We start from the raw sequence: 115343 nt of genomic DNA on the forward strand, positions 1-115343 counted from the left end.
CCACGGCTCAACCGTGGAGGGTCATTGGAAACTGGGGGACTTGAGTACTGGAGAGGAGAGTGGAATTCCATGTGTAGCGGTGAAATGCGTAGATATATGGAGGAACACCAGTGGCGAAGGCGGCTCTCTGGCCAGTAACTGACGCTGAGGCGCGAAAGCGTGGGGAGCAAACAGGATTAGATACCCTGGTAGTCCACGCCGTAAACGATGAGTGCTAGGTGTTGGGGGGTTCCACCCTCAGTGCTGACGTTAACACATTAAGCACTCCGCCTGGGGAGTACGACCGCAAGGTTGAAACTCAAAGGAATTGACGGGGGCCCGCACAAGCAGTGGAGCATGTGGTTTAATTCGAAGCAACGCGAAGAACCTTACCAGGTCTTGACATCCTTCGCTACTTCCAGAGATGGAAGGTTCCCCTTCGGGGGACGAAGTGACAGGTGGTGCATGGTTGTCGTCAGCTCGTGTCGTGAGATGTTGGGTTAAGTCCCGCAACGAGCGCAACCCTTGATCTTAGTTGCCAGCATTCAGTTGGGCACTCTAAGGTGACTGCCGGTGACAAACCGGAGGAAGGTGGGGACGACGTCAAATCATCATGCCCCTTATGACCTGGGCTACACACGTGCTACAATGGATGGTACAAAGGGCAGCAAAACCGCGAGGTTGAGCGAATCCCATAAAGCCATTCTCAGTTCGGATTGCAGGCTGCAACTCGCCTGCATGAAGCCGGAATTGCTAGTAATCGCGGATCAGCATGCCGCGGTGAATACGTTCCCGGGCCTTGTACACACCGCCCGTCACACCACGAGAGTTTGTAACACCCGAAGTCGGTGAGGTAACCTTTTGGAACCAGCCGCCGAAGGTGGGACAGATGATTGGGGTGAAGTCGTAACAAGGTAGCCGTATCGGAAGGTGCGGCTGGATCACCTCCTTTCTAAGGAGTCCTTTATGGACATGGAACACGCTTTGGCTTTTGTTTAGTTTTGAAAGAGTATGTAAAGGTTGTTTGGGCCTATAGCTCAGCTGGTTAGAGCGCACGCCTGATAAGCGTGAGGTCGGTGGTTCGAGTCCACTTAGGCCCACCATTTTAAAAATCATATCTTTCATTTGGGGCCTTAGCTCAGCTGGGAGAGCGCCTGCCTTGCACGCAGGAGGTCAGCGGTTCGATCCCGCTAGGCTCCACCAAAAAAACTATTGACTTTACTGTCAATAGGATGATATAATATATTCTTGTCGCTTAAAGAAAAGCGGCGAATCTGTTCCTTGAAAACTAGATAATGAAATTCTTGAAAACAAGACATCGAAAACGTCATTTAATGACAAGTAAGAAGTGTAAGTTCATTCATAACGTGGTTAAGTTATGAAGGGCGCACGGTGGATGCCTTGGCACTAGGAGCCGAAGAAGGACGGGACGAACACCGATATGCCTCGGGGAGCTGTAAGTAAGCTTTGATCCGGGGATTTCCGAATGGGGGAACCCACTGCCCGTAATGGGGTAGGATCCATACCTGAATTCATAGGGTATGAGAAGGCAGACCTGGGGAACTGAAACATCTTAGTACCCAGAGGAAGAGAAAGCAATCGCGATTTCCTGAGTAGCGGCGAGCGAAACGGAAACAGCCCAAACCAAGAGGCTTGCCTCTTGGGGTTGTAGGACACTCTATACGGAGTAAGAAAGGAACGGCGTAGGCGAAGCGGTCTGGAAAGGCCCGCCAGAGGAGGTAACAGCCCTGTAGCCAAAACGTCGTTCCCTCCAGAGTGGATCCTGAGTACGGCGGGACACGTGAAACCCCGTCGGAAGCTGGGAGGACCATCTCCCAAGGCTAAATACTCCCTAGTGACCGATAGTGAACCAGTACCGTGAGGGAAAGGTGAAAAGCACCCCGGAAGGGGAGTGAAAGAGATCCTGAAACCGTGTGCCTACAAGTAGTCGGAGCCCATTAACGGGTGACGGCGTGCCTTTTGTAGAATGAACCGGCGAGTTACGATAACGTGCAAGGTTAAGTCGCAGAGACGGAGCCGCAGCGAAAGCGAGTCTGAACAGGGCGCATGAGTACGTTGTCGTAGACCCGAAACCGAGTGATCTACCCATGTCCAGGGTGAAGTTCAGGTAACACTGAATGGAGGCCCGAACCCACGCACGTTGAAAAGTGCGGGGATGAGGTGTGGGTAGGGGTGAAATGCCAATCGAACTCGGAGATAGCTGGTTCTCCCCGAAATAGCTTTAGGGCTAGCCTCGTGGTGAGAGTTCTGGAGGTAGAGCACTGATTGGACTAGGGGTCCCCACAGGATTACCGAATTCAGTCAAACTCCGAATGCCAGGAACTTGTCCACGGGAGTCAGACTGCGAGTGATAAGATCCGTAGTCGAGAGGGAAACAGCCCAGACCATCAGCTAAGGTCCCCAAGTATACGTTAAGTGGAAAAGGATGTGGAGTTGCCCAGACAACCAGGATGTTGGCTTAGAAGCAGCCACCATTTAAAGAGTGCGTAATAGCTCACTGGTCGAGTGACTCTGCGCCGAAAATGTACCGGGGCTAAACGTATCACCGAAGCTATGGATTGTACCTAACGGTACAGTGGTAGGGGAGCGTTCGAAGGGCTGAGAAGCGAGACCGGAAGGACTCGTGGAGCGCTTTGAAGTGAGAATGCCGGTATGAGTAGCGAAAAGAGAAGTGAGAATCTTCTCCATCGAAAGCCCAAGGTTTCCTGAGGAAGGCTCGTCCGCTCAGGGTTAGTCGGGACCTAAGCCGAGGCCGAAAGGCGTAGGCGATGGCCAACAGGTTGATATTCCTGTACCACCTCCTTTCCGTTTGAGCAACGGGGGGACGCAGGAAGGTAGGGAGAGCGCGCTGATGGATATGCGCGTCCAAGCAGTCAGGCCGGTGGATAGGCAAATCCGTCCACCATACGGCGGAGCTGTGATGGCGAGGGAACTAGAGTACCGAAGTCCCTGATCCTACACTGCCAAGAAAAGCCTCTAGCGAGGAAAGAGGTGCCCGTACCGTAAACCGACACAGGTAGGCGAGGAGAGAATCCTAAGATGCTCGGGAGAACTCTCGTTAAGGAACTCGGCAAAATGACCCCGTAACTTCGGGAGAAGGGGTGCTCTGATAGGGTGCAAGCCCGAGAGAGCCGCAGTGAAAAGATCCAAGCGACTGTTTAGCAAAAACACAGGTCTCTGCGAAGCCGTAAGGCGAAGTATAGGGGCTGACACCTGCCCGGTGCTGGAAGGTTAAGAGGAGGGGTTATCCATTAGGAGAAGCTCTGAATCGAAGCCCCAGTAAACGGCGGCCGTAACTATAACGGTCCTAAGGTAGCGAAATTCCTTGTCGGGTAAGTTCCGACCCGCACGAAAGGTGCAACGACTTGGATACTGTCTCAACGAGAGACCCGGTGAAATTATAGTACCTGTGAAGATGCAGGTTACCCGCGACAGGACGGAAAGACCCCATGGAGCTTTACTGTAGCCTGATATTGGATTTTGGTATCGTTTGTACAGGATAGGTAGGAGCCAGAGAAGCCGGACCGCCAGGTTCGGTGGAGGCGTCGGTGGGATACTACCCTGACGGTATTGAAATTCTAACCCAGGACCGTGATCCGGTCCGGAGACAGTGTCAGGTGGGCAGTTTGACTGGGGCGGTCGCCTCCTAAAGTGTAACGGAGGCGCCCAAAGGTTCCCTCAGAATGGTTGGAAATCATTCGCAGAGTGTAAAGGCACAAGGGAGCTTGACTGCGAGACCTACAAGTCGAGCAGGGACGAAAGTCGGGCTTAGTGATCCGGTGGTTCCGCATGGAAGGGCCATCGCTCAACGGATAAAAGCTACCCTGGGGATAACAGGCTTATCTCCCCCAAGAGTCCACATCGACGGGGAGGTTTGGCACCTCGATGTCGGCTCATCGCATCCTGGGGCTGAAGTAGGTCCCAAGGGTTGGGCTGTTCGCCCATTAAAGCGGTACGCGAGCTGGGTTCAGAACGTCGTGAGACAGTTCGGTCCCTATCCGTCGCGGGCGCAGGAAATTTGAGAGGAGCTGTCCTTAGTACGAGAGGACCGGGATGGACACACCGCTGGTGTACCAGTTGTTCCGCCAGGAGCATAGCTGGGTAGCTACGTGTGGACGGGATAAGTGCTGAAAGCATCTAAGCATGAAGCCCCCCTCAAGATGAGATTTCCCATCGCGTTAAGCGAGTAAGATCCCTCAGAGATGATGAGGTTGATAGGTCTGGTGTGGAAGCGTGGCGACACGTGGAGCTGACAGATACTAATCGATCGAGGACTTAACCACTTTACTTAACATCGACGATGTTTTCAAGAACCGTTATCTAGTTTTGAGGGAACAGTATCCCTTGAATTTCATACAGTCTGGTGACGATGGCGAAGAGGTCACACCCGTTCCCATGCCGAACACGGAAGTTAAGCTCTTCAGCGCCAATGGTAATTGGGGGCTTCCCCCTGTGAGAGTAGGACGTCGCCGGGCTTATATATTGGAGGATTAGCTCAGCTGGGAGAGCACCTGCCTTACAAGCAGGGGGTCGGCGGTTCGATCCCGTCATCCTCCACCATTATGCTGGCCTAGCTCAATTGGTAGAGCAACTGACTTGTAATCAGTAGGTTGGGGGTTCAAGTCCTCTGGCCAGCACCACTTTTACGAGCCATTAGCTCAGTCGGTAGAGCATCTGACTTTTAATCAGAGGGTCGAAGGTTCGAGTCCTTCATGGCTCACCATTTTAGATAACGATATAGTATTGCGGGTGTGGCGGAATTGGCAGACGCGCTAGACTTAGGATCTAGTGTCCTTGCGACGTGGGGGTTCAAGTCCCTCCACCCGCACCACATGCGGAAGTAGTTCAGTGGTAGAACACCACCTTGCCAAGGTGGGGGTCGCGGGTTCGAATCCCGTCTTCCGCTCCATTATGCCGGGGTGGTGGAATTGGCAGACACACAGGACTTAAAATCCTGCGGTAGGTGACTACCGTGCCGGTTCAAGTCCGGCCCTCGGCACCATTTTCGAAACAGCAAAACCTATAATAAAGTGCGCCCGTAGCTCAATTGGATAGAGCGTCTGACTACGGATCAGAAGGTTAGGGGTTCGACTCCTCTCGGGCGCGCCATATAACGGGAAGTGGCTCAGCTTGGTAGAGCACCTGGTTTGGGACCAGGGGGTCGCAGGTTCAAATCCTGTCTTCCCGACCATTTGATTAATTAAGGGGCCTTAGCTCAGCTGGGAGAGCGCCTGCCTTGCACGCAGGAGGTCAGCGGTTCGATCCCGCTAGGCTCCACCAAAAAAACTATTGACAATCAGTCGATGGGATGCTATAATTTATTATTGTCGCCTAAGAAAAAAGCGGCACAAAAAGCTCTTTGAAAACTGAACAAAAGCCAAGCGTGAAACGGGTCTTTTATAAGAACCCTGAATCAATTTCGATTTCATTTAATGAGCAATCAAACACTTTATTGGAGAGTTTGATCCTGGCTCAGGACGAACGCTGGCGGCGTGCCTAATACATGCAAGTCGAGCGGACCAACGAGGAGCTTGCTCCTCAGAGGTCAGCGGCGGACGGGTGAGTAACACGTGGGCAACCTGCCTGTAAGACTGGGATAACTCCGGGAAACCGGGGCTAATACCGGATAACATTCTCCTCTGCATAGAGGAGGATTAAAAGATGGCTTCGGCTATCACTTACAGATGGGCCCGCGGCGCATTAGCTAGTTGGTGAGGTAAGGGCTCACCAAGGCGACGATGCGTAGCCGACCTGAGAGGGTGATCGGCCACACTGGGACTGAGACACGGCCCAGACTCCTACGGGAGGCAGCAGTAGGGAATCTTCGGCAATGGACGAAAGTCTGACCGAGCAACGCCGCGTGAGTGAGGAAGGCCTTCGGGTCGTAAAGCTCTGTTGTTAGGGAAGAACAAGTACCGTTCGAACAGGGCGGTACCTTGACGGTACCTAACCAGAAAGCCACGGCTAACTACGTGCCAGCAGCCGCGGTAATACGTAGGTGGCAAGCGTTGTCCGGAATTATTGGGCGTAAAGCGCGCGCAGGCGGTCTCTTAAGTCTGATGTGAAAGCCCACGGCTCAACCGTGGAGGGTCATTGGAAACTGGGGGACTTGAGTACTGGAGAGGAGAGTGGAATTCCATGTGTAGCGGTGAAATGCGTAGATATATGGAGGAACACCAGTGGCGAAGGCGGCTCTCTGGCCAGTAACTGACGCTGAGGCGCGAAAGCGTGGGGAGCAAACAGGATTAGATACCCTGGTAGTCCACGCCGTAAACGATGAGTGCTAGGTGTTGGGGGGTTCCACCCTCAGTGCTGACGTTAACACATTAAGCACTCCGCCTGGGGAGTACGACCGCAAGGTTGAAACTCAAAGGAATTGACGGGGGCCCGCACAAGCAGTGGAGCATGTGGTTTAATTCGAAGCAACGCGAAGAACCTTACCAGGTCTTGACATCCTTCGCTACTTCCAGAGATGGAAGGTTCCCCTTCGGGGGACGAAGTGACAGGTGGTGCATGGTTGTCGTCAGCTCGTGTCGTGAGATGTTGGGTTAAGTCCCGCAACGAGCGCAACCCTTGATCTTAGTTGCCAGCATTCAGTTGGGCACTCTAAGGTGACTGCCGGTGACAAACCGGAGGAAGGTGGGGACGACGTCAAATCATCATGCCCCTTATGACCTGGGCTACACACGTGCTACAATGGATGGTACAAAGGGCAGCAAAACCGCGAGGTTGAGCGAATCCCATAAAGCCATTCTCAGTTCGGATTGCAGGCTGCAACTCGCCTGCATGAAGCCGGAATTGCTAGTAATCGCGGATCAGCATGCCGCGGTGAATACGTTCCCGGGCCTTGTACACACCGCCCGTCACACCACGAGAGTTTGTAACACCCGAAGTCGGTGAGGTAACCTTTTGGAACCAGCCGCCGAAGGTGGGACAGATGATTGGGGTGAAGTCGTAACAAGGTAGCCGTATCGGAAGGTGCGGCTGGATCACCTCCTTTCTAAGGAGTCCTTTATGGACATGGAACACGCTTTGGCTTTTGTTTAGTTTTGAAAGAGCTCATTCTCTTTCAGAACATTGTTCCTTGAAAACTAGATAATGAAATTCTTGAAAACAAGACATCGAAAACGTCATTTAATGACAAGTAAGAAGTGTAAGTTCATTCATAACGTGGTTAAGTTATGAAGGGCGCACGGTGGATGCCTTGGCACTAGGAGCCGAAGAAGGACGGGACGAACACCGATATGCCTCGGGGAGCTGTAAGTAAGCTTTGATCCGGGGATTTCCGAATGGGGGAACCCACTGCCCGTAATGGGGTAGGATCCATACCTGAATTCATAGGGTATGAGAAGGCAGACCTGGGGAACTGAAACATCTTAGTACCCAGAGGAAGAGAAAGCAATCGCGATTTCCTGAGTAGCGGCGAGCGAAACGGAAACAGCCCAAACCAAGAGGCTTGCCTCTTGGGGTTGTAGGACACTCTATACGGAGTAAGAAAGGAACGGCGTAGGCGAAGCGGTCTGGAAAGGCCCGCCAGAGGAGGTAACAGCCCTGTAGCCAAAACGTCGTTCCCTCCAGAGTGGATCCTGAGTACGGCGGGACACGTGAAACCCCGTCGGAAGCTGGGAGGACCATCTCCCAAGGCTAAATACTCCCTAGTGACCGATAGTGAACCAGTACCGTGAGGGAAAGGTGAAAAGCACCCCGGAAGGGGAGTGAAAGAGATCCTGAAACCGTGTGCCTACAAGTAGTCGGAGCCCATTAACGGGTGACGGCGTGCCTTTTGTAGAATGAACCGGCGAGTTACGATAACGTGCAAGGTTAAGTCGCAGAGACGGAGCCGCAGCGAAAGCGAGTCTGAACAGGGCGCATGAGTACGTTGTCGTAGACCCGAAACCGAGTGATCTACCCATGTCCAGGGTGAAGTTCAGGTAACACTGAATGGAGGCCCGAACCCACGCACGTTGAAAAGTGCGGGGATGAGGTGTGGGTAGGGGTGAAATGCCAATCGAACTCGGAGATAGCTGGTTCTCCCCGAAATAGCTTTAGGGCTAGCCTCGTGGTGAGAGTTCTGGAGGTAGAGCACTGATTGGACTAGGGGTCCCCACAGGATTACCGAATTCAGTCAAACTCCGAATGCCAGGAACTTGTCCACGGGAGTCAGACTGCGAGTGATAAGATCCGTAGTCGAGAGGGAAACAGCCCAGACCATCAGCTAAGGTCCCCAAGTATACGTTAAGTGGAAAAGGATGTGGAGTTGCCCAGACAACCAGGATGTTGGCTTAGAAGCAGCCACCATTTAAAGAGTGCGTAATAGCTCACTGGTCGAGTGACTCTGCGCCGAAAATGTACCGGGGCTAAACGTATCACCGAAGCTATGGATTGTACCTAACGGTACAGTGGTAGGGGAGCGTTCGAAGGGCTGAGAAGCGAGACCGGAAGGACTCGTGGAGCGCTTTGAAGTGAGAATGCCGGTATGAGTAGCGAAAAGAGAAGTGAGAATCTTCTCCATCGAAAGCCCAAGGTTTCCTGAGGAAGGCTCGTCCGCTCAGGGTTAGTCGGGACCTAAGCCGAGGCCGAAAGGCGTAGGCGATGGCCAACAGGTTGATATTCCTGTACCACCTCCTTTCCGTTTGAGCAACGGGGGGACGCAGGAAGGTAGGGAGAGCGCGCTGATGGATATGCGCGTCCAAGCAGTCAGGCCGGTGGATAGGCAAATCCGTCCACCATACGGCGGAGCTGTGATGGCGAGGGAACTAGAGTACCGAAGTCCCTGATCCTACACTGCCAAGAAAAGCCTCTAGCGAGGAAAGAGGTGCCCGTACCGTAAACCGACACAGGTAGGCGAGGAGAGAATCCTAAGATGCTCGGGAGAACTCTCGTTAAGGAACTCGGCAAAATGACCCCGTAACTTCGGGAGAAGGGGTGCTCTGATAGGGTGCAAGCCCGAGAGAGCCGCAGTGAAAAGATCCAAGCGACTGTTTAGCAAAAACACAGGTCTCTGCGAAGCCGTAAGGCGAAGTATAGGGGCTGACACCTGCCCGGTGCTGGAAGGTTAAGAGGAGGGGTTATCCATTAGGAGAAGCTCTGAATCGAAGCCCCAGTAAACGGCGGCCGTAACTATAACGGTCCTAAGGTAGCGAAATTCCTTGTCGGGTAAGTTCCGACCCGCACGAAAGGTGCAACGACTTGGATACTGTCTCAACGAGAGACCCGGTGAAATTATAGTACCTGTGAAGATGCAGGTTACCCGCGACAGGACGGAAAGACCCCATGGAGCTTTACTGTAGCCTGATATTGGATTTTGGTATCGTTTGTACAGGATAGGTAGGAGCCAGAGAAGCCGGACCGCCAGGTTCGGTGGAGGCGTCGGTGGGATACTACCCTGACGGTATTGAAATTCTAACCCAGGACCGTGATCCGGTCCGGAGACAGTGTCAGGTGGGCAGTTTGACTGGGGCGGTCGCCTCCTAAAGTGTAACGGAGGCGCCCAAAGGTTCCCTCAGAATGGTTGGAAATCATTCGCAGAGTGTAAAGGCACAAGGGAGCTTGACTGCGAGACCTACAAGTCGAGCAGGGACGAAAGTCGGGCTTAGTGATCCGGTGGTTCCGCATGGAAGGGCCATCGCTCAACGGATAAAAGCTACCCTGGGGATAACAGGCTTATCTCCCCCAAGAGTCCACATCGACGGGGAGGTTTGGCACCTCGATGTCGGCTCATCGCATCCTGGGGCTGAAGTAGGTCCCAAGGGTTGGGCTGTTCGCCCATTAAAGCGGTACGCGAGCTGGGTTCAGAACGTCGTGAGACAGTTCGGTCCCTATCCGTCGCGGGCGCAGGAAATTTGAGAGGAGCTGTCCTTAGTACGAGAGGACCGGGATGGACACACCGCTGGTGTACCAGTTGTTCCGCCAGGAGCATAGCTGGGTAGCTACGTGTGGACGGGATAAGTGCTGAAAGCATCTAAGCATGAAGCCCCCCTCAAGATGAGATTTCCCATCGCGTTAAGCGAGTAAGATCCCTCAGAGATGATGAGGTTGATAGGTCTGGTGTGGAAGCGTGGTGACACGTGGAGCTGACAGATACTAATCGATCGAGGACTTAACCACTTCACTTAAATATCGACGATGTTTTCAAGAACCGTTATCTAGTTTTGAGGGAACAGTATCCCTTGAATTTCATACAGTCTGGTGACGATGGCGAAGAGGTCACACCCGTTCCCATGCCGAACACGGAAGTTAAGCTCTTCAGCGCCAATGGTAATTGGGGGCTTCCCCCTGTGAGAGTAGGACGTCGCCGGGCACCACAAGAGTAGTCGAGAGACTGCTCTTTTTTATGTATGGTGAAATTAGGGTTCGAACCTTTTCGTTTTAGAGATTGCAAAAGGAATTTTAAGTAACTTAGAGGGTTTTGACACCCTGAAACCGAGAAAAAAGCCAAAACGAGGCACTCAAAGAGGGGCTTCGACACCCTGAAATCGAGAAAAAGCTAAAATAAGGTCCTCAAACAGAATCCTTAAGACCGTGAAAACGCGAAAATCGCAAAATGACGTACTCAAACGAGAATACTAACACATTGAACTGGCGAAAGAAGGCTGATACGCATGCTAATGGTTCTTTTAAAATGAAGATTTTTGCTTCCAAAAATCTTTTATGTTTTTACCCCTTACGAAATACATAGTGGAACAACCCCCAACGTTATACACGAAAGCAAAAAGGGAAAGCATTATAAAAGTTGAAAGACAATAAAAGAGAATGAAGAGAATGAGTATTATTTCCTCTTTTATTGCTGTTAGCCTATAATTGGATACTATATACCATACCATGTAATATAGAGACATTATCACAATCGGAATTACAGGGGAGATATAAATGGAATCTTGGTTATTTCAATGGTGGAATGAAGAAACGATGATCATCACGATCAGACTTGTATTGGCAGCAGTGCTGTGTGGGTTAGTCGGTATTGAGCGTGAATTCAAACGTCATCCGGCTGGATTTCGTACACATTTATTAGTCGGTGTCGGTGCATGTTTGATGATGATTTTATCAATGTTCGGTTTCGAAGATTTTTTAAATACGCATGAGAGGGTACAAGGTTTTGACCCCTCACGTTTAGCAGCTTATGTCGTGAGCGGGATCGGTTTTTTAGGTGCTGGAACAATTCTTGTTCACGGTGTAACGGTTAAGGGACTGACGACTGCAGCCTCGATATGGGTAGTTGCAGGAATCGGCCTAGTTGTGGGAATTGGAATGTATTATGAAGCCATTTTTACAACATTTATCGTAATTTTGAGTCTGTTGTTCCTGAACAAATTTGAGGATTTGTATTTGCGAAAGCAACGCTACCATCATGTAACGGTCATTGTAGAAAATAAAGAAGTGTCTTTATCTAAAATTGTAAACGAGTTGGAGTCGTTGAAAACACCGATTTTAAGTTTATCAGTAGAAGATCACCCAAATGATGCAGCGATTCCCCTAATAAAATATACGTTCAAAATACAGATATCTAACCCAAAAAAGCTCCCCGAATTGTATGACAAGATACAATCGATCGACTATGTTCATAAAGTGTTTGCAACAGAGTAAAAAATTGTTTAACACTTAAAAAGTCTGTCTATAATGTAAACATCAAAACATTTGCAACTTGCGGGCAAATGTTTATAATTATAGTCAAAGAAAGTCAAAGTCAGATATGAGGAGGGGCAATAATGGGATGAAAAATATATCAGATATTATTGAAGCGCATTTGAAGGAAATCATCAAAGGAAGTCACAAAAAAGCAATTGAAATCAAAAGAAGTGAAATTGCTGAACAATTTCAATGCGTCCCCTCGCAAATCAATTATGTAATCAATACAAGGTTTACGATTGAAAAAGGCTTTATTGTGGAAAGTAAAAGAGGAGGAGGAGGATATATTCGAATTATAAAAGTGGAGACCGATAATTCGACAATCTTGCTTGATCAGATCCTCAAAATGATCAATACACGAATCAGTCAGGCTGCCAGTGAAAACATCATCTACAGATTGTTGGAAGAAGGGATCATCACAAAGAAAGAAGCAAGGCTGATGAAAAGTGTGATTGATCGCTCTACAATCAATATCGTATTGCCTTATCGAGACGAACTACGTGCAAATTTGTTAAAAGCAATGATACAAAGTTTGAAATATAAAGATTGAGGGGGAGTGTAAGGCGTGTACTGTCAAGAATGCCAGCAGAGACCAGCAACTTTGCACTTCACAAAGATCATCAATGGCAAAAAGAATGAATTCCATATTTGTGAACAATGTGCAAAGGAAAAAGGGGATTTAATACCAGGATCCAATTCGTTTTCCATCCACAATCTATTATCAGGGCTTCTTAACTTCGATCAACCTTTAAGCGATACCAACAATCCTCAACCAGAAAAGCAAGTGATACAATGTGATCAATGCGGCTTGAGTTATGCGGAATTTGCGAAGATTGGCCGGTTTGGTTGTCCGAATTGTTATAAAACCTTCGAACCAAAATTGACACCGATGTTCAAACGAATCCATGGAGGTAATACAAACCATACTGGAAAAATCCCGAAAAGAATAGGTAATGAACTGATTGAACGGAAAAAGATCGATCAACTCAAACAGAAATTACAGCAGTTAATCGCCCAAGAAGAATTTGAAGAAGCAGCGAACGTAAGAGACCAAATTCGAATGATGGAAAAACGGTTCGAAGGGGGGAGCTGATCGGTGTCTCTTAAAAAATTTATCAGTGATGCGATAAGTCCTTGGATGAAACGAGAAGGACCTGATTCAGATATAGTCCTAAGCAGCCGGATCCGATTGGCTCGCAATTTAGAAAATCATGTATTTCCAATCATTTCGAACGAGCAACAGGCTGATGAAGTGAACCAACAAATCCGAAAACATTATGAAAATCAAACATATGGTAATGTAGGCGTCTTATCATATATCGACATCGATGATTTGAAACCTATTGAGAAAAGGGTCCTAGTCGAGAAACATCTGGTTAGTCCTAACCTTATTGAGAATACGAAGCATTCCGGAGTATTGATGAGTGATGAAGAAAATGTAAGTATCATGATCAATGAGGAAGACCATCTCCGTATCCAATGTCTTTTTCCAGGATTTCAATTGATCGAAGCACTGACCTTGGCAAGCGGGATTGACGATTGGTTTGAGGAAAAATTGAATTACGCCTTCGATGAACAGCATGGGTACTTAACAAGCTGTCCGACGAATGTCGGAACAGGGATGAGAGCCTCTGTCATGATGCACTTGCCTGCACTTGTTTTAACACAAAAGATCCATCGGATCATCCCTGCGATCAATCAATTGGGATTGGTGGTCAGAGGAATTTACGGGGAAGGCAGTGAAGCTCAAGGAAATGTTTTTCAAGTTTCAAACCAAATGACATTAGGAAAATCTGAACAGGATATTATCGAAGATCTAAGAGGGGTCGTCATCCAACTTATTGAAGAAGAACGATCGGCCAGGAAAAACTTATTTGAATCCTCGAAGATACAATTGGAAGACCGGGTTTACAGGTCACTCGGTATCCTGGCAAACAGTCGCATCATACAATCTAAAGAAGCCACAAAATGTTTATCGGATGTACGACTAGGCATCGATTTGAAATTAATAGAAGGTATTTCTAACACGATATTGAATGAACTTATGATACTCACTCAACCAGGATTTTTACAACAATACGCAGATGAAACGTTATCTCCGGATGAAAGGGATATCCGCCGCGCAACGTTGATCCGTGAGAGATTGAAGTTAGAAAAGAACAACGAATAGGAAGGTGATCAAGATGATGTTTGGTCGATTTACTGAAAGAGCACAAAAAGTACTCGCTCTTGCACAAGAAGAAGCGATTCGCCTAGGGCATAACAATGTTGGAACTGAGCATATTTTACTTGGTTTGGTACGTGAAGGTGAAGGCATCGCAGCAAAAGCACTTTCTGTTCTAGGGTTAAGTCCTGAAAAAATTCAAAAAGAAGTTGAAACCTTGATTGGCAAGGGGCAAGAATCTGTCCAAACGATCCATTACACCCCTAGAGCCAAAAAAGTGATTGAATTATCCATGGATGAAGCTCGGAAACTTGGTCATTCTTATGTTGGTACGGAACATATATTGCTAGGATTGATTCGTGAAGGCGAAGGTGTCGCTGCGCGTGTTCTGAACAATTTAGGTGTAAGCCTGAATAAAGCACGGCAACAAGTTCTGCAACTGTTAGGAAGCAATGAGTCTTCCTCATCGTCAGGTGGTTCTTCTGTCAACGCGAATACACCGACACTTGATAGCCTTGCCCGTGACTTGACAGCTGTAGCCCGTGATGACAGTCTTGATCCAGTCATCGGCCGCAGTAAAGAAATTGAACGTGTCATCGAAGTATTGAGCCGTCGTACAAAAAACAACCCGGTTCTGATTGGGGAACCAGGTGTTGGTAAAACGGCGATTGCAGAGGGACTTGCACAACAAATCATCAATAATGAAGTACCTGAAACCTTGAGGGATAAACGTGTCATGACCCTCGATATGGGAACAGTCGTCGCTGGAACGAAATATCGTGGTGAATTTGAAGACCGCCTGAAAAAAGTGATGGATGAAATCCGTCAGGCAGGAAACATAATCCTATTCATCGACGAACTTCATACCTTGATCGGGGCAGGGGGAGCAGAGGGTGCGATCGATGCTTCAAACATCTTAAAACCTGCACTTGCTCGTGGTGAACTACAATGTATTGGCGCAACCACCTTGGATGAATATAGAAAATATATTGAAAAGGATGCGGCGTTAGAACGACGGTTCCAGCCGATTCGTGTCAACGAACCGACAAATGATGAATCCATCCAAATCCTTAAAGGATTACGAGACCGTTATGAAGCACACCACCGCGTCACGATCACAGATGATGCGATTGATGCCGCTGTAAAATTATCAGACCGTTACATTTCTGATCGTTTCTTGCCGGACAAAGCGATTGACTTGATCGATGAGGCAGCTTCGAAAGTACGTCTCCGTTCCTATACAGCACCTCCAAACTTGAAAGAGTTAGAGCAAAGGCTTGAAAGTGTCCGAAAAGAAAAAGACGCTGCAGTACAGAGTCAAGAATTCGAGAAAGCAGCTTCGTTACGTGATTCAGAGCAAAAGCTGCGTGAAGAACTTGAGACGACGAAGAACACCTGGAAAGAGAAGCAAGGTCAGGAAAATACCGAAGTCACGCCTGAAGATATTGCCCTTGTAGTCTCCAACTGGACGGGAGTACCAGTATCCAAACTTAAGCAAGAAGAAACAGAACGGTTACTCAATATGGAGGGTATCCTTCATAACCGGGTCATCGGCCAGGATGAAGCGGTCAAGGCGATTTCCAAAGCGATCCGCCGTGCCCGTGCTGGATTGAAGGATCCGAAACGACCGATCGGTTCATTCATTTTCCTTGGACCGACTGGGGTTGGTAAGACTGAACTTGCACGTGCGCTTGCAGAAGCATTATTCGGCGACGAAGATGCAACGATCCGCATTGATATGTCCGAGTATATGGAAAAGCATACAACAAGCCGCCTCGTCGGTTCACCTCCAGGATATGTAGGGCATGAGGAAGGCGGACAGCTTACTGAAAAAGTTCGCCGGAACCCGTATTCCGTCGTCCTGTTAGATGAAATTGAGAAGGCCCATCCGGAAGTGTTCAACATATTGCTGCAAGTACTTGAAGATGGGCGCCTGACAGACTCGAAAGGCCGTACTGTCGACTTCCGTAACACTGTGGTCATCATGACATCCAATGTCGGAGCAAATACGCTTAAACGAAATATGCACATGGGCTTTACTGCTCAATCGGAAGACCAGGCTTATGAAAATATGAAGACGAAGGTCATGGACGAAATGAAAAAAGCGTTCCGTCCAGAGTTCTTGAACCGTATTGATGAAACGATCGTGTTCCATACACTTGAGAAAGAGCACCTCAAGCACATCGTAAGTTTGATGTCGAAACAGTTGCAAAAACGACTTGCTGAACAGGGTATCGATATCGAGTTGACAGAAGCAGCACTTGAAAAGATTGCTGAAGAAGGATATGATCCGGATTACGGTGCGCGCCCATTACGTCGTGCTCTGCAACGCCGAATTGAAGACCGGTTATCAGAAGAGTTGCTTAGAGGCACCATCGCCAAAGGGCAAACTGTAAGAATCGATGTTGAAAACAACGACTTCACCGTCAATACTGTAGGAGCCGGAACCTGATTAACAACCAAAACTCCATCAGCTTATAAAGCTGATGGAGCTTTTTTGAACCTGCATCGTAGATTTCAGACGTAGCTGTGCATGTAAGTACCTTCATCCGAATAATCCTCTTGCTCCTGAGGAGAAAGGTTGTTTTTGATAACAAATTCCCTTAATTACCCATATGATGATAACTTATGAATACAATGGTTTAAAGAAGAGTTCCCAAACCCGTTTATGATATGATGGCAATAACAAAGATAGACATTCTTTAACCGTTTGGGAAATGGGGAAAATATAGATGGCAAAAAGAAAAACAAGTTTCTTATGTGGAGAGTGCGGGTATGATTCTCCAAAATGGATGGGAAAATGCCCGGGATGCGGAAAATGGAATACGATGGTGGAGGAAATCACCCAGCTTGAAAAAGGACACCGCAAATCTTTTCAAACTGGGGGAACCAGCCAGAAGCCGGAACCGATCACAAAAATAAAAAGTGAAAAAGAGCCTCGAATCAATACACAAATCAACGAATTGAACCGAGTGCTAGGCGGTGGGATCGTCCCAGGTTCACTGGTGCTGGTCGGTGGCGATCCAGGTATCGGTAAATCGACGCTTTTGCTTCAGGCTTCTGCCAAACTGGCTGAACACGATCACACAGTCTTATATATATCTGGAGAGGAATCGATCAAACAAACCAAATTGAGAGCCCAAAGACTCGGAATCAATCATGATAACCTTTATGTCCATGCTGAAACAGACATGGATCTGATTGAAAAAGCGATTGAAGAAATCAATCCGAGCCTTTTGATCATCGATTCTATCCAAACAGTCTTCCGCGCTGAAATTACTTCTGCCCCAGGGAGTGTCTCACAGGTCAGGGAATGTACATCCCAATTCATGAGAATTTCGAAAACGAATGGAATTGCAACATTTATTGTAGGACACGTTACTAAAGAGGGGTCTATTGCTGGACCTCGATTGCTTGAACATATGGTTGATGCCGTTCTTTACTTTGAAGGGGAGAGACATCATACGTATCGTATTTTACGTGCTGTAAAGAACCGTTTCGGATCGACAAATGAAATCGGGGTTTTCGAAATGAAGGAAGCCGGATTGGACGAAGTCGAAAATCCATCTGAGGTCTTTTTAGAAGAAAGATCGAACGGGGCAGCTGGTTCAGCAATTGTGGCTTCCATGGAAGGAACAAGACCCGTTCTCGTTGAAATACAGGCTTTAGTATCTCCGACAAGCTTCGGTAATCCTCGCCGTATGGGGAATGGAATCGACCATAACAAAGTTTCCTTGTTGATGGCAGTCCTCGAAAAACGGGTAGGCTTATTGATGCAGAATCAGGATGCGTATGTCAATGTGGCTGGAGGTGTCCGGCTGGATGAACCGGCAGTAGACTTGGCAATCGCGGTAAGCATTGCCTCAAGCTTCAAAGACAAACCGACAAAGCCGACTGAGGTCTTCATCGGTGAAATCGGCCTGACCGGGGAAGTCCGGCGCGTTTCCCGTGTCGAACAACGGGTGCATGAAGTTGCTAAACTAGGCTTCAAACGTGTCATTCTGCCTGAGAAGAACATTGGCGGATGGACGGTCCCGGAAGGAATAGAAGTTGTCGGTGTATCATCTGTTCAAGACACGCTACGCCACACATTAGGAGGATGACGCTTGGACGTTAGCATGAAAGAACTGATCGTAAGTAAAATGCTTCAATATATTGCACCGGGAACGCCATTGCGTGATGGAATCGATAATGTCTTACGTGCAAAAACCGGTGGATTGATCGTAGTCGGATTCAATGATAAAGTCCAAAAGATTGTCGACGGCGGTTTCTCAATCAACTGCCGATTCTCGCCGGCTTATTTGTATGAATTGGCGAAAATGGATGGGGCGATCATTTTAAATGATGAAGGAAATCGGATATTATTTGCGAATACTCAACTAATACCTGATACATCAATCCCGTCAAAGGAAACAGGGATCCGTCACCGGACTGCTGAACGTGTTGCCAAGCAAACAGGAAATCTGGTAGTATCCATTTCACAAAGAAGGAATGTCATCACGTTGTATCAAGGGAACATTCGTTATTCTCTACAGGATATCGGAGTCATTTTGACAAAAGCCAACCAGGCATTGCAGACGCTTGAAAAGTATAAATCCGTCCTTGATCAGAGTTTGACAGACCTTGGTGCTCTAGAGTTTGAAGAATTGGTGACCTTCCAAGAGGTCTCTCAAGTGATACATCGTATTGAAATGGTGCTTCGTATTCGTAATGAAATCATCAAATATGTAAACGAACTCGGATCTGAAGGCCGCTTGATCAGTATGCAAATGGAAGAGCTTGTGTCCAATATTGAATCTGAAGCAGCCCTTATCGTAAAAGATTACGCTAAAGATACGAAAGTCGACCCATATCGGACTTTAAATGAATTGAAAAAGCTCTCCAGTGAAGAATTGTTAGAAGAAAATGCGATTGTGCGGCTATTAGGCTACCTTCCATCTGCGAATATATATGAGGAGCTGGTCAAGCCAAGAGGATATCGGATCTTGCACAAAATACCGAGACTGCCGTCCCTTATCATTGAAAATCTCGTGAATCATTTTGCACATCTCCAAAATACGTTGAAGGCCTCAATCGAAGAACTGGATGAAGTAGAGGGGATCGGGGAAATCCGTGCTCGTAAAATCAAGGATGGTTTAAAAAGGATCCAGGAACAGTTGTTTTTAGATCGCCATATCTGACACAAAATATAGTGAATTTCAAGGTCAAATGACTGTATTTTCTATGTAATTTTATGTAAAATGATAACAATAGGTTTCAAATTTGTTGAAATGTCTATAATGAAAAGAAGGAGGTGAACAATTTTGTTAAAACGAATTGTTCAATTGTTTTTTATCATCGTAGGTGGAACCCTGGGTTATTTATATGTCCCTGAACTTATTCGATTATTAAATAATTTAATTAATATTGGAGATTTACCTGGGTTCATCACTTCACCTTATATGGGAACAGTGATTGGTGCAATTTTTTTCTTTTTAAGTACATTCTGGCTGGCGGATTATATCGTCGGGTTCATCCAGTGGATTGAAGAATCCCTTATGAAGGCGCCTGTAGCAGATGTACTTTTCGGTTCATTCGGTTTGATTTTCGGTTTGTTTGTAGCTTATTTGGCTATGTTTGCTTTAAACAGTATGGAACTAAGTATCGTTGTGAACGTGATCGGTTTCTTCGTCACTGCTTTGTTAGGGTATATCGGTTTCCAATTCGGGTTCAAGAAACGTGAAGAGTTGGTCAATGTGTTTACCTCGGCTCGTTTTGCGAACAAAAAGAAGGAAGCTGAAATCGAAACGAAGTCTGCGAATACCGGTATATTGAAAATCCTTGATACGAGTGTCATAATTGACGGTAGAATCGCAGATGTTTGTCAGACAGGATTTTTGGAAGGTCCGATCGTCATCCCTCAATTCGTTCTTGAAGAATTACAGCATATAGCAGATTCTTCAGATGTGTTGAAACGAAATAGAGGGCGTCGAGGTCTTGATATCCTTAACCGGATCCAAAAAGAACTCGCAGTCAAAGTGGAGATATACGAAGGTGACTTTGAAGACGTTCAAGAAGTCGATAGTAAGCTTGTCAAACTCGGAAAATTAGTCTCTGGAATGGTCGTTACGAATGATTACAACTTGAATAAAGTGTGTGAATTCCAAGGCGTTCCAGTGTTGAATATCAATGATTTGGCTAATGCCGTCAAACCTGTTGTTCTTCCTGGAGAAGAACTGAACGTACAAGTGATCAAAGACGGAAAAGAACAAAATCAAGGTGTCGGGTATCTTGATGACGGTACAATGATCGTCGTTGAAGATGGTCGGGATTATATCGGAAAAACGATTGATGTCCTAGTGACGAGTGTCCTTCAAACATCTGCCGGTCGAATGATTTTTGCAAAGCCTAAGCTGTTAGAAAAGGCTCTGTAATCCTTTCGGAAAGTAGATGAGAAGTGTGGATTATGTTGTAGTCATTCCTGCTGCCGGCCAAGGCAAACGGATGGATGCGGGTAAGAACAAACAATTTATCACCCTACAAGGAATACCACTTATCGTTCATACCTTACGAATTTTTCAAGAGGATGATTGGTGCAGTGGTATTATCCTTGTAGGCAATAATCGTGAGTTGGATGAACTCGAACGAATCGTCTCCGAGTACAAATTGGAAAAAGTTCAACGTATTGTAGCTGGCGGACAAGAAAGACAACATAGTGTGTATGAAGGCTTGAAGGCGATCGATTCAGAATCGATCGTTTTGATCCATGATGGTGCCAGACCTTTCGTATCAATCAATTCCATCCATAACCTCGTTACGAAGACAATAGATAGCGGTGCAGCTGTTCTAGCGGTGCCGATTAAAGACACAGTGAAACGTATCCAGCAGGGTACGGTCATCGAGACTGTAGACCGTAGTAGCTTGTGGGCTGTCCAGACCCCACAAGCTTTTCATCTGTCCCTTATAAGAGATGCACATGAATCAGCCGAAGAAAAGGGTCATCTTGGGACAGATGATGCCAGCCTCGTAGAACATTTTGGGCAGGCTGTATCGATTGTGGAAGGGGATTATTTGAATATCAAGTTGACGACCAAGGAAGATTTATTGTTTGCAAATGCCATCATTCAGGAGAGGGAGGAGCGGCAAAACAATGTTTAGAATAGGACAAGGCTTTGATGTACATCAGTTGGTCGAAGGAAGGCCTCTTATTGTCGGCGGTGTCACCATCCCGTATGAAAAAGGTCTGCTGGGCCATTCAGATGCAGATGTTCTTTTGCATGTGATAACCGATGCTATTCTCGGTGCAATAGGGGAAGGAGACCTTGGTAAACACTTCCCTGATACGAGTGCTGATTTTAAAGATATCGATTCGAGGATCTTATTGAAGAGGGCGTATCATCTGGCTAAAGATAAAGGATTTTCGCTTGGAAATATCGATACGACGATAATTGCTCAGCGTCCGAAGATGGCTCCTCATATTAAAGAGATGAGAAGCATCATCACTGAATTGTTAGAAGCTGATCTTGAACAAGTGAACATAAAAGCAACGACAACGGAAAAACTAGGTTTTACAGGTAGAGGAGAGGGAATCGCTGCCCAGGCAGTCGTCTTGATGGAAAAATAGGCTTTCTGTTATTGGGAATCATTAACAGGAAGGCGCTTGTGAACTATGATAGAATAGCAACAAAGAAAGGTGAAAGGTGAGATCATTATGTCTAACGTTAGAGTTCGTTATGCACCAAGTCCAACAGGACATTTACATATCGGTAATGCTCGGGCTGCCCTGTTCAATTACTTGTTTGCCCGCAGCCAGAACGGTACATTCGTCATTCGTATTGAAGATACCGATCAAAAGAGAAACGTTGAGGGCGGCGAGTACAGCCAACTGAATTATTTGAAATGGCTCGGCATTGATTGGGATGAGAGTGTCGATGTTGGCGGCGACTATGGTCCTTATCGCCAAATGGAACGTATTGAGATTTACCGTGAACACTTCGAGGATCTTCTTGATCGTGGTTTGGCTTATAAATGCTATTGTACGGAAGAAGAACTTGAGCAAGAGAGAGAAGCACAACAGGCACGCGGTGAAATGCCTCGCTATTCCGGAAAGTGCCGACACTTGACCGAAGAGGAGCAAGAAAAGCTTGCTACGGAAGGCAGAAAGCCAAGCATCCGTTTTGCTGTTCCACATGGGAAGGAATATTCATTCATCGATATCGTCAAAGATCGTGTAAGCTTTGAGTCTGATGGTATCGGTGACTGGGTTATCGTGAAGAAGGACGGAATCCCGACCTATAACTTTGCTGTGGCTATCGACGATCACCATATGAAAATTTCCCATGTGCTACGTGGAGACGATCATATTTCAAATACACCGAAGCAGCAGATGATTTATGAAGCATTCGGATGGGAAGAACCGAAATTCGGACACATGACGTTGATCGTCAATGAAAACCGCAAGAAACTCAGTAAGCGTGATGAATCGACGATCCAATTCATCGAGCAGTATGAAGACCTCGGCTATTTACCAGAAGCTTTATTCAACTTCATCGCATTGCTTGGCTGGTCTCCAAAAGGAGAAGAAGAGCTGTTTACGAAAGAACAGTTCATCGAAATTTTCGATGCGGATCGTCTATCAAAAGCGGCAGCTGTATTTGATACGAAAAAATTGGAATGGATGGACAACCAATACATTAAACAAGCGGACTTTGATCGAGTCCTCGAATTGACTGTGCCTCACTTAGAGCGTGCTGGCCGCATTCCTGCAGAACGTAATGAACAACAAGAAGCATGGGTCCATAAGCTTGTAGGACTTTATCAAGAGCAGCTTACGTTCGGAGCGGAAATCGTTCCGTTGACCGAATTGTTTTTCAATGAATCTATTGACTACAATGATACGGCTGCAAAAGTTTTACGTGAAGAACAAGTGCCTGGAGTTTTGAAAGGATTGATTGAACAAATCAGACCGATGGAGACCTTCGAGCCTGCAGAAATCAAGGCTGCGATCAAAGCGACTCAAAAAGCGACTGGCCACAAGGGTAAAAAATTATTCATGCCGATCCGTGTAGCGGCGACAGGCCAATCACATGGTCCTGAGCTTCCGGATTCATTATCGTTGCTTGGTAAAGATGTGGTCATCGCAAGACTTGAAGATGCCATCCAACAATTTGGAAGCTAAACGATACACATTTTGAGTAAAATATAATATAGTAAAAAGAAAACAATGACATTAAATCTTTGAAGAGGAGAAGTAAGGAGTTAACCTTTCTTTTTAGAGAGAACCATCATCGGCTGAAAGTGGTTCAAGGAAGGCATCCTGAAATGCACCTCTGAGACTCTTATTGAATCGAGTAGATAGGAGCGGTTCTTCCACCGTTAGAGGAAGCTGAGAGAGAAGAGCATCCGTTCTTCTAAACAGAGTGGGACCGCGCCGAAAGCGTCTCTGTGAGTAATCACAGAGACGTTTTTTTATGTTTCATTTTTTGCTCCCCAAGTCTCTTTCGTGTAAAAAAGTGTCTTACAAGTAAACTTGCTGCCACTTTTCCACTCAAGAGACCATCGCTTCGCTCGAAAATCTTCAATTTTTTTGGGGAGCAAAGAAGCGGACTCAATTTGAAGGTATTTTCGGGTGATCTCAACCGGGTGTTAAATGCTTTGAGCGAAATTTACGACACTCCTGCGGGAAAAGCGAGCTGGGCAAGACCCCACAGCGAGGAACGAGCGAGGAGGCTTGCGGAATTAAGCTAAGCCTGTAAAAAAGTTTGGGTGCAGAGGAGTAATGTCTAGCTCAGCGACCAGTCACTTCTTGGATCACTTCAAACTTCCTGCGGCGGCGACATCCTCCCCTTTTCTTTGCCCGCGGAAAGGGAGTGAATTTTGCAGAAATCAACAGTATAGAATAACAGAGTTTAAATATAAAAGAAAATCAAAGTGGAGAGGAGTGACGTATATGTTTAAAACCTTGAAGGAAGATATCGATGTGGTGTTCGATCAAGATCCGGCTGCACGAAGTTATTTTGAAGTGATTTTGACCTATTCAGGCCTTCATGCTATTTGGGCTCATCGTTTAGCGCATTTTTTCTGGAAAAAGAAATTTTTCTTTATCGCCCGCGTCATATCGCAATTAAGCCGTTTCTTTACTGGGATTGAAATCCACCCTGGAGCAAAGGTGGGAAGACGCTGTTTCATTGATCATGGAATGGGTGTTGTCATTGGCGAGACCTGTGAAATCGGGGATAATGTAACCTTATTTCAGGGCGTAACATTAGGTGGAACCGGGAAAGAAAAAGGCAAACGTCACCCGACGCTTGAAGATCATACATTGGTTGCGACAGGTGCAAAAGTTTTAGGGTCAATCACGATAGGCAAGTATTCTAAAGTAGGGGCAGGGTCTGTCGTTTTACAAGATGTACCCCAAAATTCGACGGTTGTCGGGATTCCAGGAAAGGTCGTCGTCCAGGACGGTGTTCGTGTCAAAGGGGACCTTGACCATAGTGACCTCCCTGACCCGGTTTCAGATAAATTGAAAGTGATGGAGAAAGAAATCGAACGATTGAAGGAAGAAATTGAGCTTTTGAGAAGGAGTGAGCTGAAGTGAGCATTCACATATATAACACATTGACACGGCAGAAAGAACCATTTAAGCCAATCGAAGAAGGCAAGGTAAACATGTATGTATGTGGACCTACTGTCTATAACTATATCCACATAGGAAATGCGAGACCGCCTATTGTTTTCGATACGGTCCGCCGTTATTTAGAGTATCGCGGGTATGATGTTCATTTCATCTCAAACTTCACAGATGTCGATGACAAGATCATCAAGGCGGCGAAAGAACTTGGTGAAGACGTGCCAAGCTTGGCAGAAAGATTCATTGAAGCTTACCACAAAGATACATCCGAGTTGAACGTCAGGAAAGCTGATCTCCATCCTCGAGTAACCGAAACCATGGACGATATCATTCTGTTCATCGTAACTTTGATTGATAAAGGGTACGCTTATGAAGCTGGTGGGGACGTCTACTTTAGGACGAAGAAATTCAGAGAGTACGGGAAGCTTTCCCAACAATCGATTGATGAACTCCGTGTCGGTGCGAGAATCCAAATCGGTGAACATAAAGAAGATCCTTTGGACTTCGTTTTATGGAAAGCGGCCAAAGAAGGGGAAATCTACTGGGAAAGTCCCTGGGGGAACGGCAGACCTGGCTGGCATATCGAGTGCTCCGCCATGGTCAAGAAATATCTCGGCGATACTATCGACATCCATGCAGGGGGGCAAGATCTTTCGTTCCCGCACCATGAAAACGAGATAGCCCAATCTGAAGCACTTAATGAGAAAACGATGGCAAATTATTGGATGCATAACGGGTATATTAATATCAATAATGAAAAAATGTCCAAATCACTTGGAAACTTTATCCTGTTGCACGACCTCATCAAGAAAGTAGATCCGCAAGCATTCCGTTTCTTCATGCTGAATGTCCATTATAGACATCCAATCAACTTCACAGAAGAATTGCTTGAAAGCGCCAAGACAAGTTTAGAGCGGATCCGCACAACGGTTGAAAATCTTGAACATCGTATCGAACATAGTGCAGATTTAGGTATGGATAATGAAAAGTGGCTGCAGAAAATCGAGGACTATAAGAAACGGTTCATCATAGAGATGGATGATGATTTCAATACTTCAAACGCAATCGCAACATTATTTGATTTATCAAAAGAGGCGAATGTGTACCTGCAAGAAAAGAATACAACCGTCGAGGTGTTAGAACGTTTCGTTTCGGTCATCGAGGAAATAGGAGAAGTTCTAGGATTAGTACTTAAGGCGGAAAAGGACCTTCTTGACGAAGATATCGAAGCGTTGATCGAACAGCGGAATCTAGCACGCAAAGAGAAGGATTTCCAGCTAGCTGATAAAATCCGCGATGATTTGGTCGATAAGGGCATCATACTTGAAGATACTCCTCAAGGTGTTAGGTGGAAGCGCAAATCATGAAGGAGCCTTATAGCCAGTCAATCGACGACCCGAAACAATTGAAATCATCCGCTCTGGCGTATATTGGAGATGCTGTGTATGAAGTCTATATCCGCTCCTATCTGTTGGGAAAAGGAGAAGTCAAACCTCACCAGCTCCATAAGCTCTCCACCCGTTATGTTTCTGCCAAGGCTCAAGCATCTGTCATACTAACGATGCTTGAGCAACAGGAACTATCGGAAGAAGAGCAAGGCGTCGTACGTAGAGGAAGGAATAGTAAGATGGGTACGATTCCAAAGAATACAGACATCCAGACTTATCGATATGGGACAGCCTTTGAAGCCTTGATCGGATTTCTATATTTAACTGGCAGTACGGAACGCTTAGATCTAATTATTGAGAGGGCTATATCCATTGTGGAAGAACCCGAAGGAGGGGAAAGCAGATGAATAACGATATCGTGACTGGAAGGAACCCTGTCCTTGAAGCACTTCGATCTGGTCGAGACATCAACAAGATCATAGTAGCAGAAGGTGCTCAGAAAGGTTCGATCGGACAAGTCATCAGCCAGGCTAAGAAAGAACGGATCCAAGTGCAGTATGTCCCGAAGAAAAAGCTGGATGCCCTCGCTGAAGGTGTCAACCACCAGGGTGTTTTAGCGTATGTAGCAGCATACGATTATGCAGATATCGAGGATATCTTCGATTTAGCGAAAAAAAGGAATGAAGACCCATTCTTTCTTGTGTTAGATGAAATCGAAGACCCTCATAACCTTGGATCGATTTTACGGACGGCCGATGCAGCAGGTGTGCATGGTGTGATCATCCCGAAGCGAAGGGCAGTAGGATTGACCTCTGCTGTAGCGAAGGCTTCGACAGGGGCAATCGAATACGTGCCTGTCGTCCGGGTGACCAATATCGCAAGGACGATTGAGGACTTGAAAGCCCGCGGGGTCTGGTTTGTAGCTACAGATGCCAAGGGTGATCAAGATTATACCGATGCACAATACGACATGCCGATCGGATTGGTAATCGGCAGTGAAGGTAAAGGAATCGGCCGCCTTGTGAAAGAAAAGTGTGATTTTCTCGTGTCCCTGCCTATGAAAGGGAAAGTCACCTCCTTGAACGCATCAGTTGCGGCAGGGTTGTTGATGTATGAGGTTTATAGACAACGAAGGTCTTCAGGTGTATAACGATGGAGATTCTTCTGGTTGATGGCTACAACATGATCGGGGATTGGCCGGACCTTAGAGCTTTACGAAATGATGACCTTGCCGCAGCCCGTGATCTGTTGGTTGAGAAAATGGCAGAATACCAGGCTTACACCGGTATGAGAGTCATCGTTGTTTTTGACGCACATTTTGTACCTGGAAATGAAACGAAATACAAAAACTATCGGATTGAAGTCATTTTTACGAAAGAAAATGAATCAGCGGATGAACGGATCGAGAAGCTTGCGAAAGAATTGAAAGATATTCGTACGAAAGTTCATGTAGCGACTTCAGACTTCCTGGAACAATGGGTTACATTCGGTCTTGGGGCTTTACGGAAATCTGCACGGGAACTTGCAATTGAGGTAGATAGCATCGAAAAAAGAATCAGTCGAAAAGTGAAAGATATAGAAAAACAGAGAAGATCCTCTGCCTTGACGCTATCGGATGAAGTGGCTGAAATTTTTGAAAAATGGCGCCGAGGGGACCGTTGAGCGGTTGACGCTTGTCGAATGTGACTGTATAATATTTCTATATCTAGGTCGCCATGGTCGGAGGGATTCTCGTGAGCATTGAACTCAAAGAGATTGTACACCCGGAATTTGACGAGCTTGAAGATGAGTCGATTGTGGAGCAGGTTCACGAAGGTAACAGCCCCGCACTTGAATACTTAATCAACAAGTACAAGAATTTCGTCCGCGCAAAAGCACGGTCTTATTTTTTGATAGGTGCTGATCGCGAAGACATCATTCAAGAAGGTATGATTGGACTTTACAAAGCTATCCGCGATTTTAAAGAGGACAAGCTATCTTCTTTCAAGGCTTTCGCTGAACTCTGTATCACTCGCCAGATGATAACCGCCATTAAAACTGCAACAAGACAAAAACATATTCCGCTAAATTCGTATGTATCACTCGATAAACCAATCTATGATGAAGAATCTGATCGGACACTGTTGGATGTCATATGTGGTTCAAGGGTTACAGACCCAGAAGAGCTGATCATCAATCAGGAAGAATTTGATGATATTGAGCTCAAAATGGGAGAACTGTTAAGTGATCTGGAACGAAAAGTATTGATGCTTTATCTTGATGGACGTTCTTATCAAGAGATTTCAGTTGATCTCAACCGTCACGTTAAATCAATCGACAATGCCCTGCAAAGGGTGAAAAGAAAACTTGAACGTTACCTCGAGTTAAGAGAAGTTGGACTATAGCGCAGGTTCAAAAAAGGATCCAAAATATAGGCGACGGCTTTTGAACGTGCATTCATAAAAATCGACAGGGCGGGAATCATATACCCTGTTTTTTTCTTGCCTTTTAAAGTGGTTTTATTTTTAGTTGAAGCATCGCTTTTTTTATGCAAAACGGATGTTTCTGACAAAAAATGGTTTACTCTAACATTCATTTAGGATGGACTGGGTTGTAAATTGTACGTGAAAAACGCTTGTACAGGGCTGTAGAGTACGCTTTAGACGCGTTGACAGGACTATACCCCTATGATAAAGTGTATAGCATAAAATGGAGATAGTATGGATTAAACTCGAATTTTGTTCGGATTTCTAAATGTTCTGGGGTTGATTACCGATGCGTACGAAGGTCATACTTGCTTGCGAGCAATGTAAACAACGAAATTATTCGACTAAGAAAAACAAGTCTAGTGATCAAGGTCGAATCGAAATGAAAAAGTTCTGTAAACATTGCCAGACGCACACGGTACATCGTGAAACCAAATGAAATCCATTAACGGCTAGATAAATAGAACCGTATTGCCTTTTCGGTAGCCATCGACCAAGTCATTGAAACCTGTAATTTTTATGCAAACTCAACAAGGCAAAACGGGAAGTTTAGGGAGTTTTTCATTCATAACCAATTTTACTGGGGGTAAAATAAATGGCTGGTATTGCACAAAAAACAGGTAGGTTTTTCTCGAATGTCGTCAAGGAATTGAAAAGAGTTTCTTGGCCTAACCGTAAAGAATTGACGAAATACACAATCACTGTATTGACGACAGTTCTTTTCATAGTAATATTCTTTTATCTAATTGACTTAGGATTGACTTGGATTATCGAGACATTTTTAGACTAACGAAACTAATTGATTAATCTGAAAAACAAATGGCTACAATGGTAAAGTATATCCGTTTGGGAGGGAAAGGACGATCGTGTCCTCACAATTTATGGAAAAAAGATGGTATGTAGTACACACGTATTCTGGATACGAAAACAAGGTAAAAGCGAACCTGGAAAAGCGCGTTGAATCAATGGGCATGGAGGACAAGATCTTTCGTGTTCTCGTCCCGCAAGAAGAAGAAACCGAGATTAAGAATGGTAAAAAGAAAACGGCTATGAAAAAAGTGTTTCCGGGATATGTTTTGACGGAAATGGTGATGACAGATGACTCTTGGTATGTCGTACGGAATACACCAGGTGTGACAGGATTCGTAGGCTCCACTGGATCTGGATCGAAACCGACCCCGCTGTTGCCTGAAGAAGTAGATCGTATTTTATCCAGCATGGGAATCGAAAAACCAAAAGCTGAAGTTGATTACGAAGTAAAAGAAAGCGTGAAGATCAAAGAAGGTCCTTTCGCTAATTTCGTAGGTTCTGTGGAAGATATCGATGTCGATAAGCAGAAGCTCAAAGTTCATGTCAACATGTTCGGAAGAGAGACTCCTGTGGAGGTTGGGTTCACCCAAGTCGAGAAGATCCAATAGCTAGACGAATGATAAACGGCGAATTTCCGACGGACAGGACGTGCTAGTACCGGCGTTGTCATAAGACGTGACGGTTTTAGCCGGTGATCGTTACTCGGTTTTTGATATGCTTTCATTAACTTTGTTAATTTCGCAACAATCAGAGCCTTTGATGATTGACTTTTTCGCCTTTTCAACAAAACTTTCGAGAAATTGTTGAAATATAAAACAGGAAATGATAGAATTTTAATGTTTGAAACAACCCGATAAAAAATTGGGAGGGTTGACCTGTGTCAACCCCGTTATTGAGTGGGAGGGCAAAAAAGCCCAATATACCACATCACGGACTAAGGAGGTGTGTCACGTGGCTAAAAAGGTAATTAAGGTTGTTAAATTGCAAATTCCTGCAGGGAAAGCAAACCCAGCACCACCAGTAGGACCAGCTTTAGGTCAAGCAGGTGTTAACATCATGGGATTCTGTAAAGAATTCAACGCAAGAACTTCTGATCAAGCTGGTATGATTATCCCGGTTGAAATTACGGTTTTTGAAGACCGTTCATTTACATTCATTACGAAAACTCCACCAGCTGCAGTATTATTGAAAAAAGCAGCGGGTATCGAGTCAGGTTCTGGTGAACCGAACCGTAACAAGGTTGCAACGGTTAAGCGTGATAAGGTAAAAGAAATCGCTGAGACGAAAATGCCTGACCTTAATGCTGCAAACGTAGAATCTGCCATGCGCATGGTAGAAGGTACTGCACGTAGCATGGGTATTGTAATCGAGGACTAATCATGCATAGGACATAAGGTTGCGTTCTTCGCAACCTTTCTTATGGCGCTGAATCAGCGCACAAGTGGGAGGATATTCCGTAAAAACCACATTTAAGGAGGAAATGAAATTGGCTAAAAAAGGAAAGAAGTATCAAGAAGCTTCAAAGCTTGTTGATCGTTCCAATCTTTATAATGCAAGCGAAGCGATCGAGCTTGTAAAAAAAGCAGCTCCAGCTAAGTTTGACGAAACTGTAGAAGTTGCTGTACGACTTGGAGTCGACCCTAAGAAAGCAGACCAACAAGTTCGTGGAGCAGTTGTACTTCCGAATGGTACTGGTAAAACACAACGTGTTCTTGTTTTTGCAAAAGGTGATAAAGCGAAGGAAGCAGAAGCTGCCGGAGCTGATTTTGTAGGAGATGCTGATTACATCAACAAAATCAACCAAGGTTGGTTCGAGTTTGACGTAATCGTTGCTACACCTGACATGATGGGTGAAGTTGGTAAGCTTGGTCGTGTATTAGGGCCAAAAGGCTTGATGCCGAACCCGAAAACAGGAACAGTAACATTTGAAGTAGAAAAAGCAGTTAAAGAAATCAAAGCTGGTAAGGTTGAGTACCGTGTAGACAAGCAAAGCAACGTTCACTGCCCGATCGGTAAAGTGTCGTTCGAAGATGATAAGCTTGTTGAAAACTTGACCACAATCGTCGATACATTGATTAAAGTCAAGCCAGCTGCAGCTAAAGGAACTTACATCAAGAACATTGCGATCGCTTCAACAATGGGACCTGGAATCAAAGTAAGCCCGAATAGCTTTGGAACAAAATAAGCTATTGACTTTATAGATGCACCCGAGATATAATAGCTATCGGAAATTGAATAGGTCATACCGTAGACAGTAGGTGCGAGAAATCGCTTAATTTCCTGCCGAGGTGTGTTGGATTTCATACATCGTATGATTTTATGACACTACGCCTTTATGTCTACAGACATAAAGGCTTTTTTCATGAGTTGTGTAAACAACTGCGGTATGGAAAAACAGGAGGTGTAAAAATGAGCGTACTTGAACAAAAGAAACAGTTAGTTTCAACAATTGCAGAACAGCTCCGTAACAGTAAAGCTACAATTTTTGTAGATTATCGTGGGCTGGATGTAGCTGAAGTAACTGAATTACGTAAGCAGCTTCGTGATGCTGGTATCACTTTCAAAGTATACAAGAACACGATGACTCGTCGTGCTGCTGAAGAAGCTGAGCTTGGCGGATTAAGTGAATCGCTAGTTGGACCTACAGCGATCGCTTTCAGTGAGGAAGAGGTTGTCGCGCCGGCTAAGATATTGAACAATTTCTCGAAAGAGCACGAAGCGCTAGTGATTAAAACTGGTGTAATCGAAGGACAAATCACATCTGTCGAGAACATCAAAGCACTTGCTGAACTTCCATCACGAGAAGGACTTCTTTCTATGCTTCTTAGCGTCCTTCAAGCACCAATGCGTAACTTCGCGTTGGCTACGAAGGCTGTTGCAGATCAAAAAGAAGAGCAAGGTGCATAATCTGGATTTCAGAATGACGGAAACGTTTATTTTCACTTGAAGAAAGTATGAAAACTTTCTTCGGTATAAGGAGAACTAAGCCTCAGCCTACGCTAAGGCTTGGCCTCGGCAAGTTTTCTTTAAAATTTAAAAACCAACTAATAGGAGGATTCAACAATGAGTAAAGATCAAATCATTGATGCAATTAAAGAAATGTCTGTACTAGAACTTAACGATCTAGTAAAAGCAATCGAAGAAGAATTTGGAGTAACTGCTGCAGCACCTGTAGCTGTTGCTGGTGGCGCTGCTGAAGGCGCTGCTGAAGAAAAATCTGAATTTGACGTAGTCCTTGAAAGCGCGGGAGCATCTAAGATCAAAGTTATCAAGGTAGTTCGTGAAATCACAGGTCTTGGACTTAAAGACGCTAAAGAATTAGTAGATGGAGCTCCAAAACCACTTAAAGAAGGCATAGCTAAAGAAGAAGCTGAAGAAATGAAAGCTAAGCTTGAAGAAGTTGGAGCTACTATCGAATTGAAGTAATCTTACTACAAAAGAAGCTCGCGTGAATCGCGGGCTTTTTTTCTTGAATGCTCTACATTGTTGATTTCTACACCCCTTTCCGCGGGAGTGTCGTGTATTTCACTGAAAATCAACAATAGGATTTAACAGCCCGGAAGAAGAAAGTGTAAAATTCGTCTCTACTACTGGCCCTCTGGCGGGAACTTGGTAGACACCAGAGACCTTACTAATAAACAAAATACCATTTTCAATGCCTAACGGACACCAAATACCTTATTTGCATGTATAACTGGAAAAACAATCGAGTTTTTCACAGATAATGGCCTGTATGTCCGTTAGGCATTCAAACCGGTTGACCCGGAGGTATATTTGCTTGACTAAAGAGTTATACAAGATGTTAGAACATCCTTCGATCAAAGTAAGTAGTCTAAGGAGATGGCAAAATGGGTGACCATTATTACTCAAGTAAACCTGTTTCAGAGAGCAATATCAAAGATTGGTCGTTTACACTAAGAGGCCGTACGTTCAAGTTTTATTCGGATGCGGGCGTTTTTTCAAAAAATGAAGTAGATTTCGGGAGCAGGCTTTTAATAGAAACTTTTGAAAAACCGGAAACAGAGGGTGGTATTCTAGATATGGGCTGTGGATATGGCCCGATCGGATTGTCTCTTGCAGCATCTTATCCTGATACCTTAGTCTCGATGGTCGATATCAACGAACGAGCAATTGAACTCTCGAAAAAGAATGCGCTGCGTAATCAAGTGGATAACGTGACTATTTACCAAAGTGACTTATATGAGCGTGTCGAAGAAAAAGATTTCAGTGCGATTCTGACCAATCCGCCAATTCGAGCGGGCAAGAGTGTTGTACATGCTATTTTTGAGCAGGCATATGACCACCTTGTAAAAGATGGAGAGCTCTGGGTCGTCATCCAAAAGAAGCAAGGTGCTCCGTCAGCAATCGAAAAGATGGACTCGATCTTCGGGGAAGTAGAAGTGGTTGAGCGGAAAAAAGGTTACTTTATTATTCGGGCGAAAAAATGTTGACTCGTATTTGGGTCTATGGTAATATTATAAAATGCCAAAGATACGTGTATTTTCACCAGATGAATTTTTACCGCAAAATTGCATAAAAATCAAATGGTGTGGGAAAAATAGTATAATCATTTGTTAATTTGGAAAAAATGTGGTTATATAACCCTTTTTTTCTTTTTGCACGTCATGAAAGTGGAAGAATTGCTTTCAAAGTATAAGTGCAAGAGCCTTTAGGATCTACCTTGAGGTGTTAAGGCTATTGTCGCTATCTTTTAGCTTGGCATTAGCCAAGTTTTCTTTTTCTCTGCGAACGGCATCTGCTAGATTTTCACTATCGGATGTTTAGACGCAGAGTGATGGAGGAAACAAAAAGCATCCACCTATATAAAGATGGTGTGTGCTGCATTATTCTAGTTTATATAACTAGTTGCTTTACGATACTATGCTGGATTTGAGGGGTGAATCAGTTGACAGGTCAACTCATTCAGTTTGGACGCCACCGCCAACGGAGAAGCTATGCAAGAATTAATGAAGTTTTGGAACTTCCAAACCTCATTGAAATCCAAACTTCCTCCTATCAATGGTTTCTTGATGAGGGTTTGAGAGAGATGTTCCATGACATTTCTCCAATTGAGGATTTCACAGGTAACTTAGTGCTTGAGTTCATCGATTATAGTTTAGGAGAGCCTAAGTATTCTGTAGAGGAGTCCAAGGAGCGAGACGTTACCTATGCCGCTCCGCTTCGTGTTAAGGTACGCCTGATTAACAAAGAGACAGGTGAAGTGAAGGAACAAGAAGTGTTTATGGGAGATTTCCCTTTGATGACGGACACTGGTACTTTCATCATCAACGGAGCAGAACGCGTAATTGTCTCACAACTCGTTCGTTCACCGAGCGTGTATTACAATCAAAAATTGGACAAAAACGGCAAGAGAGGTTTCACAGCTACGGTAATTCCAAACCGAGGCGCATGGTTAGAACTTGAAACAGATGCTAAAGACGTCGTCCATGTTCGTATCGACCGTACTCGTAAAATACCAGTGACGGTCTTGTTGCGTGCATTAGGGTTTGGTTCTGATCAAGAAATCATCGATTTGCTAGGGGAAGATGAGTACCTTCGTAATTCACTAGAAAAAGATAATACAGAAGGTACAGAAAAAGCGCTTCTTGAAATTTATGAGCGTTTACGTCCAGGAGAGCCCCCTACAGTAGATAATGCTAAAAGTCTATTAGAGTCCCGTTTCTTCGATCCGAAGCGTTATGATCTTGCGAACGTTGGACGCTATAAGATTAACAAAAAGCTTCATATTAAGAACCGCTTATTCAATCAGCGCTTAGCTGAAACGATTGCGGATCCTGAAACTGGCGAAGTGATCGCTGAAGAAGGTACGGTTCTTGATCGTCGTCTTCTTGAACGTATCCTGCCAGCATTAGAAAAAGATGAAGCATTTAAAGAAGTTACACCAGCTGGCGGAGTGATTGAAGATGAACCAGTTCGACTTCAATCTATTAAAATATACTCCCCTGTCGAAGGTGAACAGGACCAGGTGATCAACGTGATCGGAAACGGTCAGATCGATCGTACCATCAAAAACATCACACCAGCTGACATCATTGCTTCAATCAACTATTTCTTCAACCTGTTACATGGTGTAGGTCTGACAGATGATATCGATCATCTTGGGAACCGTCGACTTCGTTCTGTTGGAGAACTTTTACAAAACCAATTCCGTATCGGACTATCCCGTATGGAGCGTGTTGTCCGTGAGCGTATGTCGATCCAAGATACGAATGCGATCACGCCGCAAGCTCTCATTAATATCAGACCGGTCATTGCATCGATCAAGGAGTTCTTCGGAAGCTCACAGCTCTCTCAATTCATGGATCAGACGAATCCATTGGCAGAGCTTACGCATAAACGTCGTTTATCTGCACTGGGACCGGGTGGTTTAACCCGGGAACGTGCTGGATTCGAAGTACGTGACGTTCACTACTCCCACTATGGTCGTATGTGTCCGATCGAAACGCCTGAAGGTCCGAACATCGGATTGATCAACTCTCTATCAAGCTATGCAAAGGTCAACGAATACGGATTCATTGAAACGCCTTATCGCCGCGTCGACCCTGAGACAGGGAAAGTGACCGCTCAGATCGACTACTTGACGGCCGATGAACAAGATAATTACGTTGTTGCACAGGCGAACGCAAAGCTTGCAGAAGACGGATCATTTGTCGATGAAGAGGTCATCGCGCGTTATCGCGACCAGAACACGATCGCAAAGCGTGACAAGATCGATTATATGGATGTATCCCCTAAACAGGTCGTCTCTGCAGCGACTGCATGTATCCCGTTCCTTGAGAACGATGACTCCAACCGTGCATTGATGGGAGCGAACATGCAACGTCAAGCTGTACCGTTGATGGTTCCTGAGTCGCCGATCGTAGGAACAGGAATGGAACACGTTTCTGCTAAAGACTCCGGGGCTGCTGTCATTTGTAAACATAAAGGTATCGTTGAAAAGGTTTCTGCTGCACGTGTATATGTACGCCGCATCGAAACTGTGGACGGTAAAGAAGTCAAAGGTGACCTTGACCGTTATAACTTGATGAAGTTCGTCCGTTCGAACCAGGGTACTTGCTATAACCAACGCCCGATTGTCAGTCAGGGAGACCGAGTGACCAAGGGTGAAATCCTAGCTGATGGGCCATCCATGGAACTTGGTGAACTTGCTCTAGGACGGAACGTACTCGTTGGATTCATGACATGGGACGGATACAACTACGAGGATGCGGTCATCATGAGCGAACGCCTTGTAAAAGATGATGTTTATACTTCAATTCATATTGAAGAATATGAATCTGAAGCTAGGGATACAAAGCTAGGACCGGAAGAAATCACACGTGACATTCCAAATGTCGGTGAAGACGCACTGAAGAACCTGGATGAACGTGGAATCATTCGCGTCGGTGCTGAAGTGAAAGATGGAGATATTCTAGTCGGTAAAGTAACGCCAAAAGGTGTAACAGAATTGACTGCTGAAGAACGTCTCCTGCATGCGATCTTCGGTGAAAAAGCTCGTGAAGTCCGTGATACATCACTTCGTGTGCCTCACGGTGGGGACGGTATCGTCCATGATGTGAAAGTATTCAACCGTGAAGACGGGGATGAATTACCTCCAGGAGTCAACCAGCTTGTTCGTGCTTATATCGTACAGAAGCGTAAGATCCATGAGGGAGATAAGATGGCTGGACGACACGGTAACAAGGGTGTTATCTCAAGAATCCTGCCTGAAGAAGATATGCCTTATCTTCCAGATGGTACACCGATCGATATCATGTTGAACCCTCTTGGGGTACCTTCGCGTATGAATATCGGTCAAGTATTGGAGCTTCACCTTGGTATGGCGGCTAGACAGCTGAAACTTCATATGGCTACGCCTGTTTTTGACGGAGCGCGTGAAGAAGATGTCTGGGAAACGCTCGATGAAGCTGGCCTTTCAAGAGATGGTAAGACAGTGCTTTACGATGGTCGAACAGGAGAGCCGTTCGATAACCGTATCTCTGTCGGAGTCATGTATATGATCAAACTTGCTCACATGGTAGACGATAAGCTGCACGCTCGTTCTACAGGACCTTACTCACTCGTAACCCAGCAGCCGCTCGGTGGTAAAGCGCAGTTCGGTGGACAACGTTTCGGTGAGATGGAGGTTTGGGCACTTGAAGCATACGGTGCAGCCTATACGCTTCAGGAAATCCTCACAGTCAAGTCCGATGATGTTGTCGGCCGTGTGAAGACTTACGAAGCGATCGTCAAAGGCGAAAACGTACCAGAACCAGGTGTTCCTGAGTCCTTTAAAGTCTTGATCAAAGAACTTCAGAGCCTTGGAATGGATGTCAAGATGCTTACAAGTGATGAACAAGAAATCGAAATGCGTGAACTAGACGATGAAGAGGAAAACTCTAACGATAAATTGAACTTAAACGTTGAAACCCAATCCGTCGGTGAATAAGGGTATAGCAGCATATCATAAGGGAGGTAGACCCCTTGATCGATGTAAATAACTTTGAGTATATGAAAATAGGTCTTGCTTCACCTGATAAAATCCGCTCTTGGTCTCGTGGTGAAGTCAAGAAACCGGAAACGATTAACTACCGTACGTTAAAGCCTGAGAAAGACGGGCTTTTCTGTGAACGAATTTTCGGTCCCCAAAAGGACTGGGAATGTCACTGTGGTAAATACAAACGCGTCCGCTATAAGGGCGTCGTTTGTGACCGCTGTGGTGTAGAAGTTACACGTGCAAAAGTTCGACGTGAACGCATGGGACATATCGAACTTGCGGCACCTGTTTCTCATATCTGGTACTTCAAAGGAATCCCGAGCAGAATGGGCCTTGTACTCGATATGTCACCTAGAGCGCTTGAAGAAGTGATTTATTTTGCTTCTTGGGTAGTAACAGATCCAGGTGAAACACCGCTTGAGAAGAAGCAACTTTTATCTGAAAAAGAATACCGTTCATACCGCGAAAAGTATGGACAGGGATTCACTGCACAAATGGGTGCAGAGTCTATCAAGAAGCTTCTTGAAGACATCGACCTCGATAAAGAAGTCAATGTACTGAAAGAAGAACTGAAGACGGCTCAAGGGCAAAGACGTACACGTGCCATCAAACGTCTTGAAGTACTTGAAGCGTTCCGTCATTCAGGTAACTTCACATCATGGATGATTCTAGAAGTATTGCCGGTCATACCGCCGGAACTTCGTCCGATGGTTCAATTGGACGGTGGTCGTTTTGCGACATCCGACCTTAATGATTTATACCGTCGAGTCATCAACCGTAACAACCGTCTGAAGCGTCTATTGGATCTTGGTGCGCCGAATATCATTGTGCAAAATGAAAAGCGTATGCTCCAGGAAGCTGTAGATGCATTGATTGATAACGGACGCCGCGGCAGACCAGTCACAGGACCTGGAAACCGTCCATTGAAATCCCTCTCGCATATGTTGAAGGGTAAACAAGGTCGTTTCCGTCAGAATTTACTCGGTAAACGTGTCGACTATTCAGGTCGTTCGGTTATCGTTGTAGGGCCGAACCTGAAGATGTATCAATGTGGCCTCCCTAAGGAGATGGCACTTGAACTGTTCAAACCGTTCGTCATGAAAGAATTGGTCAACAAAGGCCTTGCTCATAATATCAAGAGCGCCAAGCGTAAAGTTGAACGTGTCCAACCTGAAGTATGGGATGTACTTGAAGAGGTCATCAAAGAACACCCAGTTCTATTGAACCGTGCTCCTACACTTCACCGTTTGGGAATCCAAGCATTCGAGCCGACATTGGTCGAAGGGCGTGCAATTCGTCTTCACCCATTAGTATGTACTGCATACAATGCTGACTTTGATGGAGACCAAATGGCGGTCCACGTGCCATTATCAGCTGAAGCACAAGCTGAAGCTCGTATCTTGATGCTTGCTGCACAAAACATTTTGAATCCGAAAGACGGAAAACCGGTTGTTACACCGTCTCAGGATATGGTATTAGGTAACTACTACCTAACTCTTGAGCGAAAAGGTGCGATCGGTGAAGGAATGATCGTCAACGATACGAATGAAGCCCTGACGGCATATCAAAATGGTTATGTCCATCTTCACACTCGTGTCGCAATCCCGGCGAAAGCGCTCGGAAAAGGATCATTCACAGAAGAGCAAAACCGAAAATTATTAATTACGACAATCGGTAAGTTGGTTTTCAACGAAATCTTGCCGCCGTCATTCCCTTATATCAACGAGCCGACTGAGTATAACTTGGAAGTCGCAACACCTGAGAAGTACTTCATCGATCCGACTGTTGATTTGAAAGAGGAACTTGATAAACGCGAATTGATTCCACCTTTCAAGAAAGGTATCTTAGGAAAAATCATTGCAGAGGTATTCAAACGATTCAAAATCACTGAAACCTCTCGAATGCTTGACCGAATGAAAGACCTTGGATTCAAATACGCGACTAAAGCAGGTATTACCGTTGGTGTATCTGATATCGTCGTCCTTTCTGAAAAGAAAGAAATCCTTGAGGAAGCTGAAGAGAAAGTCACTAAAGTATTGCAGCAGTTCCGTCGAGGACTCATCACAGAAGAAGAACGTTATGATCGTGTCATTTCCATCTGGAGTAACGCGAAAGATTCCATCCAAGAAAAACTGATGGTTTCCTTGGATCCATATAACCCGATCTTCATGATGAGTGATTCAGGTGCCCGTGGTAACGCATCTAACTTTACACAGCTCGCTGGAATGCGTGGACTGATGGCCAACCCGGCTGGTCAGATCATTGAACTTCCAATCAAGTCCAGCTTCCGTGAAGGTCTTACGGTTCTTGAATACTTCATCTCCACTCACGGTGCTCGTAAAGGTCTTGCCGATACAGCACTTAAGACAGCTGACTCAGGTTATCTGACTCGTCGTCTTGTAGATGTTGCACAAGATGTAATCGTCCGTGAAAAAGATTGTGGAACAGATCGCGGTCTGACTGTCCGGGCGATTAAAGAAGGAAATGAAGTCATCGAACCACTTGAGGAAAGATTGATTGGTCGTGTAGCATTCAAGACCATCCATCACCCTAAAAATGATTCTGTCATTGTCGGACGTAACGACTTGATTACAGAAGACATTGCGAAAGAAATCATTGACCTTGGAATTGAAGAGGTTGTCATCCGGTCAGCGTTTACATGTAACACTCGCCACGGCGTATGTAACCTATGTTATGGACGTAATCTTGCAACAGGTACTGAAGTGGAAGTTGGAGAAGCTGTCGGTATCATTGCTGCTCAATCAATCGGTGAGCCAGGAACACAGCTTACAATGCGTACATTCCATACAGGTGGAGTTGCAGGAGACGACATCACACAGGGTCTGCCTCGTATCCAGGAATTGTTTGAGGCGCGTAATCCGAAAGGTCAAGCGGTCATTTCTGAGCTTGATGGAACGGTTACAGCAATCAATGAAGTTCGGGATAAGCGCGAAATCACTGTTCAAGGTGAAGTTGAAAGCCGTTCGTACACCATCCCTTACGGTGCACGTATAAAAGTGAAAGTAGACGACAAGATTAAAGCAGGTCAAGAACTGACAGAAGGTTCGATCGATCCGAAAGAACTGATGAAAGTTTCTGGTGTTGACGCAGTCCAAAACTACCTTCTTCGTGAAGTACAGAAAGTATACCGTATGCAAGGGGTAGAAATCGGTGACAAGCACGTCGAGGTGATGGTTCGTCAAATGATGCGTAAAGTCCGCGTCATTGAAGCTGGAGATACAAACGTCTTACCAGGTTCCCTTATCGACATCAACCAATTCACAGATGTCAATACGCAAGTCCTGTTAGATGGCGGCCAACCAGCTACAGGTCGACCGATCCTGCTTGGAATTACAAAAGCATCTCTTGAAACTGAGTCATTCTTATCAGCAGCTTCCTTCCAGGAAACAACTCGTGTCCTGACTGATGCAGCAATCAAAGGTAAGCGTGATGAGTTGCTCGGACTGAAAGAGAATGTAATCATCGGTAAGCTTGTGCCAGCAGGAACAGGGATGTCACGATACCGTAACATCGTTCCTGTAGGTGAAGAAACCGAATTGGAAGCGACTGAAGAATCTGTTGCTGCAGAAGAATTAGTCACACAAGATTAATTGTTTGTTGACAACATTTTTCAACTCTGATAATATAACGGAGTGCTTTCATATAAACCTGTCAAACTTTGGAGGATATCTGAACAAATGTCTTATGAAAAAGTAACGCAGGCCACGAATTTTATTGTTGGCACCAAGCAAACAATAAAAGCCCTTCAGAATGGGGAAGTGAAAGAGCTAATCGTTGCAATTGATGCAGATCAGCGTGTAACGAATAAAGTCGTTCACATCGCAAAAGAAAAAAGCGTTCCTGTCACAAACGTCGACTCTATGAAAAAGCTTGGAAAAGCTTGCGGAATTGACGTTGGGGCTGCAACGGTTGCGATAATAGGATAAAATGTTTTTGCCAGGGCTATTTTAGCCCTGCGCAAAAACTTTATTTTGTCCAAAAATGAACCGCCTGGATGTGTGGGCTAGGAATACAAGTATTAGAAGGGAGGATATAAAATGCCTACTATTAACCAATTGGTACGTAAGGGTCGTCATTCAAAAGGTAAGAAATCTGACTCTCCAGCACTTAACAAAGGCTACAACAGCTTCAAGAAAGTGAATACTGATCTTTCTTCTCCGCAAAAGCGCGGTGTTTGTACACGTGTTGGTACAATGACACCTAAGAAGCCGAACTCTGCACTTCGTAAGTATGCGCGTGTTCGTTTGACTAACCAGATCGAAGTTACAGCTTACATTCCTGGAATTGGTCACAACCTACAAGAACACAGTGTTGTACTTATCCGCGGAGGCCGTGTGAAAGACTTGCCAGGGGTACGTTACCACATCGTTCGTGGTGCACTCGATACTGCTGGAGTCAATGACCGTAGACAAGGTCGTTCTAAGTATGGAACGAAAAAGCCTAAAGATGAAAAGAAATAATAGGCAGTTCAAATAGGTAGTTCAAAAGTCATCAAATGATGAACGGCGGTTTTACCGATTTGGACACTCGAAAATATCGACAACTTTTGAAAGGAGGGGACTACATGCCTCGTAAAGGACCTGTAGAACGTCGTGATGTATTGCCAGATCCAATTTATAAATCTAAACTTGTGACACGCTTAATCAACAAGATCATGGTTGATGGAAAAAGAGGTGTAGCGCAAACGATCTTATATAATGCGTTCAACATCGTACAAGAGAGAACAAACCAGGATCCAATGGAAGTACTTGACCAAGCACTTAAGAACATCATGCCGGTTCTTGAAGTAAGAGCTCGTCGTGTGGGTGGTGCAAACTATCAAGTACCAGTCGAAGTACGCCCTGAGCGTCGTTCGACACTTGGACTTCGTTGGCTAGTGAACTACTCTCGTCTTCGTGGAGAAAAAACGATGGAAGAGAGACTAGCATACGAAATCATGGATGCTGCTAACAACACTGGTGCTTCTGTCAAGAAGCGTGAAGACATGCACAAGATGGCTGAAGCGAACAAAGCATTCGCTCACTATCGTTGGTAAGATCAGAGAAATAATAAACTATCAATCACATTCGAAGGAAGGAGAAAGACCCTATGGCAAGAGAGTTCTCCTTGAAAGATACACGTAATATCGGGATTATGGCTCACATTGATGCCGGTAAGACAACTACGACTGAACGTATCTTATTCTATACAGGTCGTATCCACAAAATTGGTGAAACTCACGAGGGAGCTTCACAAATGGACTGGATGGAGCAGGAACAAGAGCGCGGAATTACAATCACTTCCGCCGCTACAACTGCTCAATGGAAAGACCACCGTATCAATATCATCGACACACCTGGACACGTAGACTTCACTGTAGAAGTTGAACGTTCATTACGTGTATTAGACGGAGCAGTAGCGGTTCTTGACGCTCAATCCGGAGTTGAACCGCAAACAGAAACAGTATGGCGTCAAGCGACGACATACCATGTACCACGTATCGTGTTCATCAATAAGATGGACAAAATCGGAGCAGACTTCATCTACTCCCTTGGAACGCTTCGTGAGCGCCTAGGTGCTAACGCACATGCGATCCAGCTTCCAATCGGTGCAGAGGATGACTTCGAAGGAATCATCGACCTTGTGGAAATGAAAGCTTACTTCTATGAGGATGATCTTGGAACTCGTACACAAGCTGGTGAAATACCAGATGAGTATAAAGAACTTGCTGAGGAATATCACGGAAAGCTTGTTGAAGCAGTAGCTGAATTAGATGAAGATCTAATGATGAAATATCTAGAAGGTGAAGAGCTTACAGTTGAAGAGCTGAAAGCTGGTATCCGTAAAGGTACTGTAAATGTTGAATTCTACCCAGTTCTTTGTGGTTCTGCATTTAAGAACAAAGGTGTTCAGCTAGTATTGGATGCTACACTTGATTACTTACCATCTCCATTAGATGTACCAGCAATCAAAGGTTTCTTGCCTGAGACTGAGGAAGAAGTAACCCGGGAATCCGACGATAATGGTCCATTCGCAGCATTGGCTTTCAAGGTTATGACTGACCCTTACGTTGGTAAGCTTACATTCTTCCGTGTATACTCTGGAACACTTGATTCTGGATCTTACATCAAAAACTCTACGAAGAATAAGCGTGAACGTGTTGGACGTATCCTGCAAATGCACGCAAACTCTCGTGAAGAGATCTCAACTGTTTATGCAGGAGATATCGCTGCTGCAGTCGGGCTGAAAGATACATCTACTGGTGATACGCTCTGTGCAGAGAATGACCTTGTAATCCTTGAATCTATGGACTTCCCAGAGCCGGTTATCTCATTGTCTGTTGAGCCTAAATCAAAGGCTGACCAAGACAAGATGTCAATCGCTCTTGCTAAATTGGCAGAGGAAGATCCAACATTTAAAACTGAAACAAATACGGAAACGGGACAAACGATCATTTCTGGAATGGGTGAACTTCACCTTGATATCATCGTTGACCGTTTACGTCGTGAATTTAAAGTTGAAGCGAATGTTGGTGCTCCTCAGGTTGCTTACCGTGAAACAATCCGCAAAGGCGCGAAGGTTGAAGGTAAGTTCGTACGTCAATCCGGTGGACGTGGGCAATACGGACACGTTTGGATTGAATTCGCACCAAACGAAGAGGGTGCAGGATTTGAATTTGAGAACAAGATCGTCGGTGGTGTTGTACCACGTGAATATATTCCAGCGGTACAAAACGGAATCGAAGAAGCTTTGCAAAACGGTATGATTGCAGGTTACCCTGTAATTGATCTTAAAGCGACTATCTACGATGGCTCATACCACGATGTTGACTCAAATGAAATGGCGTTTAAGATTGCTGGATCTATGGCATTGAAGAACGCTAAACAATATTGCTCTCCAGTTCTTCTTGAGCCAATGATGAAAGTTGAAGTTGTTGTGCCTGAAGAATACATGGGTGACATCATGGGAGATGTAACATCTCGTCGTGGTCGAGTAGAAGGTATGGAAGCTCGTGGTAACGCTCAAGTTATCCGTGCAATGGTACCACTATCTGAAATGTTCGGTTACGCGACAACCCTACGTTCTAGAACACAAGGGCGCGGAACTTACACAATGCACTTTGAAAAGTACGAAGAAGTACCAAAGTCAATTTCAGAAGAAATCATTAAAAAAGTAAGCGGTCAGTAATCGTTTACGACTTGTACTAGGAAGTACATTTATTGTAAGCTAAGATAGGTGAAGTAAATACTCGCCTATCTTACAAATAAAAAAACAACTATCTTTTATATTTAAAGGAGGAACATAACTCATGGCAAAAGAAAAATTTGACCGTTCCAAAGACCACGTTAACATTGGTACAATTGGACACGTTGACCATGGTAAAACTACACTAACTGCAGCAATCACTACTGTACTTCACAAGAAGTCTGGTAAAGGTGAAGCTCGTGCATACGATCAAATCGATGGTGCTCCAGAAGAGCGTGAGCGTGGAATCACAATCGCTACTGCACACGTTGAGTACGAAACTGACAACCGTCACTATGCACACGTTGACTGCCCAGGACACGCAGACTACGTTAAGAACATGATCACTGGTGCTGCACAAATGGACGGTGGAATCCTTGTTGTTTCTGCTGCTGACGGCCCAATGCCGCAAACTCGTGAGCACATTCTACTTTCCCGTCAAGTAGGTGTACCTTACCTTGTTGTATTCATGAACAAGTGTGACATGGTAGACGACGAAGAACTACTTGAATTAGTAGAAATGGAAGTGCGTGACCTTCTTTCTGAGTACGACTTCCCTGGTGATGATGTACCAGTAATCAAAGGTTCTGCTCTTAAAGCTCTTGAGGGAGACGCTGAGTGGGAAGAGAAAATCTTCGAACTTATGGCTGCTGTTGATGAGTACATCCCAACTCCAGAACGTGACCACGACAAGCCATTCATGATGCCTGTTGAGGACGTATTCTCAATCACAGGACGTGGAACAGTTGCAACTGGACGTGTTGAGCGTGGTAAAGTTAAAGTTGGAGACGAAGTTGAAATTCTTGGTCTAACTGAAGAGCCAAAGAAAACTACAGTTACTGGTGTAGAAATGTTCCGTAAGCTTCTTGACTATGCTGAAGCTGGTGACAACATCGGCGCACTACTTCGTGGTGTATCCCGTGACGACATCGAGCGTGGACAAGTTCTTGTTCAACCTGGAACTGTTAAAGCTCACACTAAGTTCAAAGCTGAAGTTTATGTTCTATCTAAAGAAGAAGGTGGACGTCACACTCCATTCTTCGCTAACTACCGTCCACAGTTCTACTTCCGTACTACGGACGTAACTGGTACAATCGGTCTTCCAGAAGGAACTGAAATGGTTATGCCTGGAGACAACATTGAAATGACTGTAGAATTGATCGCTCCAATCGCGATCGAAGATGGCACAAAGTTCTCTATCCGTGAGGGTGGACGTACTGTAGGTGCTGGTGTAGTATCTTCTATCATCGAATAGTTAATTGATGAATCAAAGCACTCCGTATTTTACGGGGTGCTTTTTTATGTGATTTTTTTGTGGTAGGAAGAATTCTGAAGTTTGTAGCGTTTGATCCTGAGTAGTAAGGATGATCTTCTTTATTACGTGCTTGATTTATCTCTTAAATTCTAAAACGGCTCCATAACACAAAAAAGCAGACTGACGATCATCAGTTTTCATCTATGCTGTTTAGAAGAATAATGAGTGGTTGAAATATAGGAGACTCCTGCGGGAAAAGCGAGCCGGGCGAGACCCCACAGTGACTTAAGGATCTTCGAGTATAATAATGAACTTCGACTAAATACCACCACGTCCTGCGCCTGCGGTTACTTGCGCAAAACTACATGGGTGGAATGTAAGTCCGTGGTCTTGTGGTGAACGTCGAAGCCAGCATAAGGAAAGCTTCTAAGAATTCTCATCGCAGACACGAAAATGATTTCATTTTTGTGTTGAGATCCATGTGCAAGTGAGCGAGGAGGCTAGCGGATCGCCCGCGGAAAGCGAGTATATTTCCCACGGTACCATGACAAGATTTTAAAAAACAACACTTTACTCAAGAAGCCTCCATTTATTCAGACTGAAAATACTCTTCTATAAACTCCCGTCCCCAACAAATTTCGATCCTATTCAAAAAATCCTTGCAAATCGTAGGCAAAACCATTATAATAGTTCAAGTGTGGCTGAATACTTATTAAAGCTATTGTCGCTTGCAAAACCCTTGCGACTCTAGTATAATCTGTAATGTTGGCCATCAATTTGCGATGAAGTAGAAGGTTGCGGACACACCCGGCCCCTTTGCCATGGCGGGAACGTTCGGTAAATTTCTACTGAGAATTGTCTATATCAATGGACGAGAAGGAGGGGAAATAATGGCAAAGCAAAAGATTCGTATTCGTTTAAAGGCTTATGATCACCGTATCTTAGATCAATCTGGTGAGAAGATTGTTGAAACTGCTAAGAGATCTGGTGCAAAGGTATCGGGACCAATCCCACTACCAACTGAAAAGTCTGTATACACTATCTTGCGTGCGGTTCACAAGTACAAAGATTCTCGTGAACAGTTTGAAATGCGCACACATAAGCGTTTGATCGACATTATCGAGCCGACGCCACAAACGGTCGATTCACTAATGCGTTTGGACCTACCATCTGGCGTAGACATCGAAATCAAGCTATAAAACACTAAAAATTTTAAGGATATATTAGGAGGTGTGACGAATGACCAAAGGAATCTTAGGTAAAAAGATCGGTATGACTCAAATCTTTGCAGAAAACGGTGAGGTAATTCCTGTAACTGTTGTTGAAGCTGCTCCGAACGTTGTTCTACAAAAGAAGACAGCTGAAAACGATGGCTACGAGGCAATCCAAATCGGTTATGCTGACAAGAAAGAATCTCGTACTAACAAACCTGCAAAGGGCCATGCTGAAAAAGCAAACACAAACCCTAAGCGCTACATTAAAGAGGTTCGCAATGTTGAACTAGCGGACTATGAAGTTGGTCAGGAAGTCAAAGTAGGTATTTTCCAGGAAGGCGACAAAGTGGACGTCACTGGAACATCAAAAGGTAAAGGATTCCAAGGTGCGATCAAGCGTCATGGACAATCTCGCGGACCGATGACTCACGGTTCTCGTTACCACCGTCGCCCTGGTTCAATGGGTGCTGTTGACCCAATGCACGTTTTCAAAGGTAAGAAACTACCTGGACGTATGGGTGGAAACACAGTTACAGTACAAAACCTTGAAATCGCTAGAGTTGACGCTGAGCGCAACCTGCTATTGATCAAAGGTAACGTACCTGGTGCGAAAAAGAGCTACGTTACAGTAGAATCTGCAGTTAAGGCAAAAGAAGCTAAGTAAGAAAGGAGGATACACCGGTGCCAAAAGTAACGCTTTATAACCAATCCGGTTCTGAAATCGGAGATATCGAATTAAATGACAATGTATTTGGGATTGAACCAAATGAAGATGTACTTTTCGATGCAGTTGTCATGCAACAAGCATCAAGCCGTCAGGGGACTCATGCTGTAAAAAACCGTTCTGCGGTCAGAGGTGGAGGTCGCAAACCTTGGCGTCAAAAAGGTACAGGGCGTGCTCGTCAAGGATCCATTCGTTCACCACAATGGGTAGGCGGTGGTGTGGTATTCGGACCAACACCAAGAAGCTACAGCTACAAGATGCCTAAAAAAGTACGTCGTTTAGCGATCAAATCTGCGCTTTCTTCTAAAGTGCAAGAAAACAACGTGGTCGTATTAGATGAGCTTAAGTTTGAAGCTCCAAAAACGAAAGAGATGGCTACAGTGTTAGCAAACTTCTCTGCAGCAACAAAAGCGCTTGTCGTTACTGGAGATTATAACGAATTCGCAGCTTTATCCGCTCGTAATATCCCTGGAGTTTCAATCGTAACTGCTGACGGTGTAAACGTGTTGGATGTGCTGAACCACGACAAATTATTCATGACGAAAGATGCTGTAGAAAAGGTAGAGGAGGTGCTCGCATAATGGCAGACGCACGTGAAATCATTAAGCGCCCCGTTATCACTGAACGAACTACAGAAATCATGGGTGATGGAAAATACACGTTCGAGGTTGATCCTCGTGCTAACAAAACTCAGATCAAAGACGCGGTAGAAGAAATTTTCGGTGTCAAAGTCGAAAATGTCAACACACAAAATTACAAAGGGAAGAAGAAACGTGTAGGTCGTTACTTCGGATACACTGCTAAACGCAAAAAGGCGATTGTGCAGTTGACATCTGACAGTAAAGAGCTCGATTTCTTCGAAGGAGTATAAGTTACTCGTAAAGGAGGGACCGTAAATGGCTATCAAAAAGTATAAACCAACATCAAATGGTCGTCGTCATATGACGTCATCTGATTTTAGTGAAATTACAACAGACCAGCCCGAAAAGTCGTTGTTAGCGCCATTGAGCAAAAAAGCTGGACGTAACAACCAAGGGCGTATTACTACACGTCACCAAGGTGGAGGCCACAAGCGTAAGTATCGTCTCATCGACTTCAAACGTGACAAAGATGGAATACCAGGACGCGTTGCTACGATCGAATATGATCCGAACCGTTCTGCTAACATTGCTCTTATCCACTATGCTGACGGGGAAAAGCGTTATATCCTTGCAGCTAAAGGTATGCAAGTAGGACACGAAGTCATGTCTGGACCAGATGCGGACATCAAGACTGGAAATGCAATGGCTCTTAAAGATATCCCGGTTGGTACTACCATCCACAATATCGAAATGAAGCCTGGTCGCGGAGGTCAACTTGTTCGTTCTGCTGGAGCAGAAGCACAACTATTAGGTAAAGAAGAGCGTTACGCACTTGTACGTCTTCGTTCAGGTGAAACTCGCCGTATCCTATTGACTTGCCGTGCGACAATCGGTCAAGTTGGGAACCTGGAACACGAATTGATCAACATTGGTAAAGCAGGTCGTTCTCGTTGGATGGGTAAACGCCCAACTGTACGTGGATCTGTAATGAACCCTAACGATCACCCACATGGTGGTGGTGAAGGACGTGCACCTATCGGACGTAAATCACCAATGTCTCCATGGGGCAAACCTACACTTGGATACAAGACTCGTAAGAAGAACAAGCCAAGTGACAAATATATCGTACGTCGTCGTAAAAAATAACGGGATTGAACTACGGTTCAAACGAACCGTAGCGCAATCGCGAAGGGAGGTACAAACATGGGTCGTAGTTTGAAAAAGGGACCTTTCGTGGATGATCACTTAATGAAAAAGGTAGAAGTTCTTAATGAAGGAAACGACAAGAAGGTCATCAAGACTTGGTCTCGTCGCTCTACTATTTTTCCGGATTTCATCGGACACACAATTGCCGTTTATGACGGGCGTAAGCACGTGCCAGTATATGTGACTGAAGACATGGTCGGACACAAGCTAGGTGAATTTGCACCTACACGCACATACAAAGGCCACGCAGCTGATGATAAGAAAACAAGACGTTAACAAGAGAGGAGGTACTCCGAATGGAAGCTAAAGCTGTTGCAAAACAGGTTCGAATTGCTCCTCGTAAAGCTCGCCTAGTCGTCGATCTCATTCGAGGAAAGGAAGTTGGAGAAGCGATTGCAATTTTGCGTCACACACCAAAAGCAGCGTCTCCAATCATTGAAAAGGTACTGAATTCTGCAATCGCAAACGCAGAACACAATTATGAGTTGGAACCGAACAATTTGGTAATTAAGAATGCATTTGTTGATGAAGGTGTAACATTGAAACGATTCCGCCCACGTGCTATGGGTCGTGCAAGCCGCATCAATAAGCGCACAAGTCATATTACGATCGTAGTTTCAGAAAAGAAGGAGGGATAAATCGTGGGTCAAAAAGTAAATCCAGTAGGACTTCGTGTCGGCGTCATCCGTGACTGGGAATCTAAATGGTATGCGGACAAAGATTACGCTGATCTACTACATGAAGACATCAAAATTCGTGAATACATTGAAAATCGTTTGAAAGATGCTGCTGTCTCGGCGGTTGAAATCGAGCGTGCAGCAAACCGTGTGAACATCACAATCAAAACTGCTAAGCCTGGCATGGTCATCGGTAAAGGTGGTTCTGAAGTGGAAGCACTTCGTAAATCCCTTAACGATCTAACAGGCAAAAGAGTTCATGTAAATATCTTTGAAATCAAGCAAGCAGATTTAAATTCCAAGCTCGTTGCAGAAAACATTGCGCGTCAGCTTGAAAATCGTATTTCGTTCCGTCGTGCGATGAAGCAAACGATCCAACGTGCGATGCGTGCAGGTGCGAAAGGTATCAAAACGGAAGTATCAGGTCGTCTAGGTGGCGCTGATATCGCTCGTTCTGAATCCTACAGTGAAGGAACTGTTCCGCTTCACACTCTTCGTGCAGACATCGACTATGGAACTGCCGAAGCAGACACTACTTACGGTAAGTTAGGTGTTAAAGTCTGGATTTATCGTGGTGAAGTCCTTCCAACGAAAGGAACGAAACAAGAGGAAGGAGGAAAATAATTATGTTGATGCCAAAACGTGTTAAATATCGTAGAGAACACCGTGGTAAAATGCGTGGACGCGCAAAAGGCGGCCAGGAAATCGCATTCGGTGAGTACGGTCTACAAGCAGTTGAATCGTCTTGGATCACTAACCGCCAGATTGAAGCAGCTCGTATCGCGATGACGCGTTACATGAAGCGTGGCGGTAAAGTTTGGATTAAAATTTTCCCTTCTAAGCCTTACACAGCGAAGCCTCTAGAAGTACGTATGGGTTCCGGTAAAGGTGCACCAGAAGGATGGGTTGCAGTCGTAAAGCCTGGGAAAATCATGTTTGAAATAGCTGGAGTATCAGAAGAAGTAGCTCGTGAAGCACTTCGTCTTGCATCTCACAAGCTGCCGATCAAAACAAAATTTGTAAAACGCGAAGAAGTGGGTGGTGACACAAATGAAAGCTAATGATTTCCGTAACTTAACCACTGCAGAAATCGAACAGAATGTTAAAACTCTTAAAGAAGAGCTATTCAACCTTCGCTTTCAATTAGCAACTGGCCAATTAGAAAACCCTGCCCGCATTCGTGAAGTCCGTAAAGCCATTGCACGTGCGAAAACTGTTTTGCGCGAACGTGAGCTCGGAATTACGAACGCCTAAATTGAAGGGAGGACTTAAAAAATGAGCGAACGCAATCAACGTAAAGTATACGTAGGTCGTGTCGTATCCGACAAGATGGATAAGACGATCACAGTACTTGTTGAAACTTATAAAAATGACAAATTGTACGGTAAGCGTGTAAAGTACTCTAAAAAGTTCAAAGCACATGATGAAAACAACACTGCTAAGATGGGTGACATTGTTAAAATCATGGAAACTCGCCCGTTATCTAAAGATAAGCGCTTCCGTCTAGTAGAAGTGGTAGAAGAATCAATCATCATCTAATAAAAGTTCGGATCGATATCTTCAGTCCGAAAGGAGGTACACGTAAATGATTCAACAAGAATCACGCTTAAAAGTCGCTGACAACTCTGGAGCTCGTGAACTACTAACTATCAAGGTCCTCGGTGGATCTGGACGTAAGTATGCGAACATCGGTGATATGGTTGTGTGTTCTGTTAAATCCGCAACACCAGGAGGCGTTGTTAAGAAAGGTGATGTCGTTCGTGCAGTAATCGTACGTTCTAAGCGCGGTATGCGTCGTCCGGATGGATCTTACATCCGTTTCGATGAGAATGCTGCAGTAATCGTACGTGACGACAAGAGCCCAAGAGGAACACGTATTTTCGGACCTGTCGCGCGCGAACTACGTGACAATCAATTCATGAAAATCGTTTCATTAGCGCCAGAAGTTCTTTAATAAAATTCAAGCCCTGTCTTGTAAGGAGGTGCGCAAATCGCTATGCCTAAAATGCACGTGAAAAAAGGCGATAAAGTTCAAGTTATTTCAGGTAAGGATAAAGGGAAGCAAGGAGTAGTCCTTCAAGCGTTACCGAAAAACAATCGTGTTGTTGTTGAAGGAATCAACGTTGTGAAGAAGCACGCCAAGCCTTCTCAAGATAATCCACAAGGTGGAATCCTTAATGTTGAAGCATCTATCCATGCATCTAACGTTATGTTGATCGACCCTAAATCAGACGAACCTACTCGTGTAGGATATAAAGATGTGGATGGAAAGAAAGTACGTGTTGCTAAAAAGTCAGGAGAAGCTCTTGATAAATAAGCTTTGTTGAAAGGAGGTTACCTAGAATGAATCGTCTACAAGAAAGATACAAAAAAGAAATCGTTCCTTCTCTTCAAGAGAAGTTCAACTATACATCTGTGATGCAAGTGCCAAAAATTGAAAAGATCGTGATCAACATGGGTATCGGAGATGCTGTTTCTAACGCAAAAGCTCTTGATGTTGCTGTTGAAGAACTAACTGAAATCGCTGGTCAAAAGCCGGTCGTTACAAAGGCTAAGAAATCCATCGCTGGATTCAAGCTACGTGAAGGAATGCCGATTGGTGCGAAGGTTACACTGCGCGGTGAGCGTATGTACGAATTCCTCGACAAGCTGATCAGTGTTTCTCTTCCTCGTGTACGTGACTTCCGTGGGATTTCTAAGAAATCCTTTGACGGTCGTGGAAACTACACTCTTGGAGTGAAAGAACAGCTTATTTTCCCGGAGATTGATTATGATAAGGTCAACAAAGTGCGCGGTATGGATATCGTTATCGTAACTACTGCTGACACTGACGAAGAGGCTCGTGAACTACTTCATCAAGTAGGTATGCCATTCCAAAAATAATGAGCCAAAGGAGGGAAAACTGTGGCGAAAAAATCAATGGTCGCTAAACAAAAGCGTAAACAGAAATTCAAAGTTCAAGAATACACTCGTTGTGAACGCTGCGGACGTCCGCATTCAGTAATTCGTAAATTCAAGCTTTGCAGAATTTGTTTCCGTGAACTTGCATATAAAGGTCAAATCCCTGGCGTCAAAAAAGCTAGCTGGTAAACCCCATTGTCGGGAAGGAGGTAATTAGTAATGGTCATGACAGATCCAATTGCAGATATGTTAACTCGTATTCGTAATGCAAATACTGTAGGTCACGATAAACTAGAGGTTCCTGCATCCAAACTCAAAAGAGAAATTGCAGAAATCCTTAAGAAAGAAGGTTTCGTACGTGACGTGGAGTATATCGAAGATAGCAAGCAAGGTGTTATTCGCATTTTCTTAAAGTACGGTCAAAACAACGAACGTGTTATTACTGGCCTTAAGAGAATCAGTAAGCCTGGTTTGCGTGTCTATGCGAAAGCTTATGAAGTACCACGTGTACTTGGTGGACTAGGAATCGCACTAGTTTCAACATCAAAAGGTATTATGACGGATAAAGACGCTCGTAACCAACAGGTTGGCGGAGAAGTCTTAGCATACGTTTGGTAATCGAAAGAAAGAATGGAGGTGCAGCCTGAATGTCTCGTATTGGTAACAAACATTTAGAAATTCCAAACGGCGTGACAGTTGAAAAAAAAGACAACAACGTCGTGACTGTCAAAGGTCCTAAAGGTGAATTGTCTCGCTCTTTTAGCCCTGACATGAAAATCAACATTGAAGATAACAAGGTCACTGTTGAACGCCCAAGCGATCATAAAGATCACAAGGCACTTCACGGAACTACAGCTAGTCTTATCGGAAACATGATCGAAGGTGTTGCTAACGGTTATCAAAAAGCTCTTGAACTAGTAGGGGTTGGATACCGTGCCAACAAATCCGGTAACAAACTAGTATTGAACGTTGGTTACTCTCACCCTGTTGAGATCGTTCCTGAACAAGGAATCGAAATTGAAGTACCAGCGAATACGAAAGTAGTCGTTAAAGGTATCGACAAAGAACGTGTTGGTGCTGTTGCAGCGAATATTCGCTCTGTTCGTCTTCCAGAACCGTATAAAGGGAAAGGTATCCGTTACGAAGGAGAATATGTTCGTCGTAAGGAAGGTAAGACTGGTAAATAGTAACGTAAGATTACGGAAAGGAGTGGCGTAGGATGATTACGAAGCAAGATAAAAATACTGCCCGTAAGAAAAGACACGCTCGTGTGCGCCGTACTATTTTCGGAACAGCAGAACGTCCTCGCTTGAACGTATTCCGCTCATCAAAGCATATTTACGCTCAATTGATCGATGATGAAAACGGAGTAACGTTATTATCTGCTTCTACTTTAGACTCTAACGTAGATGTTGATAATGGTGGAAATGTTGAAGCTGCTAAGAAAGTCGGCGAAGAAATCGCTAAGCGCGCAGTTGAAGCTGGACATAAAGTAGTTGTATTCGACCGCGGTGGTTACATCTATCACGGACGTGTGCAAGCACTAGCAGAAGCAGCTCGTGAAGCTGGACTGCAATTTTAATAGAAGGAGGGAAATCCAATCATGCGTGGAATCGATCCAAACAAACTAGAACTTGAAGAACGTGTTGTTACCGTGAACCGTGTTGCAAAGGTTGTAAAAGGTGGACGTCGCTTTCGCTTTGCTGCGGTTGTGGTAGTTGGAGATAAAAACGGTCATGTAGGATTCGGTACTGGTAAAGCTCAAGAGGTACCAGAAGCGATCCGCAAGGCTATCGAGGATGCGAAGAAGAATCTTATTACAGTACCGATCGTTGGTACGACGCTTCCTCACCAAATCAACGGACGATATGGAGCAGGTAACGTATTGTTGAAGCCTGCATCTGAGGGTACAGGAGTCATCGCTGGAGGACCTGTACGTGCGGTACTAGAGTTGGCTGGAGTTGGTGACATCCTATCTAAATCATTAGGATCTAACAACCCGATCAACATGGTACGTGCAACAATCAACGGACTTAAAAATCTAAAACGTGCTGAGGACGTTGCGAAATTACGCGGCAAATCAGTTGAAGAACTATTAGGTTAAGGAGGGATTTTGAATGGCTAAGAAATTAGAAGTCACCCTCACTCGTAGTTTAATTGGTCGTCCTGAAAACCAACGTGTTACAGTGAAGACACTTGGTTTGCGCAAGATGCACCAAACAGTTGTACACGAAGACAACGAAGCGATTCGTGGTATGGTGAACAAGGTGTCTCATCTTGTAACTGTCAATGAAATCAACGAATAATAAGACGATATAAATCATGAGGAGGTGCCGATAATGAAACTTCATGAACTGAAACCATCTGAAGGTTCTCGTGGCAACCGTAATCGTGTTGGACGTGGAATTGGTTCCGGTAATGGTAAAACAAGCGGACGTGGACACAAAGGTCAAAACGCACGCTCTGGTGGAGGCGTACGACCAGGATTCGAAGGTGGTCAAAACCCGCTTGCAAGACGTTTACCGAAACGTGGATTTACAAACCCAACTCGTGTTGAATATGCGGTTGTGAACTTGGATGCTTTAAACCGTTTTGAAGAAGGAACAGAAGTGACTCCTGAACTTCTTCTTGAGACTGGTGTCATCAGCAAGTTGAGAGACGGAGTGAAGGTCCTTGGAAATGGAAAACTAGAGACGAAGCTTTCTGTAAAAGCTCATAAGTTTTCTGCTTCTGCTAAGGAAGCAATCGAAGCAGCAGGCGGAAATGCTGAGGTGATGTAATGTTCCGTACAATCTCCAATATTATGCGCGTAAGTGATATAAGAAACAAAGTATTATTTACTCTAGCAATGCTTGTCGTATTCCGAATCGGAACATTCATCCCTGTACCGAGTGTAAACAAGGATGTGCTAGATTTTCAGAATCAGATGAACGTATTCGGTTTTCTGAATACATTCGGCGGTGGTGCCCTGCAAAACTTCTCGATTTTTGCGATGGGAATCATGCCATATATTACAGCATCGATCATTGTACAGTTGCTACAAATGGATGTTGTACCGAAGTTTACCGAATGGTCTAAGCAAGGTGAAGTTGGGCGACGTAAGCTTGCTCAATTCACTCGTTATGGAACGATCGTACTTGGATTTATCCAGGCGATCGGGATGTCGATCGGATTCAACAACCTGTTCCCAGGTCTTATTCCATATCCGAGCATACCGACTTACCTGCTTATTGCTTTAATTCTGACAGCAGGTACTGCGTTCCTAATGTGGTTAGGTGAGCAAATCACAGCACATGGTGTCGGAAATGGTATTTCCATTCTGATCTTTGCTGGTATCGTTGCAGCTATCCCAAGCGCATTGAATCAATTCTATGCTCAGCAGTTCCAAGGATCAGAACAGACACTGTTCATCGGAATCGTCAAAGTGCTTCTAATTGCATTGGCAGTGGTTGCATTGACAGTCTTCGTAATCTTCATCCAACAAGGGTTGCGTAAGATTCCGATCCAATATGCAAAACGTGTCGTGAACAATAAACCGGTTGGAGGGCAACAAACACATCTTCCAATCAAGGTTAACGCAGCAGGGGTAATCCCGGTCATCTTTGCAATTTCACTGATCATTGCACCACCGACAATCGCAGGATTCTTTGCTGAAAACGCGGTGACTAGATTCATTCAGAATACCTTTGATTATACGACGCCGGTGGGTATGATCGTTTACTCGGCCTTAATCATAGGATTCACGTATTTCTATACATTCGTTCAGGTCAATCCTGAGCAAATGGCAGAGAACTTGAAGAAACAAGGTGGTTACATCCCAGGAATACGACCGGGTAAAAATACAGAAACGTACATCGTACGTATTCTTTATCGCCTGACATTTATCGGCGCCCTATTCTTGGCTCTTGTTTCGATCTTGCCGATTTTCTTTATCAAGTTCGCAAACCTGCCGCAGTCTTTCCAAATAGGCGGTACCAGCTTATTGATTGTGGTCGGTGTAGCATTAGACATTATGAAACGAATTGAAAGCCAATTAATTAAGCGTCATTATAAAGGCTTTATCAAATAGAGGAGAACCGGGAATCTCCGAATTCCCCGTCCTCTTTACAATGTATGATTGTGACCGTATGGAGGGATTAGATGAATCTAGTACTCATGGGTCTGCCAGGTGCCGGAAAAGGAACCCAGGCTGCCGAGATTGTTGATAAATATGGTATTCCCCATATCTCAACAGGTGACATGTTCCGAGCTGCAATTAAAGAAGGAACTGAATTAGGTAAAAAAGCCAAGTCCTACATGGACGCTGGTAATTTAGTACCTGATGAAGTCACGATCGGCATCGTGGATGAACGATTAAGCAAGAGTGACTGTGGAAAAGGTTTCTTACTTGATGGGTTTCCTCGGACGGTCGCACAGGCCGAAGCGCTGGAAAAAATCCTCTCCGACAAGAACCGTTCGATCGACTATGTCTTGAATATCGATGTTGATAAAGGGAAGTTGATGGAACGCTTGACTGGCCGCAGGATCTGCAAACAATGCGGAACGACTTATCATGTGATTTTCAACCCGCCATCTGAACATGGCGTTTGTGATAAGTGCGGCGGAGAGCTTTATCAGCGTGAAGATGATAATGAAGAAACAGTCAAAACAAGACTTGAAGTAAATATTGAACAATCGAAGCCACTGCTCGAATTCTATGATCAGAAAGGCTATCTCCGTAACATCGACGGAAACCAGGATATCGATCAGGTATTTAACGATATCGATCAACTACTTGGAGGGTTGAAGTAATGATCATATCTAAGACTCCGCGTGAGATCGAAATCATGCGGGAAGCTGGAAAGATTGTTGCTTTGACTCATCAGGAGCTCCAGAAGCACATTAAACCGGGAGTGACTACCAAGGAGCTTGATGCAATCGCTGAAAAGTTTATTCGTAGCCACGATGCAATTCCTTCTTTTAAAGGCTATAATGGTTTTACAGGTAGTATTTGTGCTTCCGTAAACGAAGAGTTGGTTCACGGGATTCCAGGGAAAAAGGTACTGAAGGATGGAGACATCATCTCGATCGACATCGGTGCGAAATATAACGGATACCATGGTGATTCAGCTTGGACTTACGGTGTCGGTGAAATATCCGATGAGAACAAACATCTTTTAGAGGTAACCGAACAATCGTTATATAAAGGTCTTGCAGAAGCGAAACCTGGGGAAAGACTCACAAACATCTCTCATGCGATTCAATCGTATGTTGAAGCTGAAGGCTTTTCAGTCGTACGGGAATACGTCGGCCACGGAGTCGGGCAAGATCTCCACGAGGATCCACAAATCCCTCATTTCGGACCGCCAGGCAAAGGACCGAGACTCAAACCAGGCATGGTTCTTGCTGTTGAGCCGATGGTGAATGCAGGATCACGATATGTTCGAACGTTAGCGGATAACTGGACTGTCGTTACCCAAGATGGTAAAAACTGTGCACATTTCGAGCATACCATTGCTATTGTTGAAGATGGTTTCGAAATTTTAACGAAAGCCTAAGTGAAGGTGATAAATGGTGAGTGAATCCGAGCCGGTACCGCAAGTTGGGCAATTGGTCCATATATTGCGAGGGCGGGACGCTGGTCAAATCAATGTAATTGTGGATATTGTGGATGATAAATTTGTCCTCATCGCTGACGGTGATAAACGAAAATATGACCGAGCTAAGAAGAAGAACATCAATCATCTTGAGCTGTTTCAATATATTTCGCCGGAAGTTAAGCGAAGCATCGATGAAACAGGACGTGTAACAAACGGTAAATTGCGTTTCGCCGTGTCGAAATTCTTGAATGATCAAGCAGACTTGCTTGAGAAGGGAGAACAAATCGATGGCTAAAGAAGATGTAATCGAGGTAGAAGGAACCGTAATTGAGCCTCTTCCGAATGCAATGTTTCGAGTGGAGCTTGAGAATGGTCATAAAATTTTAGCTCACGTTTCTGGGAAGATTCGTATGCACTATATTCGCATACTGCCAGGCGATAAAGTAACCGTAGAATTGTCTCCGTACGATTTATCACGTGGTCGTATCACGTATCGTTACAAGTAAGACATTTTTCGGTAAATGCCTTGCGTATGGTCAGGCATATGAATAAGACCAACTGTAGTGAGTGAAACGGTTAAGCTAATTGAAGTGCCTCGCTCAATAGGATTTTCGATTTTGTCGTCGAAGTCAGCACAATTTTGTGCAAGTCCGTGGCATAAGGAGGTATTTAGGAATGAAAGTAAGACCATCAGTCAAACCAATCTGCGAAAAATGTAAAGTTATTCGTCGTAAAGGAACCGTCATGGTAATTTGCGAAAACCCTAAGCATAAACAAAAACAAGGTTAAGAACAGGAGGTGCACATACATGGCACGTATTGCTGGAATTGATATCCCTCGTGACAAACGAGTTGTCATTTCATTAACGTATATTTTCGGTATCGGAAAGTCTAAGGCTCAAGAAATTCTTGCAGAAGCTGGTGTTTCTGAAGATACTCGTGTAAGAGACCTGACAGAAGAAGAATTGAACAAAATCCGTGATATCCTCGACCGACACAAAGTTGAAGGTGACCTTCGTCGTGAAGTTTCCCTTAACATCAAACGTCTGATCGAGATCGGAAGCTACAGAGGTATCCGTCACCGTCGTGGTCTTCCAGTTCGCGGACAGAAGACGAAAAACAACTCACGTACACGTAAAGGCCCACGTCGTACAGTTGCGAATAAGAAGAAATAGTAAGGGAGGTAAACTCACATGGCTAAACAACGTAAAACAAACACTCGTAAACGTAAAGTCAAAAAGAATATTGAGAGTGGGATCGCACATATCCGCTCTACATTCAACAATACGATTGTTACAATTACTGATACTCACGGTAATGCAGTTTCTTGGGCTTCATCAGGCAACCTTGGATTCAAAGGTTCTCGTAAATCCACTCCGTTTGCAGCGCAAATGGCAGCCGAAACAGCTGGGAAAACTGCTATGGAGCACGGAATGAAGACTCTTGAAGTTACTGTTAAGGGTCCTGGTGCTGGTCGTGAAGCGGCTATCCGTGCACTTCAAGCTGTAGGTCTTGAGGTGACAGCAATCCGTGATGTAACACCAGTTCCTCATAATGGATGCCGTCCACCAAAACGTCGTCGTGTTTAATGCTTGAGGTTTTGAACCTGAAGTATTACAATTTGGAAACCTGTCTATAATGGTTATATATGAACTATGAATGAGCAATGCATACTAATGGGTTATCATATGGAATGGCCCGTTAAGGACGCATTATAAAGGAATTTCGGTTAGGTCGACGGGGTCTAACCGAGGTTCGACGTTTTGAAGGAGGGTTTGTTGAATGATTGAAATCGAAAAGCCAAGAATTGAAACGGTAGAGCTCAGCGACGATGCAACTTACGGGAAATTTGTTGTTGAACCTCTAGAGCGTGGATACGGGATCACGTTGGGCAACTCCTTACGTCGTATTTTATTGTCTTCACTTCCAGGAGCAGCTGCAACTTCTGTACAAATCAACGGAGTATTGCATGAGTTTTCAACGATTGATGGTGTTGTGGAGGATGTGACAACAATCATCTTGAGCCTAAAAAAGCTTGCGTTGAAAATTTATTCTGAGGAAGAAAAGACCCTTGAGATTGATGTTCAAGGTGAAGGTGTCGTAACTGCTGCAGATATTACACATGACAGTGATGTTGAAGTCCTTAATCCGGATCTTCATATCGCTACATTATCTAAGGATGCGCATCTTCAAATGAAAATTACTGCGGTCCGCGGAAGAGGTTATGTACCAGCGGAAGGAAATAAGACGGAAGAACAAGCAATCGGGGTCATTCCGATTGACTCGATCTTTACGCCTGTTACCCGCGTAAATTATCAGGTTGAAAATACTCGTATCGGCCAAGTTACAAACTATGACAAACTAACCCTCGATGTCTGGACAGATGGTAGTATCCGGCCTGAAGAAGCTGTTTCACTTGGAGCGAAGATCGTTACGGAACACTTGAATATCTTCGTAGGTTTGACCGACCAAGCACAAAAAGCAGAAATCATGGTTGAAAAGGAAGAAGATCAGAAGGAAAAAGTTCTCGAAATGACGATTGAAGAACTTGATCTTTCCGTTCGTTCTTATAACTGCCTGAAGCGTGCAGGCATCAATACTGTACAAGAGCTCACTCAAAAGTCTGAAGAAGACATGATGAAAGTTCGGAACCTCGGTAAGAAGTCATTAGAAGAAGTCCAAGAAAAGCTGGAAGAGCTGGGTCTTGGCTTGCGTAACGAAGAATAGAACAGAGATAAAGAATAACAAAGAAGGAGGGACCTCTCATGGCTTATCAAAAGTTAGGTCGTGTATCATCTGCACGAAAAGCTTTACTCCGTGATTTAGCAACAGATCTAATCATCAACGAGCGTATCGAAACAACAGAAGCAAAAGCTAAGGAACTTCGTTCAGTCGTTGAAAAGATGATTACACTCGGCAAACGTGGTGACCTTCACGCTCGTCGTCAAGCTGCTTCATTCGTACGTAATGAAGTCGCGAACGAAGAGTCTGGAGAAGGTGCTGTACAGAAGCTATTCTCTGACATCGCTACTCGCTACGAAGATCGCCAGGGTGGATACACTCGCATTCAGAAGATTGGTCCTCGCCGCGGCGATGGTGCACCAATGGTTATTATTGAGCTTGTTTAATCGACAATAGATTAATGTGCAATAACATCGACGAAAAGGGCGGGACAGAATCTACACAGATACTGATTCTATGCCCTTTTTTTCGTACGTTGAAAAATTCATGCCTGCTTACTTAAGAATCTGTGCTGAATTTATCTTAGGCTGTTTTCGCATAGATTGTTGTTTTTGGAAAATATACTCGCTTTCCGCGGGCAATCTGAAAGCCTCCTAAGCTCGTTCCTCGCTTGCGGGGTCTCGCTTAGCTTGCTTTTCCCGCTGGAGTCTCACATATTTCCACTGCCAAAAGGTTTCAGCATCTTTCTTTAAAACATGTCATTAGCAACAAACTTTTAGAAAACAGCCTAAATAAAAAATACATCGAGATGAGTAGAGAGAAGGGGCTGCCTAAAAAGTATAGTGTCAGACACCTCCAATCAAAAAATGGTGTAAACAGGATGGTGATTTCTAAGAAATCACACTATTAATTAAAACAGCTTTTCATAAAAATGAGGCAGCCCTGTAGTGTAGAGGAGGGATTGGAAATGAAAGAACTGATCGTCGTAGAGGATGTGTCCTTCCGCTATGAAGAAGAGGGTCCATATCGATTGTCCAAAGTAAATTTAAAGGTTCCCAAAGGCGAATGGCTGTCCATAGTCGGACACAATGGTTCAGGGAAGTCGACGCTTGCTAAACTTCTTAACGGCCTGCTCTTACCGGATGAAGGTACGGTTACGATCGGTAGCAAAAGGACCGACCAAGAGGAACACCTTTGGGAAATCAGAAAACAGGTAGGAATGGTTTTTCAAAATCCAGATAACCAATTTGTCGGGACGACTGTTAAAGATGATGTTGCCTTTGGACTTGAGAATAACGGTGTTCCAAGAGAAGAGATGATTGAACGGATTTCCGATTCGTTAGCAAGGGTACAGATGACCGAGTATGAAAATCAGGAGCCTCACCAACTTTCGGGGGGTCAGAAGCAAAGGGTTGCGATTGCTGGAGTTTTGGCGCAAAAACCGGATGTGATTGTTCTCGATGAAGCCACAAGTATGCTGGATCCAATAGGAAGAAAAGAAGTTCTGCAAACAATCCGGGAATTGAATGAAAAAGATGGGATCACCGTTCTATCGATCACACACGATTTAGAAGAAGCAATCAAAGCAGACCGGATGATTGTCATGAAACTAGGGGAAATGGTTGTATCAGGCGAGCCGAAAGAAGTTTTTCAAGATACAGAGCTTCTGTTAGACACGGGTCTTGAGTTGCCTTTTTCATTGAATATCCAAAAGAAATTGAAGGAGAAAGGCATTCTTTTGCCAGCTCCGACATTAACACAATCAGAATTGGTGGAAGCATTATGGAACTATCAACAAGACGCTTAGCACACATTTATAGCGAGGGAACACCAAAGGAACGTCGTGCATTGTATGATGTTTCAATCGATGTACCACCTGGGAGCTTTTATGCAATCATCGGCCATACCGGATCAGGAAAATCAACCTTGATCCAGCATCTGAATGGTCTGTTGAAACCGACTTCCGGTTCTGTGAAAATCGGAGGGACAACCATCCAGCCTGATGAAAAAGGGAAACGTCTCAAGGAAATCCGAAAGCAGGTTGGCATGGTATTCCAGTATCCTGAACATCAATTGTTCGAAGAAACGATTGAAAAGGATATTTGTTTTGGTCCACGGAATTTCGGTATCAGTGAAAAAGAAGCAAAACGGAGAGCAAAGGAATCTCTTGAAAAGGTTGGTCTTGGGGAAGAGTACTTGCAACGGTCGCCTTTCGAATTAAGCGGAGGTCAAATGCGCCGTGTGGCTATAGCGGGTGTTTTGGCTATGAAGCCTGATGTGTTGATCCTTGATGAACCGACTGCCGGTTTGGATCCGAGTGGCCGACACGACATGATGGATTTGTTTCTCTCTTTGCAACAGGAACAGAACATAACGATCATATTAGTGACACATAGTATGGAAGACGCCGCTCGATACGCGGACCATATCATCGTCATGTCTGGCGGGACCGTTTATATGGAAGGGATCCCGACGGAAATTTTTGGACAAGAGGACAAGCTGCAAGCAGTTGGATTGGACATTCCAGAATCTACACGTTTCCTTAAATCTCTTCAGGAACGTTTCGGTACCTCTGTTGAAACAGGGTATACAGAGGATGCTGTCGTAGATATCATCGAACGGCTAATGAAAGCGGGGAATGTACAATGATGGATAATGTCATAATCGGTCAATACATCCCCGGCAGTTCACCGATCCATAGTATGGATCCACGGGCAAAATTGATTGCTGTATTCATTTATGTCATCATCGTTTTTCTAGCAAACAACTGGTTGAGTTATGCTTTTCTTGGTGTCTTTACAATCGGGACAGCTCTTTTATCAAGGGTGCCTGTGTCCTTTATCCTGAAAGGACTGAAACCGATCCTCTGGATCATTCTTTTTACGATGGTCTTGCACTTGTTCATGACAAAGGAAGGTCCCGTTTTAGTCGATTTCGGCTGGACTGCAATCCACGAAGGTGGGGTCGTCCAAGGGGTATTTATTGCTTTACGGCTCTTATTCCTTATTCTTTTAACGTCTTTATTGACCTTGACGACTACACCTATTGATATTACGGACGGCATCGAAAGTCTATTGGCACCGTTGAAAAGAGTGAAGTTCCCTGTCCATGAGTTCGCACTGATGATGTCGATTTCACTGCGCTTCATCCCGACACTTTTACAAGAGACAGAGAAAATCATGAAAGCACAGTCTGCAAGAGGCGCAGAATTTTCGAGCGGGCCCATCAAGGAACGGATCAAAGCGTTTGTCCCATTGCTTGTACCTCTTTTCATCAGTGCTTTCAAAAGAGCAGAAGACCTCGCCCTTGCAATGGAAGCCCGTGGTTATCGAGGCGGTGAGGGAAGGACAAAACTGAGATTACTGAAATGGCAAGGAATCGATACGCTTGCACTTGTCATGGTTGGTGTGTTGATCATCGTTTTATTCTTATTAAGATCATAGAGGGTGGCCGTATTGAAACGTATGAGCGGAATTGTAAGCTATGATGGAACAGGCTTTTCCGGGTATCAGATCCAGCCTGACCAAAGGACTGTACAAGGCACGATCGAGCAAGTCCTTCAACGGATCAATAAAGGAAAATTCATAAGGACAGTAGCTTCAGGCCGCACGGATTCAGGCGTTCATGGAGTTGGACAGGTTTTTCATTTTGATTCGACCCTGTCAATCGAATCGGCTGCATGGAAACGTGCACTCAATACCCTGCTTCCGGCTGATATTCGAATCCAATCCGTAGCCAATGAGGACCCTGATTTTCATGCTCGTTTTGATGTGGAAGCAAAAGAATACCGTTATCGTTTACTAAGGAAGCCAGACGAGGATGTTTTCAGAAGGAACTATACGTACCACTTCCCGTATGAGCTCGATCTTGTTGGAATGAGGTCGGCCGCGGAGTTATTAGTAGGAGAGCATGATTTCACCTCATTCTCCTCAGCCAAAACGGAAGTGATGGACCGAATCCGCACCATTCATAAGCTGGACATTGAAGAAGCAGGCGATGAGCTGGTCATCAGCATTGAAGGGAACGGATTTTTATACAATATGGTCCGGATCATCGTCGGCACGTTGTTGGAAGTCGGGACATCCAAGCGACAAGTAGAAGACATCATTCGGATTCTTGAAATGAAGGATCGGGATGCTGCTGGGAAAACGGCTCCGGCCCACGGGTTGTATTTATGGAAGGTAACCTATAAAAACCGTGATAAATAAGGCAAAAAACATACTGATACACTTGACATCGTTGTCTAGTTATTATAAGATATACTTTGGTATTTCTGAAATCCACTAGCCCCGGATGAGGAAATCGTCGAATTTGAAAAACGAATCGTAATGAAAATAGATTTGTAAGTGAATGAATCAGGAGGGAAATAAATTGCGTACCTATATGGCAAAGCCAAAAGAAGTTGAACGTAAATGGTATGTGGTAGACGCTGCAGGTAAAACTCTTGGACGTCTTTCAAGTGAAGTTGCATCTGTTCTTCGCGGTAAGCACAAGCCGACTTACACACCACATGTTGATACTGGTGACCACGTGATTATTTTAAATGCAAGCAAGATCGAATTGACTGGAAAGAAAATGTCTGACAAGCTTTACCACCGTCACACTGGACACCCAGGCGGTCTTAGAACGAGAACGGCACAGGAAATGCGTGACACGCGTCCTGAAAAGATGCTTGAACTTGCAATCAAAGGCATGCTTCCTAAGAACAGCCTTGGTCGTAAAATGGGTAAAAAGCTTCATGTGTATGCTGGGAACGAACATCCACATCAAGCACAAAATCCTGAAAACTATGAACTTCGCGGATAAATAATAAGGAGGGTTTAACTTGGCTCAAGTACAATATTACGGAACCGGCCGTCGTAAGCACTCTGTTGCCCGTGTACGCCTTGTACCTGGTGATGGACGTTTCATCGTAAACGGTCGCGACCTTGACGAATTTTTCGGACTTGAAACATTGAAAGTTATCGCTAAACAACCATTAGTTTTAACAGAAACAGAAGGAAAGTACGATGTACTTGTAAACGTTGATGGTGGAGGATACACTGGTCAAGCTGGTGCAATCCGCCATGGTGTTGCTCGTGCACTTCTAGAAGTAGATCCTGAATTGCGTTCTTCTCTGAAGAGTGCAGGATTCCTTACTCGTGACGCACGTATGAAAGAGCGTAAGAAGTACGGACTTAAAGGCGCTCGTCGTGCACCACAATTCTCAAAGCGTTAATTACACAACCGCTTATACAAAAGCTCTGGCCCTTACGCCAGGGCTTTTTTGATGCCTATTATCCAGTAATATTCAGTGCCTGGTACATTCTTAGCTTTACGTTTATTGAGTGGGGTATACATACAGTCTTTTACCAAAGTTCCCATGGTATGAATCGTTTTTGGGGTCGAACACTATGGTAAAGGAGGCGAAACAAATGAATGTAATCACCACCTTTAGAGACAGACAATACAAAAAACGAATTACATTTGAACGAAAAGTTTTGCGTGAACTCTCTCTGAATGGGATCAAAATGGAATTCCAAAGGTTGTTTTTCCCATTTTTCCAATATAGTCTTTTGTTCCAGGATGAAATCCAGGATACATGCATTGATATAGCGATCGAAGCTTATTTATTGGGAGCCGAATACAGTAAATTCGGGTATCATGGTGAATCACTCGACAGCATCAAAGAACGTAGTGCACCTTTTGAAAAGCGCTTATACGATACGTTATTCGAGTACTGGCAATTTTGGAGCTACACCCCTGATCACGTCCTTGAATCACTCCATATGTGTTGTGACGCATTTGTCCAGCGTTGGTGGAGAGAGGGATATGAAAACGGACAGCGGCGATATCGTATGCGGCTTCACTAAACCAACAATGGTATATTTCCTCCACTTGTCCCATACATATATACAAGTAATGGGAAGCGGGAGGGAATATGGTGAAGCGGAAAAAATGGCTTTTATGGGGTCTAACTGGGTTTTGTGCGGCACTTTTAATATATGTAATCCAACAACAACTTCTTTCGAATGATTCCTGGTCCACATGGAGTCTTCCGTTAACAGGAAAAATCATCGTACTAGATGCCGGACACGGGGGAGTAGACGGCGGCGCGGTTGGAGAAGGGAATGTACAGGAAAAGAATATTGCATTGAATATTTCCTTGAAGCTTAGGGATTACCTCCAACAAGCGGGGGCACTTGTCATCATGACGAGGGAAACGGATCGTGATTTGGCTAATGACGGAACAAAAAGGATTCGGAACCGTAAAACGGAAGATTTACTGAAAAGAACTGAAATCGTCAACTCATCAGAGGCAGACATGTTCATAAGTATCCATCTTAATGCGATTCCTTCGTCTAGATGGTATGGTGCCCAAGTATTTTACAACCCAGCTATAGAAGAAAATGAAAAGTTAGGCAAATTGATTCAGGATCAAATTCGCTCGAACTTGGAAAACACAACGCGTAAAGCAAAACCGATCAGCACCATCTACATGGTTCGGAAAGCCCAAATCCCAGGTTCTTTGGTCGAAGTAGGCTTTTTGTCCAATCCAAATGAGCGGGAATTACTTAAATCGAAACTTTATCAGACGAAACTCGCTGCTTCAGTATACCAAGGAATTTTAAGGTATTATGCAAACGAACCTGCTCCAAGCGATTGATGGGGTCGGGTTTTTCCCTTTCAAATGGCTCTGTTATTCTTAATTGTTGATTTCGGCGAATTCACTCCCTTTCCGCGGGCTAACGAAAAGCGGAAGCGACCAGCTTAGTCACGTAGGGCACTGGAAAACTGACGAGGAGGCTCGAACCAAACAAAGTTCGGTTCTGCGTGGGCTCACACATAAGGTGTAAATAAATGTGTCGACCGCCGCAGGAAATTTGAAGTCTCCAAGTGACTGGTCGCTGAGCTGGACATCACTTCTGCGGGATCTCGCCTGGTTTGCTTTTCCCGCAGGGCTTTTCCAATAAGCTCAATCAGCCACGTTGCTCCAATCCTTACGTTTATAAAAGAGGATTTTTCTGTGTTATACTAAGGGATGAAAGCGATTAAAAAGGATGGTGTTCGAGATATGATGTCAGAAGAACAAATTTCAGAGCTTCTCAAACCGATACAGGAACCTTTTTTACATAAAAGCATTGTTGAAACAGACAGTGTGAAGGAAATCAAAATCAAAGAAGATTACGTTGGCTTAAAAATAGCAATTACCCAGGCCAACTCCCCGGAACAGATGCAGCTTCAGCAAGAAATTGTGAATACACTCAAGGGCGCTGGCGTTGCATCTGTCGGTCTGCGTTTTGAACAGCGGGAAGGGGCAGCTCCTCAACAGGAAGCACCAAGCGAAGCGGCCAAAACAGATACGACTTTCATCGCAGTGGCGAGTGGTAAAGGTGGCGTAGGCAAATCCACCGTTTCTGTAAACCTTGCAACGAGCCTTGCACGTGAAGGAAAACGGGTAGGACTAATCGACGCAGATATATATGGTTTTAGTGTCCCAGACATGATGGGAATTGCTGAAAGGCCAAAAGTAATCGGGGAACAGATTTTCCCGGTTGAGCGCTTTGGTGTCAAGGTGATTTCGATGGCATTCTTCGTTGAAGATAATGCTCCAGTCATTTGGCGTGGACCCATGCTCGGTAAAATGTTGACGAACTTCTTCAACGATATCGAATGGGGAGACCTCGACTACCTGATCTTAGACCTTCCGCCAGGAACCGGAGATGTTGCATTAGATGTTCACAAGATGCTTCCACAATGTAAAGAGATCATCGTGACAACTCCGCACCCGACAGCGGCATTTGTTGCGGCCCGAGCAGGAGCAATGGCCCTTAAAACAGACCATGATATCCTGGGTGTAGTAGAAAATATGGCGTATTTTGAAAGTAAGAAGACAGGTGAAAAGGAATATGTCTTTGGGCAAGGCGGAGCGGATAAGCTGACTGAAGAATTGAAAACGGAAGTTCTCGGCAGAATACCGCTGGGCCAACCGGAGATGCGAGAGGATGATTTCGCACCATCCGTGTACCTTGAAGATTCAAAAATCGGACAGATATATAAGGAAATTGCATTGAATGTCATTCGAAAAGTCGAAGAATAAGAAAAAGGGCCGGCAATTTTGCCGGTCCCTTTTTGGAGGCTTCTTTATGGTTATCATTGACCTCCTTGGCCACCGCCTTCACCGCCGCCACCGCCTTGGTCTTGGCCTTGAGGTTTCTCTTCTTTCTTCAAAGCGTCTCCACTTTTGATTTCTTCTTGTACGGCTTTTTTGACCATTTCCGCAACCTGCGCTTTAACCAATGGACTCTCGAATGTCTCCATCATCACTTTCTTCTGTTGTTCTCTGTATTGTTGTGATGTCATCATGTCCATTGCTTCTTTTGCTAATTCCGGATCTTTCATGAGCTCAATGATTTTTTTCCTGTACTCTGGATCATCCAACAATTTTTTCTGTAATTCTTCATTTTGTTTTTCCATACTCTTTGCAAGAGCTTCGGCAGTTTTTGGATCTTTCATTAACTCCTTCCAAAAATCCTGGCCCTTTTTAGATGTTAGTGTATCTTCAATCGTCTTTTTAACGAATTTTTGGTCCATGACAATTTGTGACTTTATCTTTTCATCTGTCAAGACTTCTTCTATCGCTTTTTTTCCTTCGTCCGTTTTTAAAAGGTCTACGAGCATTTTTTTGGTTTCCTCATAAGTACCTTTTTCTTCTGCGGCTGCAGGTGTACACCCTTGCAGGTATAATATGCCGAAGGATATGAGAAGGACGAACATCCAGTTTCTCATCCTAGAATGCCCCTTTCAGTATTCAATCTTATCTTTAGCGTTCGAGAAAGTTGTGACAAATATGCGGACTAAATAAAGGAAACTAGCTTTTTTACAGGTGGATTGGTACAATCGAAGCGAGCAAAATTAAAGGGGAATTGTTATCCGTGAATATCAGAAAATGGGTTTATTTATTTTTGACGACGCTTTTAATCGGTGGAGGTAGTGCTGTTATAGTCGGTTTGCTGCTTCGCTGGGAGGATATCGAAAGCATGGCAAGCTTTTTTGTCATGATCGCCTGGTTATTCGGATTTGGCCTCATCTTCAGTATCATCAGTCAAATGGGTTATTTCGCATATTTGACGATCCATCGATTCGGATTAGGGATTTTCAAATCAGTGCAATTATGGAGTTGGATACAACTATTGATCCTCGCTTTTGTTGTATTTGATTTATTTTACTTACGTTATATTGCCTTTAAAGATACAGGTTTGTCCTTATTTAATTTCATCATCTTTCCAATCGCTCTATTGCTTTATGGACTGATCGTTGCGTATTTCAAAATGAAAGAAACGAATAGAGGTGCTTTCATTCCGGCGCTTTTCTTCATGGTTGTGGTGACGACGATTGAGTGGATCCCTGTTTTGAAGCAGGGGGATATACTGTGGCTATGGTTATCCATTATCCCTTTATTAGCATGCAACACATGGCAGATTTTAATTTTACATCGCCTTATAAAAAGAAGTTGAGCATAGAGCTCAACTTCTTTATTTGATTTCCTTCGTTTTACTATCTGTATTGGCAATCAACTCACCGACTGAAGCGAACGTGTAGCCATCCTTCTTCAATTCAGAAATGATTTTTTCTAGAGCTTCCTTCGTTTGTTTTACTGAGTCAGATGCATGGAGAAGAACAATATCGCCGCCCTTCGCCTGGGATAAGACGGTTTCGGCGATTCGTTCCGCACCTGGGTTTTTCCAATCATGGGTGTTGATGCTCCATTGAATGATGGTCTGATTCAATCTCTCCGCAATATCTAATACTTCTTTATTGAAATGCCCATTTGGCGGACGCAATAAAACGGGCTTTTGTCCTGAAACTTCATTGATGATTTGCTGGGCTTTCGCCATATCCCGTTTGATCTGGTCGTTCTCAAGGTCAGTGTAGCTTTTATACCGATAACCAAGACTTCCGATTTCATGCCCGTTCTTCGTAATTTTTTCCACGATATCAGGATGTCTTTCAGCCCATTCGCCCGATAGGAAGAATGTCGTATCGTCAATTTTCTCTCTCTCTAAAAGATTAAGAATTTCATGAATCCGTTTCTCACCCCAGCTGACGTCAAAAGTGAGAGCGATTCTTTTTCCCTTTTCCTCTCCTTTATAAATTGCCCGTGGATCTCCATCTTTTGTTTTGAAAACTTCCAGATCCTGTGCTTCTATAAATGCAATCAATGCTGCAAAAAAAGAAGCGATGATTATGATCAAATATTGCTTGAACCTTTTACCGTTAACAACCCAAAAGAAATTCACGTCGTTTACCTCCCATCCAATTACACACTCAGTACATATATATGTGTGAAAGGACAAGATAGACCTGACTTGTCTATTGAGTCCTGTGTAAATGAAATTAATTGCAGTTAAACTATGTTATTGATCGCTCAGTTCTACATCAAGAATAGAAAATGGAAAATCAAGGGATAATGATAGAAAAAACGAAGGATGGATACCATGCTCGGATTTGTACTCAATGATAAAGAAGTGAAAGAAATGGAATACCTTCTAAAAAAGGAACTTGAAGAACTATTGCATGATATGGACGATCATCGAGTAGAAGGGATCATTAAACGTGCGATGGAAGAAAGGTATCAACTGGTCTTCAAGATCTTCCAACGTTTTTCAAACCCGGCAGACTGTGTGAAATACATGCGTCATAAAATCTCAAATCAAAAGTGAAAAATTCTTATTGACAGTTATGTACGATTCTGATAAAGTATTTTCTGTTGCCGCAAAAACAGATTAAAGATTATTTCAAAAAAGTTGTTGACATAAGTTTTTGTGGAGGTTATATTAATTGAGTCGCCTCAAAACGGGGCGGACAAAAACAGTTCTTTGAAAACTGAACAAAAGCCAAGCGTGAAACGGGTCTTTTATAAGAACCCTGAATCAATTTCGATTTACATTTAATGAGCAATCAAACACTTTATTGGAGAGTTTGATCCTGGCTCAGGACGAACGCTGGCGGCGTGCCTAATACATGCAAGTCGAGCGGACCAACGAGGAGCTTGCTCCTCAGAGGTCAGCGGCGGACGGGTGAGTAACACGTGGGCAACCTGCCTGTAAGACTGGGATAACTCCGGGAAACCGGGGCTAATACCGGATAACATTCTCCTCTGCATAGAGGAGGATTAAAAGATGGCTTCGGCTATCACTTACAGATGGGCCCGCGGCGCATTAGCTAGTTGGTGAGGTAAGGGCTCACCAAGGCGACGATGCGTAGCCGACCTGAGAGGGTGATCGGCCACACTGGGACTGAGACACGGCCCAGACTCCTACGGGAGGCAGCAGTAGGGAATCTTCGGCAATGGACGAAAGTCTGACCGAGCAACGCCGCGTGAGTGAGGAAGGCCTTCGGGTCGTAAAGCTCTGTTGTTAGGGAAGAACAAGTACCGTTCGAACAGGGCGGTACCTTGACGGTACCTAACCAGAAAGCCACGGCTAACTACGTGCCAGCAGCCGCGGTAATACGTAGGTGGCAAGCGTTGTCCGGAATTATTGGGCGTAAAGCGCGCGCAGGCGGTCTCTTAAGTCTGATGTGAAAGCCCACGGCTCAACCGTGGAGGGTCATTGGAAACTGGGGGACTTGAGTACTGGAGAGGAGAGTGGAATTCCATGTGTAGCGGTGAAATGCGTAGATATATGGAGGAACACCAGTGGCGAAGGCGGCTCTCTGGCCAGTAACTGACGCTGAGGCGCGAAAGCGTGGGGAGCAAACAGGATTAGATACCCTGGTAGTCCACGCCGTAAACGATGAGTGCTAGGTGTTGGGGGGTTCCACCCTCAGTGCTGACGTTAACACATTAAGCACTCCGCCTGGGGAGTACGACCGCAAGGTTGAAACTCAAAGGAATTGACGGGGGCCCGCACAAGCAGTGGAGCATGTGGTTTAATTCGAAGCAACGCGAAGAACCTTACCAGGTCTTGACATCCTTCGCTACTTCCAGAGATGGAAGGTTCCCCTTCGGGGGACGAAGTGACAGGTGGTGCATGGTTGTCGTCAGCTCGTGTCGTGAGATGTTGGGTTAAGTCCCGCAACGAGCGCAACCCTTGATCTTAGTTGCCAGCATTCAGTTGGGCACTCTAAGGTGACTGCCGGTGACAAACCGGAGGAAGGTGGGGACGACGTCAAATCATCATGCCCCTTATGACCTGGGCTACACACGTGCTACAATGGATGGTACAAAGGGCAGCAAAACCGCGAGGTTGAGCGAATCCCATAAAGCCATTCTCAGTTCGGATTGCAGGCTGCAACTCGCCTGCATGAAGCCGGAATTGCTAGTAATCGCGGATCAGCATGCCGCGGTGAATACGTTCCCGGGCCTTGTACACACCGCCCGTCACACCACGAGAGTTTGTAACACCCGAAGTCGGTGAGGTAACCTTTTGGAACCAGCCGCCGAAGGTGGGACAGATGATTGGGGTGAAGTCGTAACAAGGTAGCCGTATCGGAAGGTGCGGCTGGATCACCTCCTTTCTAAGGAGTCCTTTATGGACATGGAACACGCTTTGGCTTTTGTTTAGTTTTGAAAGAGCTCATTCTCTTTCAATACATTGTTCCTTGAAAACTAGATAATGAAATTCTTGAAAACAAGACATCGAAAACGTCATTTAATGACAAGTAAGAAGTGTAAGTTCATTCATAACGTGGTTAAGTTATGAAGGGCGCACGGTGGATGCCTTGGCACTAGGAGCCGAAGAAGGACGGGACGAACACCGATATGCCTCGGGGAGCTGTAAGTAAGCTTTGATCCGGGGATTTCCGAATGGGGGAACCCACTGCCCGTAATGGGGTAGGATCCATACCTGAATTCATAGGGTATGAGAAGGCAGACCTGGGGAACTGAAACATCTTAGTACCCAGAGGAAGAGAAAGCAATCGCGATTTCCTGAGTAGCGGCGAGCGAAACGGAAACAGCCCAAACCAAGAGGCTTGCCTCTTGGGGTTGTAGGACACTCTATACGGAGTAAGAAAGGAACGGCGTAGGCGAAGCGGTCTGGAAAGGCCCGCCAGAGGAGGTAACAGCCCTGTAGCCAAAACGTCGTTCCCTCCAGAGTGGATCCTGAGTACGGCGGGACACGTGAAACCCCGTCGGAAGCTGGGAGGACCATCTCCCAAGGCTAAATACTCCCTAGTGACCGATAGTGAACCAGTACCGTGAGGGAAAGGTGAAAAGCACCCCGGAAGGGGAGTGAAAGAGATCCTGAAACCGTGTGCCTACAAGTAGTCGGAGCCCATTAACGGGTGACGGCGTGCCTTTTGTAGAATGAACCGGCGAGTTACGATAACGTGCAAGGTTAAGTCGCAGAGACGGAGCCGCAGCGAAAGCGAGTCTGAACAGGGCGCATGAGTACGTTGTCGTAGACCCGAAACCGAGTGATCTACCCATGTCCAGGGTGAAGTTCAGGTAACACTGAATGGAGGCCCGAACCCACGCACGTTGAAAAGTGCGGGGATGAGGTGTGGGTAGGGGTGAAATGCCAATCGAACTCGGAGATAGCTGGTTCTCCCCGAAATAGCTTTAGGGCTAGCCTCGTGGTGAGAGTTCTGGAGGTAGAGCACTGATTGGACTAGGGGTCCCCACAGGATTACCGAATTCAGTCAAACTCCGAATGCCAGGAACTTGTCCACGGGAGTCAGACTGCGAGTGATAAGATCCGTAGTCGAGAGGGAAACAGCCCAGACCATCAGCTAAGGTCCCCAAGTATACGTTAAGTGGAAAAGGATGTGGAGTTGCCCAGACAACCAGGATGTTGGCTTAGAAGCAGCCACCATTTAAAGAGTGCGTAATAGCTCACTGGTCGAGTGACTCTGCGCCGAAAATGTACCGGGGCTAAACGTATCACCGAAGCTATGGATTGTACCTAACGGTACAGTGGTAGGGGAGCGTTCGAAGGGCTGAGAAGCGAGACCGGAAGGACTCGTGGAGCGCTTTGAAGTGAGAATGCCGGTATGAGTAGCGAAAAGAGAAGTGAGAATCTTCTCCATCGAAAGCCCAAGGTTTCCTGAGGAAGGCTCGTCCGCTCAGGGTTAGTCGGGACCTAAGCCGAGGCCGAAAGGCGTAGGCGATGGCCAACAGGTTGATATTCCTGTACCACCTCCTTTCCGTTTGAGCAACGGGGGGACGCAGGAAGGTAGGGAGAGCGCGCTGATGGATATGCGCGTCCAAGCAGTCAGGCCGGTGGATAGGCAAATCCGTCCACCATACGGCGGAGCTGTGATGGCGAGGGAACTAGAGTACCGAAGTCCCTGATCCTACACTGCCAAGAAAAGCCTCTAGCGAGGAAAGAGGTGCCCGTACCGTAAACCGACACAGGTAGGCGAGGAGAGAATCCTAAGATGCTCGGGAGAACTCTCGTTAAGGAACTCGGCAAAATGACCCCGTAACTTCGGGAGAAGGGGTGCTCTGATAGGGTGCAAGCCCGAGAGAGCCGCAGTGAAAAGATCCAAGCGACTGTTTAGCAAAAACACAGGTCTCTGCGAAGCCGTAAGGCGAAGTATAGGGGCTGACACCTGCCCGGTGCTGGAAGGTTAAGAGGAGGGGTTATCCATTAGGAGAAGCTCTGAATCGAAGCCCCAGTAAACGGCGGCCGTAACTATAACGGTCCTAAGGTAGCGAAATTCCTTGTCGGGTAAGTTCCGACCCGCACGAAAGGTGCAACGACTTGGATACTGTCTCAACGAGAGACCCGGTGAAATTATAGTACCTGTGAAGATGCAGGTTACCCGCGACAGGACGGAAAGACCCCATGGAGCTTTACTGTAGCCTGATATTGGATTTTGGTATCGTTTGTACAGGATAGGTAGGAGCCAGAGAAGCCGGACCGCCAGGTTCGGTGGAGGCGTCGGTGGGATACTACCCTGACGGTATTGAAATTCTAACCCAGGACCGTGATCCGGTCCGGAGACAGTGTCAGGTGGGCAGTTTGACTGGGGCGGTCGCCTCCTAAAGTGTAACGGAGGCGCCCAAAGGTTCCCTCAGAATGGTTGGAAATCATTCGCAGAGTGTAAAGGCACAAGGGAGCTTGACTGCGAGACCTACAAGTCGAGCAGGGACGAAAGTCGGGCTTAGTGATCCGGTGGTTCCGCATGGAAGGGCCATCGCTCAACGGATAAAAGCTACCCTGGGGATAACAGGCTTATCTCCCCCAAGAGTCCACATCGACGGGGAGGTTTGGCACCTCGATGTCGGCTCATCGCATCCTGGGGCTGAAGTAGGTCCCAAGGGTTGGGCTGTTCGCCCATTAAAGCGGTACGCGAGCTGGGTTCAGAACGTCGTGAGACAGTTCGGTCCCTATCCGTCGCGGGCGCAGGAAATTTGAGAGGAGCTGTCCTTAGTACGAGAGGACCGGGATGGACACACCGCTGGTGTACCAGTTGTTCCGCCAGGAGCATAGCTGGGTAGCTACGTGTGGACGGGATAAGTGCTGAAAGCATCTAAGCATGAAGCCCCCCTCAAGATGAGATTTCCCATCGCGTCAAGCGAGTAAGATCCCTCAGAGATGATGAGGTTGATAGGTCTGGTGTGGAAGCGTGGCGACACGTGGAGCTGACAGATACTAATCGATCGAGGACTTAACCACTTCACTTAACATCGACAATGTTTTCAAGAACCGTTATCTAGTTTTGAGGGAACATTTTTTTAGAAAAAGCCCTTGAAAAAACTTTTATATTTTAGTAATATATATCTTGTCCTTACTAAGGATGATTGTGGATCAATTGAAAGTTGGTCTGGTGACGATGGCGAAGAGGTCACACCCGTTCCCATGCCGAACACGGAAGTTAAGCTCTTCAGCGCCAATGGTAATTGGGGGCTTCCCCCTGTGAGAGTAGGACGTCGCCGGGCCAAAAAACTTTTTTCATCTCAATGAATTATTCCACAGTAGCTCAGTGGTAGAGCTATCGGCTGTTAACCGATCGGTCGCAGGTTCGAGTCCTGCCTGTGGAGCCATTTGCTTCCATAGCTCAGCAGGTAGAGCACTTCCATGGTAAGGAAGAGGTCAGCGGTTCGAGCCCGCTTGGAAGCTCCATGAAAAGTTCATATCGGCCCCTTGGTCAAGTGGTTAAGACACCGCCCTTTCACGGCGGTAACACGGGTTCGAATCCCGTAGGGGTCACCATTCATATGGAGGATTAGCTCAGCTGGGAGAGCACCTGCCTTACAAGCAGGGGGTCGGCGGTTCGATCCCGTCATCCTCCACCATTATGCTGGCCTAGCTCAATTGGTAGAGCAACTGACTTGTAATCAGTAGGTTGGGGGTTCAAGTCCTCTGGCCAGCACCAGTTTCATTTGAAAATCAGACTTTATAGTCTTTTTTTATTGGAGGGGTAGCGAAGTGGCTAAACGCGGCGGACTGTAAATCCGCTCCCTCCGGGTTCGGCGGTTCGAATCCGTCCCCCTCCACCATTTTAAAAAAACCAAAGTTGATTATCCTTCGCGAGCCATTAGCTATGAACGAAACAGCTTATGGGTAAACTATGAATTGTCCTGATGCAGATTTCTTCGCAAGATCTGTCACTTAGAGGAAGGGACATAAGGTGAGTAAGCTTCATTATAACTTGAGCCATTAGCTCAGTCGGTAGAGCATCTGACTTTTAATCAGAGGGTCGAAGGTTCGAGTCCTTCATGGCTCACCATCTCGATTCTGATTAACCAACAATAATTTTAATCATGCGGGTGTAGTTTAGTGGTAAAACAAGAGCCTTCCAAGCTCTGGTCGTGAGTTCGATTCTCATCACCCGCTCCATCGGGGCCTTAGCTCAGCTGGGAGAGCGCCTGCCTTGCACGCAGGAGGTCAGCGGTTCGATCCCGCTAGGCTCCACCAAATCATACATAATAAACTCTCTGAACCGAATGGTTTGGAGAGTTTTTTTACATATTAAAAACAATGAGCTGGAACAAAACCAAAACCCAATTCGTGTAAGCGCTTTATATTTATCCATAAACATCAGTTAAACCCCTGTTAAACCGCATAAGTATACAGGATTTTGTCCAGTTGAACCACAGCATGATGAAGCCCTACAATAGAGAATAGATTGTCGAATGAGGAGGAAAAAAATCATGAACAAGAATATTGGAATTTTAGGTGTCCCGATGGACCTTGGCCAAATGCGCCGTGGCGTTGATATGGGACCTAGTGCAATGAGATATGCTGGTCTTATCGAAAGACTTGAAAACCTTGGCTACGATGTGGAGGATCATGGCGATGTCCAAATCCCTCAAAGGGAAAAAGTCGCAAGTAAAGAAACTAACCTTAAAAATTTAGATGGGGTTATTGAAGCGAACAACCTTTTGGCGGAAGGTGTCAATAAAATCATCGAAGATAACCGTTTCCCATTAGTGCTTGGCGGTGACCATAGCATTGCGATCGGGACGCTTGCAGGTGTGTCGAAGCATTATAAGAATTTAGGCGTCATCTGGTATGATGCCCATGGCGATTTAAATACAGGAGAAACTTCACCAAGTGGAAATATTCATGGTATGCCTCTCGCTGTAAGTCTTGGTATCGGACATGAAAGACTGCAAGAAATCGGGGGATACAGCCCGAAGGTCAAACCTGAGAATATCGTCATTATCGGCGCACGCTCGCTGGATGAAGGGGAGCGTGAATTGATCCGAGAAAAAGGAATCAAAGTTTATACGATGCACGAAATCGATAGAATGGGTATGACAAAGGTTATGCAAGAAGCGATCGAATACGTCTCGAACGAAACAGATGGTGTACACTTAAGCTTGGACCTTGATGGATTGGATCCGGCAGAGGCACCCGGTGTAGGTACTCCGGTCCTAGGCGGGATCAGCTATCGTGAAAGCCATTTGGCGATGGAGATGCTTGAAGAGGCGAAAATCCTTACCTCGGCTGAATTTGTGGAAGTCAATCCGATTCTTGATGAAAAGAACAAAACAGCCACTGTGGCCGTTGCATTGGTCGGTTCCCTTTTAGGTGAAAAGTTAATATAAATAACATTCAAAGCCTTATCGAATTTAAATGTCGATAAGGCTTTTTATCGTAAATAGAATTAACCAGCTCTCTAGGTGAGAGCTGCTGTTTGTTCATGAAGCATCTATAATTTCAGTCTTAATTGTATCGTAACGATTAAGTAGATAGTCAAGATATTGGCTGATCTCTACAACCTCCGTAGAAAACAAAGGCTTTTCTTTCGCCAGGATTAACATTTTCTTTCTCGAATTCTCAATTTCATTCAATAGAAAGCGTTCTTCAGCTGACATGCCGCCCACCTGCTTTCGCCTATAGTTGTTAAACATAATACCCGATAAATAAGAAAATAAACCTATATTAACAAAAATATTCATCACTTGGAAGTTGTCTCATGTTAGAATAAAAAAAGAAGAATCTACTCCATAAGTAGTATATTCAAACAATGGAGTATCGGGGGTGGGGTTCCTAAATGGATATAACGGTTAAGCGTTTGGTCCGCTCTGTAAAAAAAGGGGATCAAAAAGCCTTTGAAGAACTTGTAGAAATTTATAAAGATAAAGTATACCATATCGTCTACCGGATGTTAGGGAATGTGCATGAAGCAGAGGATATAGCTCAGGAAGCATTTGTACGGGCTTATATACATATTGAACGATTTAATGAGGCACATAAATTTTCTACTTGGTTGTATCGAATTGCAACCAATTTGACGATTGATCGTATACGTAAGAAGAAGCCGGATTATTACCTGGATGCAGAACTAGCCGGGGGTGAAGGCCTAACCCTCTATTCTCAAATAGCAGTCGCAGAACAATTGCCAGAAGAAAAAATTGAAACCTTTGAACTTCAAGACCGTATACAGAAGGAGATCCTGCATTTGCCTCCGAAATACCGCTCAGCTATTGCACTGAAATATTTGGAGGAACTGTCTTTAAAAGAGATCAGTGAAATATTGCAGATTCCAGTTTCAACAGTAAAAACTCGTATCCATCGTGGTCGGGAAGCACTTCGTAAACGGTTGAAAGATCTGGATTGTTAGGAGGATAAGTAGAAATGAAATGCGATGGTAAATATTCATCCTATATGCATAAATGGGTCGATGAAGAAATCGAGCCTCTTGAAAAAATAGAATTGCTTCAACATACAAAATCATGTTCTGAATGCAAGGAAAAATTTGAAGAGCTCAAAAATGTCGATCAATTACTGCATGGCCATCACCCTCTAAAAGCACCAAATGGTTTTACTTCAAAAGTTATGGACCAATTACCTAGGGAAAAAGCCTCCTCAAAAATGAGAAGGTGGTTCCACCATCATCCACTCTTGACAGCTGCGATTCTCTTTCTTTTGTTGATGTCGAGCACTATTTATAGTGAATGGGGAAGTAATAAGGGTAATCCGATTTCCGTGTCAGCAAACGGAGCACAAGTTAAAATAGACCAGGAAAATGGAAAGGTCATTGTACCTGAAGGCGAGATTGTAAAAGGTGATTTGGTAGTAAGGAATGGTGATGTAGAAATTGCAGGGAAAGTAGAAGGTAACGTTACAGTCATCAATGGAAGCCATTACCTTGCTTCAGCAGGGCATATTGCAGGAGATAGTGAAGAGATCCATAAGATTACGGAATGGGTCTGGTACCGTTTGAAAGATGGAGCCAGCACAGTAAAGGAATGGTTCACTTCGGATTGACCAGAAAGCCAAATGTATTTTCATATGAAATAGTGGAGTGGCTTAGAAGCATCTCGGACAAGCGGAGGTGTTTCGGGGATCACTCCCTTGTTATATTTCTTTATCACATCATCTGCTTATACTCACTCGGTGTCCGCCTTCCTTGCTTCTGAATTTTTTTGGGTACATACGGAGTGTTATTGACGGAACCTTGCGAAAAATAGATATAGTGCCAAATTGTGATATAATAGAGAAGTTACATATGGTAACAAACTGAGCATATTTGGAAACAATGATATTGAGTTGATCAGTTTGGAGGATGCGTATGTTTCCTATAGGAGACTTTGACTTTAATATATTGAATTACTTGAATGATATAATTGATATCCTCTTGGTCACCTACGTGATCTATAAGCTCATCATGCTGATAAAAGGTACGAAAGCAATCCAGCTGTTAAAAGGAATCACTGTCATAATAGCGGTTTGGTTTTTCAGTGGAATTTTCAAGCTGAACACTTTATATTTTCTAATGAACCAAACACTACTATACGGTTTCCTAGCAATCATCATCATCTTCCAGCCGGAGCTTCGACGTGCGCTTGAACAGTTGGGTCGAGGTAGATTCTTCTCAAGAGGCATGATTGCAGAAGAAGAGGAAAAGAGAAGTACGATTGAAGCGATGTTAAAGGCGACCAATTATATGGCCAAACGTCGTATTGGTGCTCTCATTACTATTGAAAGGGAAACGGGTCTCGATGATTACGTAGAAACTGGTATTCCGATCAATGCTAATCTGAGCTCAGAACTCTTGATCAATATTTTTATCCCGAATACCCCGTTGCATGATGGGGCTGTCATCATCAACGATAATCAAATCCTGGCAGCTGCAAGTTACCTCCCTCTATCGGAAAGCCCGTTCATTTCAAAAGAACTGGGAACGCGCCATAGAGCTGCTTTAGGTATATCAGAAGTAACAGATAGTCTGACGTTGGTTGTCTCTGAAGAAACTGGAAATGTTTCTCTCACAAAAAATGGTGAACTCTACCGTAATTTAGATGAGGACATGTTACGAAAACTGTTAGAGGCTGAAATTATGACAAAATCTAAATCAACTTCCTCATCAAAGTGGAATTGGAGGGGGAAGAAAGATGGATAGACTGCTTAAATCTCCATGGTTTGTAAAAGTCACAGCTTTTCTGATCGCTTTGATGATGTATACGACTGTCCATATCAATGACCAACAGGCTAATGAAGAGGATCAAGGCCTCCCAACTAATGGGGAGGAGGCATTTAAAACGGTTAATCTTGACGCCGAATATGATGAAGATAAGTATGTTTTATTGGGGATGCCTGAAACAGTCGGCGTAAGGTTCCAAGGTACTAAATCGGATATTATGAGATTTAACCTTCAACGGGCTCCAAAGGCTTATATCGATCTAAGGGATAAAGGGCCTGGTCAATACGAAGCAGAAGTGAAATTCGAGAATCTCCCTAGTGGTATTGAAGCGTTTCCGAGAGAAAGTACAATCGATGTGACGTTACACGAAAAGAAAACCGAAACATTCCCAGTGACAGTGCAGCTCCTTGGGGAAAATGAATTGCAAAAAGGCTATATTGCCGGAACTCCTCAGCTTCAAACAGAGGAAATCGAAATTACCGGAGCAAAGGACATGATCGATGAAATCGCCTATGTCCGAGTCTTTGTCAACGTTGCGGATGCGAAGGAAACCTTTACAAGAGAGGTTAAAGTCCAAGCGTTGAATAGAAGCTTCGATCCGATAGATATCAATATCGAACCGGAAACAATGAACGTCACTGTGCCGATTGAAAATCCGAGTAAAGAAGTTCCTGTCTCGATTGATGAAAAAGGATCCCTTCCAGATGGGCACGAGCTTAAATCAATTACTCCTGTACAAGAAAAAGTGGCAATCCATGCACCTCAAAATGTACTTGATGAACTGGATTCTATCGCGTTACCTGTTGATTTAAGCAACATCACCGAAGATGAAACGATTGAAGTGGATGTGCCATTACCAGATGGGGCGTTTTACGCTTCGCCTGGAAAAGTAAGAGTCAAGGTGGATGTTGAACAGAAAGAAGAGGAAACAACCACTGAACCTGAAAGTGAAACAGCAAGCTCAAAGACTTTCAATGATTTACCGATCAAAGTCGTAGGATTGGACGATAACGAGGAAGCGAAGTTCAATACTCCGACTCAAGGGACCATGGATATCACAGTCAATGGGAATGAAAAAGATTTGGAAAATTTATCAGAAGAAAATATAACCGCTTTTGTAGATGCAGAAGATTTGTCAGAGGGACAACATGACGTAAAAATCAATGTCGATGTTCCTGATCAATTTACATTTGAGAGTCAGCTGACAGAAGTGACCTTAACCATCAGCAAAAGAACGGCATAATGTGGAATAGGGAAGAAGGAGCGATTTATTGAATGGGTAAATATTTTGGAACAGATGGAGTCAGAGGAGTAGCAAACACCGAATTAACACCTGAATTAGCGTTCAGATTAGGGCGCTTCGGCGGTTATGTTCTGACAAAAGAGACCCAAAAACCGAAAATCATCATTGGTCGGGACACCCGTATTTCCGGTCATATGCTGGAAGGCGCGATGGTTGCAGGTCTGCTCTCTATAGGAGCAGAAGTCATGCGATTAGGCGTCATTTCAACTCCAGGTGTCGCTTATCTGACAAAAGCATTAGGAGCTCAGGCCGGAGTCATGATCTCAGCATCCCATAACCCTGTGGGTGACAATGGAATCAAGTTTTTCGGGTCAGATGGGTTTAAGCTATTGGATGAGCAAGAAAAGGAAATTGAGGAATTGTTGGACCTTGATGAAGATAACCTGCCAAGACCGACTGGAATGGAACTTGGTTTAGTAAGTGATTATTTCGAAGGCGGTCAGAAGTACCTTCAATTCTTGAAACAGACGGTTGATGAGGACTTCTCAGGGCTTCGTATTGCATTAGATTGCGCGCATGGTGCAGTTTCTTCACTTGCACCGCACCTTTTTGCTGACCTTGATGCTGATATCACCACAATCGGCTCTTCACCGAACGGGTTGAACATCAATGATGGTGTAGGGTCCACTCATCCTGAGAAATTAGTCGAGCTCGTTAAAGAAAAAGAAGCCGATGTTGGCTTAGCTTTTGATGGAGATGGAGATCGATTGATTGCGGTGGATGAGAAGGGAACAATTGTCGATGGCGATCAAATCATGTTCATCTGTGCCAAGCATATGGCAAACGAAGGCAGATTGAAGAAGAATACAGTGGTTTCAACAGTCATGAGTAACCTTGGATTCTATAAAGGGCTTGAAGCTGCGAAAATCGCTTCCGAGCAAACGGCTGTCGGCGACCGCTACGTCATGGAACGTATGAGGGAAGGCGACTACAATCTTGGCGGAGAGCAATCCGGACATATCATCTTCCTGGATCACAGTACGACTGGAGACGGTCTCCTATCTGCGTTACAGCTTGTCAATATCATGAAGTTGACTCAGAAGCCTCTATCCGAGCTTGCTGGCGACATGAAAAAGTTCCCGCAATGTTTGAAGAATGTAAAGGTTACGGATAAAACGAAAGTGATGGAAAACACAGCAGTAAAAGAAGCGATCGAAAAAGTCGAAGCAGAGACAAGCGGAAACGGACGCGTTCTTGTACGTCCTTCAGGGACCGAGCCTCTTGTACGGGTGATGGTAGAGGCTCCGACAGAAGAGCTTTGCAAACAATATGTCGAGGAAATTGCACGTGTAGTCGACCAAGAACTAGGGTATGTAGAACAATAAGGACAGAAAAATACGTTGATTTCGAATACTATGCAAGGACAGCTCACATACACAAAACGAGCTGTTTTTGCATAAATTTTAAGTGTAGACCAACGCTAAAATATAGGCGTTGACGATATACTGCTTGTAGTGTATGATATTTCCATTCGATTATAGAAAGGAGCATAGAAGAGTATAATCTTAAAAAAGCGCCTGGACTATTTCTTCGGTTGATTCCGACACCGCGGCGGTGACTGAAATAGTTGACGAGGAAAGAGGTTTATCGAATCTGATCGGCGGATGCCTCTCGGTCTTACATCACACCGGAAAGTTCATACTGAAACCACTGAGGCGACTTGGTAAACAAAGGTATGGATGCGATGTAAAATCTAAAATTTTGTACGTTGGGGGTAAATAAAGACCCCTTATTATCACTTGGAGAAATTTTGGTGAATTAAGGCTGTTTGCCCCCCAACAGGGAGGTTTATTTCAATGTGTGGAATTGTTGGTTATGTTGGAACTGAAGATACGAAAGAAATCTTATTAAAAGGGCTTGAAAAGCTTGAATATCGTGGTTATGATTCAGCTGGTATCGCGGTCATGAATGACAAAGGCGTTCATGTTTTCAAGGAAAAAGGACGCATTGCGACGTTAAGAGAAAACGTTGTTGAAAACGAAGCTGCAACCATCGGGATTGGACATACACGTTGGGCTACACACGGTGCACCAAGTAGAATCAATGCCCACCCTCACCAAAGCTCGACGGAACGATTTACACTCGTACACAATGGGGTTATCGAAAACTTTACACAAGTACGAAAAGAGTTTTTGAAAGACGTTGAACTGAAAAGTGAAACAGATACGGAAATCATTGTCCAGCTTATTGAACATTTTGTAAAAGAAAGACTTGAAGTAGAAGCGGCTTTCCGTAAAACGTTATCGTTATTAAAAGGATCATATGCAATCGCCCTTTTGGATAACGAGAATGAGGACACGATTTATGTCGGGAAGAACAAAAGTCCATTGCTTGTCGGATTAGGAAATGGCTACAATGTCGTTGCGAGTGACGCAATGGCAATGCTTCAAAAAACAGATCAATTCGTTGAGCTGATGGACGAAGAAATCGTCATCGTCACCAAAACGGATGTAACCATCAAGGACCTTGAAGGAGAAGTAAAGGAACGTGACCCATTCACTGCAGAGCTTGATGCTTCCGACATTGAAAAAGGTACGTACCCGCACTATATGCTTAAAGAAATCGATGAGCAGCCAATCGTGATTCGCAACATCATCAATCAGTATCAGGATAAGGATGGCAATCTAAAGTTGGATGATGATATCCGGAAAGCAATGAAGAAAACAGACCGGATCTATATCATTGCTTGTGGTACCTCTTACCACGCTGGCCTAGTCGGTAAAGAGCTGATTGAAAAGATGGCTCAGGTTCCAGTAGAAGTCCATATTGCAAGTGAGTTCTCATACAATATGCCGATGCTTTCTGAGAAGCCGTTATTCATCTTCATTTCTCAGAGTGGGGAAACAGCAGACAGCCGTGCTGTCCTCGTCCAAGTGAAAAAGCTTGGCCATAAAGCATTGACGATCACAAACGTGCCGGGATCTACCCTTTCCCGTGAAGCGGATTATACGATGCTTCTTCACGCTGGTCCTGAAATCGCTGTAGCGTCTACGAAAGCTTACACAGCACAGATTGCGGTCCTTTCCATATTGGCTGGCGATACAGCGAAAGCGAAAGGGTTGGAGTTGAGCTTTGATCTGATCAAGGAATTGAGTGTCGTCTCAAATGCGATTGAAGCACTCTGTGACCAGAAAGAAGATTTCGAAAAGATCGCACGGGAGTATCTTGCAGTAACACGAAACTGCTTCTTCATCGGACGTGGAATGGATTATCACGTTGTACTCGAAGGGGCGTTGAAGCTGAAAGAAATCTCTTATATCCAGGCAGAAGGATTTGCGGGTGGAGAATTGAAACACGGAACCATCGCGTTGATCGAGGAAGGAACTCCTGTCATCGCGCTTGCCACTCAAGAGCATGTGAACTTGAGCATCCGAGGAAACGTAAAAGAGGTAGCTGCACGTGGTGCGTATACCTGCACGATCAGTACAGAGTCCCTGCATGACGAAGAAGATCGGATCGTCATTCCGGATGTGCATGAATTACTGACACCATTAACAAGCGTGGTGCCGCTGCAATTGATCTCCTATTATGCTGCACTGCACCGTGACTGCGACGTCGATAAGCCACGTAACCTGGCAAAATCAGTTACGGTTGAATAATCAATAGATATATGATGGAAGCTTTGTTCACCGACATTAATGTTGGTGAACAAACATTGTAGTTGGCAACTGAATTGAGATAAAATAAGCTAAAAAATGTGCCTGGAAGTCACAATTGACAACCAGGCACATTTTTTATATCGAATGCAAATACGGTTCCTAAAGTGACCATGTCAGGTGATTAAAAAATGCTATTCCCGTATAGATTGTTGCTTTTTGTAAATCACAAGGTATTTTACAATATATGACAAAATAGAATCATACAGAACTTTCTTATTTAACAAAAGGGCAGTTATTCGGAATAAGAGGTCTATATTTATTCCAACAAAAGGGCATATAATGGAGTAAATTATGAAAAAAGACAACTATTAAAATTTTTTTCAATATGTACTTAAATATTCTTTTTTACAACAGGAAGTGTTTAATATGTTTGATGATTTAAAATCAGATTGTAAGAATTGTTTTGGATTGTGTTGTGTAGCATTGCCTTATTCGAGATCAGCAGACTTTCCGATCAACAAAGATGGTGGAACACCTTGTCGAAATTTATGTTCAAACAATTTATGTTCAATAAATGACCAATTAATAGAGAAAGGCTTTCGTGGTTGTGTGACTTATGAGTGCTTTGGTGCTGGGCAGAATGTTTCACAGACAATTTATAAGGGTGAAGACTGGAGAGAAGAATCTAAACGTGCTGAAGAAATGTTTGCCGTATTCCCTATTGTACAACAATTGCATGAAATGCTCTGGTATATGAAACAAGCTCTGGGTTTAAAGGAAACTCAATCATTACACGCTAGTCTACAAAAGATTTTCGAAGAAACGGTAGAATTGGCCATAAAAACTCCTAAGAAGATATTACAAATTGATATTGGTGCTCATAGAAGTAATGTGAACGTTCTATTGATAGAGACCAGCAATTTGTATCGCGCCGACCTTATTAAAAAGAGTAAAAAGAGAAGATTAAAGAAGAGATCGGATTATATAGGAGCGAACCTAGCAGGGTGGGACTTACAAGGCGAAAATTTTAGAGGAATACTCATGATTGCAGCTAATTTAAGCCATAGTGATTTGAGGAAGGCTGATTTTATTGGAGCAGACCTTAGAGACGCTGAGCTAAGTGGAGCTAATTTGAAAGAAGCTCTTTTTCTAACACAGTCACAAATCAATTCTGCAAAAGGAGATGCTCAAACTCGAATTCCCAACTATTTAGAAAAACCAAGCCATTGGTTGAACTAAAGGATTACCGTTCAGATATCGTCGACAAAAGTTATGAAGAAATGAACTTTACCTTGATGTGGAGACTTCAAGATAAGGAGGCTTTTCTACAATAAAGCTATTGTAGTTCAGACTAAAAACGATCTTAAACAATCGGGCTTTTATTTAGGAACGCGTCTTTTTCGTTAGAGGGCCAGATTATTGTGCGAAATGTTTCTAGCTTAAATTGAGGATGGTCACATCTCTCAGGTAAAGGTTAGACAGTTCCATTGGAACTGAAGGATTATATCGAAGAGTCAAATGAAGGAGTAACGTCCTGAAGGGCTCTCTCTTAGTCGAATAGCACTTGATTTAGTAAGAATGAAAGTGTTATAAGCTCGGCAAAAAGGTGTAAGAATTTACCGAAACAGGTTCGGCTGACGAAAGCCTACCCGCAGGGGTGGTGTAAATCATGATGCTTGAGTTGAATGAATAGGGTGAGAATGCAAAAGAACCTAAAGTAAAAGGTTAACCTGACGAACTTCCGAATGTACGGGTTTAAACTGGCAATACATAGAAATGTGTATATCACCTAATGTGAGGTTAGCTGTGGATGAGTAAGAATAACAATTATGAAAATCCATGATATGTTACAGGCATATGAATGGCTAACAGGTCTACAGGAGGCACCTAAGTTTATTCCATAATAGATATAATTCAACGTTGTAAGCTGATAACGTGGAGGGCTTACTCCCTAAGAAACGGTGACAAGGAAACCAATAGTGGAAATAGCTATTGTATAACTTATCTTTGTATCAGTGAAAGTGGTGGCACAGTACCAATGAAGTGTCTAATCAACATGGAGGGATAGCCACTAGACCTAATGAAGAATCATTTAATCATGTAGGGCAAATCTTTATCGGTTAATAAGGTTCTCGTAAGACTAAAAGAGGGTCACCTCCCAAGGGAGGCACCGACTTATTGAAACGGAAGAATTGAAACACAGGGAGATAGTCTCGATCTCAAAAGTGTTATGGTTAAATTGAATTGGATTAGTTGGAACGCCGTATGATTCGAAAGTTTCCTATACGGTGTGAACAGGGGGAAAAGGGAGCGATAACTTCAAACCCTTACCTATCTGTATGAGTAAGGCCTCATTTGCTAACGGAAATTAAGTTTTAGAAAAGTAAAATAGAAAGTGTAATGATATACTTAAAAAATGGGGGTATTTTATGATGTTAGAAACTGTTATGCTCCAGGTTAAACAAGGTATGGAAGAAGAATATGAAGAACATTCGTAGTGCATCAAGAATCATTTCTTCATATCACATAAATTACAACATTGTATGAAGTTGAGGGCAAATACCTACTATTGTTTGAGAGGGAAACATTAGAAGACCATACGTTGGATTTTAGGTATCTATAGTATTGACAAGAAATCTGCACCACATAAAGAGAAGCAGAAGGAGAGAGGACCATGGACGAAAACGGACAACCGTCCGCTGAATCAAAAATTAACCATGCCGAGAAAGAAGTCATTAATGCCATTGCCGAAACGATGGATTTGTACGGTATAACCCCGTCAATTGGTCGACTTTATGCCACAATGTACTTTAAACAGCATCCGATGACCCTTGATGAAATGAAAGACGAGCTTGGCATGACTAAACCTAGTATGAGCACAGCGGTCCGCAATTTACAGGACATCAACATTGTCCGGAAAATATGGCAAAAAGGCTCAAGGAAGGACCATTTCGTGGCTGAGAAAAACTTTTTCAAATATTTCGGCCAATTTTTCGGAAGTAAATGGAAAAGGGAAGCCGAGTTAAACCTTTTCGCCATTAAACAGGCAGAATATCTACTTCAAGAAGTCATAGAAGATGAAAAAAACGAAGAAAGTTTAAAGGAAAGGGCTAGGCAAGACTTTGAACAGTTAGAGGAGTACAAGAAATACTGTTACTGGCTTCAACAACTTGCGGATTCAATCGATTCTGGTGAAATTTTTGACTTTTTACCAGTGGACAATTCAAAGGCATAATTTCAAGTAGAGAAATTTTCGGAATAGGGCGCATGTGCGGCCGAGCAAGGTCGTATCATATAACGGGTGGGATTCCCGTCGAGTAAGAACTAGCCATTCGCTCGTAGCGAGTCTTGGAGGACTAAAGGTAACTTTAGTCTTTAAGCGTGGACAGTGAGGTAGCGGGCCGAAAGCCAACTGGTTGAAGGGATTGAGCTCCATAATGATTGTAAATCGAGAGGGCTGATGCTTTATGCGCTGCAGAAAGCTACATTTTACCCTTCGATAAAGGCAAGAAGGGTAAAGCCTCTCTGGAGTCATAGACCTTGGCACGTTATACATTGATATGATACGGCAACTCGGGAGACCCTACCGGTCTTTTCTTTTTTTAGAAGAGTATGGTGTACAAGCGATAAAAAGCAAGGAAACCAAATGCCGATGTAGGGAGTCGGATAGCAGCGTAGTACCGATGAAGTTGGGTAATGCCGATGGAGGAAAGGCTGCTACCTAGTTATCACCCTTACTAGGGACACATTTACTACACACAGAGGTAGGTATACTAAATGGAAACAAAACTATTAAGGATAGCAGAATTAGCAAAGTCTGATCCTAAAATGAAATTTACATCTCTTGCACATTTACTAAATAAGTTAGCACTAGCTCAATGTCATCATGAACTACCCAATAGGAAAGCAACCGGGATTAACGGCACAACTAAAGAGCAATACAGTGAAAACTTAGAAGAAAACATAGAGGAGTTAGTAAGTAGGCTTAAAAGTAAAAGCTATCGACCTGTTCCAGTAAGAAGAATGTATATTCCTAAGCTCAATTCACACAAGAAAAGACCACTAGGAATTCCGGAACATGAGGACAAGATTGTTCAAAAAGGCATTACGAAGATACTGAATACCATCTATGAAAATGACTTTCTAGACTGTTCCTTTGGGTTTCGCCCAAACCGTAGTTGCCATGATGCTTTGAAAATACTGAACTTCTATATTGAAAAGAGGTCAGTAAACTATGTAGTAGATGTCGATATTAAAGGATTCTTTGACAATGTTGACCACAAATGGATGATGGAGTTCTTAAAACTGCGAATTACTGACCCCAACCTACTAAGAATAATGGGTAGGTTTCTTAAAGGTGGATACATGGAGGATGGGAAGAAATATAAAGCAGATAATGGCACACCGCAAGGCAGACCTCCGAAAAAAGATCCCAAAAATACCCCCCGGTAGTATATAATAATATTATAAGGAGTTTTCAGGGGGGATTTCAGTGCTTAGAAAGGCGAATTCTAAACAACTTTCAGCATTCGACCAGTATTATTATGACAAAACCGTTCCGCAAGATCATTTATTACGCCAAATCGATGAAACAGTGGATCTTTCTTTCATTCGTGAAATGCTTTTGGAGCGATATTCTGATAATCGTGGAAGGCCGGCAGAAGAGCCTGAATTTATGTTTAAAATTTGTCTTTTAGAGTATCTATATAATCTCTCCGACCCTCAAGTTATTGAACACATTCGTGTCAATTTAGCTTACCGTTGGTTTCTCGGGCTAAACCTTGATGATGAATTACCAGATGATACGACAATCAGTTATTTTCGTGTAAACCGTGTAGGACTTGATAAGTTCAATGAAATCTTTCAATGTCTTGTAGACCAATGTATTGAACAGGGTCTAATTGAAGCCCAACCGAAACGAGCTATCGTTGATTCCACCCATATTATTGCAGATGTAGCCATTCCGACATGGCTTACTTTAGTTCGTCAAGCTTTGGAAAAAGTAATTAGCGAAGTAAAAATGACCGATGAATCAAAAGCCAGCGATTTTCAACAGCGTTATAAACAGCTTTGGGAAGAGTTGAAAGGAAAAACCCGTGATGAAAAATTACCTCACGTTTTAGAGCTTGCCACAGAGCTTGTGGAATTTGCAGACCCCTTACTAACATCAGATAGTCAAGATTCGTCGGCTATTACGATGTTAAAAAAAATCATTTCAGATCGTAAGGATACGGCGAAAGATCGCATAATAAGTGTTGTTGATCCAGAAGCGAGAACCGGGCATAAATCCGATATGCGCAAAATACAAGGGTACAAAGATCATATTATGATTGATGAAGAAAGTGAAATTATCACCGCGGTGAAAGTCACCCCGGCCAATGCAGAAGATGGAGATCAGCTCGTTGACTTGGTTACCCAATTTCAAGAAAAACATCATGTGCTGCCTGCCGAGTTATCTGCAGATAAAGGGTATTGGTTTGGAAAAAACCTCCGGTTTTTACACGAAAACAATGTCCAGGCTCACATTAGTTGGATGAAAACGAAACAACATAATTCTGGTCTATTTAGCCCCGAAGACTTTGAATTTGATGTAGATAAAATGCAGGTAACCTGTCCAAACGGAATAGTCAGTACCAAGTATAGAGACCGTACAAAAAAGAGAGATAATAGAAAAGGATACGAATTTACATTCACAAAAACCCAGTGCCGAGATTGTCCATTGCGTTCTCAATGTACAAAGAGTAAAAGCGTGCGAAATGTATTTATCAGTGAATACTTTTTTGATTTGAAAAGAGGACGAGAACACTACCGGACTGATCAATATAAAGAAGCAAGGCAAAATCGGTGGTTGATTGAACGCCGCCATGCAGACAAGGTAAAAAATCATGGATTACGGCGTAGCCGGTATCGCGGTACAGAAAGAACCGGGATTCATTCACTGATGAGCACAATCGCCTCAAACATAAAAAGGATGAGTAAACTCATTGGACAAAAACAATCACGGGAGAAGTCTGCCTGTTTGACCACTTCATAAACAAAAAAGATCGAAAGCAAAGGAATGTTTGCCTTGAAAACGCTCAACTGAACCAACATTCAAGCCCTATGAGCTTCACGTCATCCATTTTATGTAAAATCCTATTTTTTTACTCCGTTTTTTCGGAGGTCTCCAAGGTGGAGTAATATCTCCGGTATTAGCCAATGTGTATCTCCATTATGTCCTTGATTTATGGTTTGAGAAAAGGGTCAAGAAGCAATGTAAGGGACAGGCATATTTAGTAAGATATGCAGATGATTTTGTGTGCTGTTTTCAATATCAGAGCGATGCCCAGGAATTCTTTCGATCATTAAAGTTTAGATTAAAGAAATTTTACTTGGAAATAGCCGAGGATAAAACCAAAATTATTCCCTTCGGACGGTTTGCGGAGAAAAGTGCAAAGCAAAAGGGGAATAGTAAACCAGCAACCTTTGATTTTCTAGGTTTTACTCACTATTGCAGTAAAAGTAAACAAGGGAAATTTAGGGTGAAACGGAAATCCAGTCGGAAGAAAGTCCAAGGTAAATTAAAAGAGTCTAAAGAATGGTTGAAGAAGAATAGGAACAAAGATATTCATATGATCATGGATAGATGTAGACGCTCGCTTATAGGTTACTACAACTATTATTGCATCACTGATAATATCCTAAATGTTAGCAACTTCAAAGACAAAATCGAGAACTTACTGTTTAAATGGCTCAATAGAAGAAGTCAAAGGAAATCCTTTATATGGGATAAATTCAGCCTATTTCTTGATAAATATCCACTGCCATCACCAAGAATTAAAGTGAATATATATGATTTAAGGAAAGAGATTACCTACATTCTGTAAACGATAACTAGGAGGAGCCGTGTGCGTTGGAGCAGCCGTCAAGGCTGAAAATCTTATGGAGTGAAAGCCTCCTGTTGTCAATTGACCGATTCAGACAACTAGCATATCCGATGCGTGAGGAGGTAACAAATCACGTTCTGCTCGGACGTAAAAGCCGTAGCTGCCTATATTACTCAGAGAATATAAGGTAGGAACAGTCAGTACGGCAAGCAAACCTAGAGGCCAGAAGGATTTAACGAATACTGCAGTCTCGAAATGGCTCCCCCTTCAGAAGCTGTTGAAGGGAATGTTGCGATTCGCCGACCTGTTGATGCATTGGGGAAGGCCGAAGCCCTATAGGAAGAAACGGTTATAAGCACTATAGGGGAAGCCGGGATATGGGCTCTAGCATCTAGGGAAAGATTTTCAGAGATAACGACGGGAAGGTCCTACTTCCAGCTGGGACGACAACAACCAGCAAAGACCCGTTATATAAGGTACCACCGAAATTGACAGGAGGATTTAGGACTGACGGATGAGGTCGTAGTAGCTAAGAGGAAAAGGTAATGCTTTTCTAAATATGTAGAAACATATTTCAACAATGGTAACACCAAAGTTGAGCAAAGGACCTCTGGGCACTTGGATGCCATGGGATGTGAAATAGGACACAGAGCCTTAAGAATAACAGTTATTTGTCCCGAATATGGCTAATTATGTAGTAAACCTTGTTATTGATTGGGGAACATGGGTGTCGCCATTTAATCCTAGGATAATAAGGGAAGGCTCATTTATTATATATCCAAGGTCAGAACCGGACTCGGGAAATCCGACCGTCCGGGATCGCAGGGGGGCTTCAGGAAACGTAGCTTTAATTAGTGTGCGCGCCTGAATTCTATCCAGACAATAGCGCAAGCACGGTTCTGGGAGGGGATGGAGTTCAATTTACCGTAAGGTAGAGAGGCTCCATTCTACTCGACTCGTATTATAAGGTTAACCAGTTCAGTTCATCTGGTTAGCCTATTTTTTATGGGTTATTCTTTAGGTAGTCGGGGTAGGGCGTTAGGGCGCGTGGGACATGATCCCGACCCAGAAAAAATCTGGTTAATAATAATATACGAGGGGGCATTCCGAAATAAAAAATGTTTTGGAGAACGGATATGCCTGTTCGCCCAAAAAATTTATATGGTATGGGCAAATCTTTTAGAGAAGCACTTGCTTCTTATTTTGATTATCAAGTAAATCTGCCTAGTATCGCGATCAGAATTGGGGCTTTCGATGAAGTTTCTCAAGTAGGTTCAGATTTGACAGCAAGAGATATGAGTGCTTATATCAGTCCCGAAGATATGTGTCATTTAATAGAACAGTGTGTTATAACTACCTTACAAAACCCCTTTGAAATTGTTCATGCTGTTTCCAATAATCGCTTTAAAAGACTTGATTTTTTTCAAAAACGAAAAAAATCCTTGACTATCCCAACATCTCTTTCCATTCGGAGGAAGATGTGACTGAAAAAACAATTGTAATAAAGAAAAAAGAAGAAAATACAAATGGATTGAAACTTATCCCTATCGATGATCCGGTAAACAAGTTATGGAAGGAGTTAATGCAATCAGACAATTGCTTGAAAATCATCTTGTTCCCAATCTGAAACGCCTTATGTGGTTGATGGTCGACATACCCTCTATACATTCTTTTTGAAGCAATTAGAAGATGGCAATTCTGAATTTGAATTAGAGAAGATAAAAAACATAATAGAAAGTCTTAATATTAATTAGTGAAAACTGAGATTAAAAAAAGCTCACACATACATTTGATTTATTTGTATACACTATAAAGAACTTATAGTGTATGGTGATGATATGTTCTTAGTTTTGGTTCTTTATTACTGGTTGATGGGTACTCTACTTCTTGCAGCACCTTATTATCTGCCGTATTGGCTACATAGGTGGAAAGAAAAATTCCAGCTTCGGGCGAGAAGCTTAGATGAAGATTGTAATATAGAAAGCATCAAAAAGAACATTGTGGCGAATTCAGTATTTTCAGTCCCCGATTACTGTATTAAAATTTACTTTCCGATTTATGGTGCATTGAAAATCGTCTTAGGATTCGTCATTTTGTCTGTCCTCATCCATTTTGATAAAGTATGAAGCCTCAACGCTCTTTTTCTATGTTGGGGCTTTTTTAAGTTGAATACTTATGAATTAAAACAATACGAACCTAACTGCATAGGTTTCCTCGAAGTCTATGAAGAAAGGGTTATTAAAGTTAATGCTTTAAGGCGAAATTCACGACACTCCTGCGGGAAAAGCTGGCGAGAACCCACAGCGATTTAAGGAACTTCGACTAAAATAATGAACTTCGACTAAATACCACCACGTCCTGTGGTGAACGTCGAAGTCAGTACATCCTGTACAAGTACGTCCTGCGCCTGCGGTTACTCGGCGCAAAACTACAAGGATGAAATGCATCCATGTGCAAGTGAGGAGGCTTGCGATTCGCCAGCGGAAAGGGAGTGAATTTCGTAACTAAACATGAAGTAAAATAAAGGAATAATGGAGTGGTTTTTATGGAAACGATTTTCTTTATTGCCATCATACTCGTATTGATTTGTGTCGTAATTGGATTATTATTTTTTGTAAAGAAAAAACATAAAGATTATGATCAAATGATTGAAGAATATCAGATGAAGGCAACAGCCAGTATTGCTGAAATGGAAAACAATCTTCAGCAACAGAAGGAAGAAGAGGTTGAAAAGGTCAAGGGTGGTTATGAGACGAAAATTGATGAATATAAGGAATACATCCAAAGCATTGAAAAGTTTTCTAGAAATGAGAGTGAAATAAGTACGCATATACGATTAACTGAAATAAAGAAAAAATTAGTCTTCCAAGGAACGATCAAACCTTTGCAAATGTTGATCCTGCCTAATATTTTTGTTCCATATAAAACAGAGGAAGGACAAATCCATTCAGCAAAAATCGACCACCTGGTTGTCATGAATACAGGGATATATGTAATCGGCACAAAATACTGGCAAGGGAATGTCCTTTTTGGAATATCAAAAGAGAAAGCGAAAGAGTTTCCGTTCATCCATGATAATTTTTTTGCTCCTTATGAACAAGAAACTGAAAAAACAATCGTCTATACGCATAATGACGGAAATCCAAATGAATTGAAAGTCAGGACGATTACAGATTCAACAAGACGGGTCATGACCGGGGCCAGGTCGATAAAGGAATTACTTGAAGCCCATGTTGGTGAAGCACGGATAACACCGATTTTGTATGTAAACCATGGCAACAATAAATTGATAAATTATTCCCAAAAGGAGATTCTACCTGTCTTTGACAAACTGGATACACTCTACGACTTCTTTGTCGAGGAATTAGAAAATACGGAGGATCTTTACTCAATAGCTGAAATAGAAGAAATTAAGAATTTCATTGAAAACATCCATATTACGACTTGATTCTAATAGTTTTATGTAAAAATCTATTGAATCTTGTTGGTGATTCTTATAGCAACTTTTTAACAAAAGTGAATTTCGTAACAATGAAGAAGAACTAACAGAAATTTATAAAAAAGTCGAAAAAAGGTGTTTAAAAAGAATTGAAAAAGGGTATAGGACAATTACCATATTAGGTAAGGAGGGGTATTATGCAAGTTTTAAGACCGTTGGACAAAAAAACCAACAAAAAAACTTATCCATCCCATCCAAAAAATCCAAGCAAAATACTTAGAAAGCGAAAATATGCGCCTAGAAAACCTGAATATAAACAGACCTTTTTGAATCCACGTTAAGAAGAAGCGACAACATGTTCGCTTCTTTTTTTCTGAAAATCGTCTGGTTCGAGACAAACCTGTTTAACATAAACTGAAGCAATAGGTGACAGGGAGGGTGGAATATGGGTCTTCGGAAAATGCAAGTTCAACAGCCTAATTCAGTTCAAGAGGCCCAGCAAAGTTTCTTGCGGCATGCAGCGTTAGCTGAACATTATGAACGTCATAAGATGGCTTATGCGAATAATTCAACCATGTACTACAAATATGCGGAATTACAATATTTCCATAAATCAAGAGCACTGTATTTTAAAAGCTTCTTTTCAGCTACCTCCTTGATGTAATTTTAAAATTAAGGGAGGTTTCTTTCGATTGGAACCGAACCAAATCATATATTTCGAAAAATATGTCTAATAAACGAAAAGGGAGGTGTTAAATATGATTTTAGGATTTGATCATCTTGTCCATTTTACAAATCGACCTAATAAGGTAATGCACAAGTTTAGGGCACTAGGGTTCAATACCTTTGCAGGTGGACGCCATCCCAATTGGGGAACGCATAATTGTTTAAGTTTTTTTCCGGGTTTAAGGTATATCGAGTGGATCGGAATTGAAGATTATCAAGCGGCTAAGGAATCTGAAAATGTTTTGATCCAACAAATCGTAAAGGACTCCACTTTCGAAGAGGGATTTTCCAATATAGCACTCCGGACCAATGACAATTCATCATTAGCCGAGTGGTTGAAGGAACAAGGCATTGAAGTTATCGGACCGGTTGATGGCCAGCGCAGAAAAGAAGATGGATCCCTTTTACAATGGTCGATGCTTTTTATTAAGGAAAAAGGGGACATGCCATTGCGTTATCCGTTTTTCATTCAATGGGGAAACACCGATGAAAACCGTGAAAGAGAAATGGCTGACATGATGAAACATCCTTTGGGAACACCATCGATTTCCTTTATCGGTTTTAATGTTACTGATGAAAAAAAGGCTTTCCATCAGTATGCATCAATATTGTCCAAAAACCCAGCCGCGGTACAAGCTCGGAAAGATGAATTTGGATCTTTTATCGAACTTCCTATTCGTGAAAATTTCAACTTACGCTTTTATAAAAAAGGAGAATCCAGTTTTGGGGATGAAGCGTTTAGCCCGGTTGTTTGCGGGATAGAAGGCTGTGAAGATGCCCGGATAGAGAAGGTTAATGGAGGAACATACTTTTTGATGAAATAGACCAAATCGTTTGAAAAGGAGGCTTCAATGAACTATTTCGATGAAAAAGAGATCCGGAAACTCGTTTCAATGGGATCCTTGATTCATGAGCTGGATCGGTACTTTCAAGAAAAACCTGAAGTCATGTTACGAGATCGAATCCATCTAGACGATCAAGATAACACGGTTTTAATTATGCCAGCTTTTGATCCAGATTATTATGCGATCAAACTTGTCGGAGTAAGCTCCGAGGAACAAAGAAATCAACAAAGATACGATCCACGGTACGATGATCCTCCATGACCGCAAGACACTTGAACCGGTGGCGTTTATGGATGGAAAAGCTGTCACAGCTCTTAGAACCGGTGCGATAGGCGGATTAAGCATGAAATATCTAGCGAAGGAATCTGCTGATCGGGTCGGAATAGTGGGAACTGGAATCCAAGGCTGGAGCCACCTGCAAGCATCTATTGCTGTCCGGGGTTTTAAAAAGGTATTTTTACATAATCGGAGTCCTGAAAAGTTGCAGACTTTTAAAGAAAGGATCCATGTTGAATACCCTGATATATCCGTAGAGGGTGCAGACGTTGAAAACTTAGTAGAAACATCGGATATCATTGTGACGACGACAACGTCGACAAGCCCGGTGCTTCCCGATTTGGAGACTGAAGCCTGGGAAGGTAAGCATATTGTAGCGGCAGGCTCTTACAAACCAGCAATGCAAGAACTGCCTGAAAAACTTTTACAATTTACAAAACCAATTTATGTCGATACGTCAACTGCATTGACGGAATCTGGAGACGATCAAGGTAATGGAGCTCCAAGAGAGAACGCTCTATTTTACACCCTGGAAGACATGATTGAGGGGAAGCGGGAGTAAGCCCCTTATACACTATTCAAATCAGTAGGCATGGCATTATTCGATTTAATCACTGCAAAGCTCATTTATGAAGAAAGTGTCCGCAATCAACAATAATAAATATAGGATATGAGGTGAAGAAATGAATTTTGAAATCTTCATGGGTTTGATTGGTGTGCCTGCAGGAATTATTCTCACAGCTGTTGTTTGTTATGTGGTCTTAGGAAAGAAAGATCAGAAAATCGAAGTCGAACGTAAGGAGGGGATTTCTAAATGAACGCCCATCCAATGACAGTTTCAGTGATCATTATTTATCTCTTCTTATTATTGGCCATTGGGGTCAAGAGCTCGAAAAAGAGTTCTGGCGGGTTGACTGATTTTTTCCTGGCTGGGCGTGGTTTAGGAAAATGGACGGTTGCCTTAAGTGCTGTCAGTTCAGGACGAAGCGGCTGGCTGGTCTTAGGTGTGACAGGGACAGCATATGCTAGTGGATTGTTAGCTGTTTGGGCGTTAGCCGGGTTCATTACCGTCGAGGTGTTCATGTTCTTTTTCGTTGCTCGCCGCTTTCGAAAATATAGTGAAAGTACAGATAGCATCACAATACCGGATATCCTTGAAAAACGGTATCAGGATAAAACGAATCTTCTCCGTGTAACAAGTGCATTGATCATCACGTTCTTCATGATCGCTTATGTAGGGAGTCAGGTGGTTGCTGGGGGAACAGCATTTTCTTCAAGCCTCGGTCTTTCAACAACTGGAGGCATGTGGTTCACAGCCGCTATTCTATTAGCTTATACGGTGCTTGGAGGATTCCACGCAGTAAGTAAGACAGATGTCCTGCAAGCTGGTTTCATGTTTTTATCCCTGGTCGTCTTACCGATTGTCGCAATTATCGGGTTAGGCGGCTTCGGTCCTATCTTAGATGTGTTGAACACACAGGGCCCAGCTTATTACGGTATATTCAGCTTTGGATTTGGTGTAGCAATGAATGTGATTGGAATTGGCTTCGGAAGTCCTGGTAATCCCCACATCCTGGTCCGTTACATGTCACTGAAGAACATAAAGGAAATGAGGCAGGCTGCTCTTATTGGGTCGGTTTGGAATGTGATCATGGGATGGGGTGCAATTATGGTGGGTCTCGCAGGACGCGCTTACTTCCCGGATATTTCCTCACTGCCTGGTGAAAACCAAGAAGCGATTTTTACTACTTTGGGAAATGAATTGCTTAATCCTTTCTTTATGGGTATACTGCTCGTTGCGATTTTAGCAGCGATCATGTCCAGTGCAGATAGCCAGTTGCTAGTCGGGTCCAGCTCGCTGATCCGTGACGTGTACGATGGTTTGATTGGTAAAGGAAAAGATCTTGATGATAAGAAACTAGTGTTATATAGTCGAATAGCTATCGGCGTTCTCATGCTGTTATCGGTTTGGCTGGCTTTCTCGGCACAGGAGTTCGTCTTCTGGATGGTCTTGTTCGCCTGGGGCGGATTAGGCGCTTGTTTCGGTCCAGCCCTCCTTCTATCTTTCTATTGGAAAGGTGCGACGAAACAAGGTGTGTTCTGGGGAATGATTGTCGGCCTAGTGACGGTCATTCTCGTCAAACAGCAGCCAGAATGGACGTATGCGTTCCTTCCGGATGTCCAAGCTTTCTTTTCTAAGATTCTATTCGGAATCACCTATGAAGCCGTACCAGGCTTTCTTATGGCATTGATCGTAACTGTAGTTGTAAGCTTGTTCACGAAAAAACCTGCAAACGCTAAAGATACGATCGAAGATCTGGCCTCTTAATGACGGTGCCACGCACTTTTATGAACCCTTACTGCTCAAGGGCTCTAAAACGGTGCCTGGCACCAGTATGTTTGTAAAGTTTCTAAGAAAGTGATTCCGCTTGTGAAGGAAAAAGAAAAAGAATTACAAGTGCAAGAAGTTTTAGTATAGGAGGAATATGAAATGTCTAAAACGCTGGACAAATTATCACCAGAGATCGTAAATAATCTGCAAGGTGAAAAAATCATCAACCTTATTACCTTAGATAAACAGGGAGAACCTCATTTAAGTGCGGTTTCATGGGTTAGAGCAGATGAGGATGGTGAAGTGATCAAGATCGCTGTAGGCCATAAATCCTCAACAGTGAAAAACATCGAGCAGAATGAGAATGTGACTTTAGGTGTCATTGCTGATGGTAGTTATTATTCTGTCAAAGGGACGGCATCAGTATCAGAAGTAATCGAAAAAACGATGAAATACAGGGTGATCTACATTCAGGTCAATGAAGTTCAGGATGCAACCTTTTATGGCGGGAAAATTACTGTCGAACCTGCATATGAAAAAACATATGATGCAGATTTAGCGAAAAAGCTGGACGAAGAAATCTATGAATCATTGAAATAGGCGTTTTATGAATCCTATCGTGGCTACATAGCGATAGGATTTTATCCTTTTTTGGCTTTAATGTTGATTTTTTATACGCTAAAGCTTGATTTCGCCAAGTTTTCTTTATACCTCAAGGGTCCAGTGACCTGCGTGACTAAGTGGGTCGCTTCCGCTTTTCTTCAGCCCGCAAGGAAAGGGAGTGAATTTCGTGAAAATCAACAATCTTTCTTTAGAGATATAATACGTTCGATCATTTAGAAGGAATTGGAAAGGGATAAGACGAAGTGTTAGAAATGTTATACGAAGAAATCTGATTCCTTATAGGAGTTGATAAAATGAGTGGACGTATGGAAACAAGGAGTATTGCCCCGGATATCTTTGAAAAGGGTGAATTTAAATTGGTGGGTATGTCGTGTTCCACAACGATGGCTGATCGGCATGAGAAAATCCCTGCGATGGTAGCGGAATTCTACGAGAATCACATCCATCGAATTAAAAATCGGATCAATGAACCTGTATCCTACGGTATGTTTGTCGACCCCCCAAATTGGGATCCTGATACGGAAGAATTCACATGGATAGCTGGAGTAGAGGTGAGTGACTTCGACAACATTCCCGAGGAAATGATTTCGAAAGTCATTCCGGCCAAAAAATATGCGGTGCTTCGATATGATCCAACAACCGACGCCTTCGACCCTTACACATATCTTCATGAATGGATGAAAAACGAAGGATATGAACAAATCGACAATTTCGGATTTGAACTTTTCCTGCCTTATAAGGGTGTCGATTCAGAATTCGTCCTTCATTTACCTGTAAGACGAAGAAAACGCCCGTAATAGGGCGTTTTCCCGTTTCTAATGTCCTCCATGACCTTCGCCGCCGGCTTGGACAATTTCCAGCTTTTCATCAATGATTCCTTGAATTTTATACGAAACAGCGTCCTGACTACCTAACAAGAAAGCATGATTATATGGCCCGTTTGTAGGATCATCTTTAAAAGTCGGTTTGATGTCTTTGAAAAAATCATAATGCACCTGATTCAATTCACCTTCATCCAACCATATCATAGGAGCGTGTTTTCCTAAGTGGGCGAAAGGAGCGCCGGCAATAGCTAAATCAGGACTGGCAGTTGAAGTGAAAGAAACGCCATGTCCAGGATCCGTCAGTCCCCACCCGAATTTTGTAGCTTTATCTTTGAACTGAGCGAAAGCGATCGAACTTTCCACAGGGGTTTCACCGCTTATCCTTGTCACCTTCCCATATTCAGACAATGCCTCTTCGGTGTCTTTGGAGATGATTGATTCAGGGCCTAACAAGTAGATGTTCGCTTTTCCATCTCTTTCTTGCAATGCTAGTTTCGTAGCTTCCGGTACCCCTTTATCGGATACATAAAGCAGGGGCTCAGGCATATGCGCAATCCAGTTGACCGCAGGGGTCGTGAACATCCTTCCTTTTTCTTCTAAAGAACCTACAATCACAGTATCTGGATATTCTCCATTCATTTTGGCATAGGCTTGGTCGATCTCTCTTGCAAAAGCTGCAGGGTCATTTTTTTGGAACCGTTTCACTTCATATCCCTCAAGGGAGTCTATAACAGAATCATTTACACCTCCCATAACCATGATTTCTACTCCATCCATATTGCCCTTTGGATCTAAACGTTCGATCTCATTCTTCGTTATTTCTGGAACGTGGGTTTTATTGATGAATAAGACGGGACCATTGTTTGGATGATGGATAAGATTGGCGCTCGCCAAGGAAATCGCCCAGTCCTCAATAGGCGCTAAGATGACTGCGCCTGGTTGATTATCTTTATGCGTCGATGGCCATACGGTCTGAGATGTCATGACCGCCATTTCATATGGATCAGTTGTATTCAATCTTGTTACGTTTTTTGTATTCTCAACAAACAGATTCTCTTCAGCCTTATCATTGAGTGCTGAAGGAGCGGTCACCTTTTCCGCCGAAGCAGTCGAATCCTCTTCTTCAGAATTGTCGGAATCATGGTCATCGTGTTGGCCGTTTCCTTGATTGTTTTGTTCATGATCCATTCCTCCGTGATCGTCGTTAGCATTACTACAGGCTGCAATTACGAGGATAATCATCCCGATCAACAGTAGTTTCAAGCAATATGTTTTCATTTCAGACCTCCATTATCTGGTATGTTTGAAATAAGTTTACTAGATGATTATGAAGAACTTGTGAAGGACTCCGAATGTCCTTCATGATCTGAAAGGGGAAGCTGTACATATACAGTCGTGCCAATCTTAAATTTACTATCGATCCAAACTTGTCCGCCGTGTGCTTCAACCAAGCGTTTTACAATTGCCAGGCCGATCCCGCTGCCGCCAGATCGTCGATTTCTTGAAGGGTCCCCACGATAAAATCTTTCAAAGGCTCTCTTGATCGATTCTTCGTTCATACCTGCTCCATTATCATTTACAGCTATAAGTATGGATCGGTTTTTCTTTTCAGCTGTGACGGTGACCTTTCCACCGGGTGGTGTGTATTTTAAAGCATTCATTAATAGATTGATTAGAACCTGTATCATTCTCTCCTGGTCAATATACATGCTAGCATCCTTAAGCACCTCTCTGGCTAAAGTTATGTTTTTCCGGATAAAAGCACTATGGACTGCATCCATGCTTTGAGTGATGACATTTTCAATGGACACTCTCTCTAAATGTAATTCAAATTCAGGAGAATCCATGTTGTTCAACTGCCCTAAATCGCTTATAAGATGGATCAGCCGATTTATCTCTTCTGTACATGATCCCAATCGCTCTCTAGTTGGGTCCCATATTCCATCTTCAAAGGCTTCCATATGGCTTTTTAAGGTGGCTAACGGTGTGCGGAGTTCATGGGCGATATCAGCTGTCATATTTTTACGCAGTATTTCTTGTTTTTCCAGTTGTTGAGCAAGATCATTGAATGAACCGGCAAGTTCACTTATCTCATCTTTGTTTTTCATATGGATACGTGTTTTCCAATCACCCGTTGCCATCCGCTCTGCAGCATGCCTCATTTGCACTAATGGATTGGATAGCTTTTTTGCCACAAAATAGCTCACGATGAATACCAGAATGAGCGAACCGATAGAGGTCCAAAGGATCGAAGAGAGCATCGCTTTCTCCAAATGAAAATTGATCGTATTCAGATCTTGGGATCCAGAAGTCTCTCTTTGGGCCATTTCAAAATGGTAATGAATTTCGAACATGATGATCACACTGGCAATTACAAGTATAGAAGAGGTGGCGATGAAAAAACTGATCGCTAAACGACCATGCAATCCTTTAATCACTTTCTTCCTCCTGTAAATTTATATCCGACACCGTAAACGGTGGTGATATAAATGGGTTCTTTTGGATTTTGTTCGATTTTATATCGTAAGTTTTTGATGTGCTGATCGATGGTTCTCGTATCTCCTTCAAAATCAAACCCTAAAACCTTCTCTATCAAATCATCCCTTGTGAATGTTCGTTTTGGATGTTTTGCAAGAACGACGAGCAGCTTGAATTCATTTGGTGTCAACGAGATGGCGTTTCCTTTAAACTTTACAGTCTGTTTCGATTGGTCAATGGTTAAATCACCGTAGGAAATCTGATCGGCTAGAAGGAAATCATGATAGGAACGCCGGAGTATGGTTTTAATACGCATGACCAACTCTCTTGGACTGAAAGGCTTAACCATATAATCATCTGCACCAAGTGAGAGGCCGTGAATCCTGTTGTCCTCTTTTATTTTTGCAGTCAGCATCAGAATCGGAATGGATTGTTCTCGTCGAATAATCTGGCAAACTTCTTCACCGGTGCGATCAGGTAACATTAAATCCAGGACGACGAAGTCGATAGAGGTACTTTGGATGGTTTCCAAAGCCTCATTACCAGAATGGGCTTCAATAGTCTCATATCCTTCTTTTTGGAGATAAGAAGCGATGACGTCTCTGATTTTCTCTTCATCATCCGCAATCAGGATCCGTTTCATAATTACTCTCCTTGCTTTGGTTGTTTATCTTTAACTCTATTTTAAAAATTGCAGACAAGCAATATACAAGCTTGACATGTAACTAAAAGGTTTCTTATAATTAAAATGACACCAAATGGTTTCGTATTTAGGAGGGTATAAAATGGCAGTAGAGACGATTAAACAATCATTGATATTCAATGCGCCGATTCAAAAGGTTTGGAAAGCAGTGGCAACTTCAAAGGGAATTGCCGAATGGTTCATGCCGAACGATTTCGAGCCTGAAATAGGGAATGAATTTTCGTTGCATACACCTTTTGGTATTTCACCATGTAAAGTAACAGAATTGGATCCGCCCAACCGACTTAGTTTTTCATGGGGCGAAGATTGGCATGTAACCTTTGAACTTAAAGAGCTTGAAGGAAAAACAGAATTCACTTTGATCCATGCTGGCTGGGATGAGAAGAAGGTTACGGAAACAGGTGAATCACATGCTGTTATTCGTGAACGAATGGACCATGGGTGGAGAGAGGCTGTCCTTCCAAGACTCAAAGAATATATCGAGGTGTAAAGCAGATGGCCACTGCTCCTAAACATGACGTCTTCCAGGCAGTAGCAGATCCGACAAGAAGGAGGTTACTGAAGCTTCTTGCACAGAATGATCGGGCCCTTCATGAATTGACCGATCACTTTGATATGACCCGCACAGCGATTTCAAAGCATTTACAAATCCTTTCGGAAGCAAACCTGGTGAGCGGTAGGAAATCTGGAAGAAACAAAATCTATCACTTGCATCCCGAACCATTGAAAGAAGTCAAAGAATGGATTGCTTACTATGAAAAGTTCTGGGAAAACAAAATCAACATGCTCAAGCATTATGTGGAGAAAGACGAATCAGATAATTGATAGAATAATTAGGGGGTAAGGCATGTGTATGATCAAAGGTGAGAGGATCCATCTTAGACCTATAGAAAAAGAGAAAGCAGGTATACTCCTCGATTTGAACGCAAGGAATAAGGACTTTTTCCAGCAGTATTCCATGATACGGGAAGAGAAATATTATACGGTAGAAGGGCAGGCTGAGAGACTCCAAAAGTTCGAAGATAATAGGAAAAATGATCTTGGGTATCACTTTGGAATCTTCCTTAATCAGAATCAAACTTTACTTGGAACGGTTGATCTTTTCCAAGTGCTTCGCGGTTCTCTTCAGAGTGCTTTTTATCGGCTACTTCCTTGATCAGCAACATAATGGAAAAGGATATATGACAGAAGCCGTAAAATTGTTGGTCAAATATGCTTTCGATGATTTGCGTTTGCACCGGATTGAGGCGGGGGTCATGCCTCATAATATTGGTTCGATACGTGTGTTGGAAAAATCAGGATTTCATAAAGAAGGCATTGCGAAGAAAAATGTTAAAATCAATGGGAAGTGGGAAGATCATCAAGTGCTTGCAATCATAAACCCTAAAGATTAAGAAAAAAGTGCAGCCTATGCAGGAGAGTCCTGCAAAACGAATACAGTAACTGGAAAAAGCGCCCTTCGGGGCGTTTTTTGATATGATGAAAGAAAAATGCAAAGGAATTGGATAAATGTTAAAAGATCAATATCAAGAAACTCTTTCCTTTCATGCCGAGTTGTACAATTTAATACCAGAAGATCACCTATTAAAGAAAATCGATAAGGTGGTTGATTTTTCATTTATATATGACCTTACGAAGGAATCATATTGTATGTATTACGGACGACCAGCGACTGAACCAGAGTTACTACTTCGAATTCTTCTCATCCAGACCTTATATGATTTATCCGATGATCAAGTCATTCAAGATGCCAATTTACATTTAGCTTATAAGTGGTTTTTACGATTGAATCCCGAAAGTTCTTTACCCCATCCTACACAATTAAGTCGATTTCGAAACCATCGATTAGGAGCTAATCGTGTAGAGGAAGTATTGGAAGAACTCGTCAAGCAGTGCCAGGAAAAAGGGATCATCCAATCGAAAGCACTCATTTTAGATTCTACACATGCCCAAGCAAACGCAAGTAAGCGTTCGCCTCTACAAGTGCTAACAAAAGCAGCTTCAAGGCTCTCCAGAGCCGTTAAAAAACAACATACCAAACTACATAAAAAATTACCTAAAGCTCCAAAGCTTAATGATATTCCAGAGGAAGAACAAGCTAAAGAAATGCTTCGGTATTTAGCCCATTTAGGTGAACAAATCGAACAGGCTCTTCCAGATGCGGAAGGCGCGATAAAGGATAAGCTGGAGACCGCAAAGAGAATTGTCGAAGACGAAAGGCTTCTTTCGAAGAAAGGGATTCTGTCAGCAGTAGACCCGGATGCGCGTTTTGGATGGAAGTCTACTACAAAATCCTTTTATGGTTATAAGAATCATCTTGCGATGACCGAAGAAGAAATTATTACGGGTGTTCAGGTCACTCCAGGAAATGTAGATGACGGTAAGCAATTAAAAGAATTAGTGAACCAATCTAAAGCTGGTGGAATGGAAGTTAACGAAATTCTCGCTGATACGGCTTACTCATCTAAGCATAATTTATCCTACTTACAACAAAATTTAATCACAGCATCCATCCCACTCAATCCATCTGTTTATGGAGCACGAGAAGAGGACAACTTTCAATATGATAAAGAAAGAGATCAAGTGATTTGTCCAGCAGGACACCATAGTATTCGAAAAGCTCGAACGGGTAAAAAAGATACTGGAACAAACCAAATGAACACTTTTTATTTTGACGTTGATATATGTAAAGAATGTCCGTTAAAAGAAGGGTGTTATAAAGAGGGGAAAAAATCAAAAACATACTCCATTCGGATCATTTCTGAAGAACATCAACAACAAATGAAGTACTTAGACTCGGAAGAGTATCAAGAACGGAAAAAGGTACGTCCATCTATAGAGCATAAGAATGCGGAATTAAAAAGATTCCATGGGTTAACCAGGGCGAAATACCGTGGTTTATTAGGTATGAAAATACAAACCTATCTCTCGGTGTTCGCTGTAAACATTAAAAGAATGACAAAATTATTACCACAAAATGAGCTGGGAAATGTGTAATATCAGCCCATACTTCTTGAAACAATGTAAAAATCCACCAGAAAGTTAAGGTCAACTTTTCTAACTGGTGGATTTTTCTCTATTAAAGATTTTTTCGCCCTATTTTGCAGGACTCTCATGCAGGGCTGCACTTTTTTAAAAATATAGCTCTAAGGCTTCAGTACAACTTTGATATTCCCATCTTCCTTTTTATGGAAGATGTCGTAGCCTTTAGCAGCTTCTTTCAAAGGGATACGGTGGGTGATGATATCAGTAGGATCGAAGGTCTTTTCTTCGATCATCTCATATAACTTCGGCATGAGATGAATGACAGGCGCTTGTCCCATTTTCAATGAAACGTTCCTGCTGAAAAAGTCGCCTAGTGGGAAGTTGTTCGCTTCTGTCCCGTAAACACCTGTCAATTGGACTGTTCCGAACTTTCTGACAGACTCTGAAGCGGTCACGATCGGGCTGATTGTTCCAAATTGATTATCTCCCTCTGAACCATATTCTTTATTTGGAGGGACAGTACCATCCATACCAACACAATCAATCACGACATCGGCTCCGCCTTCCGTTTTTTCATGCAGAAGAGAACCGATTTCCTCGTTCTCTTTGAAGCTATACGCTTCGACATCATTTATTTTTTGGGCATGTTCCAGACGATGATCGACTTGATCGACTGCGATAACCCTTTTTGCGCCTTTCAACCAGGCGAATTTTTGGGCCATTAACCCAATGGGACCGCATCCAAGGACAATCACGGCATCTCCTTTTTTCACTCCACTGTGTTCCACACTCCAATATGCGGTCGGAATGACATCTGAGAGGAACAGGACACTTTCGTCGTCCAATTCACTTGATTCCGGGACTTTGAATGAGGTGAAGTCTGCATAAGGAACCCTTAAATACTCTGCTTGGCCGCCAGGGAAATTCCCGAACATTTCAGTAAAACCGAATAAACCACCTGGTTCACTATGAGGGTTGGAGTTGTCGCATTGGCTTTCCATCTGGTTATTACAGAAAAAGCAGTCCCCACAGCCGATATTGAACGGAATGACTACTCGATCTCCCTTTTTCAATGTTTTGACTTCAAAGCCGACTTCTTCTACGATTCCCATCGGTTCGTGACCGACTACATAATCTTGTTCAGGTTCGATACCGCCTTTATAAAGATGCAGGTCGGATCCGCAAATCCCGCTAGCTGTGATTCTGACAATGATATCACCATTATCCTGAATGGCAGGATCTTCTACGTTCTTCACTTGCATATTCTCTTTCCCTTGAAAAGTTACAGCTTGCATTCTGACACATCCTTCTATAAAAGGTTAATAAACCTATTGCCGTATAACAATAGGTTTAAACTTTAATTGGACTTTATAAGATTTAACTCATACATTAGTACCATTTAGATTTACTTGGAAAAACGATAGGAATGCAAGTGGTATTTTTACATAATAAAAGGAGGGGGGGAACTGTCCGTTGAAGGATTTAAAAAACGTGCAACCGTAATGGGCTGCACGTTCATTTTAATTCTTATTCTTCAATTTCAAAATATTTTTCAATGTCGTCCAATGTAAGGTTGGCAGCTTTCACTCCGCCAGCAGTATTCCAGATTGCGTCGCTTACACGGTGTGCATTGCCTTCTTTTACAACGTCAAGATTCTTCCAAAGTGGATCATTTGTCCATTCTTCTTCTGTTTTTGTAGCCTCATTATCACCAGTTTCATATGTGAAGTAGAAGAGGATGTCGCCTTCCATATCTGGAATACGTTCCTTCGTCACTTCTTCAGCGAAGTCTGGTTTATCTTGAGACTCAGGACGCTTGAAGCCGATTTGCTCCAAGATGACCCCGGAGAATGAATCTTTGAAGTAGATACGTGAGTTACCAGCTAAGAAACGGACTACGGACACTTCCATGTTCACCTTGTCCCCTAGCTTTTCTTTGATGTCTTCAATACGTTGGTCGAATTCAGCCAACACTTTTTTACCTTCTTCTTCTTTATTTAAAGCTTTGGCATAAAGTTCGAAATTGATTTTCCAGTCTCCGCGTAATTCACTTGAAAACACTGTAGGGGCGATGTCGCTTAATTGATCATAGAACTTTTCTTGACGCATCTTGTTCCCGATAATCAAATCAGGGTTCAATGCAGCGATTGCTTCAAGGTTGATATCACTTTCCGTACCGACGACCTCTACGCCTTCCATGTCATCTGCAATATGGTCATACCAAGGATCACCTAACCATGATTGAACGGCTCCAACTGGTTTTACTCCCATGGAAAGAAGTGCTTCTGTTCCTTCGTTCGTAAGGATGACGACCCTTTCAGGTTTTTCAGGAACTTCTGTTTCTCCCATTGCATGTTCAACTGTAAAAGTAGATTCCGATTTTTCGTTATCTCCATCTTTTTTTTCCCCAGATCCTTCCCCGGATCCGCCACCGCATGCTGCTAATGCAACAACGAATGCTAACATGATTGCGAATAAGCTGAAACCTTTCCATTTTTGCATATGTATATCCTCCTAAGTACTTATTGATAATGAATCTCATTCACAATTAGTAGTTTATAACTGTTTTTTATCCTTGTCAACAGGAAATTGATAATGATTATCATTGACAGTCGATAAAGACAAGAATAGACTTAAATAGGAACGTTTATTTAAAGAAAGGTTTATACATATGACAGAACTTTTAAGTACCAATTTGAAAAAGTGGATCGGACTTATTACCGGTATACTGCTGGTCGTTTTTTTCATTGGATGCAGTATCGTATATGGTTATACAAGTGTAAATTGGGGGATGGTGGTTGATTCCTTCACTCAATTCGATGGATCGAATGCCCATATCATCATACAGGAAAGTCGCGTACCGCGGGCGCTCATCGGTGCTGCAGTCGGTGCAAGCCTTGCGATAGCGGGTGCTTTAATGCAAGGGATCACGAGGAACCCGTTAGCATCTCCAAGTATTTTCGGAATCAATGCAGGGGCAGGGTTTTTCATCGTCCTTGCAGTCACGTTCTTTTCCATTTCATCAATTCATCAATTTGCATGGATTGCGTTCTTTGGATCTATGGTGACTTCGTTGATTGTATACTTCCTCGGCTCATTAGGAAGGGACGGCCTTACACCGGTAAAACTAACGCTAGCCGGAGCGGCAATGGCAGCAATGTTTGCTTCATTAACCCAGGGTATGCTGGCACTTGATGAAAAAGCGTTAGAAGAGGTCTTGTTTTGGCTTACAGGATCCATTGAAGGACGGAAGCTCGGTATACTGACTGCCATGCTGCCGTATCTCATCATCGGATGGCTCGGTTCTCTGTTGATCACTGGGCAGATGAACACCCTTTCCATGGGGGACGATGTTGCAGCAGGGCTCGGCCAGAATACAGCCCTTGTTAAAATCAGTGCAGCGGTTGTGATCGTCTTACTTGCTGGTTCTGCAGTAGCGATTGCAGGGCCGATCGGTTTCATCGGGATTGTCATTCCTCATATCGCCAGGGGGCTTGTAGGAATCGACTACAGATGGATCATTCCATACAGCGGTTTGCTCGGCGCAATCTTATTATTGCTTGCTGATATCGGAGCAAGGTACATCATCATGCCGAAGGAAGTTCCTGTCGGTGTCATGACGGCACTCATCGGCACCCCATTCTTCATCTATATAGCTAGAAGGGGGTTGAATAGACTATGAAAAAATACCAACCCTTACGTATGAAATGGTTCTCATTTTTAGTAGATAAAAAAGCGGTCCTTTACATCATGCTGTTGGCTGTTTTTACTTTAGCCTTATTGATTATCAGTGTAAGCATGGGTCAAATGAAGATCCATCCAATTGAAGTGGTGAAGACCCTGCTCGGTATGGGGGAGTCGATGAATGAACTCGTCATCAAATCCTTCCGGCTGCCGCGTATCGTATTAGCCTTGGTAGCTGGAATGGCTTTAGCCGTCTCGGGTGCCATCCTACAGGGGATCATCCGTAATCCACTGGCTTCACCGGACATCATCGGCATAACAGGCGGAGCATCATTGGCTGCGGTCACATTTCTGACAATCTTCAGCGGCCGTGGGACGGAGGTAACGGTAAGCATCCATTGGATGCCATTTGCTGCATTCATCGGTGCCTCAGTGCTTGGCCTTTTGGTATACATTCTATCGTGGAAGAATGGTGTCAATCCGGTAAGGCTCGTTCTGATTGGAATCGGCCTTGCAGCAGCTATGCAGGCACTTACGAATATGATGATCTTATTCGGTCCATTGTATTTGGCGACACAGGCTCAAATCTGGATAACAGGTAGTGTGAATGGGGCCAACTGGAACCAGGTCAAGACACTTACACCATGGGTGCTCCTCTTCCTGTTATTTGTCTGGATGTATGCACGCAGGCTGAACGTGCAAGAACTAGGGGAAGACCTGGCTCGAGGTTTCGGAAGTGTTGTACAAAAAGACCGACTCGTTCTCTTGCTCTTCAGTACTGCTCTTGCTGGAGGTGCAGTAGCATTTGTAGGTGGTGTCGGCTTCGTAGGTTTGATGGCACCGCACATTGCTCGTAAGCTGGTAGGATCTTCTTTCGGTGCGTTGATTCCAGCTGCAGCGTTAGTGGGGGCGTTACTCGTAATGGGAGCGGATCTCATCGCCAGAACAGCTTTTGCACCATTAGAAGTGCCGGCCGGGGTTTTCACCGCTGCATTAGGGGCACCATACTTCATTTACTTGCTATACCGATCAAAAAACCAGTGACATGATTCTGCCGACTCAAAATGATCCCCAGCCTGCGCCAAAGGCAGGGCTGGGATATTAACATATATAAAATCCTAAATGGACTATAATCCGTTCTTTATGACAAAACAGGGTGATTAGAAAAATTTGTGGACTTCTGTCCGTTATTTGTGAAAAATACAGCTGTTTTTCATTGGTTTTCACCAAATAAGGCCTCTAATGTCCTCGTAATTTTTATAATAAAGGAGTTTTTAATCAAAAAAAGCCCCTGGTATCTGTTTAGGATTTCGGAGCAAAAAAAGCTGTCCCTCACATGTAATCACATGGGGACAGCTCTTCTTTTTCGCTTGAATCAGATTTTCACGCTGATTTCAGCGTCTTTCTTCAATTCTTTCACTTTTTGAGCTACTTTTTCTTGTTTTTGTTGTTGCTGAAGCTGTTGTTTAAGCTGATCTTTCACTTCTTCATACTTAGGAGCTTGATCACCTTGAGCCTCTTTCATCTGATCATAGTGCTTCTTCAATTCTTCCTCTGATACTTCATCAGCTGGAATTTCTTTTTCTACATAAGTCTCATACTGGATTTGATCCGCGATCTGTTCTTTCAATTGGTCTTCAGTGAGCTTGTTCGTCTTCAATGCTTCTTCAAATTTCTTTTCGTCATCAAATTGTCCCTTGATTTCGTCGATCTGCTTGTTCACATCTTCTTCAGAAGCTTCATAGCCTTTGGCTTTAGCCTCTTGGACGATCACTTCAAAATCTACAAGGCCGTTGACAACTTGCTCTTTCAATTGTTCAGCGACTTCTTTGGAGGTAGGATCTTGTCCCATCTGCTGATACTGCATTTGCATTTGACCTAATGCCCGGTTGTAGTCGATACCTTTGATTTCTTCATCATTAACTTGCGCCACGACTTTATCTTCATCAACCTGTTGTTCTTCCATCTTTTTTTGCATTTCTTCCATTTGTTCCGTTTGTTCCGTTTGTTCTTTATCTTTATTATTTTGTTGTCCATCTTTATTTTTTTCGTCACCTTTACTCTCTTCATTACCGCCACATGCTGCTAGAGCCAGGGCAAACAGGGCAACCAAAGCTGTATACATGATTTTTCGCAAGGAAATTTCCCCTTTCAGGATAGTTGATATTCCTCATTTGAAAGCTGAGGTAACTTTTGATCCCTTTATTCTACAATCTTCGAAAAGGAC

Annotated in this window: 113 protein-coding genes, 20 tRNA genes, 9 rRNA genes, 1 pseudogene and 2 other annotated features (1 of these 145 cut by a window edge); of the genes and pseudogenes, 134 read left to right on the forward strand and 9 right to left on the reverse strand. The window is 43.8% G+C overall.

Annotation, left to right across the window (positions count from 1 at the left end; genetic code table 11):
* From ACJROX_RS00570 to ACJROX_RS01010, 89 genes are all read left to right on the forward strand, one after another.
* A 16S ribosomal RNA gene (locus ACJROX_RS00570) occupies positions 1-931 on the forward strand (it extends 620 nt beyond the left edge of the window).
* A 74-nt stretch (positions 932-1005) separates the two neighbouring features.
* A tRNA-Ile gene (locus ACJROX_RS00575) sits at positions 1006-1082 on the forward strand.
* Between the two features lie 24 nt (positions 1083-1106).
* Positions 1107-1182, forward strand: a tRNA-Ala gene (locus tag ACJROX_RS00580).
* A gap of 166 nt (positions 1183-1348) precedes the next feature.
* Positions 1349-4283: ribosomal RNA gene (locus tag ACJROX_RS00585) — 23S ribosomal RNA — on the forward strand.
* A gap of 76 nt (positions 4284-4359) precedes the next feature.
* Positions 4360-4475: ribosomal RNA gene (gene rrf / locus ACJROX_RS00590) — 5S ribosomal RNA — on the forward strand.
* A 9-nt stretch (positions 4476-4484) separates the two neighbouring features.
* Positions 4485-4560 (forward strand) — tRNA-Val (locus ACJROX_RS00595).
* A gap of 4 nt (positions 4561-4564) precedes the next feature.
* A tRNA-Thr gene (locus ACJROX_RS00600) sits at positions 4565-4640 on the forward strand.
* 7 nt (positions 4641-4647) lie between these two features.
* Positions 4648-4723: transfer RNA gene (locus ACJROX_RS00605), tRNA-Lys, on the forward strand.
* A 22-nt stretch (positions 4724-4745) separates the two neighbouring features.
* A tRNA-Leu gene (locus ACJROX_RS00610) sits at positions 4746-4831 on the forward strand.
* Positions 4832-4834: 3 nt separating this feature from the next.
* Positions 4835-4909, forward strand: a tRNA-Gly gene (locus ACJROX_RS00615).
* A gap of 4 nt (positions 4910-4913) precedes the next feature.
* A tRNA-Leu gene (locus tag ACJROX_RS00620) sits at positions 4914-5002 on the forward strand.
* A gap of 30 nt (positions 5003-5032) precedes the next feature.
* Positions 5033-5109 (forward strand) — tRNA-Arg (locus tag ACJROX_RS00625).
* A 5-nt stretch (positions 5110-5114) separates the two neighbouring features.
* Positions 5115-5191: transfer RNA gene (locus ACJROX_RS00630), tRNA-Pro, on the forward strand.
* 13 nt (positions 5192-5204) lie between these two features.
* Positions 5205-5280: transfer RNA gene (locus ACJROX_RS00635), tRNA-Ala, on the forward strand.
* 169 nt (positions 5281-5449) lie between these two features.
* Positions 5450-7000, forward strand: a 16S ribosomal RNA gene (locus tag ACJROX_RS00640).
* A gap of 172 nt (positions 7001-7172) precedes the next feature.
* Positions 7173-10107, forward strand: a 23S ribosomal RNA gene (locus ACJROX_RS00645).
* A gap of 77 nt (positions 10108-10184) precedes the next feature.
* Positions 10185-10300, forward strand: a 5S ribosomal RNA gene (gene rrf, locus ACJROX_RS00650).
* Together the 16S, 23S and 5S rRNA genes with 11 tRNA genes alongside form the textbook arrangement of a ribosomal RNA operon.
* A 569-nt stretch (positions 10301-10869) precedes the next feature.
* Positions 10870-11586, forward strand: a complete 717-nt coding sequence (locus ACJROX_RS00655) for an MgtC/SapB family protein (protein ID WP_408008908.1) — start codon at positions 10870-10872, stop codon at positions 11584-11586.
* A gap of 127 nt (positions 11587-11713) precedes the next feature.
* A complete protein-coding gene (locus tag ACJROX_RS00660; protein WP_408008909.1) occupies positions 11714-12178 on the forward strand; it encodes a CtsR family transcriptional regulator in 465 nt (154 codons plus the stop codon).
* Positions 12179-12193: 15 nt separating this feature from the next.
* Complete coding sequence (locus ACJROX_RS00665; RefSeq protein WP_408008910.1) at positions 12194-12721, forward strand: UvrB/UvrC motif-containing protein; 528 nt, start codon at positions 12194-12196, stop codon at positions 12719-12721.
* Between the two features lie 3 nt (positions 12722-12724).
* Positions 12725-13798, forward strand: coding sequence for a protein arginine kinase (locus tag ACJROX_RS00670; protein ID WP_408008911.1), 1074 nt, complete (start codon positions 12725-12727; stop codon positions 13796-13798).
* A 13-nt stretch (positions 13799-13811) separates the two neighbouring features.
* The gene (gene clpC, locus ACJROX_RS00675) at positions 13812-16244 is read left to right on the forward strand and encodes an ATP-dependent protease ATP-binding subunit ClpC (RefSeq protein ID WP_408008912.1); all 2433 of its coding nucleotides are present in this window, start codon (positions 13812-13814) and stop codon (positions 16242-16244) included.
* Positions 16245-16524: 280 nt separating this feature from the next.
* Positions 16525-17895 (forward strand): DNA repair protein RadA, encoded by a 1371-nt coding sequence (gene radA, locus ACJROX_RS00680; RefSeq protein WP_408008913.1) that lies wholly within the window; start codon positions 16525-16527, stop codon positions 17893-17895.
* Positions 17896-17898: 3 nt separating this feature from the next.
* The gene (disA, locus tag ACJROX_RS00685; protein ID WP_408008914.1) at positions 17899-18972 is read left to right on the forward strand and encodes a DNA integrity scanning diadenylate cyclase DisA; all 1074 of its coding nucleotides are present in this window, start codon (positions 17899-17901) and stop codon (positions 18970-18972) included.
* A 123-nt stretch (positions 18973-19095) separates the two neighbouring features.
* On the forward strand, positions 19096-20205 hold the full coding sequence (locus ACJROX_RS00690) for a PIN/TRAM domain-containing protein (protein ID WP_408008915.1): 1110 nt from the start codon (positions 19096-19098) through the stop codon (positions 20203-20205).
* A gap of 25 nt (positions 20206-20230) precedes the next feature.
* The gene (ispD, locus tag ACJROX_RS00695; RefSeq protein WP_408008916.1) at positions 20231-20929 is read left to right on the forward strand and encodes a 2-C-methyl-D-erythritol 4-phosphate cytidylyltransferase; all 699 of its coding nucleotides are present in this window, start codon (positions 20231-20233) and stop codon (positions 20927-20929) included.
* Positions 20922-21395, forward strand: coding sequence for a 2-C-methyl-D-erythritol 2,4-cyclodiphosphate synthase (gene ispF / locus ACJROX_RS00700; RefSeq protein ID WP_408008917.1), 474 nt, complete (start codon positions 20922-20924; stop codon positions 21393-21395). Before ispD ends, ispF begins: the two co-directional genes overlap by 8 nt.
* Positions 21396-21482: 87 nt before the next feature.
* The gene (gene gltX, locus ACJROX_RS00705; protein ID WP_408008918.1) at positions 21483-22949 is read left to right on the forward strand and encodes a glutamate--tRNA ligase; all 1467 of its coding nucleotides are present in this window, start codon (positions 21483-21485) and stop codon (positions 22947-22949) included.
* A gap of 50 nt (positions 22950-22999) precedes the next feature.
* Positions 23000-23218: a binding site (T-box leader), on the forward strand.
* A gap of 502 nt (positions 23219-23720) precedes the next feature.
* A complete protein-coding gene (gene epsC / locus ACJROX_RS00710) occupies positions 23721-24368 on the forward strand; it encodes a serine O-acetyltransferase EpsC (protein WP_408008919.1) in 648 nt (215 codons plus the stop codon).
* Positions 24365-25768 (forward strand): cysteine--tRNA ligase, encoded by a 1404-nt coding sequence (gene cysS, locus ACJROX_RS00715; protein ID WP_408008920.1) that lies wholly within the window; start codon positions 24365-24367, stop codon positions 25766-25768. Before epsC ends, cysS begins: the two co-directional genes overlap by 4 nt.
* 20 nt (positions 25769-25788) lie before the next feature.
* On the forward strand, positions 25789-26196 hold the full coding sequence (locus tag ACJROX_RS00720) for a Mini-ribonuclease 3 (protein WP_408011546.1): 408 nt from the start codon (positions 25789-25791) through the stop codon (positions 26194-26196).
* A complete protein-coding gene (gene rlmB / locus ACJROX_RS00725) occupies positions 26193-26939 on the forward strand; it encodes a 23S rRNA (guanosine(2251)-2'-O)-methyltransferase RlmB (RefSeq protein WP_408008921.1) in 747 nt (248 codons plus the stop codon). Before ACJROX_RS00720 ends, rlmB begins: the two co-directional genes overlap by 4 nt.
* A gap of 2 nt (positions 26940-26941) precedes the next feature.
* Positions 26942-27451 carry an NYN domain-containing protein gene (locus tag ACJROX_RS00730; protein WP_408008922.1) on the forward strand — a complete coding sequence of 170 codons (510 nt, stop codon included), beginning with the start codon at positions 26942-26944 and terminating at the stop codon, positions 27449-27451.
* Positions 27452-27522: 71 nt separating this feature from the next.
* On the forward strand, positions 27523-28173 hold the full coding sequence (gene sigH / locus ACJROX_RS00735) for an RNA polymerase sporulation sigma factor SigH (protein ID WP_225067043.1): 651 nt from the start codon (positions 27523-27525) through the stop codon (positions 28171-28173).
* Positions 28174-28543: 370 nt separating this feature from the next.
* Positions 28544-28693: a 50S ribosomal protein L33 gene (gene rpmG, locus ACJROX_RS00740; RefSeq protein ID WP_408008923.1), complete on the forward strand. Its 150-nt coding sequence runs from the start codon at positions 28544-28546 to the stop codon at positions 28691-28693.
* 156 nt (positions 28694-28849) lie between these two features.
* Positions 28850-29044, forward strand: coding sequence for a preprotein translocase subunit SecE (gene secE / locus ACJROX_RS00745; RefSeq protein WP_408008924.1), 195 nt, complete (start codon positions 28850-28852; stop codon positions 29042-29044).
* A 91-nt stretch (positions 29045-29135) separates the two neighbouring features.
* Positions 29136-29672 (forward strand): transcription termination/antitermination protein NusG, encoded by a 537-nt coding sequence (gene nusG, locus ACJROX_RS00750; protein WP_408008925.1) that lies wholly within the window; start codon positions 29136-29138, stop codon positions 29670-29672.
* Between the two features lie 343 nt (positions 29673-30015).
* On the forward strand, positions 30016-30441 hold the full coding sequence (rplK, locus tag ACJROX_RS00755) for a 50S ribosomal protein L11 (protein ID WP_221569202.1): 426 nt from the start codon (positions 30016-30018) through the stop codon (positions 30439-30441).
* Positions 30442-30550: 109 nt separating this feature from the next.
* Positions 30551-31249, forward strand: a complete 699-nt coding sequence (gene rplA / locus ACJROX_RS00760) for a 50S ribosomal protein L1 (protein WP_408008926.1) — start codon at positions 30551-30553, stop codon at positions 31247-31249.
* A gap of 42 nt (positions 31250-31291) precedes the next feature.
* Positions 31292-31434 (forward strand) — a sequence feature (ribosomal protein L10 leader region).
* Between the two features lie 39 nt (positions 31435-31473).
* Positions 31474-31971, forward strand: a complete 498-nt coding sequence (gene rplJ / locus ACJROX_RS00765) for a 50S ribosomal protein L10 (protein ID WP_408008927.1) — start codon at positions 31474-31476, stop codon at positions 31969-31971.
* Between the two features lie 156 nt (positions 31972-32127).
* The gene (gene rplL / locus ACJROX_RS00770) at positions 32128-32490 is read left to right on the forward strand and encodes a 50S ribosomal protein L7/L12 (protein WP_408008928.1); all 363 of its coding nucleotides are present in this window, start codon (positions 32128-32130) and stop codon (positions 32488-32490) included.
* A gap of 422 nt (positions 32491-32912) precedes the next feature.
* On the forward strand, positions 32913-33515 hold the full coding sequence (locus tag ACJROX_RS00775; RefSeq protein WP_408008929.1) for a class I SAM-dependent methyltransferase: 603 nt from the start codon (positions 32913-32915) through the stop codon (positions 33513-33515).
* A gap of 455 nt (positions 33516-33970) precedes the next feature.
* Positions 33971-37513 carry a DNA-directed RNA polymerase subunit beta gene (gene rpoB, locus ACJROX_RS00780; protein ID WP_408008930.1) on the forward strand — a complete coding sequence of 1181 codons (3543 nt, stop codon included), beginning with the start codon at positions 33971-33973 and terminating at the stop codon, positions 37511-37513.
* Between the two features lie 35 nt (positions 37514-37548).
* Positions 37549-41172 carry a DNA-directed RNA polymerase subunit beta' gene (rpoC, locus tag ACJROX_RS00785; protein ID WP_408008931.1) on the forward strand — a complete coding sequence of 1208 codons (3624 nt, stop codon included), beginning with the start codon at positions 37549-37551 and terminating at the stop codon, positions 41170-41172.
* 87 nt (positions 41173-41259) lie between these two features.
* The gene (locus tag ACJROX_RS00790) at positions 41260-41508 is read left to right on the forward strand and encodes a 50S ribosomal protein L7ae-like protein (RefSeq protein ID WP_408008933.1); all 249 of its coding nucleotides are present in this window, start codon (positions 41260-41262) and stop codon (positions 41506-41508) included.
* A gap of 111 nt (positions 41509-41619) precedes the next feature.
* Positions 41620-42042, forward strand: coding sequence for a 30S ribosomal protein S12 (gene rpsL / locus ACJROX_RS00795; RefSeq protein ID WP_221569194.1), 423 nt, complete (start codon positions 41620-41622; stop codon positions 42040-42042).
* A 104-nt stretch (positions 42043-42146) separates the two neighbouring features.
* Complete coding sequence (gene rpsG / locus ACJROX_RS00800) at positions 42147-42617, forward strand: 30S ribosomal protein S7 (RefSeq protein WP_408008934.1); 471 nt, start codon at positions 42147-42149, stop codon at positions 42615-42617.
* Positions 42618-42670: 53 nt separating this feature from the next.
* Complete coding sequence (fusA, locus tag ACJROX_RS00805) at positions 42671-44749, forward strand: elongation factor G (RefSeq protein ID WP_408008935.1); 2079 nt, start codon at positions 42671-42673, stop codon at positions 44747-44749.
* Positions 44750-44870: 121 nt separating this feature from the next.
* The gene (gene tuf, locus ACJROX_RS00810; protein ID WP_408008936.1) at positions 44871-46061 is read left to right on the forward strand and encodes an elongation factor Tu; all 1191 of its coding nucleotides are present in this window, start codon (positions 44871-44873) and stop codon (positions 46059-46061) included.
* A gap of 890 nt (positions 46062-46951) precedes the next feature.
* Positions 46952-47260: a 30S ribosomal protein S10 gene (gene rpsJ, locus ACJROX_RS00815; protein ID WP_221569190.1), complete on the forward strand. Its 309-nt coding sequence runs from the start codon at positions 46952-46954 to the stop codon at positions 47258-47260.
* A 40-nt stretch (positions 47261-47300) separates the two neighbouring features.
* Positions 47301-47939 (forward strand): 50S ribosomal protein L3, encoded by a 639-nt coding sequence (gene rplC, locus ACJROX_RS00820; protein WP_408008937.1) that lies wholly within the window; start codon positions 47301-47303, stop codon positions 47937-47939.
* A gap of 17 nt (positions 47940-47956) precedes the next feature.
* Complete coding sequence (rplD, locus tag ACJROX_RS00825; RefSeq protein WP_408008938.1) at positions 47957-48580, forward strand: 50S ribosomal protein L4; 624 nt, start codon at positions 47957-47959, stop codon at positions 48578-48580.
* Positions 48580-48870, forward strand: a complete 291-nt coding sequence (gene rplW, locus ACJROX_RS00830) for a 50S ribosomal protein L23 (protein WP_221569187.1) — start codon at positions 48580-48582, stop codon at positions 48868-48870. Before rplD ends, rplW begins: the two co-directional genes overlap by 1 nt.
* 25 nt (positions 48871-48895) lie before the next feature.
* The gene (gene rplB / locus ACJROX_RS00835; protein ID WP_408008940.1) at positions 48896-49726 is read left to right on the forward strand and encodes a 50S ribosomal protein L2; all 831 of its coding nucleotides are present in this window, start codon (positions 48896-48898) and stop codon (positions 49724-49726) included.
* A gap of 57 nt (positions 49727-49783) precedes the next feature.
* Positions 49784-50062, forward strand: coding sequence for a 30S ribosomal protein S19 (gene rpsS / locus ACJROX_RS00840; protein ID WP_408008941.1), 279 nt, complete (start codon positions 49784-49786; stop codon positions 50060-50062).
* Between the two features lie 20 nt (positions 50063-50082).
* Positions 50083-50424, forward strand: coding sequence for a 50S ribosomal protein L22 (rplV, locus tag ACJROX_RS00845; RefSeq protein ID WP_408008942.1), 342 nt, complete (start codon positions 50083-50085; stop codon positions 50422-50424).
* Positions 50425-50427: 3 nt separating this feature from the next.
* A complete protein-coding gene (gene rpsC, locus ACJROX_RS00850) occupies positions 50428-51087 on the forward strand; it encodes a 30S ribosomal protein S3 (protein WP_408008943.1) in 660 nt (219 codons plus the stop codon).
* Between the two features lie 2 nt (positions 51088-51089).
* Positions 51090-51524, forward strand: a complete 435-nt coding sequence (gene rplP, locus ACJROX_RS00855) for a 50S ribosomal protein L16 (protein ID WP_221569182.1) — start codon at positions 51090-51092, stop codon at positions 51522-51524.
* Complete coding sequence (gene rpmC, locus ACJROX_RS00860; RefSeq protein ID WP_225067063.1) at positions 51514-51717, forward strand: 50S ribosomal protein L29; 204 nt, start codon at positions 51514-51516, stop codon at positions 51715-51717. Before rplP ends, rpmC begins: the two co-directional genes overlap by 11 nt.
* 21 nt (positions 51718-51738) lie before the next feature.
* Entirely contained in the window at positions 51739-52002 is a 264-nt protein-coding gene (gene rpsQ / locus ACJROX_RS00865) for a 30S ribosomal protein S17 (protein WP_408008944.1), read from the forward strand.
* Between the two features lie 46 nt (positions 52003-52048).
* On the forward strand, positions 52049-52417 hold the full coding sequence (gene rplN, locus ACJROX_RS00870; protein WP_225067065.1) for a 50S ribosomal protein L14: 369 nt from the start codon (positions 52049-52051) through the stop codon (positions 52415-52417).
* 51 nt (positions 52418-52468) lie between these two features.
* Complete coding sequence (gene rplX / locus ACJROX_RS00875; protein ID WP_408011547.1) at positions 52469-52780, forward strand: 50S ribosomal protein L24; 312 nt, start codon at positions 52469-52471, stop codon at positions 52778-52780.
* Positions 52781-52806: 26 nt separating this feature from the next.
* A complete protein-coding gene (rplE, locus tag ACJROX_RS00880) occupies positions 52807-53346 on the forward strand; it encodes a 50S ribosomal protein L5 (RefSeq protein ID WP_408008945.1) in 540 nt (179 codons plus the stop codon).
* A gap of 21 nt (positions 53347-53367) precedes the next feature.
* A complete protein-coding gene (locus tag ACJROX_RS00885) occupies positions 53368-53553 on the forward strand; it encodes a type Z 30S ribosomal protein S14 (RefSeq protein WP_138420165.1) in 186 nt (61 codons plus the stop codon).
* Positions 53554-53583: 30 nt separating this feature from the next.
* On the forward strand, positions 53584-53982 hold the full coding sequence (gene rpsH / locus ACJROX_RS00890; protein ID WP_408008946.1) for a 30S ribosomal protein S8: 399 nt from the start codon (positions 53584-53586) through the stop codon (positions 53980-53982).
* Between the two features lie 29 nt (positions 53983-54011).
* A complete protein-coding gene (gene rplF / locus ACJROX_RS00895; RefSeq protein ID WP_408008947.1) occupies positions 54012-54551 on the forward strand; it encodes a 50S ribosomal protein L6 in 540 nt (179 codons plus the stop codon).
* Between the two features lie 32 nt (positions 54552-54583).
* Entirely contained in the window at positions 54584-54946 is a 363-nt protein-coding gene (rplR, locus tag ACJROX_RS00900; RefSeq protein WP_408008948.1) for a 50S ribosomal protein L18, read from the forward strand.
* A 21-nt stretch (positions 54947-54967) separates the two neighbouring features.
* Positions 54968-55468, forward strand: coding sequence for a 30S ribosomal protein S5 (gene rpsE, locus ACJROX_RS00905; protein WP_221569174.1), 501 nt, complete (start codon positions 54968-54970; stop codon positions 55466-55468).
* 13 nt (positions 55469-55481) lie between these two features.
* Positions 55482-55670 (forward strand): 50S ribosomal protein L30, encoded by a 189-nt coding sequence (rpmD, locus tag ACJROX_RS00910; RefSeq protein WP_221569173.1) that lies wholly within the window; start codon positions 55482-55484, stop codon positions 55668-55670.
* Between the two features lie 33 nt (positions 55671-55703).
* On the forward strand, positions 55704-56144 hold the full coding sequence (rplO, locus tag ACJROX_RS00915) for a 50S ribosomal protein L15 (protein ID WP_408008949.1): 441 nt from the start codon (positions 55704-55706) through the stop codon (positions 56142-56144).
* Positions 56144-57433 (forward strand): preprotein translocase subunit SecY, encoded by a 1290-nt coding sequence (secY, locus tag ACJROX_RS00920; RefSeq protein WP_408008950.1) that lies wholly within the window; start codon positions 56144-56146, stop codon positions 57431-57433. Before rplO ends, secY begins: the two co-directional genes overlap by 1 nt.
* A gap of 71 nt (positions 57434-57504) precedes the next feature.
* Positions 57505-58155 (forward strand): adenylate kinase, encoded by a 651-nt coding sequence (locus ACJROX_RS00925; protein ID WP_408008951.1) that lies wholly within the window; start codon positions 57505-57507, stop codon positions 58153-58155.
* Positions 58155-58901, forward strand: coding sequence for a type I methionyl aminopeptidase (map, locus tag ACJROX_RS00930; RefSeq protein WP_408008952.1), 747 nt, complete (start codon positions 58155-58157; stop codon positions 58899-58901). Before ACJROX_RS00925 ends, map begins: the two co-directional genes overlap by 1 nt.
* Positions 58902-58917: 16 nt before the next feature.
* Positions 58918-59238, forward strand: a complete 321-nt coding sequence (locus ACJROX_RS00935) for an RNA-binding protein (protein WP_408008953.1) — start codon at positions 58918-58920, stop codon at positions 59236-59238.
* Complete coding sequence (gene infA, locus ACJROX_RS00940) at positions 59231-59449, forward strand: translation initiation factor IF-1 (protein WP_093073147.1); 219 nt, start codon at positions 59231-59233, stop codon at positions 59447-59449. Before ACJROX_RS00935 ends, infA begins: the two co-directional genes overlap by 8 nt.
* Positions 59450-59618: 169 nt before the next feature.
* Positions 59619-59732: a 50S ribosomal protein L36 gene (rpmJ, locus tag ACJROX_RS00945; RefSeq protein ID WP_003322638.1), complete on the forward strand. Its 114-nt coding sequence runs from the start codon at positions 59619-59621 to the stop codon at positions 59730-59732.
* 19 nt (positions 59733-59751) lie between these two features.
* Positions 59752-60117 carry a 30S ribosomal protein S13 gene (rpsM, locus tag ACJROX_RS00950; protein WP_408008955.1) on the forward strand — a complete coding sequence of 122 codons (366 nt, stop codon included), beginning with the start codon at positions 59752-59754 and terminating at the stop codon, positions 60115-60117.
* Positions 60118-60135: 18 nt separating this feature from the next.
* Positions 60136-60531: a 30S ribosomal protein S11 gene (gene rpsK, locus ACJROX_RS00955; RefSeq protein ID WP_221569166.1), complete on the forward strand. Its 396-nt coding sequence runs from the start codon at positions 60136-60138 to the stop codon at positions 60529-60531.
* A 193-nt stretch (positions 60532-60724) separates the two neighbouring features.
* Positions 60725-61669 (forward strand): DNA-directed RNA polymerase subunit alpha, encoded by a 945-nt coding sequence (locus tag ACJROX_RS00960; RefSeq protein WP_408008956.1) that lies wholly within the window; start codon positions 60725-60727, stop codon positions 61667-61669.
* A 38-nt stretch (positions 61670-61707) separates the two neighbouring features.
* A complete protein-coding gene (rplQ, locus tag ACJROX_RS00965; RefSeq protein ID WP_408008957.1) occupies positions 61708-62070 on the forward strand; it encodes a 50S ribosomal protein L17 in 363 nt (120 codons plus the stop codon).
* A gap of 521 nt (positions 62071-62591) precedes the next feature.
* Positions 62592-63431, forward strand: coding sequence for an energy-coupling factor ABC transporter ATP-binding protein (locus tag ACJROX_RS00970; protein ID WP_408008958.1), 840 nt, complete (start codon positions 62592-62594; stop codon positions 63429-63431).
* On the forward strand, positions 63407-64273 hold the full coding sequence (locus ACJROX_RS00975) for an energy-coupling factor ABC transporter ATP-binding protein (RefSeq protein ID WP_408008959.1): 867 nt from the start codon (positions 63407-63409) through the stop codon (positions 64271-64273). Before ACJROX_RS00970 ends, ACJROX_RS00975 begins: the two co-directional genes overlap by 25 nt.
* A complete protein-coding gene (locus tag ACJROX_RS00980) occupies positions 64270-65067 on the forward strand; it encodes an energy-coupling factor transporter transmembrane component T family protein (RefSeq protein WP_408008960.1) in 798 nt (265 codons plus the stop codon). The genes ACJROX_RS00975 and ACJROX_RS00980 overlap by 4 nt, the downstream gene beginning before the upstream one ends.
* A gap of 12 nt (positions 65068-65079) precedes the next feature.
* Positions 65080-65832, forward strand: coding sequence for a tRNA pseudouridine(38-40) synthase TruA (gene truA, locus ACJROX_RS00985; protein WP_408008961.1), 753 nt, complete (start codon positions 65080-65082; stop codon positions 65830-65832).
* Between the two features lie 142 nt (positions 65833-65974).
* Positions 65975-66430 carry a 50S ribosomal protein L13 gene (gene rplM / locus ACJROX_RS00990; protein WP_407681755.1) on the forward strand — a complete coding sequence of 152 codons (456 nt, stop codon included), beginning with the start codon at positions 65975-65977 and terminating at the stop codon, positions 66428-66430.
* Between the two features lie 19 nt (positions 66431-66449).
* The gene (gene rpsI / locus ACJROX_RS00995) at positions 66450-66842 is read left to right on the forward strand and encodes a 30S ribosomal protein S9 (RefSeq protein ID WP_408008962.1); all 393 of its coding nucleotides are present in this window, start codon (positions 66450-66452) and stop codon (positions 66840-66842) included.
* Between the two features lie 196 nt (positions 66843-67038).
* The gene (locus ACJROX_RS01000; RefSeq protein WP_408008963.1) at positions 67039-67476 is read left to right on the forward strand and encodes a DUF2521 family protein; all 438 of its coding nucleotides are present in this window, start codon (positions 67039-67041) and stop codon (positions 67474-67476) included.
* A 68-nt stretch (positions 67477-67544) separates the two neighbouring features.
* The gene (gene cwlD, locus ACJROX_RS01005; protein ID WP_408008964.1) at positions 67545-68270 is read left to right on the forward strand and encodes an N-acetylmuramoyl-L-alanine amidase CwlD; all 726 of its coding nucleotides are present in this window, start codon (positions 67545-67547) and stop codon (positions 68268-68270) included.
* Positions 68271-68678: 408 nt separating this feature from the next.
* Entirely contained in the window at positions 68679-69704 is a 1026-nt protein-coding gene (locus ACJROX_RS01010; protein WP_408011549.1) for a P-loop NTPase, read from the forward strand.
* Positions 69705-69757: 53 nt separating this feature from the next.
* Here the strand turns inward: ACJROX_RS01010 and gerD are convergent, their stop codons facing one another.
* On the reverse strand, positions 69758-70393 hold the full coding sequence (gene gerD / locus ACJROX_RS01015) for a spore germination lipoprotein GerD (protein ID WP_408008965.1): 636 nt from the start codon (positions 70391-70393) through the stop codon (positions 69758-69760).
* Positions 70394-70539: 146 nt separating this feature from the next.
* On the opposite strand from gerD, the gene ACJROX_RS01020 reads away from it, so the two are divergent.
* Positions 70540-71121: a KinB-signaling pathway activation protein gene (locus ACJROX_RS01020; protein ID WP_408008966.1), complete on the forward strand. Its 582-nt coding sequence runs from the start codon at positions 70540-70542 to the stop codon at positions 71119-71121.
* Between the two features lie 18 nt (positions 71122-71139).
* Here the strand turns inward: ACJROX_RS01020 and pdaB are convergent, their stop codons facing one another.
* Entirely contained in the window at positions 71140-71904 is a 765-nt protein-coding gene (pdaB, locus tag ACJROX_RS01025; RefSeq protein ID WP_408008967.1) for a polysaccharide deacetylase family sporulation protein PdaB, read from the reverse strand.
* A gap of 198 nt (positions 71905-72102) precedes the next feature.
* Here pdaB and ACJROX_RS01030 point away from each other — a divergent pair, with 198 nt between their 5' ends.
* The 14 genes from ACJROX_RS01030 to rocF all read left to right on the forward strand — a co-directional run bounded on the left by ACJROX_RS01030 (position 72103) and on the right by rocF (position 79610).
* Positions 72103-72327, forward strand: coding sequence for a hypothetical protein (locus tag ACJROX_RS01030; RefSeq protein ID WP_408008968.1), 225 nt, complete (start codon positions 72103-72105; stop codon positions 72325-72327).
* 247 nt (positions 72328-72574) lie between these two features.
* A 16S ribosomal RNA gene (locus tag ACJROX_RS01035) occupies positions 72575-74125 on the forward strand.
* Between the two features lie 172 nt (positions 74126-74297).
* Positions 74298-77232 (forward strand): 23S ribosomal RNA (locus ACJROX_RS01040).
* A 147-nt stretch (positions 77233-77379) separates the two neighbouring features.
* A 5S ribosomal RNA gene (gene rrf, locus ACJROX_RS01045) occupies positions 77380-77495 on the forward strand.
* Positions 77496-77525: 30 nt separating this feature from the next.
* Positions 77526-77600 (forward strand) — tRNA-Asn (locus ACJROX_RS01050).
* Positions 77601-77603: 3 nt separating this feature from the next.
* Positions 77604-77679: transfer RNA gene (locus ACJROX_RS01055), tRNA-Thr, on the forward strand.
* 15 nt (positions 77680-77694) lie between these two features.
* Positions 77695-77769: transfer RNA gene (locus tag ACJROX_RS01060), tRNA-Glu, on the forward strand.
* A gap of 7 nt (positions 77770-77776) precedes the next feature.
* Positions 77777-77852: transfer RNA gene (locus ACJROX_RS01065), tRNA-Val, on the forward strand.
* A gap of 4 nt (positions 77853-77856) precedes the next feature.
* A tRNA-Thr gene (locus ACJROX_RS01070) sits at positions 77857-77932 on the forward strand.
* 39 nt (positions 77933-77971) lie between these two features.
* A tRNA-Tyr gene (locus ACJROX_RS01075) sits at positions 77972-78056 on the forward strand.
* A 154-nt stretch (positions 78057-78210) separates the two neighbouring features.
* A tRNA-Lys gene (locus ACJROX_RS01080) sits at positions 78211-78286 on the forward strand.
* A 36-nt stretch (positions 78287-78322) separates the two neighbouring features.
* Positions 78323-78396: transfer RNA gene (locus ACJROX_RS01085), tRNA-Gly, on the forward strand.
* A 2-nt stretch (positions 78397-78398) separates the two neighbouring features.
* A tRNA-Ala gene (locus ACJROX_RS01090) sits at positions 78399-78474 on the forward strand.
* Positions 78475-78710: 236 nt separating this feature from the next.
* On the forward strand, positions 78711-79610 hold the full coding sequence (gene rocF / locus ACJROX_RS01095) for an arginase (RefSeq protein WP_408008969.1): 900 nt from the start codon (positions 78711-78713) through the stop codon (positions 79608-79610).
* Positions 79611-79703: 93 nt separating this feature from the next.
* Here the strand turns inward: rocF and ACJROX_RS01100 are convergent, their stop codons facing one another.
* Positions 79704-79880, reverse strand: coding sequence for a Spo0E family sporulation regulatory protein-aspartic acid phosphatase (locus ACJROX_RS01100; RefSeq protein ID WP_408008970.1), 177 nt, complete (start codon positions 79878-79880; stop codon positions 79704-79706).
* Between the two features lie 179 nt (positions 79881-80059).
* Here ACJROX_RS01100 and sigW point away from each other — a divergent pair, with 179 nt between their 5' ends.
* The 24 genes from sigW to ACJROX_RS01220 all read left to right on the forward strand — a co-directional run bounded on the left by sigW (position 80060) and on the right by ACJROX_RS01220 (position 103239).
* Positions 80060-80629, forward strand: a complete 570-nt coding sequence (gene sigW, locus ACJROX_RS01105) for an RNA polymerase sigma factor SigW (protein WP_408008971.1) — start codon at positions 80060-80062, stop codon at positions 80627-80629.
* Positions 80630-80643: 14 nt separating this feature from the next.
* Positions 80644-81276: an anti-sigma factor gene (locus tag ACJROX_RS01110; protein WP_408008972.1), complete on the forward strand. Its 633-nt coding sequence runs from the start codon at positions 80644-80646 to the stop codon at positions 81274-81276.
* 304 nt (positions 81277-81580) lie between these two features.
* Positions 81581-82411 carry a diadenylate cyclase CdaA gene (gene cdaA, locus ACJROX_RS01115; protein ID WP_408008973.1) on the forward strand — a complete coding sequence of 277 codons (831 nt, stop codon included), beginning with the start codon at positions 81581-81583 and terminating at the stop codon, positions 82409-82411.
* The gene (locus tag ACJROX_RS01120) at positions 82404-83675 is read left to right on the forward strand and encodes a YbbR-like domain-containing protein (RefSeq protein ID WP_408008974.1); all 1272 of its coding nucleotides are present in this window, start codon (positions 82404-82406) and stop codon (positions 83673-83675) included. Before cdaA ends, ACJROX_RS01120 begins: the two co-directional genes overlap by 8 nt.
* 32 nt (positions 83676-83707) lie before the next feature.
* A complete protein-coding gene (glmM, locus tag ACJROX_RS01125; RefSeq protein ID WP_408008975.1) occupies positions 83708-85060 on the forward strand; it encodes a phosphoglucosamine mutase in 1353 nt (450 codons plus the stop codon).
* 471 nt (positions 85061-85531) lie between these two features.
* A complete protein-coding gene (glmS, locus tag ACJROX_RS01130) occupies positions 85532-87334 on the forward strand; it encodes a glutamine--fructose-6-phosphate transaminase (isomerizing) (protein ID WP_408008976.1) in 1803 nt (600 codons plus the stop codon).
* Between the two features lie 426 nt (positions 87335-87760).
* On the forward strand, positions 87761-88573 hold the full coding sequence (locus tag ACJROX_RS01135; protein ID WP_408008977.1) for a pentapeptide repeat-containing protein: 813 nt from the start codon (positions 87761-87763) through the stop codon (positions 88571-88573).
* A 1435-nt stretch (positions 88574-90008) separates the two neighbouring features.
* Entirely contained in the window at positions 90009-90569 is a 561-nt protein-coding gene (gene cudC, locus ACJROX_RS01140) for a choline uptake/conversion transcriptional regulator CudC (RefSeq protein ID WP_408008978.1), read from the forward strand.
* 542 nt (positions 90570-91111) lie between these two features.
* Positions 91112-91786, forward strand: coding sequence for a reverse transcriptase domain-containing protein (locus tag ACJROX_RS01145; protein ID WP_408008979.1), 675 nt, complete (start codon positions 91112-91114; stop codon positions 91784-91786).
* Positions 91787-91826: 40 nt separating this feature from the next.
* On the forward strand, positions 91827-93368 hold the full coding sequence (locus ACJROX_RS01150; RefSeq protein WP_408008337.1) for an IS1182 family transposase: 1542 nt from the start codon (positions 91827-91829) through the stop codon (positions 93366-93368).
* Positions 93369-93513: 145 nt separating this feature from the next.
* Positions 93514-94200 carry a reverse transcriptase domain-containing protein gene (locus ACJROX_RS01155; protein WP_408011550.1) on the forward strand — a complete coding sequence of 229 codons (687 nt, stop codon included), beginning with the start codon at positions 93514-93516 and terminating at the stop codon, positions 94198-94200.
* 1136 nt (positions 94201-95336) lie between these two features.
* Entirely contained in the window at positions 95337-95684 is a 348-nt protein-coding gene (locus tag ACJROX_RS01160; RefSeq protein WP_408008980.1) for a hypothetical protein, read from the forward strand.
* On the forward strand, positions 95681-95827 hold the full coding sequence (locus ACJROX_RS01165) for a hypothetical protein (protein ID WP_408008982.1): 147 nt from the start codon (positions 95681-95683) through the stop codon (positions 95825-95827). Before ACJROX_RS01160 ends, ACJROX_RS01165 begins: the two co-directional genes overlap by 4 nt.
* Before the next feature lie 211 nt (positions 95828-96038).
* The gene (locus tag ACJROX_RS01170) at positions 96039-96326 is read left to right on the forward strand and encodes a hypothetical protein (protein ID WP_408008983.1); all 288 of its coding nucleotides are present in this window, start codon (positions 96039-96041) and stop codon (positions 96324-96326) included.
* Positions 96327-96745: 419 nt separating this feature from the next.
* Positions 96746-97648: a nuclease-related domain-containing protein gene (locus ACJROX_RS01175; protein ID WP_408008984.1), complete on the forward strand. Its 903-nt coding sequence runs from the start codon at positions 96746-96748 to the stop codon at positions 97646-97648.
* Positions 97649-97836: 188 nt separating this feature from the next.
* Positions 97837-97980 carry a hypothetical protein gene (locus tag ACJROX_RS01180; protein WP_408008985.1) on the forward strand — a complete coding sequence of 48 codons (144 nt, stop codon included), beginning with the start codon at positions 97837-97839 and terminating at the stop codon, positions 97978-97980.
* Between the two features lie 104 nt (positions 97981-98084).
* Entirely contained in the window at positions 98085-98303 is a 219-nt protein-coding gene (locus ACJROX_RS01185) for a hypothetical protein (protein ID WP_408008986.1), read from the forward strand.
* 94 nt (positions 98304-98397) lie between these two features.
* Positions 98398-99189 carry a VOC family protein gene (locus ACJROX_RS01190; RefSeq protein WP_408008987.1) on the forward strand — a complete coding sequence of 264 codons (792 nt, stop codon included), beginning with the start codon at positions 98398-98400 and terminating at the stop codon, positions 99187-99189.
* Between the two features lie 27 nt (positions 99190-99216).
* Positions 99217-99471, forward strand: coding sequence for a hypothetical protein (locus tag ACJROX_RS01195; protein ID WP_408008988.1), 255 nt, complete (start codon positions 99217-99219; stop codon positions 99469-99471).
* Positions 99458-100048 carry an NAD(P)-binding domain-containing protein gene (locus ACJROX_RS01200; RefSeq protein WP_408008989.1) on the forward strand — a complete coding sequence of 197 codons (591 nt, stop codon included), beginning with the start codon at positions 99458-99460 and terminating at the stop codon, positions 100046-100048. The genes ACJROX_RS01195 and ACJROX_RS01200 overlap by 14 nt, the downstream gene beginning before the upstream one ends.
* Before the next feature lie 121 nt (positions 100049-100169).
* Positions 100170-100304, forward strand: coding sequence for a hypothetical protein (locus ACJROX_RS01205; RefSeq protein WP_408008990.1), 135 nt, complete (start codon positions 100170-100172; stop codon positions 100302-100304).
* On the forward strand, positions 100301-101815 hold the full coding sequence (locus ACJROX_RS01210) for a sodium/proline symporter (RefSeq protein ID WP_408008992.1): 1515 nt from the start codon (positions 100301-100303) through the stop codon (positions 101813-101815). Before ACJROX_RS01205 ends, ACJROX_RS01210 begins: the two co-directional genes overlap by 4 nt.
* A gap of 162 nt (positions 101816-101977) precedes the next feature.
* Entirely contained in the window at positions 101978-102418 is a 441-nt protein-coding gene (locus ACJROX_RS01215) for a pyridoxamine 5'-phosphate oxidase family protein (protein WP_408008993.1), read from the forward strand.
* Between the two features lie 317 nt (positions 102419-102735).
* Entirely contained in the window at positions 102736-103239 is a 504-nt protein-coding gene (locus tag ACJROX_RS01220; RefSeq protein ID WP_408008994.1) for a GyrI-like domain-containing protein, read from the forward strand.
* Between the two features lie 18 nt (positions 103240-103257).
* Here the strand turns inward: ACJROX_RS01220 and ACJROX_RS01225 are convergent, their stop codons facing one another.
* From ACJROX_RS01225 to ACJROX_RS01235, 3 genes are read right to left on the reverse strand one after another with little or no spacing between them, the layout of a single operon-like run.
* Positions 103258-104544 carry a cell wall-binding repeat-containing protein gene (locus ACJROX_RS01225; protein ID WP_408008995.1) on the reverse strand — a complete coding sequence of 429 codons (1287 nt, stop codon included), beginning with the start codon at positions 104542-104544 and terminating at the stop codon, positions 103258-103260.
* A 47-nt stretch (positions 104545-104591) separates the two neighbouring features.
* Entirely contained in the window at positions 104592-105704 is a 1113-nt protein-coding gene (locus tag ACJROX_RS01230) for a sensor histidine kinase (RefSeq protein ID WP_408008996.1), read from the reverse strand.
* Complete coding sequence (locus ACJROX_RS01235; RefSeq protein ID WP_408008997.1) at positions 105701-106387, reverse strand: response regulator transcription factor; 687 nt, start codon at positions 106385-106387, stop codon at positions 105701-105703. Before ACJROX_RS01235 ends, ACJROX_RS01230 begins: the two co-directional genes overlap by 4 nt.
* A gap of 142 nt (positions 106388-106529) precedes the next feature.
* Here ACJROX_RS01235 and ACJROX_RS01240 point away from each other — a divergent pair, with 142 nt between their 5' ends.
* From ACJROX_RS01240 to ACJROX_RS01255, 4 genes and pseudogenes are all read left to right on the forward strand, one after another.
* Positions 106530-106937 (forward strand): SRPBCC family protein, encoded by a 408-nt coding sequence (locus ACJROX_RS01240; protein WP_408008998.1) that lies wholly within the window; start codon positions 106530-106532, stop codon positions 106935-106937.
* Between the two features lie 5 nt (positions 106938-106942).
* A complete protein-coding gene (locus ACJROX_RS01245) occupies positions 106943-107272 on the forward strand; it encodes an ArsR/SmtB family transcription factor (RefSeq protein WP_408008999.1) in 330 nt (109 codons plus the stop codon).
* Positions 107273-107300: 28 nt separating this feature from the next.
* A pseudogene (locus ACJROX_RS01250) lies at positions 107301-107841 on the forward strand (GNAT family N-acetyltransferase).
* A 115-nt stretch (positions 107842-107956) separates the two neighbouring features.
* The gene (locus ACJROX_RS01255; RefSeq protein ID WP_408006191.1) at positions 107957-109444 is read left to right on the forward strand and encodes an IS1182 family transposase; all 1488 of its coding nucleotides are present in this window, start codon (positions 107957-107959) and stop codon (positions 109442-109444) included.
* A gap of 149 nt (positions 109445-109593) precedes the next feature.
* On the opposite strand, the gene ACJROX_RS01260 is transcribed toward ACJROX_RS01255, so the two are convergent.
* Entirely contained in the window at positions 109594-110727 is a 1134-nt protein-coding gene (locus ACJROX_RS01260) for an alcohol dehydrogenase catalytic domain-containing protein (protein WP_408009000.1), read from the reverse strand.
* A 232-nt stretch (positions 110728-110959) separates the two neighbouring features.
* The gene (locus ACJROX_RS01265) at positions 110960-111934 is read right to left on the reverse strand and encodes an ABC transporter substrate-binding protein (protein ID WP_408009001.1); all 975 of its coding nucleotides are present in this window, start codon (positions 111932-111934) and stop codon (positions 110960-110962) included.
* Positions 111935-112103: 169 nt separating this feature from the next.
* Here ACJROX_RS01265 and ACJROX_RS01270 point away from each other — a divergent pair, with 169 nt between their 5' ends.
* Together ACJROX_RS01270 and ACJROX_RS01275 are read left to right on the forward strand one after the other, a co-directional pair.
* On the forward strand, positions 112104-113114 hold the full coding sequence (locus ACJROX_RS01270; protein ID WP_408009002.1) for a FecCD family ABC transporter permease: 1011 nt from the start codon (positions 112104-112106) through the stop codon (positions 113112-113114).
* Positions 113111-114160 (forward strand): FecCD family ABC transporter permease, encoded by a 1050-nt coding sequence (locus tag ACJROX_RS01275; RefSeq protein ID WP_408009003.1) that lies wholly within the window; start codon positions 113111-113113, stop codon positions 114158-114160. Before ACJROX_RS01270 ends, ACJROX_RS01275 begins: the two co-directional genes overlap by 4 nt.
* Positions 114161-114491: 331 nt before the next feature.
* Here the strand turns inward: ACJROX_RS01275 and ACJROX_RS01280 are convergent, their stop codons facing one another.
* Positions 114492-115253, reverse strand: coding sequence for a SurA N-terminal domain-containing protein (locus tag ACJROX_RS01280; RefSeq protein ID WP_408009004.1), 762 nt, complete (start codon positions 115251-115253; stop codon positions 114492-114494).
* Between the last annotated feature and the right edge of the window lie 90 nt (positions 115254-115343).

Source organism: Pseudalkalibacillus sp. A8, from assembly GCF_045920555.1.
Classification (GTDB): Bacteria; Bacillota; Bacilli; order Bacillales; family Fictibacillaceae; genus Pseudalkalibacillus.

What these genes read in the sequence shown, in the direction of transcription:
- rplV (WP_408008942.1), top strand. Translation starts at nt 50,083, where the DNA reads ATGGAAGCTAAAGCTGTTGCAAAACAGGTTCGAATTGCTCCTCGTAAA.
- ACJROX_RS01245 (WP_408008999.1), top strand. Translation starts at nt 106,943, where the DNA reads ATGGCCACTGCTCCTAAACATGACGTCTTCCAGGCAGTAGCAGATCCG.
- rplN (WP_225067065.1), top strand. Translation starts at nt 52,049, where the DNA reads ATGATTCAACAAGAATCACGCTTAAAAGTCGCTGACAACTCTGGAGCT.
- ACJROX_RS01255 (WP_408006191.1), top strand. Translation starts at nt 107,957, where the DNA reads ATGTTAAAAGATCAATATCAAGAAACTCTTTCCTTTCATGCCGAGTTG.
- rpsK (WP_221569166.1), top strand. Translation starts at nt 60,136, where the DNA reads ATGGCTAAACAACGTAAAACAAACACTCGTAAACGTAAAGTCAAAAAG.
- rplR (WP_408008948.1), top strand. Translation starts at nt 54,584, where the DNA reads ATGATTACGAAGCAAGATAAAAATACTGCCCGTAAGAAAAGACACGCT.
- ACJROX_RS01195 (WP_408008988.1), top strand. Translation starts at nt 99,217, where the DNA reads ATGAACTATTTCGATGAAAAAGAGATCCGGAAACTCGTTTCAATGGGA.
- ACJROX_RS00655 (WP_408008908.1), top strand. Translation starts at nt 10,870, where the DNA reads ATGGAATCTTGGTTATTTCAATGGTGGAATGAAGAAACGATGATCATC.
- rplC (WP_408008937.1), top strand. Translation starts at nt 47,301, where the DNA reads ATGACCAAAGGAATCTTAGGTAAAAAGATCGGTATGACTCAAATCTTT.
- ACJROX_RS01110 (WP_408008972.1), top strand. Translation starts at nt 80,644, where the DNA reads ATGAAATGCGATGGTAAATATTCATCCTATATGCATAAATGGGTCGAT.
- rpsS (WP_408008941.1), top strand. Translation starts at nt 49,784, where the DNA reads ATGGGTCGTAGTTTGAAAAAGGGACCTTTCGTGGATGATCACTTAATG.
- gltX (WP_408008918.1), top strand. Translation starts at nt 21,483, where the DNA reads ATGTCTAACGTTAGAGTTCGTTATGCACCAAGTCCAACAGGACATTTA.
- rlmB (WP_408008921.1), top strand. Translation starts at nt 26,193, where the DNA reads ATGAATAACGATATCGTGACTGGAAGGAACCCTGTCCTTGAAGCACTT.
- ACJROX_RS01220 (WP_408008994.1), top strand. Translation starts at nt 102,736, where the DNA reads ATGAGTGGACGTATGGAAACAAGGAGTATTGCCCCGGATATCTTTGAA.
- rplB (WP_408008940.1), top strand. Translation starts at nt 48,896, where the DNA reads ATGGCTATCAAAAAGTATAAACCAACATCAAATGGTCGTCGTCATATG.
- ACJROX_RS01160 (WP_408008980.1), top strand. Translation starts at nt 95,337, where the DNA reads ATGCCTGTTCGCCCAAAAAATTTATATGGTATGGGCAAATCTTTTAGA.
- rplQ (WP_408008957.1), top strand. Translation starts at nt 61,708, where the DNA reads ATGGCTTATCAAAAGTTAGGTCGTGTATCATCTGCACGAAAAGCTTTA.
- ACJROX_RS00980 (WP_408008960.1), top strand. Translation starts at nt 64,270, where the DNA reads ATGATGGATAATGTCATAATCGGTCAATACATCCCCGGCAGTTCACCG.
- ACJROX_RS00975 (WP_408008959.1), top strand. Translation starts at nt 63,407, where the DNA reads ATGGAACTATCAACAAGACGCTTAGCACACATTTATAGCGAGGGAACA.
- rpsM (WP_408008955.1), top strand. Translation starts at nt 59,752, where the DNA reads ATGGCACGTATTGCTGGAATTGATATCCCTCGTGACAAACGAGTTGTC.
- ACJROX_RS01225 (WP_408008995.1), bottom strand. Translation starts at nt 104,544, where the DNA reads ATGAAAACATATTGCTTGAAACTACTGTTGATCGGGATGATTATCCTC.
- ACJROX_RS01175 (WP_408008984.1), top strand. Translation starts at nt 96,746, where the DNA reads ATGGAAACGATTTTCTTTATTGCCATCATACTCGTATTGATTTGTGTC.
- rplJ (WP_408008927.1), top strand. Translation starts at nt 31,474, where the DNA reads ATGAGCGTACTTGAACAAAAGAAACAGTTAGTTTCAACAATTGCAGAA.
- rpsJ (WP_221569190.1), top strand. Translation starts at nt 46,952, where the DNA reads ATGGCAAAGCAAAAGATTCGTATTCGTTTAAAGGCTTATGATCACCGT.
- rpsQ (WP_408008944.1), top strand. Translation starts at nt 51,739, where the DNA reads ATGAGCGAACGCAATCAACGTAAAGTATACGTAGGTCGTGTCGTATCC.
- rplW (WP_221569187.1), top strand. Translation starts at nt 48,580, where the DNA reads ATGGCAGACGCACGTGAAATCATTAAGCGCCCCGTTATCACTGAACGA.
- rplE (WP_408008945.1), top strand. Translation starts at nt 52,807, where the DNA reads ATGAATCGTCTACAAGAAAGATACAAAAAAGAAATCGTTCCTTCTCTT.
- secY (WP_408008950.1), top strand. Translation starts at nt 56,144, where the DNA reads ATGTTCCGTACAATCTCCAATATTATGCGCGTAAGTGATATAAGAAAC.
- ACJROX_RS01270 (WP_408009002.1), top strand. Translation starts at nt 112,104, where the DNA reads ATGACAGAACTTTTAAGTACCAATTTGAAAAAGTGGATCGGACTTATT.
- ACJROX_RS01180 (WP_408008985.1), top strand. Translation starts at nt 97,837, where the DNA reads ATGCAAGTTTTAAGACCGTTGGACAAAAAAACCAACAAAAAAACTTAT.
- ACJROX_RS01205 (WP_408008990.1), top strand. Translation starts at nt 100,170, where the DNA reads ATGAATTTTGAAATCTTCATGGGTTTGATTGGTGTGCCTGCAGGAATT.
- ACJROX_RS01265 (WP_408009001.1), bottom strand. Translation starts at nt 111,934, where the DNA reads ATGCAAAAATGGAAAGGTTTCAGCTTATTCGCAATCATGTTAGCATTC.
- ACJROX_RS00925 (WP_408008951.1), top strand. Translation starts at nt 57,505, where the DNA reads ATGAATCTAGTACTCATGGGTCTGCCAGGTGCCGGAAAAGGAACCCAG.
- epsC (WP_408008919.1), top strand. Translation starts at nt 23,721, where the DNA reads ATGTTTAAAACCTTGAAGGAAGATATCGATGTGGTGTTCGATCAAGAT.
- sigW (WP_408008971.1), top strand. Translation starts at nt 80,060, where the DNA reads ATGGATATAACGGTTAAGCGTTTGGTCCGCTCTGTAAAAAAAGGGGAT.
- ACJROX_RS01275 (WP_408009003.1), top strand. Translation starts at nt 113,111, where the DNA reads ATGAAAAAATACCAACCCTTACGTATGAAATGGTTCTCATTTTTAGTA.
- infA (WP_093073147.1), top strand. Translation starts at nt 59,231, where the DNA reads ATGGCTAAAGAAGATGTAATCGAGGTAGAAGGAACCGTAATTGAGCCT.
- ACJROX_RS00775 (WP_408008929.1), top strand. Translation starts at nt 32,913, where the DNA reads ATGGGTGACCATTATTACTCAAGTAAACCTGTTTCAGAGAGCAATATC.
- ACJROX_RS01010 (WP_408011549.1), top strand. Translation starts at nt 68,679, where the DNA reads ATGATGTCAGAAGAACAAATTTCAGAGCTTCTCAAACCGATACAGGAA.
- map (WP_408008952.1), top strand. Translation starts at nt 58,155, where the DNA reads ATGATCATATCTAAGACTCCGCGTGAGATCGAAATCATGCGGGAAGCT.
- ACJROX_RS01260 (WP_408009000.1), bottom strand. Translation starts at nt 110,727, where the DNA reads ATGCAAGCTGTAACTTTTCAAGGGAAAGAGAATATGCAAGTGAAGAAC.
- rocF (WP_408008969.1), top strand. Translation starts at nt 78,711, where the DNA reads ATGAACAAGAATATTGGAATTTTAGGTGTCCCGATGGACCTTGGCCAA.
- ACJROX_RS00730 (WP_408008922.1), top strand. Translation starts at nt 26,942, where the DNA reads ATGGAGATTCTTCTGGTTGATGGCTACAACATGATCGGGGATTGGCCG.
- secE (WP_408008924.1), top strand. Translation starts at nt 28,850, where the DNA reads ATGGCTGGTATTGCACAAAAAACAGGTAGGTTTTTCTCGAATGTCGTC.
- ACJROX_RS01030 (WP_408008968.1), top strand. Translation starts at nt 72,103, where the DNA reads ATGCTCGGATTTGTACTCAATGATAAAGAAGTGAAAGAAATGGAATAC.
- ACJROX_RS01100 (WP_408008970.1), bottom strand. Translation starts at nt 79,880, where the DNA reads ATGTCAGCTGAAGAACGCTTTCTATTGAATGAAATTGAGAATTCGAGA.
- ACJROX_RS01210 (WP_408008992.1), top strand. Translation starts at nt 100,301, where the DNA reads ATGAACGCCCATCCAATGACAGTTTCAGTGATCATTATTTATCTCTTC.
- radA (WP_408008913.1), top strand. Translation starts at nt 16,525, where the DNA reads ATGGCAAAAAGAAAAACAAGTTTCTTATGTGGAGAGTGCGGGTATGAT.
- cudC (WP_408008978.1), top strand. Translation starts at nt 90,009, where the DNA reads ATGGACGAAAACGGACAACCGTCCGCTGAATCAAAAATTAACCATGCC.
- ACJROX_RS01215 (WP_408008993.1), top strand. Translation starts at nt 101,978, where the DNA reads ATGTCTAAAACGCTGGACAAATTATCACCAGAGATCGTAAATAATCTG.
- ACJROX_RS00790 (WP_408008933.1), top strand. Translation starts at nt 41,260, where the DNA reads ATGTCTTATGAAAAAGTAACGCAGGCCACGAATTTTATTGTTGGCACC.
- ACJROX_RS01190 (WP_408008987.1), top strand. Translation starts at nt 98,398, where the DNA reads ATGATTTTAGGATTTGATCATCTTGTCCATTTTACAAATCGACCTAAT.
- gerD (WP_408008965.1), bottom strand. Translation starts at nt 70,393, where the DNA reads ATGAGAAACTGGATGTTCGTCCTTCTCATATCCTTCGGCATATTATAC.
- rpsH (WP_408008946.1), top strand. Translation starts at nt 53,584, where the DNA reads ATGGTCATGACAGATCCAATTGCAGATATGTTAACTCGTATTCGTAAT.
- ispF (WP_408008917.1), top strand. Translation starts at nt 20,922, where the DNA reads ATGTTTAGAATAGGACAAGGCTTTGATGTACATCAGTTGGTCGAAGGA.
- rpmG (WP_408008923.1), top strand. Translation starts at nt 28,544, where the DNA reads ATGCGTACGAAGGTCATACTTGCTTGCGAGCAATGTAAACAACGAAAT.
- ACJROX_RS01185 (WP_408008986.1), top strand. Translation starts at nt 98,085, where the DNA reads ATGGGTCTTCGGAAAATGCAAGTTCAACAGCCTAATTCAGTTCAAGAG.
- ACJROX_RS01000 (WP_408008963.1), top strand. Translation starts at nt 67,039, where the DNA reads ATGAATGTAATCACCACCTTTAGAGACAGACAATACAAAAAACGAATT.
- rpsG (WP_408008934.1), top strand. Translation starts at nt 42,147, where the DNA reads ATGCCTCGTAAAGGACCTGTAGAACGTCGTGATGTATTGCCAGATCCA.
- nusG (WP_408008925.1), top strand. Translation starts at nt 29,136, where the DNA reads ATGGAAAAAAGATGGTATGTAGTACACACGTATTCTGGATACGAAAAC.
- rpsL (WP_221569194.1), top strand. Translation starts at nt 41,620, where the DNA reads ATGCCTACTATTAACCAATTGGTACGTAAGGGTCGTCATTCAAAAGGT.
- rpsE (WP_221569174.1), top strand. Translation starts at nt 54,968, where the DNA reads ATGCGTGGAATCGATCCAAACAAACTAGAACTTGAAGAACGTGTTGTT.
- ACJROX_RS01145 (WP_408008979.1), top strand. Translation starts at nt 91,112, where the DNA reads ATGGAAACAAAACTATTAAGGATAGCAGAATTAGCAAAGTCTGATCCT.
- rpmC (WP_225067063.1), top strand. Translation starts at nt 51,514, where the DNA reads ATGAAAGCTAATGATTTCCGTAACTTAACCACTGCAGAAATCGAACAG.
- ACJROX_RS00660 (WP_408008909.1), top strand. Translation starts at nt 11,714, where the DNA reads ATGAAAAATATATCAGATATTATTGAAGCGCATTTGAAGGAAATCATC.
- tuf (WP_408008936.1), top strand. Translation starts at nt 44,871, where the DNA reads ATGGCAAAAGAAAAATTTGACCGTTCCAAAGACCACGTTAACATTGGT.
- fusA (WP_408008935.1), top strand. Translation starts at nt 42,671, where the DNA reads ATGGCAAGAGAGTTCTCCTTGAAAGATACACGTAATATCGGGATTATG.
- glmM (WP_408008975.1), top strand. Translation starts at nt 83,708, where the DNA reads ATGGGTAAATATTTTGGAACAGATGGAGTCAGAGGAGTAGCAAACACC.
- glmS (WP_408008976.1), top strand. Translation starts at nt 85,532, where the DNA reads ATGTGTGGAATTGTTGGTTATGTTGGAACTGAAGATACGAAAGAAATC.
- rplX (WP_408011547.1), top strand. Translation starts at nt 52,469, where the DNA reads ATGCACGTGAAAAAAGGCGATAAAGTTCAAGTTATTTCAGGTAAGGAT.
- rpmJ (WP_003322638.1), top strand. Translation starts at nt 59,619, where the DNA reads ATGAAAGTAAGACCATCAGTCAAACCAATCTGCGAAAAATGTAAAGTT.
- ACJROX_RS01120 (WP_408008974.1), top strand. Translation starts at nt 82,404, where the DNA reads ATGGATAGACTGCTTAAATCTCCATGGTTTGTAAAAGTCACAGCTTTT.
- rpmD (WP_221569173.1), top strand. Translation starts at nt 55,482, where the DNA reads ATGGCTAAGAAATTAGAAGTCACCCTCACTCGTAGTTTAATTGGTCGT.
- cdaA (WP_408008973.1), top strand. Translation starts at nt 81,581, where the DNA reads ATGTTTCCTATAGGAGACTTTGACTTTAATATATTGAATTACTTGAAT.
- cwlD (WP_408008964.1), top strand. Translation starts at nt 67,545, where the DNA reads ATGGTGAAGCGGAAAAAATGGCTTTTATGGGGTCTAACTGGGTTTTGT.
- ACJROX_RS01200 (WP_408008989.1), top strand. Translation starts at nt 99,458, where the DNA reads ATGATCCTCCATGACCGCAAGACACTTGAACCGGTGGCGTTTATGGAT.
- rplP (WP_221569182.1), top strand. Translation starts at nt 51,090, where the DNA reads ATGTTGATGCCAAAACGTGTTAAATATCGTAGAGAACACCGTGGTAAA.
- rplF (WP_408008947.1), top strand. Translation starts at nt 54,012, where the DNA reads ATGTCTCGTATTGGTAACAAACATTTAGAAATTCCAAACGGCGTGACA.
- rplO (WP_408008949.1), top strand. Translation starts at nt 55,704, where the DNA reads ATGAAACTTCATGAACTGAAACCATCTGAAGGTTCTCGTGGCAACCGT.
- ACJROX_RS01240 (WP_408008998.1), top strand. Translation starts at nt 106,530, where the DNA reads ATGGCAGTAGAGACGATTAAACAATCATTGATATTCAATGCGCCGATT.
- clpC (WP_408008912.1), top strand. Translation starts at nt 13,812, where the DNA reads ATGATGTTTGGTCGATTTACTGAAAGAGCACAAAAAGTACTCGCTCTT.
- ACJROX_RS00960 (WP_408008956.1), top strand. Translation starts at nt 60,725, where the DNA reads ATGATTGAAATCGAAAAGCCAAGAATTGAAACGGTAGAGCTCAGCGAC.
- ACJROX_RS01235 (WP_408008997.1), bottom strand. Translation starts at nt 106,387, where the DNA reads ATGAAACGGATCCTGATTGCGGATGATGAAGAGAAAATCAGAGACGTC.
- ACJROX_RS00970 (WP_408008958.1), top strand. Translation starts at nt 62,592, where the DNA reads ATGAAAGAACTGATCGTCGTAGAGGATGTGTCCTTCCGCTATGAAGAA.
- ACJROX_RS01170 (WP_408008983.1), top strand. Translation starts at nt 96,039, where the DNA reads ATGTTCTTAGTTTTGGTTCTTTATTACTGGTTGATGGGTACTCTACTT.
- rplL (WP_408008928.1), top strand. Translation starts at nt 32,128, where the DNA reads ATGAGTAAAGATCAAATCATTGATGCAATTAAAGAAATGTCTGTACTA.
- ACJROX_RS01135 (WP_408008977.1), top strand. Translation starts at nt 87,761, where the DNA reads ATGTTTGATGATTTAAAATCAGATTGTAAGAATTGTTTTGGATTGTGT.
- rplM (WP_407681755.1), top strand. Translation starts at nt 65,975, where the DNA reads ATGAATCAGGAGGGAAATAAATTGCGTACCTATATGGCAAAGCCAAAA.